Annotated in this window: 90 protein-coding genes and 6 tRNA genes (1 of these 96 cut by a window edge); 25 read left to right on the plus strand and 71 right to left on the minus strand. The window is 73.6% G+C overall.

Annotation, left to right across the window (positions count from 1 at the left end):
* A protein-coding gene (locus ACP7CD_RS01390) for a DUF421 domain-containing protein (RefSeq protein WP_017833202.1) crosses the window boundary here: on the plus strand, positions 1-85 show its 3' portion. 473 nt of this gene lie to the left of the window's left edge; 85 of the gene's 558 nt are visible here — the last part of the coding sequence; its start codon lies beyond the left edge, outside the window; its stop codon occupies positions 83-85.
* Positions 86-153: 68 nt separating this feature from the next.
* Here the strand turns inward: ACP7CD_RS01390 and ACP7CD_RS01395 are convergent, their stop codons facing one another.
* The 4 genes from ACP7CD_RS01395 to ACP7CD_RS01410 form a co-directional block, all read right to left on the minus strand.
* Positions 154-429: an SHOCT domain-containing protein gene (locus ACP7CD_RS01395; RefSeq protein WP_426118555.1), complete on the minus strand. Its 276-nt coding sequence runs from the start codon at positions 427-429 to the stop codon at positions 154-156.
* Between the two features lie 163 nt (positions 430-592).
* Positions 593-1294, minus strand: coding sequence for an esterase/lipase family protein (locus ACP7CD_RS01400; protein WP_426118557.1), 702 nt, complete (start codon positions 1292-1294; stop codon positions 593-595).
* Complete coding sequence (locus ACP7CD_RS01405; RefSeq protein ID WP_426118559.1) at positions 1291-2070, minus strand: alpha/beta fold hydrolase; 780 nt, start codon at positions 2068-2070, stop codon at positions 1291-1293. The genes ACP7CD_RS01400 and ACP7CD_RS01405 overlap by 4 nt, the downstream gene beginning before the upstream one ends.
* A complete protein-coding gene (locus tag ACP7CD_RS01410) occupies positions 2067-3227 on the minus strand; it encodes a carboxylate-amine ligase (protein WP_426118561.1) in 1161 nt (386 codons plus the stop codon). Before ACP7CD_RS01410 ends, ACP7CD_RS01405 begins: the two co-directional genes overlap by 4 nt.
* 292 nt (positions 3228-3519) lie before the next feature.
* Here ACP7CD_RS01410 and ACP7CD_RS01415 point away from each other — a divergent pair, with 292 nt between their 5' ends.
* The 3 genes from ACP7CD_RS01415 (at position 3520) to ACP7CD_RS01425 (ending at position 6722) form a co-directional block, all read left to right on the plus strand.
* Complete coding sequence (locus ACP7CD_RS01415; RefSeq protein ID WP_136341637.1) at positions 3520-4569, plus strand: TerC family protein; 1050 nt, start codon at positions 3520-3522, stop codon at positions 4567-4569.
* A 318-nt stretch (positions 4570-4887) separates the two neighbouring features.
* Positions 4888-6144: a heparan-alpha-glucosaminide N-acetyltransferase domain-containing protein gene (locus ACP7CD_RS01420; RefSeq protein WP_017833206.1), complete on the plus strand. Its 1257-nt coding sequence runs from the start codon at positions 4888-4890 to the stop codon at positions 6142-6144.
* Positions 6145-6290: 146 nt separating this feature from the next.
* The gene (locus ACP7CD_RS01425) at positions 6291-6722 is read left to right on the plus strand and encodes an OsmC family peroxiredoxin (RefSeq protein WP_017833207.1); all 432 of its coding nucleotides are present in this window, start codon (positions 6291-6293) and stop codon (positions 6720-6722) included.
* Positions 6723-6893: 171 nt separating this feature from the next.
* Here ACP7CD_RS01425 and ACP7CD_RS01430 read toward each other — a convergent pair whose 3' ends face one another.
* The 15 genes from ACP7CD_RS01430 to ACP7CD_RS01500 all read right to left on the minus strand — a co-directional run bounded on the left by ACP7CD_RS01430 (position 6894) and on the right by ACP7CD_RS01500 (position 21545).
* Entirely contained in the window at positions 6894-7862 is a 969-nt protein-coding gene (locus ACP7CD_RS01430; protein ID WP_426118564.1) for an NAD(P)/FAD-dependent oxidoreductase, read from the minus strand.
* A gap of 225 nt (positions 7863-8087) precedes the next feature.
* Positions 8088-8163, minus strand: a tRNA-Glu gene (locus tag ACP7CD_RS01435).
* 151 nt (positions 8164-8314) lie between these two features.
* Positions 8315-8390: transfer RNA gene (locus ACP7CD_RS01440), tRNA-Glu, on the minus strand.
* 22 nt (positions 8391-8412) lie between these two features.
* Positions 8413-8484: transfer RNA gene (locus ACP7CD_RS01445), tRNA-Gln, on the minus strand.
* Between the two features lie 88 nt (positions 8485-8572).
* Entirely contained in the window at positions 8573-9151 is a 579-nt protein-coding gene (locus tag ACP7CD_RS01450) for a cupin domain-containing protein (protein WP_109243468.1), read from the minus strand.
* Between the two features lie 127 nt (positions 9152-9278).
* The gene (gltX, locus tag ACP7CD_RS01455; RefSeq protein ID WP_095651664.1) at positions 9279-10793 is read right to left on the minus strand and encodes a glutamate--tRNA ligase; all 1515 of its coding nucleotides are present in this window, start codon (positions 10791-10793) and stop codon (positions 9279-9281) included.
* A 109-nt stretch (positions 10794-10902) separates the two neighbouring features.
* Positions 10903-11676 carry a fumarylacetoacetate hydrolase family protein gene (locus ACP7CD_RS01460; protein WP_017833212.1) on the minus strand — a complete coding sequence of 258 codons (774 nt, stop codon included), beginning with the start codon at positions 11674-11676 and terminating at the stop codon, positions 10903-10905.
* Positions 11677-11746: 70 nt separating this feature from the next.
* Positions 11747-12856: a branched-chain amino acid aminotransferase gene (locus ACP7CD_RS01465; RefSeq protein ID WP_035928893.1), complete on the minus strand. Its 1110-nt coding sequence runs from the start codon at positions 12854-12856 to the stop codon at positions 11747-11749.
* A 98-nt stretch (positions 12857-12954) separates the two neighbouring features.
* Positions 12955-14031 carry a 3-isopropylmalate dehydrogenase gene (locus ACP7CD_RS01470; RefSeq protein ID WP_017833214.1) on the minus strand — a complete coding sequence of 359 codons (1077 nt, stop codon included), beginning with the start codon at positions 14029-14031 and terminating at the stop codon, positions 12955-12957.
* 79 nt (positions 14032-14110) lie between these two features.
* Positions 14111-15673 (minus strand): methionine--tRNA ligase, encoded by a 1563-nt coding sequence (gene metG / locus ACP7CD_RS01475; protein ID WP_284563607.1) that lies wholly within the window; start codon positions 15671-15673, stop codon positions 14111-14113.
* A 73-nt stretch (positions 15674-15746) separates the two neighbouring features.
* Complete coding sequence (locus ACP7CD_RS01480) at positions 15747-16553, minus strand: CPBP family intramembrane glutamic endopeptidase (protein ID WP_109243471.1); 807 nt, start codon at positions 16551-16553, stop codon at positions 15747-15749.
* A 162-nt stretch (positions 16554-16715) separates the two neighbouring features.
* A complete protein-coding gene (gene ilvC, locus ACP7CD_RS01485; protein ID WP_017833217.1) occupies positions 16716-17741 on the minus strand; it encodes a ketol-acid reductoisomerase in 1026 nt (341 codons plus the stop codon).
* Between the two features lie 103 nt (positions 17742-17844).
* The gene (ilvN, locus tag ACP7CD_RS01490; RefSeq protein ID WP_017833218.1) at positions 17845-18354 is read right to left on the minus strand and encodes an acetolactate synthase small subunit; all 510 of its coding nucleotides are present in this window, start codon (positions 18352-18354) and stop codon (positions 17845-17847) included.
* A 3-nt stretch (positions 18355-18357) separates the two neighbouring features.
* The gene (locus ACP7CD_RS01495) at positions 18358-20250 is read right to left on the minus strand and encodes an acetolactate synthase large subunit (RefSeq protein WP_017833219.1); all 1893 of its coding nucleotides are present in this window, start codon (positions 20248-20250) and stop codon (positions 18358-18360) included.
* A 287-nt stretch (positions 20251-20537) separates the two neighbouring features.
* Entirely contained in the window at positions 20538-21545 is a 1008-nt protein-coding gene (locus ACP7CD_RS01500) for an NAD(P)-dependent oxidoreductase (RefSeq protein ID WP_313960166.1), read from the minus strand.
* 167 nt (positions 21546-21712) lie between these two features.
* On the opposite strand from ACP7CD_RS01500, the gene ACP7CD_RS01505 reads away from it, so the two are divergent.
* Positions 21713-21788: transfer RNA gene (locus tag ACP7CD_RS01505), tRNA-Lys, on the plus strand.
* A gap of 220 nt (positions 21789-22008) precedes the next feature.
* Here ACP7CD_RS01505 and ACP7CD_RS01510 read toward each other — a convergent pair.
* Positions 22009-22545: a MarR family winged helix-turn-helix transcriptional regulator gene (locus tag ACP7CD_RS01510; RefSeq protein WP_017833221.1), complete on the minus strand. Its 537-nt coding sequence runs from the start codon at positions 22543-22545 to the stop codon at positions 22009-22011.
* 228 nt (positions 22546-22773) lie between these two features.
* Here ACP7CD_RS01510 and bcp point away from each other — a divergent pair, with 228 nt between their 5' ends.
* The 6 genes from bcp to ACP7CD_RS01540 all read left to right on the plus strand — a co-directional run bounded on the left by bcp (position 22774) and on the right by ACP7CD_RS01540 (position 30749).
* The gene (bcp, locus tag ACP7CD_RS01515; RefSeq protein WP_426118570.1) at positions 22774-23247 is read left to right on the plus strand and encodes a thioredoxin-dependent thiol peroxidase; all 474 of its coding nucleotides are present in this window, start codon (positions 22774-22776) and stop codon (positions 23245-23247) included.
* 36 nt (positions 23248-23283) lie between these two features.
* Positions 23284-23367: transfer RNA gene (locus ACP7CD_RS01520), tRNA-Leu, on the plus strand.
* Positions 23368-23445: 78 nt separating this feature from the next.
* Positions 23446-25053, plus strand: coding sequence for an ABC transporter substrate-binding protein (locus ACP7CD_RS01525; protein WP_426118572.1), 1608 nt, complete (start codon positions 23446-23448; stop codon positions 25051-25053).
* Positions 25054-25165: 112 nt separating this feature from the next.
* The gene (locus ACP7CD_RS01530) at positions 25166-26650 is read left to right on the plus strand and encodes a malate:quinone oxidoreductase (RefSeq protein WP_176337590.1); all 1485 of its coding nucleotides are present in this window, start codon (positions 25166-25168) and stop codon (positions 26648-26650) included.
* Between the two features lie 210 nt (positions 26651-26860).
* A complete protein-coding gene (locus ACP7CD_RS01535) occupies positions 26861-30058 on the plus strand; it encodes an efflux RND transporter permease subunit (protein WP_426118575.1) in 3198 nt (1065 codons plus the stop codon).
* A gap of 256 nt (positions 30059-30314) precedes the next feature.
* Positions 30315-30749, plus strand: a complete 435-nt coding sequence (locus tag ACP7CD_RS01540; RefSeq protein ID WP_017833225.1) for a MarR family winged helix-turn-helix transcriptional regulator — start codon at positions 30315-30317, stop codon at positions 30747-30749.
* A 19-nt stretch (positions 30750-30768) separates the two neighbouring features.
* On the opposite strand, the gene ACP7CD_RS01545 is transcribed toward ACP7CD_RS01540, so the two are convergent.
* Positions 30769-31593 (minus strand): transglutaminase-like domain-containing protein, encoded by an 825-nt coding sequence (locus tag ACP7CD_RS01545; protein WP_426118577.1) that lies wholly within the window; start codon positions 31591-31593, stop codon positions 30769-30771.
* A 171-nt stretch (positions 31594-31764) separates the two neighbouring features.
* Here ACP7CD_RS01545 and ACP7CD_RS01550 point away from each other — a divergent pair, with 171 nt between their 5' ends.
* The 3 genes from ACP7CD_RS01550 to ACP7CD_RS01560 all read left to right on the plus strand — a co-directional run bounded on the left by ACP7CD_RS01550 (position 31765) and on the right by ACP7CD_RS01560 (position 34891).
* Positions 31765-32880, plus strand: a complete 1116-nt coding sequence (locus ACP7CD_RS01550) for a YihY/virulence factor BrkB family protein (RefSeq protein ID WP_136341679.1) — start codon at positions 31765-31767, stop codon at positions 32878-32880.
* A 176-nt stretch (positions 32881-33056) separates the two neighbouring features.
* Positions 33057-34154: an S-(hydroxymethyl)mycothiol dehydrogenase gene (locus tag ACP7CD_RS01555; protein WP_035928878.1), complete on the plus strand. Its 1098-nt coding sequence runs from the start codon at positions 33057-33059 to the stop codon at positions 34152-34154.
* Complete coding sequence (locus tag ACP7CD_RS01560) at positions 34151-34891, plus strand: MBL fold metallo-hydrolase (RefSeq protein ID WP_241482894.1); 741 nt, start codon at positions 34151-34153, stop codon at positions 34889-34891. Before ACP7CD_RS01555 ends, ACP7CD_RS01560 begins: the two co-directional genes overlap by 4 nt.
* Before the next feature lie 38 nt (positions 34892-34929).
* On the opposite strand, the gene ACP7CD_RS01565 is transcribed toward ACP7CD_RS01560, so the two are convergent.
* Positions 34930-36237: a hypothetical protein gene (locus tag ACP7CD_RS01565; protein WP_290467898.1), complete on the minus strand. Its 1308-nt coding sequence runs from the start codon at positions 36235-36237 to the stop codon at positions 34930-34932.
* Positions 36238-36376: 139 nt separating this feature from the next.
* Positions 36377-37309 carry an aquaporin gene (locus tag ACP7CD_RS01570; protein ID WP_426118581.1) on the minus strand — a complete coding sequence of 311 codons (933 nt, stop codon included), beginning with the start codon at positions 37307-37309 and terminating at the stop codon, positions 36377-36379.
* 142 nt (positions 37310-37451) lie between these two features.
* Between ACP7CD_RS01570 and ACP7CD_RS01575 the strand changes: the two genes are divergently transcribed.
* Positions 37452-38579: an ADP-ribosylglycohydrolase family protein gene (locus ACP7CD_RS01575; RefSeq protein ID WP_336649756.1), complete on the plus strand. Its 1128-nt coding sequence runs from the start codon at positions 37452-37454 to the stop codon at positions 38577-38579.
* On the opposite strand, the gene ACP7CD_RS01580 is transcribed toward ACP7CD_RS01575, so the two are convergent.
* The 8 genes from ACP7CD_RS01580 to clpS all read right to left on the minus strand — a co-directional run bounded on the left by ACP7CD_RS01580 (position 38548) and on the right by clpS (position 44442).
* Entirely contained in the window at positions 38548-39195 is a 648-nt protein-coding gene (locus tag ACP7CD_RS01580) for a 3'-5' exonuclease (RefSeq protein ID WP_020380579.1), read from the minus strand. The genes ACP7CD_RS01575 and ACP7CD_RS01580 overlap by 32 nt on opposite strands.
* A gap of 22 nt (positions 39196-39217) precedes the next feature.
* Positions 39218-40090 carry a phosphotransferase family protein gene (locus ACP7CD_RS01585; protein WP_017833237.1) on the minus strand — a complete coding sequence of 291 codons (873 nt, stop codon included), beginning with the start codon at positions 40088-40090 and terminating at the stop codon, positions 39218-39220.
* Between the two features lie 27 nt (positions 40091-40117).
* Positions 40118-40762, minus strand: a complete 645-nt coding sequence (gene rdgB / locus ACP7CD_RS01590) for an RdgB/HAM1 family non-canonical purine NTP pyrophosphatase (RefSeq protein ID WP_109222126.1) — start codon at positions 40760-40762, stop codon at positions 40118-40120.
* A complete protein-coding gene (gene rph / locus ACP7CD_RS01595; protein WP_035928869.1) occupies positions 40755-41540 on the minus strand; it encodes a ribonuclease PH in 786 nt (261 codons plus the stop codon). The genes rdgB and rph overlap by 8 nt, the downstream gene beginning before the upstream one ends.
* 56 nt (positions 41541-41596) lie before the next feature.
* On the minus strand, positions 41597-42424 hold the full coding sequence (locus ACP7CD_RS01600; protein ID WP_017833240.1) for an MBL fold metallo-hydrolase: 828 nt from the start codon (positions 42422-42424) through the stop codon (positions 41597-41599).
* A 59-nt stretch (positions 42425-42483) separates the two neighbouring features.
* Positions 42484-43428: a glutamate racemase gene (gene murI / locus ACP7CD_RS01605; RefSeq protein WP_035928866.1), complete on the minus strand. Its 945-nt coding sequence runs from the start codon at positions 43426-43428 to the stop codon at positions 42484-42486.
* 115 nt (positions 43429-43543) lie between these two features.
* Positions 43544-44104: a DUF2017 domain-containing protein gene (locus ACP7CD_RS01610; protein WP_017833242.1), complete on the minus strand. Its 561-nt coding sequence runs from the start codon at positions 44102-44104 to the stop codon at positions 43544-43546.
* Positions 44104-44442, minus strand: a complete 339-nt coding sequence (clpS, locus tag ACP7CD_RS01615; protein ID WP_284563593.1) for an ATP-dependent Clp protease adapter ClpS — start codon at positions 44440-44442, stop codon at positions 44104-44106. The genes ACP7CD_RS01610 and clpS overlap by 1 nt, the downstream gene beginning before the upstream one ends.
* Before the next feature lie 55 nt (positions 44443-44497).
* On the opposite strand from clpS, the gene ACP7CD_RS01620 reads away from it, so the two are divergent.
* Both ACP7CD_RS01620 and ACP7CD_RS01625 read left to right on the plus strand, forming a co-directional pair.
* On the plus strand, positions 44498-45847 hold the full coding sequence (locus tag ACP7CD_RS01620) for a nicotinate phosphoribosyltransferase (RefSeq protein WP_373994751.1): 1350 nt from the start codon (positions 44498-44500) through the stop codon (positions 45845-45847).
* A 126-nt stretch (positions 45848-45973) separates the two neighbouring features.
* Positions 45974-46585 carry an isochorismatase family protein gene (locus ACP7CD_RS01625; RefSeq protein ID WP_336649755.1) on the plus strand — a complete coding sequence of 204 codons (612 nt, stop codon included), beginning with the start codon at positions 45974-45976 and terminating at the stop codon, positions 46583-46585.
* A 55-nt stretch (positions 46586-46640) separates the two neighbouring features.
* Here the strand turns inward: ACP7CD_RS01625 and ACP7CD_RS01630 are convergent, their stop codons facing one another.
* From ACP7CD_RS01630 to ACP7CD_RS01655, 6 genes are all read right to left on the minus strand, one after another.
* Positions 46641-48443, minus strand: coding sequence for a DEAD/DEAH box helicase (locus tag ACP7CD_RS01630; protein WP_017833246.1), 1803 nt, complete (start codon positions 48441-48443; stop codon positions 46641-46643).
* Between the two features lie 121 nt (positions 48444-48564).
* Complete coding sequence (locus ACP7CD_RS01635; RefSeq protein WP_035928859.1) at positions 48565-48900, minus strand: DUF3039 domain-containing protein; 336 nt, start codon at positions 48898-48900, stop codon at positions 48565-48567.
* Between the two features lie 57 nt (positions 48901-48957).
* On the minus strand, positions 48958-50613 hold the full coding sequence (locus tag ACP7CD_RS01640; protein WP_426118587.1) for a hypothetical protein: 1656 nt from the start codon (positions 50611-50613) through the stop codon (positions 48958-48960).
* Positions 50595-51452, minus strand: a complete 858-nt coding sequence (locus ACP7CD_RS01645; protein WP_017833249.1) for an ABC transporter ATP-binding protein — start codon at positions 51450-51452, stop codon at positions 50595-50597. Before ACP7CD_RS01645 ends, ACP7CD_RS01640 begins: the two co-directional genes overlap by 19 nt.
* 166 nt (positions 51453-51618) lie before the next feature.
* Positions 51619-52581 carry a tetratricopeptide repeat protein gene (locus ACP7CD_RS01650; protein WP_017833250.1) on the minus strand — a complete coding sequence of 321 codons (963 nt, stop codon included), beginning with the start codon at positions 52579-52581 and terminating at the stop codon, positions 51619-51621.
* A gap of 239 nt (positions 52582-52820) precedes the next feature.
* Positions 52821-53162, minus strand: a complete 342-nt coding sequence (locus tag ACP7CD_RS01655) for a hypothetical protein (RefSeq protein WP_017833251.1) — start codon at positions 53160-53162, stop codon at positions 52821-52823.
* Between the two features lie 69 nt (positions 53163-53231).
* On the opposite strand from ACP7CD_RS01655, the gene nucS reads away from it, so the two are divergent.
* Together nucS and ACP7CD_RS01665 are read left to right on the plus strand one after the other, a co-directional pair.
* Positions 53232-53927, plus strand: a complete 696-nt coding sequence (gene nucS / locus ACP7CD_RS01660; RefSeq protein ID WP_031282930.1) for an endonuclease NucS — start codon at positions 53232-53234, stop codon at positions 53925-53927.
* A gap of 324 nt (positions 53928-54251) precedes the next feature.
* Positions 54252-54455 (plus strand): cold-shock protein, encoded by a 204-nt coding sequence (locus tag ACP7CD_RS01665; protein ID WP_017833253.1) that lies wholly within the window; start codon positions 54252-54254, stop codon positions 54453-54455.
* A 76-nt stretch (positions 54456-54531) separates the two neighbouring features.
* Here ACP7CD_RS01665 and murA read toward each other — a convergent pair whose 3' ends face one another.
* From murA to ACP7CD_RS01740, 15 genes are all read right to left on the minus strand, one after another.
* Entirely contained in the window at positions 54532-55809 is a 1278-nt protein-coding gene (murA, locus tag ACP7CD_RS01670; RefSeq protein ID WP_017833254.1) for a UDP-N-acetylglucosamine 1-carboxyvinyltransferase, read from the minus strand.
* Between the two features lie 128 nt (positions 55810-55937).
* Positions 55938-56213 carry a F0F1 ATP synthase subunit epsilon gene (locus ACP7CD_RS01675; RefSeq protein ID WP_031282932.1) on the minus strand — a complete coding sequence of 92 codons (276 nt, stop codon included), beginning with the start codon at positions 56211-56213 and terminating at the stop codon, positions 55938-55940.
* A gap of 2 nt (positions 56214-56215) precedes the next feature.
* Positions 56216-57682 carry a F0F1 ATP synthase subunit beta gene (gene atpD, locus ACP7CD_RS01680; RefSeq protein WP_017833256.1) on the minus strand — a complete coding sequence of 489 codons (1467 nt, stop codon included), beginning with the start codon at positions 57680-57682 and terminating at the stop codon, positions 56216-56218.
* 55 nt (positions 57683-57737) lie between these two features.
* Positions 57738-58649: a F0F1 ATP synthase subunit gamma gene (locus ACP7CD_RS01685; RefSeq protein WP_017833257.1), complete on the minus strand. Its 912-nt coding sequence runs from the start codon at positions 58647-58649 to the stop codon at positions 57738-57740.
* Positions 58650-58709: 60 nt separating this feature from the next.
* On the minus strand, positions 58710-60335 hold the full coding sequence (gene atpA / locus ACP7CD_RS01690) for a F0F1 ATP synthase subunit alpha (protein ID WP_017833258.1): 1626 nt from the start codon (positions 60333-60335) through the stop codon (positions 58710-58712).
* 151 nt (positions 60336-60486) lie between these two features.
* On the minus strand, positions 60487-61299 hold the full coding sequence (locus tag ACP7CD_RS01695) for a F0F1 ATP synthase subunit delta (RefSeq protein ID WP_017833259.1): 813 nt from the start codon (positions 61297-61299) through the stop codon (positions 60487-60489).
* Positions 61299-61850, minus strand: coding sequence for a F0F1 ATP synthase subunit B (locus ACP7CD_RS01700; RefSeq protein ID WP_031282934.1), 552 nt, complete (start codon positions 61848-61850; stop codon positions 61299-61301). The genes ACP7CD_RS01695 and ACP7CD_RS01700 overlap by 1 nt, the downstream gene beginning before the upstream one ends.
* A gap of 47 nt (positions 61851-61897) precedes the next feature.
* A complete protein-coding gene (atpE, locus tag ACP7CD_RS01705; RefSeq protein WP_017833261.1) occupies positions 61898-62101 on the minus strand; it encodes an ATP synthase F0 subunit C in 204 nt (67 codons plus the stop codon).
* 114 nt (positions 62102-62215) lie between these two features.
* Positions 62216-63010 (minus strand): F0F1 ATP synthase subunit A, encoded by a 795-nt coding sequence (gene atpB / locus ACP7CD_RS01710; RefSeq protein ID WP_017833262.1) that lies wholly within the window; start codon positions 63008-63010, stop codon positions 62216-62218.
* Positions 63011-63043: 33 nt separating this feature from the next.
* Positions 63044-63433, minus strand: coding sequence for an AtpZ/AtpI family protein (locus tag ACP7CD_RS01715; protein WP_426118594.1), 390 nt, complete (start codon positions 63431-63433; stop codon positions 63044-63046).
* Positions 63430-63864, minus strand: a complete 435-nt coding sequence (locus ACP7CD_RS01720; protein ID WP_426118596.1) for a hypothetical protein — start codon at positions 63862-63864, stop codon at positions 63430-63432. The genes ACP7CD_RS01715 and ACP7CD_RS01720 overlap by 4 nt, the downstream gene beginning before the upstream one ends.
* Entirely contained in the window at positions 63861-64973 is a 1113-nt protein-coding gene (locus tag ACP7CD_RS01725; protein WP_229588636.1) for an MraY family glycosyltransferase, read from the minus strand. Before ACP7CD_RS01725 ends, ACP7CD_RS01720 begins: the two co-directional genes overlap by 4 nt.
* Positions 64970-66898, minus strand: a complete 1929-nt coding sequence (locus ACP7CD_RS01730; protein WP_017833266.1) for a polysaccharide biosynthesis protein — start codon at positions 66896-66898, stop codon at positions 64970-64972. The genes ACP7CD_RS01725 and ACP7CD_RS01730 overlap by 4 nt, the downstream gene beginning before the upstream one ends.
* Positions 66899-66968: 70 nt before the next feature.
* On the minus strand, positions 66969-67808 hold the full coding sequence (locus ACP7CD_RS01735; protein WP_017833267.1) for a glycosyltransferase: 840 nt from the start codon (positions 67806-67808) through the stop codon (positions 66969-66971).
* Between the two features lie 4 nt (positions 67809-67812).
* Positions 67813-68730 (minus strand): glycosyltransferase, encoded by a 918-nt coding sequence (locus tag ACP7CD_RS01740; protein ID WP_095651708.1) that lies wholly within the window; start codon positions 68728-68730, stop codon positions 67813-67815.
* Positions 68731-68968: 238 nt separating this feature from the next.
* Here ACP7CD_RS01740 and ACP7CD_RS01745 point away from each other — a divergent pair, with 238 nt between their 5' ends.
* Positions 68969-69940 (plus strand): NAD-dependent epimerase/dehydratase family protein, encoded by a 972-nt coding sequence (locus tag ACP7CD_RS01745; protein WP_031283606.1) that lies wholly within the window; start codon positions 68969-68971, stop codon positions 69938-69940.
* Between the two features lie 49 nt (positions 69941-69989).
* Here ACP7CD_RS01745 and ACP7CD_RS01750 read toward each other — a convergent pair whose 3' ends face one another.
* The 9 genes from ACP7CD_RS01750 to argS form a co-directional block, all read right to left on the minus strand.
* Positions 69990-71033: an L-threonylcarbamoyladenylate synthase gene (locus ACP7CD_RS01750; RefSeq protein WP_426118600.1), complete on the minus strand. Its 1044-nt coding sequence runs from the start codon at positions 71031-71033 to the stop codon at positions 69990-69992.
* Positions 71030-71929: a peptide chain release factor N(5)-glutamine methyltransferase gene (prmC, locus tag ACP7CD_RS01755; RefSeq protein WP_426118602.1), complete on the minus strand. Its 900-nt coding sequence runs from the start codon at positions 71927-71929 to the stop codon at positions 71030-71032. Before prmC ends, ACP7CD_RS01750 begins: the two co-directional genes overlap by 4 nt.
* Before the next feature lie 14 nt (positions 71930-71943).
* Positions 71944-73026, minus strand: coding sequence for a peptide chain release factor 1 (prfA, locus tag ACP7CD_RS01760; protein ID WP_426118604.1), 1083 nt, complete (start codon positions 73024-73026; stop codon positions 71944-71946).
* A 108-nt stretch (positions 73027-73134) separates the two neighbouring features.
* Positions 73135-75348 carry a transcription termination factor Rho gene (gene rho / locus ACP7CD_RS01765; protein ID WP_426118606.1) on the minus strand — a complete coding sequence of 738 codons (2214 nt, stop codon included), beginning with the start codon at positions 75346-75348 and terminating at the stop codon, positions 73135-73137.
* 325 nt (positions 75349-75673) lie between these two features.
* Positions 75674-76624, minus strand: a complete 951-nt coding sequence (gene thrB, locus ACP7CD_RS01770) for a homoserine kinase (RefSeq protein ID WP_426118608.1) — start codon at positions 76622-76624, stop codon at positions 75674-75676.
* Between the two features lie 6 nt (positions 76625-76630).
* Complete coding sequence (gene thrC / locus ACP7CD_RS01775) at positions 76631-77740, minus strand: threonine synthase (RefSeq protein WP_251355777.1); 1110 nt, start codon at positions 77738-77740, stop codon at positions 76631-76633.
* Positions 77741-77850: 110 nt separating this feature from the next.
* The gene (locus tag ACP7CD_RS01780; protein WP_426118611.1) at positions 77851-79173 is read right to left on the minus strand and encodes a homoserine dehydrogenase; all 1323 of its coding nucleotides are present in this window, start codon (positions 79171-79173) and stop codon (positions 77851-77853) included.
* The gene (gene lysA, locus ACP7CD_RS01785) at positions 79174-80622 is read right to left on the minus strand and encodes a diaminopimelate decarboxylase (RefSeq protein ID WP_017834409.1); all 1449 of its coding nucleotides are present in this window, start codon (positions 80620-80622) and stop codon (positions 79174-79176) included.
* A gap of 4 nt (positions 80623-80626) precedes the next feature.
* Positions 80627-82297, minus strand: coding sequence for an arginine--tRNA ligase (gene argS, locus ACP7CD_RS01790; protein ID WP_031283503.1), 1671 nt, complete (start codon positions 82295-82297; stop codon positions 80627-80629).
* Positions 82298-82402: 105 nt separating this feature from the next.
* Between argS and ACP7CD_RS01795 the strand changes: the two genes are divergently transcribed.
* Positions 82403-82478: transfer RNA gene (locus ACP7CD_RS01795), tRNA-Arg, on the plus strand.
* A 61-nt stretch (positions 82479-82539) separates the two neighbouring features.
* On the opposite strand, the gene ACP7CD_RS01800 is transcribed toward ACP7CD_RS01795, so the two are convergent.
* From ACP7CD_RS01800 to ACP7CD_RS01820, 5 genes are all read right to left on the minus strand, one after another.
* On the minus strand, positions 82540-83916 hold the full coding sequence (locus ACP7CD_RS01800) for an APC family permease (RefSeq protein ID WP_426118614.1): 1377 nt from the start codon (positions 83914-83916) through the stop codon (positions 82540-82542).
* Positions 83917-83974: 58 nt separating this feature from the next.
* Positions 83975-84346, minus strand: a complete 372-nt coding sequence (locus ACP7CD_RS01805; protein ID WP_336649742.1) for a hypothetical protein — start codon at positions 84344-84346, stop codon at positions 83975-83977.
* 133 nt (positions 84347-84479) lie between these two features.
* Positions 84480-85307, minus strand: a complete 828-nt coding sequence (locus tag ACP7CD_RS01810) for an ABC transporter ATP-binding protein (RefSeq protein ID WP_336649741.1) — start codon at positions 85305-85307, stop codon at positions 84480-84482.
* Between the two features lie 3 nt (positions 85308-85310).
* On the minus strand, positions 85311-86249 hold the full coding sequence (locus ACP7CD_RS01815; protein WP_336649740.1) for an ABC transporter permease: 939 nt from the start codon (positions 86247-86249) through the stop codon (positions 85311-85313).
* Positions 86250-86400: 151 nt separating this feature from the next.
* Positions 86401-87405: an ABC transporter substrate-binding protein gene (locus ACP7CD_RS01820; protein ID WP_336649739.1), complete on the minus strand. Its 1005-nt coding sequence runs from the start codon at positions 87403-87405 to the stop codon at positions 86401-86403.
* A 174-nt stretch (positions 87406-87579) separates the two neighbouring features.
* Between ACP7CD_RS01820 and hrpA the strand changes: the two genes are divergently transcribed.
* Positions 87580-91617: an ATP-dependent RNA helicase HrpA gene (hrpA, locus tag ACP7CD_RS01825; RefSeq protein ID WP_426118619.1), complete on the plus strand. Its 4038-nt coding sequence runs from the start codon at positions 87580-87582 to the stop codon at positions 91615-91617.
* 12 nt (positions 91618-91629) lie between these two features.
* Here hrpA and ACP7CD_RS01830 read toward each other — a convergent pair whose 3' ends face one another.
* Positions 91630-92058 carry an HIT family protein gene (locus tag ACP7CD_RS01830; RefSeq protein ID WP_017834401.1) on the minus strand — a complete coding sequence of 143 codons (429 nt, stop codon included), beginning with the start codon at positions 92056-92058 and terminating at the stop codon, positions 91630-91632.
* Between the two features lie 57 nt (positions 92059-92115).
* Entirely contained in the window at positions 92116-92778 is a 663-nt protein-coding gene (locus tag ACP7CD_RS01835; RefSeq protein ID WP_017834400.1) for an MBL fold metallo-hydrolase, read from the minus strand.
* A gap of 103 nt (positions 92779-92881) precedes the next feature.
* Between ACP7CD_RS01835 and ACP7CD_RS01840 the strand changes: the two genes are divergently transcribed.
* Positions 92882-93313 carry a Fur family transcriptional regulator gene (locus ACP7CD_RS01840; protein ID WP_017834399.1) on the plus strand — a complete coding sequence of 144 codons (432 nt, stop codon included), beginning with the start codon at positions 92882-92884 and terminating at the stop codon, positions 93311-93313.
* Positions 93306-94262, plus strand: a complete 957-nt coding sequence (locus ACP7CD_RS01845) for a diacylglycerol kinase family protein (RefSeq protein WP_426118622.1) — start codon at positions 93306-93308, stop codon at positions 94260-94262. Before ACP7CD_RS01840 ends, ACP7CD_RS01845 begins: the two co-directional genes overlap by 8 nt.
* Before the next feature lie 73 nt (positions 94263-94335).
* On the opposite strand, the gene ACP7CD_RS01850 is transcribed toward ACP7CD_RS01845, so the two are convergent.
* The 3 genes from ACP7CD_RS01850 to ACP7CD_RS01860 all read right to left on the minus strand — a co-directional run bounded on the left by ACP7CD_RS01850 (position 94336) and on the right by ACP7CD_RS01860 (position 98428).
* Entirely contained in the window at positions 94336-95418 is a 1083-nt protein-coding gene (locus ACP7CD_RS01850) for a hemolysin family protein (protein ID WP_426118624.1), read from the minus strand.
* Positions 95415-96776: a hemolysin family protein gene (locus tag ACP7CD_RS01855; RefSeq protein WP_017833671.1), complete on the minus strand. Its 1362-nt coding sequence runs from the start codon at positions 96774-96776 to the stop codon at positions 95415-95417. The genes ACP7CD_RS01850 and ACP7CD_RS01855 overlap by 4 nt, the downstream gene beginning before the upstream one ends.
* A 194-nt stretch (positions 96777-96970) precedes the next feature.
* On the minus strand, positions 96971-98428 hold the full coding sequence (locus tag ACP7CD_RS01860) for a GuaB1 family IMP dehydrogenase-related protein (RefSeq protein WP_017833670.1): 1458 nt from the start codon (positions 98426-98428) through the stop codon (positions 96971-96973).
* Between the two features lie 271 nt (positions 98429-98699).
* On the opposite strand from ACP7CD_RS01860, the gene ACP7CD_RS01865 reads away from it, so the two are divergent.
* Complete coding sequence (locus ACP7CD_RS01865) at positions 98700-102545, plus strand: multifunctional oxoglutarate decarboxylase/oxoglutarate dehydrogenase thiamine pyrophosphate-binding subunit/dihydrolipoyllysine-residue succinyltransferase subunit (protein ID WP_426118627.1); 3846 nt, start codon at positions 98700-98702, stop codon at positions 102543-102545.
* Positions 102546-102684: the final 139 nt, after the last annotated feature.

Below are 102684 nucleotides of genomic sequence, written 5' to 3' on the forward strand. Positions count from 1 at the left end.
CGACGGGTCCGCGCTCGCGGACGTCCGCGGGACCGAGGCCCTGGGCGACGACGACCGCCGGGGACCGGCCGGCCCGGAGGCGTGAACCGCACGGCGCGATTCCGCTGTGCCCGGCCCGGTGCTCGCGCGTCCCCGCCCGCCGTCCCGGGGCGCTCACGAGCCGGAGCGGCCCTCCTGCTCGAGCAGCCGCAGCCGCTCCCGGTACTCGTCCTCGGTGAGCTCTCCGGCGGCGTGGCGCTCCAGCAGGCCGTCACGAGCCCGCCGCAGGCCGAGCCGGGTGCGCGACCTGCGGCCCCAGCGGGTGTTCTGCCCGTAGCGTCCCACGAGCCACCGGACGCCCCGGGCCACGGTCCACATGGCAGCGGCGGCCAGCAGGGCCCAGGACGTCACCTCCCAGCCCTGGAAGGGGGTCAGTCCGAGTTCGCCCACGGTCCCACCGTCCCTCCGGCGTCGTCCGTCGTTCCTGTCTCCGGCGGCGCGCCGTCCGGGGCGCGCTCGGTGGCCGAAGAGTAGCAGTCACCTCCGACGCCGGGCCGGGGCGGTCCGGCCGGGACGGGTCGGCGGCCGCCGGGCCCACCGGGCGCCGGCGGGGTCAGCGGGTGAGCGTGCCGATCCCCTCGAGGATCGCCTCGTGCACGCGCGGGTCGCTGAGCGGCAGGAAGTGACCGCGCGTGCCGAGCTGGACGTTGCGCGCCCCTGCCAGGTGGCTGCCGCCCGGGATGTGGGGGTCGAACAGGCCGTAGACGGAGACGATGTGCCGGTTGACCTCCCGGCGGGTGGTCAGCGCGGTGAGCTCCGGGGAGTGGGGCAGGAACACCCGGATCGTCGGAAGGGGCAGGAGCCGGGCGAGCTCGGAGCCCGCGAAGGGGGTGTTGACGGCCACGAGCCCCTGGATCACGGTGCCCTCGTTGTGGTGGGCCAGGAGGTGCTTGCCGATCAGCCCGCCCTTGCTGTGCGCCACCAGCACGCAGCGCTCGATCCCCTCCCGGCGGATGTGCTCGTCGACCAGCGCCGCCATGTCCTCGATGGTCCCGGTGTTGAACCTCAGGTCCTCCACCACGTGGACGTCGTGGCCGTGCTCCCGCAGCAGCCCGGCCACCGGGAGCATGAACGTCCACGACTCGTAGATCCCGGGGATCAGCACGACCGGTGTCCGCCCCGGCTCTCCCGGGCCCCGGTAGTGGGCGGGCTCCCACCGGCCGAGGACGCCCGCGGCCTGCCACCGGACCGCGTAGACGTAGTCGCGGGCCCAGGCCGCGAGATTCGCGGCCGCCGCGCCCAGCCGCGGGATCACACCGGGCTCCCGGGACGACAGGCGGCGAGGAAGGGCGCGCACGCGGCGGCAAGCTCCCGGGGGTCGGTGTGCTGGACGTTGTGCGGGGCCCCGGGGATCTCCAGGAAGCGGGCGTCGGGGGCCGCCCGGGCCAGCCGGCGGGACCAGTCCCGCCGGGCGATGGGGTCCCGGGACCCGCGCACCACCAGCCCGGGGGGCGTGCAGCCCCGGATGTCCTCCTCGATCCGGTCGCGGAGCATGTGCCGGGTCGTGCGCAGATAGCGGAGCGGGCCCATCCGGAGGTAGTCGCGGACGACCACGGCGTTGGTGCGCAGGGGCTCGCGCAGGGTGTCCCGCAGCAGCCGCCGTCCCTGGCCGAGCAGACTGCGCGCGGTGGGGTCGACGGTCGGTCCCACCAGCACGTAGCCGGCGCACAGCCCGGGGTGGTCCCCGACCGCGTCCACGACGACCTGGCAGCCCATGGAGTGCCCCACGACCACGGGAGCCCGCAGCCCCAGCGCCTCGACGGCCCCTGCGACCACGCGGCCGAGCTCGGGCACCGACAGGGGCCGGGCGGGGCGCGGTGAGGACCCGCAGCCCGGCAGGTCGACGGCGTAGACGTCGTGCGTGGCCGCGAGCGCGTCCGCGAGCCGCAGGAAGTACCGGCCCGACATGCCGATGCCGTGCACGAGGACCACCGGCGGCCGCGCGCGGTCGAAGGTCCCCCGCACGTCGACCGCGTGGGTGCCGGCGACGACGCGCCGCCGCTCGAGCCCCGGGCGCCCCCGCGCCCTCACCGGTGGGTCGCCTCGAGCGCCAGGCGCACGACGTCGAGCGGGTCCCGCCGCGCGGCGTGGGCCGCCAGCTGCCGCCGGGCGCCGGAGCCGTCCCGCAGGACGCCGACCACCACGGACTCCACCTGCGCGGCCTCGTCCCACTCGGCGAGCACGGGGCGCACGACGGCGAGCAGCTCCGCCACGACGTCCGCGGCCGGGGCGGGCGCGCCGGAGGCCGGGCTGATCAACGTCCCCTCGACGCCGTCCCTGCTGGCCTGCCAGGACCAGGTCCGCAGCTGCGCCGCGCTCACCGGCGGCGCAGGGAGGCCCGCCCGCCACTGGCGGGCGGCCGTCTCGACCAGCGCCCGGCCGAGGGCGGCCAGCACCCCCGCGTGCTCCGCGTCCAGGCACATGTCGGTGATCCGGATCTCCACGGTGGGGTAGCGGGCCGAGAGCCGGGCGTCGAAGTAGATCATGCCGAGGTCGAGGGGCACCCCGGAGCGCAGCAGGGCCTCGCGCTGCCGGTCGTGCTCCTCGACCGAGCCGAAGACCTCCGTGGGACCGGAGGTGGGCCAGCGGACCCAGGCCTGGTAGCGGTAGCTGCTGAAGCCGCTCTCCCGGCCGTACCAGAACGGGGAGTTGCCGCTCAGGGCGAGCAGGACGGGCAGCCACACCCGGATGCGGTCCAGCACGGCCACGCCCTCCTCGCGGCTGCCGACGCCCACGTGGACGTGGAGGCCGCAGGTCAGCTGCTCGGCGGCCACCAGCCCGAAGCGCTCCTGGAGCCACCGGAAGCGCGGTGCGGGCACGAGGTGCGGGGCGCCCGCCGTGACCGGTGAGGCGAGGGCGACGGCGCGGGCACCCACCGCGCGGGCGGCGGCGTCGGCCAGGCGGCGCCCCTGACGGATCGCGGCGATCTGCTCCGCGAGGCCGGTCAGCGGAGGACTCGCGACCTCGATCTGCTCCTGCTGCAGCTCGGTGGTGACCTGGTGCGCCGGTGCCGTCGCCGGGGAGGAGCGGACGCCGGCGGCGTGCGCGTCCACGGCGTCCGGGCCGGCGGGGGCGGGCGCCAGCGTCACGGCGTCCACGAGGAGCAGCTCCTCCTCCACGCCGAAGGTGCGGGTGGGGCCGGTGGTCGCTGCGGGGGACGGGTGCGGGAAAACGGTGATCACCACCATCCGGGAGGGGCTGGAGCGGTGCGGACGGGCGGGGCGGGAGGCCCCGCCGTCGTCGCCGGGCGGATCCCCCGGCTCACTGCGGAGCGTAGCACCGGGGACCCGCGCAGCGCCGCTGCGGGGGCTCGCGACGCCTCTTGACGCGGAGGGCGGTGCGGGGTTCGCTGGAGGGGCCAGGAGGGGAGTATCCCCCCGCGCAGCGTCGTCACGACGGTCCCACCGCAGGATCCGGCGCGCGGGCCCGGAACGGGCCGGGAGAGACCTCCGGTCGGGAACCGGAGGGTGGCTGGTGGCGATGGACGTCCCGTTCTGGGGGTGGGCCGCGGTGATCGGCGGCATCGTGGTCCTGCTGGCCGTGGACCTGCTCGCCCACCGGCGCCCGCACGCGATCGGGCTGCGCGAGGCCGCGGTGTGGACGGCGGTGTGGGTGGCCTGCGGGACGGGCTTCGGGGTGGTGGTCTGGGCCGTCTTCGGGTCGCAGGCCGGCCAGCAGTACTTCGCCGGGTACCTGATCGAGAAGTCGCTCTCCGTGGACAACGTGTTCGTCTGGGCGGTCCTGCTCACGTACTTCGCCGTCCCCCGCGCCTACCAGCACCAGGTGCTGTTCCTGGGCGTCTTCGGGGCGCTGGTGCTGCGCGGCGCCTTCATCGCCGCGGGCGCGGCGCTGATCCACGCCTTCGAGGGAGTGCTCTACCTCTTCGCCGCGTTCCTGCTCTGCACCGGGTGGCGGATGCTCCGGCAGCGGGAGGCGCGTCTTGACCCGGACCGGTCGGCGGTGCTGCGGGTCTTCCGCCGCTGCGTGCCGATGACCGAGGTGTTCTACGGGCAGCGGCTCGTGGTGCGCGTCGGCGGGGCGCTGCGGGCCACGCCGCTGCTGGCGGTGCTGGTGCTGATCGAGGCCACCGACGTGGTCTTCGCCGTCGACTCGATCCCGGCCGTCTTCGCGGTCACCGACGAGGTCTACATCGTCTTCACCGCCAACGCCTTCGCCGTGCTGGGGCTGCGGGCCATGTACTTCCTGCTGGCGGACCTGATGCACCGTTTCGTGCACCTGCGCGCCGGGCTGGCCCTGGTCCTGGTGTGGGTGGGGGTGAAGATGGCGCTCAAGGTCGACGTGGTCGACATCCCCACGGGAGTCTCCCTCGCGGTGATCACGGCCGTCCTGGTCGTGTCGGTCGGCACGAGCCTGCGCGCCACCCGCGGGCAGGGGCGGCGGGCGCCGCAGTGCCCGGAGGCCCCGCCGTTCCGGACCGCGACCCCCGCCGAGCTCGCGGCGCTCCAACCCCTGCGGCCGTCCCGGGCCGCCTCCGCGGACCGGGACGAGGACGGCCGGAGCGGCCCCTGAGGGGCGCGGACCGCGCCCCGTGGGAGGGTCGCCGCCCCGTGAAGGAGCCGACCCCGTGCACCGCAAGCTCTCCGTCCTCGTCGAGGCGGACCCCGACGGCCGGTTCGTCCGGGTCAGCGTGACCGGTCCCCTGACCCGCGCGAACCAGCAGGCCCTCCACGCCGCCGCCGGGGCCGGCGCTGCGCGAGGCCTCCTGAGCCTTCCGGCGCAACGTTGCCGCGACCGACGGCCCGGATGCGAAGATTGGCGGCAGTGCACACGACATCCTGAGCGCGACCCACCGTGGGGCCGGGGATGAGGAACAGGACGGCGGGACCCATGAACGACCACCCCACGAGAGACCGGGCCGCGGAGGCCACCGGCGGGCTCGACCCCCGCCGGTCGGCCGGGCGCCTGGTCGCCGTGGACGCCGCCCGGGGACTGGCTCTCGTGGGGCTGACGGCGGTCCACTTCCTGCCGCAGTCCTATCCCGACAACGACCGGCCGACGCTGTCCTGGCTGCTGTTCGCCGGGGACTCCGCGGCGCTGTTCGCGCTGCTCGCCGGGGTCGGCCTCGCCTTCTCCACCGGAGCGCGCAGACCCCGCAGGGGCCGGGACCTGACCGCCGCCCGCGCGGGGATCGCGGTGCGCGCGCTGCTGATCATGGTGATCGGGCTGACCGTCGGGTACCTGATGCCGGCGGACCCGCCGGCCGTCGGCATCCTGGTCCACTACGGGCTCTTCTTCCTGCTCGCGCTGCCCTTCCTGGGGCTGCGGGCACGGACCCTGCTCCTGTGCTCGGGCGCGTTCCTGCTCCTCGGGCCCCTCCTGATCCACTGGCTGGGCGACGTGGTGCCCGAGCACAGCGCCGCCAACCCGACGTTCGCCCACCTCGTCACCGAACCGGTCGCGCTCTTCTGGCAGCTGACGCTGACCGGCACGTACCCGGCCGTGACGTACATGGCGTACCTGCTCGCCGGGCTCGCCCTCGGCCGCCTCAACCTCAAGAGCCTGCGTCTGCAGAGCCGCCTCCTGGCCGCGGGACTCGGCCTCGCGGCCCTCGCCAAGCTCGTCTCCTGGGTGCTCCTCTACGGCATGGACGGCTACAACGTGCTGCTCTACAGCATCGTCTCCCTCACCCGGGCGGACCTGGACCACCTCGTCGTCTTCGGCGCCGACGGGCCCCTGCCGACGTCCTCGCTGTGGTGGCAGGCGCTCTCCGCCCCGCACACCAACACGCTCCTCTCGGTGGCCTGGAGCCTCGGGGTGAGCACGGCCGTGCTCGGCGCCTTCCTGCTCGCCGGCCGCGAGTTCGGCAAGTGGCTGCTGCCGCTCACGGCCATGGGGGCCATGACCCTGTCCCTGTACACGGGACAGCTGGTCCTGCTGGCCACCGAGGTCCACTACAGCAGCCCGCTGCTCTGGTTCGCCGCCTGCCTCCTCGTCTCGGCGCTCGTGGCGCTCGCCTGGCGGCACGCCTTCGGACGGGGTCCGCTGGAACGGCTCGTGTCCGCGGCCGCGCACGCGACCTCCCGTGCTGTCGCGGATCGGGGGACGCCCCGCGGCCCGGAGACCCCCAGGAGGCCCCTGGGGTAGCACGTGCCTCCGCCGGCCGGACACGCGCCGACGGCTGAAACACGGCCCCGGCCGCTCGCGGGCCGCACGGATCCGTTAGCGTGACAGCAGCGCCGCCCGGCGCCGACAGGCGGAGCGCCCGCCTGCCGTGGACCTCAGGAGGAACCATGCCGAAACCCGTCATCAGCAAGGCCAGCACCGTCTGGACCGGCGATCTCTTCAACGGCTCGGGCACCACCAGCCTGACCGGCTCGGGCCTGGGCCCCTTCGACGTGGACTGGGACACCCGCGCGGAGAGCGGCGCCGGCGCCAAGACGAGCCCCGAGGAGCTCCTGGCCTCCGCGCACGCCACCTGCTACGCCATGGCGTTCTCCAACATGCTCGCCCAGAACGAGACCCCGCCCACCCGGCTGGACTCCTCGGCCGAGGTGACCTTCGTGGCGGGCGAGGGCATCAAGGGGGTCGAGCTGACCGTGGTGGCGCAGGTGGAGAACATCTCCGCGGAGGACTTCGCGCGCATCGCCGAGGAGGCCAAGGCCGGCTGCCCGGTCTCCCAGGCCCTGTCCGTGGACATCACCCTGGACGCCTCGCTGGCCTGATCCGGTGCCCGGCCCCGCCGGCCCGGGCAGTGCCCGGGCCGGCGGGGCCGGCCGCGTCCGGCGTGTCGGTGACGGCGGCGGACGACGGCCCGGCCGGCGAGGGCGTGGAAGGTCGCGCGCGTCCGCTCCTGCTCCTCGTGGATCCGCCCCCGGCCGGCCGGACCCGTGACGTCAGGCGCGGTCGCGTTCGGCGAGCGCCCGGCCGAGGTCCTCGGCCTGCAGGTCGGCGTTGACGGCCGTGGCGGTCGTGAGCCCGGCCGCCGCCGCGGCGAGGACCTGGGCGTGGAGGTCCGTGACGTTGCCCGCCACGTAGACCCCCGGCACGTCCGTGCCGCCCGTGGGCGCCGAGGGCACGTACGTGCCGACGGCATGGCCCTTCTCCTCCACCTGGGCCGTGCGCAGGCCGAGGGAGTCGATGAGGGCGGAGCGGACCGTGAAGCGCGGCACCACGACCACGGCCCGGCACGGCACGAGCTCGCCGGCGACCAGCCGGAGACCGGTGATCCGGTCCTCCGACACCTCCACGCGCCGCACCTCGCCCGCCACGCACGCGATGCCGAGGGCCGCCAGGTGCTCGCGCTCCTCGTCGTCCGGCGCCGGGGCGGTGTGCTGCACGAAGGTGATGTCGTGGCTCCACTGCCGGAACAGCTGCGCCTGCTGCACGCCCAGGGGGCCGGTGCCCAGCACCGCCAGCGGCTCGTCCCGCCACTCCCAGCCGTGGCAGTAGGGGCAGTGGACGACGTCGCGGCCCCACCGCTGCGCCACGCCCGGGACGTCCGGCAGCTCGTCGGTCAGTCCGGTGGTGATCAGCACGCGGCGCGCCCGCACCGACCGGCCGTCCTCGAGCGCCAGCAGGAACCGGACGCCGTGGCCGCCCTCCCCGGCCGGGCGGGCGGAGACCACCGTGCCGTCGACGACGTCCGCTCCGTAGCCGGTGACCTCGGCACGCCCGTCCGCGAGCAACGCGCCCGGGGCGTCGCCGTCGCGCCCGAGGTAGTTGTGCACGTGCTCCGCGGGGTCGTTGCGCGGGGCCCCGGCGTCCACCACGAGGACCGTGCGCCGGGCGCGGGCCAGGCACAGCGCCCCGGCGAGGCCCGCGGGCCCCCCACCGACGACGACCACGTCGTAGCTTTCGTCCATCGTGCCTTCCCCCGTCCCGGAGCCGGTCCCGGCAGCAGTCCTGCGTCGCTCTGCCAACGTAGCAGTGCCGGGACGGGGATGTAAGCCTGCTGACTGTAGGCGGTGCCGGAGCATTCGGCGCGCGCCCCTCCCCCGGGCGGGGCGGCGCCGGACCGGACGGTGCCGGTGCTCGCCGTGGGAAACGACGACGTCCCCCGGACCGTGTGGTCCGGGGGACGTCTTCCGTGGTGACCCCAGCGGGATTCGAACCCGCGTTACCGCCGTGAGAGGGCGGCGTACTAGGCCGCTATACGATGGGGCCGCACCGATCCGGTCCGCGGTTTCCCGCGACCGGCCTCGTACACTGTACCAGGTCCCGGGCCCTGTTCCGGACGCCGGCCCTGTTCCGGCAGCGCAGCGCACCCCGGACACGAGAACACCCCCGGACCGTGTGGTCCGGGGGTGTTCTGCGGTGGTGACCCCAGCGGGATTCGAACCCGCGTTACCGCCGTGAGAGGGCGGCGTACTAGGCCGCTATACGATGGGGCCGTACTGATCCGATGGAGCAGCGCTGGGATACCAGGACTCGAACCTAGAATGACGGTACCAGAAACCGTAGTGTTGCCAATTACACCATATCCCACTGTCGTCCCCGGTCCGGCGGTTTCCCGCGGCGACCGGCGCAACGCAAAAGAACTATACCGGCCTTCCGGCGGGGCGGCAAATCGGGCTCAACGGCAGTAGCGGTCCTCGAGCTCCCCGTCGATCCCCCGGCGGCGGGCGATGCCCGCCAGCGCCCGGACGACCGGCCCCAGCCAGCGGTAGAGCCCCGGGAGGTTGATGTCGGTCCACTGGATGAGCAGCGCCGTGCGGAGCAGGCTCCGCGGCCGGCCGTCCCGGCGGGTGCGCCCGTCCCGGGCGAGCCCGTACAGGGCCACCAGGCCCTTCTCGAAGCCCTCGTGGGCGGGCCGCACCTCGACCACGAAGCGGGCCGGCGACCCACTCGGGTTCTTCCAGCGGAACAGGTGCTCCGGGGGCACCTCGACCTCGCCGCCCGCCCCGAGGTCCCGCACGACGTGGCCGACCTGGACCCGCAGCACGCCCTCGAGGACCCGCACGCGCATCCCGAACCGGCGGTGGTAGTGGGCGAGCACCTCTCCCCCGGCCTCCACCTCGACGTGCAGCAGGGCGTGCTCGCCCCCGGTCTCCGCGCCGGTGCGCAACCACGTGATGGTGTCCCGCTGCACGGGATTGCGGTGCTGCGGGCGTCCCGCGCGCATCGCCTCGATCTGGTCGTCCGTCCGGTCCATGCTGATCGCCCCCGTGTCCCAGGCTACGCCGGAGCGCCCGGGCGTGTGCAGATGACGTCCCCGCCGACGGTCCGGCCCGCCTTCCGCGGAGGGCGGGCCGGACCGTCGTCGTCGGCGGGGAGGGCGCTCAGCCGAGCTGGGCGGCGAGGGCGCGCAGGCGGGTCAGGGAGGAGTCCTTGCCGAGGATCTCGAGGGACTCGAACAGGGGCGGCGAGATCCGCCGGCCCGAGACGGCGGTGCGGACGGGGCCGAAGGCCAGTCGCGGCTTGATGCCCAGCCCGTCCACGATGGCCTCGCGGAGCGCGGTCTCGAGGGCGGCGGCGCTCCAGTCCTCGAGCGGCTCGAGGGCGGCGAGCGCGGCCCGCAGGACGTCCCCGGCGGAGTCCTTGAGCTGCTTGCGGGCGTCGTCGGCGACCTCGATCTCGTCGTCGGCGGCGAAGAGGAAGGACAGCAGCTCGGGGGCCTCGCCGAGCAGGTTCATCCGCTCCTGGACCAGCGGGGCGGCCCGGTCGAGGATGTCCCGCTGGCGCTCGTCCAGGGTGTCCCCCAGCACGCCGCCGGCCTGCAGGTAGGGGACGAGCCGGTCGCGGAAGTCCTCGGGGGCGAGCCTGCGGACGTGGGTGCCGTTGATCGCGGTGGCCTTCTTGAGGTCGAAGCGCGCGGGGTTCGCCAGGACGTCGTGGACGTCGAAGTGCTCCACGAGCTGCTCCACGGTGAAGACGTCCTCGTCCGCGGACAGGGACCAGCCCAGCAGGGCCAGGTAGTTGAGCAGGCCCTCGGGGACGAAGCCGCTGTCCCTGAGGTGGAAGAGGCTGGACTCGGGGTCGCGCTTGGACAGCTTCTTGTTGCCCTCGCCCATGACGTAGGGCAGGTGGCCGTACTCGGGCACGTACTTCGCGAAGCCGATCTCGACCAGGACGCGGAACAGCGCGATCTGGCGCGGTGTCGAGGAGAGCAGGTCCTCGCCGCGCAGCACGTGGGTGATCTCCATGAGGGCGTCGTCCACGGGGTTGGTCAGCGTGTACAGCGGCTGGCCGTTGGCGCGCACCACCACGTAGTCCGGGATGGAGCCGGCCCGGAAGACGATCTCGCCGCGGATCATGTCGTGGACCACGATGTCCTCGTCCGGCATCCGCAGCCGCAGCACGGGCTCCCGGCCCTCCGCCCGGTACGCCGCGATCTGCTCCTCGGTGAGGTCGCGGTCGAAGTTGTCGTAGCCGAGCTTGGGGTCGCGGCCGGCCGCCCGGTGCCGGGCCTCGACCTCCTCCGGGGTGGAGTACGCCTCGTAGACCGCCCCGTGCTCCCGGAGCCGGGCGGCCACGTCGCGGTAGACGTCCAGGCGCTGCGACTGCCGGTACGGGGCGTGCGGACCGCCGGTCTCGACGCCCTCGTCCCAGTCGATCCCCAGCCACGCGAGCGCCTCGAGCAGCTGCTGGTAGCTCTCCTCCGAGTCGCGCAGGGTGTCGGTGTCCTCGACGCGGAAGACCATGGTGCCGCCGGTGTGGCGGGCGTGGGCCCAGTTGAACAGCGCGGTGCGGATCAGCCCCACGTGCGGGGTGCCCGTCGGGGACGGGCAGAAGCGCACGCGCACGGGCGAGGAGGTGGTCGAGGCGGTGGCCGGGGTGGCGGGCGTGTCGGTCATGGCTCTTTCGTGGATCGGTCGGGGTCTGGGCGGGGTCGTGCGGTGGTGCGGGGCGCCGCGGTGCCCGCACGGGTCGGCGGTGCGGACCGGCGCCGGCCGGCGGTGCGGGTCAGCGGCGCAGGACGGTCGGCAGGACGCCGATGCCCTCGACCTCCACCTCGATCCGGTCGCCCTCGTCGACGATGCCGACGCCGGCGGGCGTGCCCGTGAGGATGACGTCGCCGGGCAGGAGCGTGAACGCCTGGGAGACGTAGGAGACGAGGAACGGGACGTCGAAGACCATGTCCCGGGTGTTGCCGTCCTGCTTGGTCTCGCCGTTGACGCGGCTGCGCACGGCGAGGGCGGAGGTGTCGAGGTCCGTCTCGATCCAGGGCCCGAGCGGGCAGGCCCCGTCGAAGCCCTTGGCGCGCGCCCACTGCCCGTCGGTCCTCTGCACGTCGCGGCCGGTGAGGTCGTTGGCGGCGGTGTAGCCGAAGACCACCTCGGGCACGCGCTCCACGGGGACGTCCTTGCACATCCGCCCGATGACGACGGCGAGCTCGGCCTCGTAGGAGACCTGCTCGGTCCACGCGGGCAGGGTCACGGGGTCGCCGGGACCGGCGACGGACGTGTTGGGCTTGAAGAACAGCATCGGCGAGGTGGGCAGCTCGTTGCCCAGCTCCGCGGCGTGGTCGGCGTAGTTGCGGCCGACGCACACGATCTTGGAGCGCGGGATCACGGGGGCGAGGAGGCGGACGTCGGCGATGTCGTGGCGCTGCTGGGTGGGGTTGATCCCGGTGTAGAAGGGGTCGCCCGCGAGGACGGTGACCGTCTCCTCGCCGGCGGCGCCCTGCACCGCGCCGAAGTGGATCTCGCTGTCGACCGTGAACCTGGCAATTCGCATGGGACCAGGCTATCCCACGGTCCGCGGGCGGCCGCGCGGCCCCGGTGGCGCCACCGGGGCCGCGCGGGGCTCAGACCAGGCGGGTCAGCCAGCCGTGCGGGTCCTCCGCGCGGCCCGTCTGGATCTCCAGGAGCTGCCGACGGATGTCCATGGTGACCTCGCCGGGCCGGGCGCCCTCGTCGCCGATGGTCTCCTCGGTGGAGACGAGCCGGCCGATGGGGGTGATGACGGCGGCGGTCCCGCACGCGAACGCCTCGGTGATGGTCCCGGCCTGCCAGCCCTCGCGCCACTCGTCGAGGGTGAAGCGGCGCTCCTCGACGGTCATCCCGCGGTCCTTCGCGAGCTGGATGATCGAGCGGCGGGTGACGCCCTCGAGGATCGTGCCGGTGAGCTCGGGGGTCACCAGGCGGCCGTCGTCGTAGACGAAGAACACGTTCATGCCGCCCAGCTCCTCGACGGCGTCGCCGCGGTCGCGGTCCAGGAACATCACCTGCTGGCACCCGTGGGCGTCGCCCTCCATCTGGGCGATCAGGGAGGCGGCGTAGTTGCCGCCGCACTTGGCCGCTCCCGTGCCGCCGCGGCCGGCGCGGGCCCAGTCGCGGGAGAGCCAGATGTCCACGGGCTTCACCGGGCCGCCGAAGTAGTTGCCGGCCGGGGAGGCGATCACGGAGTACAGCACCTGGCGGGACGGGCGCACGCCCAGGAACGCCTCCGTGGCGATCATGAACGGGCGCAGGTACAGGGACTCCCCGTCCCCGTCGGGCACCCACTGCTCGTCCACCGACACGAGCTCGCGCAGCGAGTCCAGGAACAGCTGCTCGGGCAGCTCCGGCAGCGCCAGCCGGCGGGCCGACAGGTTGAGCCGGGCGGCGTTGGCCTCGGCCCGGAACGTCCACACGGAGCCGTCCGCGTGCCGGTAGGCCTTGAGCCCCTCGAAGATCTCCTGGCCGTAGTGCAGCACGGCCGCGGCGGGGTCCAGCACCAGCGGACCGTACGGCTCGACCCGCGGGTCGCTCCAGCGGCCCGTGCCCTTCTCGACGTCCCCGAACCAGTCGATCTTCACCATGTGGTCCGTGAAGTTCGTGCCGAAGCCCGGCTCGGCGAGGATGGCCGCCCGGACCTCCTCCGGGACCGGGTCCTGGCTGAGGTGGTGGGCGAAGGTGGTGGGCTGTGTGGTCACTGCGTCTCCCTGCGAGGTCGACCCCGTGGCGACCGGCACGCGGGGCTCAGCTGTTGGTTCCGTGCCCCAGCCTATCCCCGGAGCACGGCCGGATCGGCTCAGGCGAGGGCGGCGAGCACGCCGTCGCCCACCTGGGCGGTGGTGCGGGACTCGTTGCCGTGGGCCGCGAGGTCCTGCTGCACGGCGGCCTCGATCCGGGCCGCCGGCCCGGAGTGGCCGAGGTGCTCCAGCATCATGGCGGTGGCGAGGATCGCCGCCACGGGGTTCGCCTTCTGCTGCCCGGCGATGTCCGGTGCGGAGCCGTGCACGGGCTCGAACATCGAGGGCGCCGTGCGGTCCGCGTTGATGTTGCCGGCCGGGGCCAGTCCGATGCCGCCCGTCACCGCGCCGGCGAGGTCGGTGAGGATGTCCCCGAAGAGGTTGTCGGTGACGATGACGTCGAAGCGCGCCGGGTCGGTCGTGAGGAAGATCGTGGCCGCGTCCACGTGCAGGTAGTCGACGGCGACGTCGGGGAACTCGGCACCGATCTCCTCGACGAGGCGCGCGTAGAGGCGGCCCGCGTTGACGAGCACGTTGTGCTTGTGGACGAGGGTCAGCCGCTTGCGCTCCCGCCCGGCGGCGAGCTCGAAGGCGTAGCGCACGAGGCGGCGCACGCCGTAGGCGGTGTTGAGCGAGACCTCGGTGGCGATCTCGGCGTCGGTGCCGCCGCGCAGCACCCCGCCGTTGCCGGCGTACGGGCCTTCGGTGCCCTCGCGCACCACCACGAAGTCGATGTCCCCGGGGTGGGAGAGCGGGCTGGTGGTGCCCGGGAAGAGCTTGGACGGGCGGAGGTTGACGAAGTGGTCGAGGCTGAAGCGCATCTTCAGCAGCACGTCGCGCTCGATGATCCCGGACGGGACGCGCCGGTCCCCGGGGGCGGCGCCGACCGCGCCGAACAGGATGGCGTCGTGGGTCCGCAGCTCGTCCAGCGTCCGGTCCGTGAGGGTCTCCCCCGTGTCCAGCCAGTGCTGCGCGCCGAGGCCGAACTCCGTCCTCTCCACCGTGACGCCGGCCGCGGCGGTCACCGCGTCGAGGACCTTCACCGCCTCGGCCACGACCTCGGGGCCGATGCCGTCACCGGGGACGAGGGCGATCTTCAGGTGGGCGGGGGCGGCTGCGGGCGTCGGCTGGCTCATGGCCCCAGGATAGGAGCGGACCGACCCGTCCGACCACGGTGTGGACGGACGTCTCACATGATGGACAGCCGATCGCCGCTCAGGACTGGAGTGCGGCGGGCTCCTCGTAGCGCGGGAACACCGGCGCGGGCGGGGGCAGCTCCGTGCCCGCCACGATGGGCGTGTCCAGGGCGGTGAACAGGCGGGCGTCGCCCTCGGCCTGGCCGAGCACGTCGAGCAGCCGGGCGGCGGCGTCCGGCACCACCGGCTGGACCAGGATGCCGACCGTGCGCACCACCTCGAGCGTCACCCAGAGCACGGTGGCCATCCGCCCGGCGTCGGTCTTGCGCAGCTTCCAGGGCTCCATGGCGGTGAAGTACCGGTTGGCCTCGGCGACCACCCGCCAGATCCGCTCGAGCGCCCGGTGGAACTGCTGCTCGTCGAACTCGGCGCGCACCGGCGCGCAGAGCCCGGCGGCCGCGGCGAGCATGGCCCGGTCCTCGGGGGTGAGCTCCCCGGGCGCGGGGACCCGGCCCTCGCAGTTCTTGGCGACCATCGACAGCGAGCGCTGCGCGAGGTTGCCGAGGTCGTTGGCGAGGTCGGAGTTGATGCGGTTCTTGATCCCGTCGTGCGAGTAGCTGCCGTCCTGGCCGAACGGCACCTCGCGCAGCAGGAAGAAGCGCAGCGGGTCGAGGCCGTACTCGGCCACGAGGGCGTGCGGGTCGATGACGTTGCCCACGGACTTGGACATCTTCTCGCCCTGGTTGAACAGGAAGCCGTGGGCGAAGACGCGCCGGGGCAGGGGCAGGCCGGCGGACATCAGGAACGCCGGCCAGTACACGGCGTGGAAGCGGGCGATGTCCTTGCCGATCACGTGGGCGTCGGCGGGCCAGTACCGCTGGAACGTCTCGGATGCGGTGTCCGGGAAGCCCACGCCGGTGAGGTAGTTGGTGAGGGCGTCCACCCACACGTACATCACGTGGTCCGGGTTGCCGGGCACGGGCACGCCCCAGTCGAAGGTGGTGCGGGAGATGGAGAGGTCCTCCAAGCCCGAGCGCACGAAGGACGCGATCTCGTTGCGCCGGGTCTCGGGGTGGACGAAGCCCTCCCGCTCGTAGAGCTCCAGCAGCCGGTCCTGGTAGGCGGAGAGGCGGAAGAAGTAGGACTCCTCCTCGGTCCAGGTGACCTCCGTGCCGGTGCCCGTCGAGCACCGCACGCCGTCCGCGCGCAGCTCGGTCTCGTCCTCGCCGTAGAACGCCTCGTCGCGCACGGAGTACCAGCCGGCGTACTTGCCGAGGTAGATGTCCCCGGCCTCCTCCATCCGGCGCCAGAGGGCCGCCGACGCCGCGTAGTGGTCGGCGTCCGTGGTGCGGATGAAGCGGTCGTAGGAGATGTTCAGGGCGTCGTCCATCTCGCGGAAGCGCGCCGAGTTGCGGTCCGCGAGCTCCCGGGCCGTGAGGCCCTCCTTCTCCGCGGTCTGCTGCATCTTCTGGCCGTGCTCGTCGGTGCCGGTCAGGAAGCGGACGTCGTAGCCGTCAAGCCGCTTGAACCGGGCCATGACGTCGGTCGCGATGACCTCGTAGGCGTGCCCGATGTGCGGGGTGCCGTTGGGGTACGCGATGGCCGTGGTGATGTAGTACGGGGTGCGGTGGGAGGAAGTCACGGCCTCCACTCTACCGACCGCGGGGGTCGTGCGCGCCCGGGGCGACCGGCGCTCGGGGCCCGGCCGGGCCGGCTCACCGCCGGGGGCGCCCCGCGCCCAGACGCCCGCGGGTGAGGGCCACGACGAGCAGCGCGGCCCCGGCGTAGGTGCCGAACAGGACGAGGTCCACGGTGTCCAGCAGCCCGGTGTGCACCGGCTCCGCGGCCAGCAGGACGAGGTGGTCCTGGGCCGGCGTGAAGCTCGCGTGCAGCAGCACGCACAGCAGCACGCTGCCCGTGCGGTTGTACAGCGGCGTGTAGAGGAACGCGAGGACGAACGGCACCGCGAAGCCCAGCGGCCCGTAGAGCGGGACGTGCCACACCCCCCACAGCAGACCGAGCAGCGCGGTCGCCCGGAGCGGGCCCAGCCGCTCCTGCAGCCGGGGCAGCGCGAAGCCGCGCCAGCCGGGTTCCTCCAGGCCGCCCCCGAGCACCGCCACGAAGGCGAAGGTCGCCAGGTAGGCGGGGGCCCGCTCGAGGGCCAGGGACCAGTCGACCTCCCGGCCCAGCGCCGCGAGCAGGGCGTTGACGACGGCGTACAGCAGCGCGGGCAGCCCCAGCGCCCAGGCCCACCAGCGGGCCGGGACCCGCCACCGCACGATCGCCCGGGCCCAGTCCCGCACCGGCTCCCCCGACAGCCACGTGACGGCCCACGCCGCCACGAACGGGCCGAGGCCGCCGAGCAGGAGCAGCGGCGTGCCGCCCGCCCCGAGCAGCAGGGGCGCCCAGCACGTCCAGGACCACGCGTACGTCAGGACGAAGAAGGCCGGCAGCTGGTGCCGGGCGACCCGCCCCCGCAGGCCCGGCCCGGGCTGCTGTGCCCGTGCTCCGATGTCCGTCATGCGGACCACCCCCCGGGATCGCGGCGACCGGCTCCGCCCCCAGGGTAGGACGCCGGACGCGGCGAGGGGCCGCGTCCGCACGGAATGCTCGGCGCATGACGTGCGGACGCGACCCCTCGGCCGGTGCCCCCGCGCCGGTCGCGGCGGTGGGGCGGGTGCGGATCAGCGGGCCGCGGTGCCCTCGACGTAGTCGGCGTCCGGCGAGGTCCACGCGAAGAGCTTGCGCAGCTCCCGGCCGGTGACCTCGATCGGGTGGGACTCCTCCTTCTCGCGCAGCTTCTTGAACTCGGCGCCCCCGTTGTCCTGGTCCTCGATGAAGCGCTTGGCGAAGGTGCCGTCCTGGATGTCGGCCAGCACGGCCTTCATGTTCTCCTTGACCGTGGGGCTGATCACCCGGGGGCCGGAGACGTAGTCGCCGTACTCGGCGGTGTCCGAGATGGACCAGCGCTGCTTGGCGATGCCGCCCTCGACCATGAGGTCCACGATGAGCTTGAGCTCGTGCAGGACCTCGAAGTAGGCGATCTCCGGCTGGTAGCCGGCCTCGGTCAGGGTCTCGAAGCCGTACTGGACCAGGTGGGACATGCCGCCGCACAGGACCGCCTGCTCGCCGAAGAGGTCGGACTCGGTCTCCTCGGTGAAGGTGGTCTTGATGACGCCCGCGCGGGTGCCGCCGATGCCCTTGGCGTAGGACAGGCCCAGCTCGAGGGCCTTGCCGGAGGCGTCCTTCTCCACGGCCACGAGGGCGGGCACGGCGCGGCCGGCCTCGAACTCGCGGCGCACGGTGTGGCCCGGGCCCTTCGGGGCGACCATGACGACGTCGACGCCCGCGGGGGCCTCGATGTAGCCGTAGCGGATGTTGAACCCGTGGGCGAAGAAGATGGCGTCGCCCTGCTCCAGGTTCGGGGCGATCGACTCGGCGTAGACGTGGCGCTGGACCTGGTCCGGCGTCAGGATCATGATGACGTCGGCTTCCTTGACGGCGTCCGCGACGGTGAGCACCCGCAGGCCCTCGGCCTCGGCCTTGGCCCGGGAGCGCGAGCCCTCGGCGAGGCCGATGCGCACGTCCACGCCGGAGTCGCGCAGGTTCAGCGCGTGGGCGTGGCCCTGCGAGCCGTAGCCGATGACGGCCACGGAGCGGTCCTGGATGATCGAGAGGTCGGCGTCGTCGTCGTAGAAGATCTCTGCCATGGGATTGTCTCCTTGAAGCATGGGTGGGCGCGGCGGGGGCACCGCCGCGAGGTGGTTGGGGTGTCTGTGGGCCGGCGCCCGCGTCCACCGCCGCCCGGGGGCGTCAGTGGCGCAGGGCGCGGTCGCTCATCGACTTGGGACCACGTCCGAGGGCCAGCGTACCGGCCCGGACGATCTCCCGGACGCCGAAGGGCTCCAGGATGTCCAGCAGCGCCCGGAGCTTCTCCGGGGCGCCGGTGGCCTCGATGACGAGCGACTCGGTGGAGACGTCGACAACGGTGGCCCGGAACAGGTCCGCGGCTTGGGTGACCTGCAGACGCGTCGCGGCGTCGGCGCGGACCTTGACCATGATGTGGTCCCGCTGCACCGACGAGTCGGGGGTGAGCTCGACGATCTTGATCACGTTGATGAGCTTGTTCAGCTGCTTGGTGACCTGTTCGAGCAGCTCGCCCTCGGCGTCCACCACCACGGTGATGCGGGAGACGCCGTCGAGCTCCGTGGGTCCCACGGCGAGCGAGTCGATGTTGAAGGCGCGGCGCGCGAACAGTCCGGCCACCCGGGTCAGCACGCCCGGCTTGTCCTCGACCAGCACGGAGAGGGTGTGTCGGCTCATGGGTCAGTCCTCCTCGTCCCAGTCGGGGGTCATGTTGCGGGCGATCTGGATCTGGTCGTTGGACACGCCGGTGGGCACCATCGGCCACACCATCGCGTCGGCGGAGACCACGAAGTCGATCACCACGGGGCGGTCGTTGATCTCGAGGGCCTGCCGGATGACGTCGTCCACGTCCTCGTCCCGGGTGCAGCGCAGGGCGGCGCACCCGTAGGCGTCGGCGAGCTTGACGAAGTCCGGCACCATGATGCTGTCGTGGCCCGTGTTCAGGTCGGTGTTGGAGTACCGGCCGTCGTAGAACAGGGTCTGCCACTGGCGCACCATGCCCAGCGAGGAGTTGTTGATCACCGCCACCTTGATCGGGATCTTGTTGATCGTGCAGGTGGCGAGCTCCTGGTTGGTCATCTGGAAGCAGCCGTCGCCGTCGATCGCCCAGACCACGCGGTCGGGCTGGGAGACCTTGGCGCCCATCGCGGCGGGCACGGCGAAGCCCATGGTCCCCAGTCCGGCCGAGTTCAGCCACTGCCGGGGCCGCTCGTACTGGACGAAGTGGGAGCTCCACATCTGGTGCTGGCCCACGCCGGAGACGTAGACGGCCTCCGGGCCGGTCAGGGCGGAGATCCGCTCGATGACGTGCTGCGGCGAGCCCAGCCCGTCCGCCGGCTTGGGGTAGCCCAGCGGGTAGGTGGCCTGCAGGCTGCTGAGCGCGGTCCACCACGAGGAGAGGTCGGGGCTGCCGCTGCGCTCGAACTCCTGGCGCACGGCGGTCACGAGGTCCGGCAGGATCTCCTTGACGTCGCCCACGATCGGGACGTCGGCGGTGCGGTTCTTGGAGATCTCGGCGGGGTCGATGTCCGCGTGGATGATCTTGGCCGTGGGGGCGAAGGTCTCCAGGTGGCCCGTGACGCGGTCGTCGAAGCGCGCGCCGAGGGTCACCAGCAGGTCGGCCTGCTGCATCGAGTACACCGCCGGGACGGTGCCGTGCATCCCTGGCATCCCCAGGTTCTGCTCGTGGGAGTCCGGGAACACGCCCCGGGCGGTCAGCGTGGTCACCACGGGGGCGCCGGTCAGCTCGGCCAGCTCCATGAGCTCGGCGGCCGCGTCGGCGCGCACCGTCCCGCCGCCCACGTAGAGCACGGGCCGCTGGGCCGCCGCGATGAGCTTGGCGGCCTCCCGGATCTGCTTGGCGTGCCCGCGCGTCACGGGCCGGTAGCCGGGCAGGTCCATCCGGGGCGGCCAGGAGAACGTCATGGTGTCCTGCTGGGCGTCCTTGGCGATGTCCACGAGCACCGGTCCCGGGCGCCCGGTCGAGGCCAGGTGGAACGCCTCGGCGAGCACCCGCGGGATGTCCTCGGCGTGCGTCACCAGGTAGGAGTGCTTGGTGACCGGCATCGTCATCCCCACGATGTCCGCCTCCTGGAAGGCGTCGGAGCCGATCACCTTGGACGAGACCTGCCCGGTGATCGCGACCATGGGGATGGAGTCCATGTGCGCGTCGGCGAGGGCGGTGACGAGGTTCGTGGCGCCGGGGCCGGAGGTCGCGATGCAGACGCCCACGCGGCCCGAGGCGAGGGCGTAGCCCTCGGCGGCGTGGCCGGCGCCCTGCTCGTGGCGGACCAGGATGTGGTTGATCCGGTCCGAGTCCAGGAGCGGGTCGTAGGTCGGCAGGATCGCGCCGCCCGGGAGGCCGAAGACGTCGGTGACGCCGAGCTCCTCCAGCGCCCGGATGACGGCCTGGGAGCCGGTCATCTCCGTGGGGGCCACCGTGCTGCCCGGGCCCATGACGGACGGGACGGCGGGGACGGACTTCTCCGGGGCCCCCGGGGGCCGGTGGTCAGCGGCGGTCTCCGCGCGCTTGGTGGCCATCAGCGCTGGGCTGATCGGCTGTCCCTTGCTCATGTCACTGTCCTTCTGGTCTGGCCTTCTGGGCTGGTGCTGCTGTTCCGGCTCGACTGTCGCTCCGCCGTCGGCGCCGGGCAAGAAAAAAGGCCCTCGCGGCACCGGGAGGTGCGACAGGGCCCGTGCGCTCGACCGGTCGTCGGCTCAGGCCCCGCGTCCGACGAGGACGCGTACCGTGAGCTGGACGACACCGTGGCTGAGTTGCATGCTCCCATGCTCTGCCGCCCGGCCGAGCGTGTCAATCTTCGGACTCCGTGTCCCACGATGTGAGACACGGCACGTCCGGATCACTCCTCCGCGTCCGCCGGGACGTCCAGCCGCCCCTCCTGCTGCAGGAACAGGGGCCGCTCCCCCGCGGCGATGCGCTCGAGCTGGGTCCGCAGCAGCCGCCGCACGCGCGGCTTGTAGGACGTGCAGGAACCACCGGTGTGCGGGGTGAGGATCGCCCCGGGGGCACGGAACAGCGGGTGGTCGCCGGGGAAGGGCTCGGGCTCGACGACGTCGAGGGCGCAGCGGAGCCGCCCGGACACGACCTCCGCGGTCAGCGCGGGGGTGTCGACCACCCGGCCGCGGCCCACGTTGACCACCAGGGCGTCGTCGGGCAGCAGGGACAGCACGCGGGCGTCGACGAGGCCGTCGGTCGCCGGGCTCGCGGGGAGGGCCACCACGAGCACGTCGGCGTCGGGCAGCAGGGCCGGCAGCTCGTCGATGCCGTGCACGGGGCCGCGCTCGTCGGTCCGGGCCCGGGAGGCCACCCTCGTGACCTCGACCTCGAAGGGGAGCAGCCGGTCGACCACGGCGGAGCCGATCTCGCCCACGCCCAGCACCAGGACGCGGCTGTCGGCCAGTGTCCGGGTCTCGAAGCGGCGCCAGATCCCGTCGCGCTGCTGCAGGACGGCGCGGTCGAGCTCCCGCTGGGCGGCGATCATCAGCCCCAGGGCCAGCTCGGCGGTCCCGGCGGCGTGCACCCAGCCCGCCGTCGAGAGGGCGAGGTCGGGCCCGATGGCCTCCGGCACGCCGTCGAAGCCGGTGCTCTGCAACTGCACGAGCCGCAGGCGGGTCGCGGCGGGCAGGGCCCCCGCCCAGCGGCCGGTGAAGTACGGAGCCACCGCCACGTCGATCTCATCGGCGCGGGCCCCGACCGGGTCCCCGGCCATGTCCCACAGGACGTAGCGGAAGCCCGGGACGCGGGCGCTCAGGTGGTCCACGAGCTCCTGCTCCGGGAGGGAGACCACGCGGAGCTCGGAGAGCGGGACGGACGGGGCGGACGGCGCGGGGGTCTGTGCGGAGGGCATGACGGCCATGCTAGACGCCGCCGCCGTCCGGACGGCGGCGGCGGAATGGACAAGGCGGGACGAGCTGGTAGAGTACTTTCTCGTTGCGAGGCGGGACCCGGCGGAAGCCGGCCGGCGCGATTCGGCCCCCGGGCCGGGAGCGTGCTAGTGTTCTTGCCGCACCACCAGCGCCTCTAGCTCAATTGGCAGAGCAATTGACTCTTAATCAATGGGTTCTCGGTTCGAGTCCGAGGGGGCGCACCACAGGAGGACCCCACCGCGGAGCACCGCGGTGGGGTCCTTCGTCGTCCCCGGGGCGGGACGGGCCGCGGGCACGAAAAAACCCGGGGTCGTCGTGCCCCGGGTGCTCCCGCCGGAGGCCGCCGTCCGGCGACCTCGCGCGCCCTCGTGCGGAAGTCGTCCTCGACCCCCGTGCCGACCCGCCCCGCGCCCGTCCGTGCCGGGACCGCGGGCCGCGGCCGTCTCAGGACGCGGTGTCCCCCGCCGTGCCGGCCTCGGCGATGTCGCGCGACTGCTCGGGCGTGGTCGCGTCGGCGGACCCGGCGTCGGTGACGGTCCCGTCCGGCTGGACCCGCAGCTTCCAGCGGGCGCCGCCGAGCGTGGTGATGATGTCGGCCAGCGTGCGGCGCAGGTTCTCGTCCGTGAGCAGCCCGTGGTCCACCAGCTCGTCCTCGAGCTGGGTGGCGGCCTCGAGGATGCGCAGGCCCTCCGGGGTGATCGACACGAGGTGGCTGCGGCGGTCGTGGACGTTCTTGGACCGGTTGACGTGGCCGTGCAGCTCGAGCCGGTGCAGCGTCTTGCCCATGGTCTGGGCCTGCACCCGGACGCGGTGCGCCAGCTGGGCCTGCGTCATGCTCCCCGCCGTCTTCAGCACGTCCAGCGCCATGACGCCCGCGTGGGTCACCCCGAGCGTGGCCAGGCGCTCGTTCCACGCGTGCTCCACGAGCCGGGCCGCGGTGGAGAGCAGTCGGTTGGTCGGCCATTGAGTGGTGAAAGGCATGCAAAGCAGTCTACCGACCTGCACCACGGAATACAGCACCATGCTAAGCAAACTGACGAGCATTTCTTCGCGGGCGGATCCGCGGCGGTCCTCAGCGCTCCCCCGGGACCGCCGGGACCACCGGGACGAGCGCCGGTAGTGTTCGTGGTCCGGGGCCGTCCCGCGGCACCCGACCCTCGCCCGGGCCCGGCCCGGACGGCACCACCGACCCGACGGAGGAACATCCCCATGGCAGCACGTCTCGAACCCGGCAGCCCGGCCCCCGACTTCTCCCTGCCCGACGCCCAGGGCCGGACCGTCTCCCTCGCCGACCACCGCGGGCGGCGGGTGGTCGTCTACTTCTACCCGAAGGCCTCGACCCCCGGCTGCACCACGCAGGCGTGCGACTTCCGCGACAGCCTGGAGCGCTTCGCCGCGGACGGGTTCGCCGTGCTCGGCATCTCGCCGGACTCCCCGGAGGCCCTCGCGCGGTTCGCCGACGCCGAGTTCCTCACCTTCCCCCTGCTCTCCGACCCGGACCACCGGGTCGCCGAGGCGTACGGCGCCTGGGGCGAGAAGAAGAACTACGGCAAGACCTACGAGGGCCTGGTGCGCTCCACCGTGGTGGTCGGGCCCGAGGGCGAGGTGGAGCTCGCGCAGTACAACGTGCGCGCCTCGGGCCACGTGGCGAAGCTGCGCCGCGACCTCGGCCTGGAGGGCTGAGGCTAGGATGGGCGGGGGCCCTGACGGGCCCCTTCGGCGCGAGTGGTGGAACTGGCAGACACGCAGGATTTAGGTTCCTGTGCCCTGACCGGCGTGCGGGTTCGAGTCCCGCCTCGCGCACCCCGCCGTCCCCGGGCACGCCCCGGGGCCGGCCCACGACGACATCCACGACCGATCCGGTGAGGCGGCGAAGGACCCATGGCGCCCAGGCGAACCCCCCGCACCGCGGCCGCGCTCGCGCTCGTCGCGGGGCTCCTCGGCCTCGGCGGGTGCGCCCCCGCGGGCGAGGGGCCCGGCACCCCGACCGCCGCCCGGTCCGTGCCGAGCGGGGAGTTCGTGTTCGCCAACGCCGCCGCCGCCCCCACCCTGGACCCGGCCACGGTCAACATCCTGGAGACGTCCCGGATCGGGGCCCAGATGCTCGAGGGGCTCGTCTCCGCCGACCCCTCCACGGGCGAGGCGGTGCCGGCCCTGGCGCGGTCGTGGGAGACCTCCGAGGACGGGCTCACCTACACCTTCGACCTCCGCCGGGACGTGCGCTTCCACGACGGCACCGCCCTGGACGCGGCGGCGGTGTGCGCGAACTTCGAGCGCTGGGAGGCCCTCGCCGCCGACGGGGCACGGACCCCCTTCGCCACGGTCCTGCGCACCGGCGCCCCCGGCATCGACCCCCTCTACGCGGGGTGCGCCGCGGCGTCGGAGTCCACGGTGGAGCTCTCGCTGACCGCGCCGCACACGCCCCTGCTCCGGGCGCTGACGCAGCCCGCGTTCGGGATCGCGTCCCCCGCGGCCCTGGCGGCCGGCACGCACGAGACGCACCCCGTGGGCACCGGCCCCTTCCGCTACGAGTCGGGGGACGGGACGAACGTGGTGCTGGTCGCGAACCCCGACTACTGGGGTGAGCTCGGGGACATCGGCCGGCTCGAGTTCCGCACGATCGCCGAGCCGGAGCTGCGCTACGTGGCGCTGCGCCTCGGCCAGGTGGACGGCTACGACCAGGTGGGCCTGGACTCCTTCGCCCCGCTCGCGCGCGAGGGCGTGCAGGTCCTCCAGCGCGACCCGTACTCCGTGTCCTACCTCGGCATCAACCAGGACGTGGAGCCCCTGGACGACCCCGAGGTGCGGGAGGCGATCGCCGCCGCCGTGGACCGCGGCGCGATCGTGCGCGAGCACTACCCCGACGGCACCCGGGTGGCGAACCAGTTCCTGCCCGCCCGCTTCGCGATGGACGGGACCGACCTGCAGGTCCCGTCCTACAACCCGCAGCGGGCGCGCGAGCTGCTGGCGGCGTCCTCCTACGCCGGCGAGCCGCTGCGGTTCTACTACCCCCGCGGCACCTCCCGCACCTACATGCAGGAGCCCGAGAAGATCTACGCCGACATCGCGGCCCAGCTCGTGCGGGCGGGGTTCGTGATCGAGCCCGTCCCGGTGGACTGGTCGGACGGCTATGTTCAGCAGATCCAGGACCCGGAGGGCGACCACGCCCTGCACCTGCTCGGCCTCAACGGCGGCTACCGCGACCCGGACTACTTCACGGCCGCCCTGTTCGGCGCCCCCCGCGGGGAGTTCGGCGTGGACGCCGTGTCACTGTTCGGCGCGGTCAACCGCGCGGCGGCGCTGCCCGACGGCGAGGACCGCTCGAGCGCGTACGTGTCGATCAACAACCGCGTCTCGCGGCTGCTGCCCGCCGTCCCGCTGGCCCACCCGATCTCCGCGGTCGCCGTCGGGGACTCCGTGACGTCCTTCCCCCTGAGCTCCACCGGCAACGAGGTCTTCAACCGGGTGGACCTCGGCGCCGCGCCCTGATCACCGGCCCCGGCGCGCGCCCGGCCGCATTCGGGGTTCGTCCGGGCGTGGCGATAGTCTGATCCCGACCATTCACCGGCGCAGCGCCGGGCGTTCAACGGGAGCATCGACTGTGACATCACCTCAGACAACGGAATCGACCGACGTCCTCCTGATCGGCGGAGGCATCATGAGCGCCACCCTCGGCGTGTTCCTCAAGGAGCTCGAGCCGCAGTGGGACATCACGATGCTCGAGCGCCTCGACCAGGTGGGCGCGGAGAGCTCCAACGTCTGGAACAACGCCGGCACCGGCCACTCCGCGCTCTGCGAGCTCAACTACGCGCCCCAGGCCGCCGACGGGTCCGTGAGCCCGGAGAAGTCGCTCGGCATCAACGAGCAGTTCCAGCTCTCCCGCCAGTTCTGGGCCTCCCTCGTGTCCGAGGGCAAGCTGCGCGAGCCCGGCTCCTTCATCAACCCGGTGCCGCACATGTCCCTCGTCTTCGGCGACGCGCACAGCGACTACCTGCGCCGCCGCTGGGAGGCCCTGCAGCCGAACAAGCTCTTCGAGCGCATGGAGTACACCGAGGACCGCGAGAAGATCGCCCAGTGGGCGCCGCTGACCATGCACGGCCGCGGCGCGGGACGCGTGGCGGCCTCCTGGTCCCCCGAGGGCACCGACGTCGACTTCGGCGAGCTGACCCGGCAGCAGGTCGCCCACCTGCAGGCCCGGGGCGGGGAGGTGCGCTACGGCCAGCAGGTCACGGATCTCGACCGGCAGGGCGACGGCACCTGGGTGGCGAGGGTCAAGAACCGCCTCAACACCGAGGGCGACCGGCTCGTGCGCGCGAAGTTCGTGTTCGTGGGCGCCGGCGGCGGCGCCCTGCCGCTGCTGCAGAAGTCCGGCATCCGGGAGGCCAAGGGCTACGGCGGGTTCCCGGTCTCCGGCCTGTGGCTGCGCAACTCCGACGAGGACGTGGCGGCCCAGCACAACGCCAAGGTCTACGGCCAGGCCTCCGTGGGCGCCCCGCCCATGTCCGTCCCGCACCTGGACACCCGCTACGAGCACGGGCGGCGCGCGCTGCTGTTCGGCCCCTACGGCGGGTTCAAGCCCAACTTCCTGAAGCAGGGGTCCTACCTGGACCTGCCCCTGTCCGTGCGCCCGCACAACCTCTACCCGATGACCCGCGCGGGCCTGGCCAACCTGGATCTCGTGAAGTACCTGCTGAGCGAGCTGGCCAAGTCCAAGGGCCAGCGGGTCGAGGCGCTGCAGCAGTTCTACCCGACCGCCGACGGCTCGCAGTGGGAGCTGATCGAGGCCGGCCAGCGCGTGCAGGTCATGAAGCGGGACAAGCAGAAGGGCGGCGTGCTCCAGTTCGGCACCGAGCTGATCACCGCCGCGGACGGCTCCATCGCCGGCCTGCTGGGAGCCTCCCCCGGCGCGTCCACCGCGGTGCCCATCATGCTCAACCTCCTGGCGAAGTCCTTCCCGGCGCGGATGTCCGGGTGGGAGCCGCGGATCAAGGAGCTCATCCCCTCCTACGGCGTGAAGCTCAACGACAACCCGCAGCTCGCGGACGAGGTCATGGGCCGCACCGCCCAGGTGCTCGGCATCAGCTGACACCGCCCCGACGGGCACCGCGCCGCACGCCGCGGTGCCCGCGCGACGAGGCCCCGGACCGGCCGGTCCGGTGCCTCGTCGTCGTCCGGTCCGCCCCGGCCCCCCGGCCCAGCAGGCCCGGGTGACCTGTCGGTACGCGGCGGTACGCTGAGGGGCGTGCGCCCCGGCCCGGCCGGGACGCCCTCGCCCATCCCTCCCCAAGGAGCACGAGTGTTTCTCCTCGCCCGCGCGTCGATGGCCAACCGCGCCCTGATCGTGCTCATCACGCTGTTCGTCGCCCTCTTCGGGGTGCTCAGCATGCGCTCCATGAAGCAGGAGCTCATCCCGTCCCTGGAGATCCCCGCCATCAGCGTGGTCTCGGCGATGCCCGGCGCGTCCGCGGAGGTCGTCGACGAGCAGGTGGGCCGGCCCCTGGAGCGGGCGCTCAACATCGTGGAGGGCCTCGAGAGCTCGGCGTCCACCTCGCGCAGCGGGCTGTCCGAGATCCGGCTCGGCTTCGAGTACGGCACCGACCTGGACCGGGCCCGCAACCAGGTGGAGCGGGCGATCTCCAACGTGCGGACCCAGCTGCCCGACGACGTCGAGCCCACCGCGTTCGCCGGCTCCGTCGCCGACTTCCCCATCGTCTTCCTGGCCGTGTCCTCCGACGAGGACCTCAGCCCGCTCGCCGCCGACCTGGAACGGCTCACGGCCCCGGACCTGCAGCGGATCGAGGGCGTGCGCTCCGCCGAGGTCAGCGGCGCCCCCGAGCAGGTCGTCTCGATCCTGCCGGACCGCGCCGACCTCGCCCGGGCGGGCGCCACGCCCGCGGACATCCGCACCGCCCTGGAGGAGAGCGGCGGGCTGGTGCCCGTGGGCACCGTGGACGACGGGGCCACGACCCTGCCCGTCCAGGCCGGCTCCCCGCTCGACTCCCTGGAGGCCGTGGAGAACGTCCCGCTGCCCCTCCCCGAGGACGCGCCCGACGGCGCCGAGCCCACCACGGTGGGCGCCGTGGCCGCCGTGGAGCTCGCCGAGCAGGAGCAGACCTCGATCACCCGCACCAACGGGGCCCCGACGCTCGCCCTGTCCGTCACCAAGACCCCGGACGGGGACACGGTCGGGATCTCCCAGGCGGTCGGCGAGATGATCCCCGAGCTCGAGGAGGACCTCGGCAACGGCGCCGAGATCACGGCGGTCTTCGACCAGGCCCCCTACATCGAGCAGTCGATCGAGGACCTCACGGTCGAGGGCCTCCTGGGGCTCGTGTTCGCCGTGCTCGTCATCCTGGTGTTCCTGGCGTCGCTGCGCTCGACCCTGGTCACCGCGATCTCCATCCCGCTGTCCCTGCTCGCCACGTTCATCGGGATCAACGCCCTGGGCTACTCGCTGAACCTGCTGACCCTCGCGGCCATCACCCTGTCCGTGGGGCGGGTCGTGGACGACTCGATCGTGGTGATCGAGAACATCAAGCGCCACTACGGGACGGTCGACCTGAGCACCGACCCCGCCAACGCGAAGCGCCGGGCCATCCTCACCGCCGTGCGCGAGGTCGCGGGGGCGATCACCGCCTCCACCCTCATCACGGTCGCGGTGTTCGTGCCCATCGCGTTCGTGGGGGACGTGACCGGCGAGCTGTTCCGGCCCTTCGCCCTGACCACCACCATCGCGCTGCTGTCCTCGCTCGTGGTGTCCCTGACCATCGTGCCCGTGCTGGCGTTCTGGTTCCTCCGGGACCCCCGCCTCGCGCGGCGGGCCCGCCGGGCGCCGGCGGGGCGCCCCGCCCCCTGGGCCGACGGCACGGCCGGTCCCCCGCCCGGCGCCGCGGCCGGGACGCCGCCCCGGCTGGCCCAGGGCTACCTGCCGGTCCTGCGCGGCACGCAGCGCCACCCGTGGGCCACCCTCGGGGTGAGCGTCCTGATCCTCGGCGGCACGGCCGCCCTGCTGCCGGTGCTGCCCACCAACCTGCTCGGGGACACGGGGCAGAACACCATGACGATCGAGCAGGACCTGCCGCCCGGCACCGCGCTCGCGGTGACCTCCGAGCAGGCGGGCCGCGCCGAGGAGGTGCTCGACTGGACCGAGGGCATCGAGGACGTCCAGGTCACCATGGGCCCCGGCGGCGGCTTCTCCGCGTTCCTGCCCGGCAGCGGCACCAACAGCGCCACGTTCTCCGTGACGACGGACGCCGCGGTCGACCAGGAGCGGCTGCGCCGCACCGTCGGCGAGCGCCTGGACCGGCTGGACGGCGCCGGCGAGTTCTCGGTGCGGGGCGCCCAGGGCTTCACGAGCAACGACGTCGAGATCTCCGTCACCGCCACGGACCAGGCGACGCTGGCGGAGGCCGACGACGCCGTGGTGCGGGCCATGCGGGAGCTCGACTCCGCGGGGCAGGTCACGAGCAACCTGGCCGCCACCCAGCCCACCGTCGTGGTCACGGTCGACCGGGCGGCCGCCGCCGCCCGCGGCCTGAGCGAGGAGCAGGTCACGGGGGCGCTCGCCGGCACCGTGAACCCCCTCCCCGCCGGGTCCATCGACCTGGACGCCGACTCGGTGGCGGTGACGATCGGCGAGGGCCGCGCCGTCGAGGACCTCGAGGCGCTGCGGGCCCTGCCGGTGCCGGCCGCGGGCGGGACCGTCCGCCTCGACGAGCTGGCCGAGGTCGAGGAGGCGCTCACGGTCGAGACCATCACCTCGAGCAACGACCAGCGCACCGCCACCGTGGCCGTCACCCCGGGCGGCGACGACCTCGGCGCCACGAGCGGGGAGGTCCGGGACGCGCTCGCGGGCCTGGACCTGCCGCAGGGCGCGGCGGCCGAGCTGGGCGGGGCCGCCACGGAGCAGGAGACCACGTTCCGGCAGCTGGGCCTCGCCGTGCTCGCCGCGATCGCGATCGTCTACGTGGTGCTCGTGGCGACCTTCAAGTCCCTCGTCCAGCCGCTGGTCCTGCTGGTCTCGATCCCCTTCGCGGCGACGGGCGCGGTGCTCGCGCTGCTGGCCTCCGGGGTGCCGCTGGGCCTCGCCTCGCTGGTGGGCGTGCTGATGCTCGTGGGCATCGTGGTGACCAACGCGGTCGTGCTGATCGACCTCATCAACCAGTACCGGGGCCGGGAGCACCGCATGGACCTGGAGGAGGCCATCGAGAAGGGGGCGACCCGCCGGCTGCGCCCCATCGTGATGACGGCCCTGGCGACCATCCTGGCGATGACGCCCATGGCGCTGGGGATCACGGGGCAGGGCAGCTTCATCTCCCAGCCGCTGGCGGTCGTGGTGATCGGCGGGCTGATCTCCTCGACCCTGCTGACCCTGGTGCTCGTGCCGGTGCTGTACCGGCTCGTCGAGGCGCGCAAGGAGGCGCGGCTCCGGCGCCGGGAGGAGCGGATCGCGGCGCTGGCCGCGGCCCCGGGGCGCGGCGCCCGCGGAAGGTGACGTGACACTCGTCACCGTGCGCTCTTTCGTGGACGTTTGCTTCTGAAAACACTCGCGGGCGCACCCCGGTCACTCCCCGTCCGCAGGGTGCAGAAGGTATCATCGCCGCTGGTCACAGGGGGATTCGGTGCTGTGGAGCGGGCGGCGTGCGGGGAGCCCCCGGGAGGCATCCCCCGAAAGGGGGGACACCGGGGCCCGGTGCACCGATGTAACCGGGTCGTAGCATTATCCTGTGACCCGCAGAGAAACAGATCGTGTGCAGAACAGCGCCGACGCCTGGGAGGCCCTCTTCAGGGCCCAGGTGACGGTCATGCGGCGTCTCCAGCGCCAACCCGAGTTCGCGGAGCTCTCCGCCCGCGAGTACGACGTCCTCTTCAACCTCTCCCGCTCCGACGAGGCCGGCATGAGGCTCAACGAGCTCAACGAGTACGTGCTGCTCACCCAGTCGAGCCTCAGCCGGATGCTGGAGCGTCTCGAGCTCAAGGGGCTGGTGCACCGCTGGCAGGACCCGCAGGACCTGCGGGGGCTGCGGATCCGGCTGACCGACCGGGGCCGGCAGATGCAGGTGCAGATCGCCGAGCAGTTCCGGGTGCACGTGCACGAGCTGATGTCCGCGGGCCTGGACCCGGAGGAGCTGCGCATCCTGACCCGGCTCGCCGACCGCCTGCGGGAAGCCGTCAACGAGCTCTGAGCCGCGCTCCCCCGCCGCGCTACAGGGGGAGCACGACCCTGGCTCCCGGGTCCTCGCGGCCGGGGACGGAGGACTCCGCGGCGACCCGCATCCCGCCCAGCGTGATCTTCCCCTGGAGCGTGGTCAGGAACGCCGTCTCGGAGGCGTCGGCGCCCGTGGCGATGCGCACGAACTCCGTGCGCGGGGCGAGCCCGGTGGCGTCGAGGACGTACCAGGCGCCGTCGTGCCAGGCCTCGACCACCGCGTGGAAGTCCATGGGGGACAGTCCGGGCGCGTAGACCGACGCGAGCCGCGCCGGCACCCCGAGTCCCCGCAGCAGGGTGATGAGCAGGTGGGCGTAGTCCCGGCACACGCCCTGCCGGGTGAGGAACGTGTGCACCGCGGTGTCGGTGGCCGTCGAGGAGCCGACCACGTAGTCCAGGTGCTCGTGCACCCAGTCCCGCACCCGCTGGAGCGTCTCGTAGCCGCCGCCGCGGGCCCCGGGGAAGAGGGCGTCGGGGGTGCCGGCCATCTCGTCGAAGGGGCAGAACCGGCTGGGCCGGGTGTAGCGGACGAAGTCGACCGGCTCCTCCGGAGGCGGTGACCCCGCCGGGCCGTCCAGCTCCAGGGCATAGGACACCGTGCACTGCGTGCCGCCCGGCACCCGGGCCAGGTGCAGCCGCGTGCCGTGCAGGTCCTCCGCCTCCTCGAGCGCGACCTCGGTCCCGTCCACGCGCAGGCTCAGGTGCTCGCCGGGGCGGGCGCCTCCGCCGGGGCGGGCGGCCGCGAGGGAGAAGACCGCCAGGTGGTCGGTCTCCGAGGCGAAGTCGACCTCCGCGGAAACGGTGCGCCGGGTGGTGGGCACGAAGGGCCTCCTGGTCGGGGGGAATGTGCGGCGGACCGGTGGCCCGTCCGCTCCATTGTGGCTCACGGGGGCGATTCATCAGTACACTGATCCACGAGACATCCCCCACACGCCCCGCCGCCGGCCGGAGCCCGCGCGCTGCACCCGGCGGCCGACCGCGAAGGACGCAGCATGGCCCAGGACACCACCCAGGACAGCCGCTCCAAGGAGCGCACCGCACCGGATCCCGAGGATCCCCGCAAGCCGGACAGTCCCACCGAGATCAGCAAGCCCTCGTGGGGCTACGTCGTCAAACGTGCGATCTCGGAGTTCTCCAAGGACGACTGCACCGACCTCGCCGCGTCCCTGACGTACTTCGCGGTGCTCTCCCTCTTCCCCGCGCTGCTCGCCATCGTGTCCCTGCTCGGCGTGTTCGGCCAGGGGCAGGCCACCACCCAGGCGATCACCGGGTTCCTCGAGGGCGCCGCCCCGCCCGAGCTCGTGACCCTGCTCGAGGATCCCATCAACAACCTCACCTCCGGCACCGGCGCCGGGCTCGCCCTCGTCGTCGGCATCGTCGGCGCACTGTGGACCGCCTCCGGCTACACGGGGGCCTTCGGCCGGGCCATGAACCGCATCTACGAGGTCGAGGAGGGCCGGCCCATCTGGAAGCTGCGGCCGATGAACCTCCTCGTCACGCTGATGCTGGTCCTCATCGTGGTCCTCATCATGCTCATGGTGCTGATCTCCGGGGGCATCGCCCAGTGGGTGGGCGACCTCGTGGGGCTCGGCACCACGGCCGTGACGGTGTGGAACATCGCCAAGTGGCCGGTCGTCGTCATCCTCGCCGTCCTGCTCATCGCGGTGCTCTACTACTTCACGCCCAACGTCCAGCAGCCCAAGTTCCGCTGGATCAGCATGGGCTCGATCGTCGCCCTGGTCGTGGCGGCCGTGGCCGCACTGGCCTTCACCTGGTACGTGAGCAACTTCGCGTCCTACAACGCCACCTACGGCATCATCGGCTCCGTCATCGTCCTGCTGCTCGGTCTGTGGATCATCAACAACGTGCTGCTGCTGGGCGCGGAGATCGACGCCGAGGTGGAGCGCGGCCGCCAGCTGCAGGGCGGGATCAAGGCCGAGGAGACCATCCAGCTCCCGCCGCGCGACACCCGCCAGGTCGACAAGAAGGACAAGAAGGCGGAGAAGCTCGTGGACCAGGGCCGGAAGCTGCGCCTCGAGCACGAGCACCTCGACTACTCCTCGGACGACTCCGGGAAGGACGCCGACAAGGCCTCCGGCAGGAGCTGACGGCCGACCCCGGCGGCGGACCCGTGGTGCTGATCCACGGGTCCGCCGCTTCGTCGTGCCCGGCCCGGGGCCGCCGCCCTCCGGCGCCGCACCGCGCGCCCCCGGCGTCCTTCCCTAGACTGGGGAGCGGTGTTCCGGACCGGAACCGTCACGTCGTCCGCAGGAAGGTCCCACTCATGCACGAGGTCAGAGCCGTCGTAGTCACCGCGAAGAACGCACCAGCCACCCTCGAGACGATCCTCGTCCCGGACCCCGGGCCCGGGGAGGCGCTCGTGGACGTCCTCACCTGCGGGGTCTGCCAGACCGACCTGCACTACAAGGTCGGTGCCGTGGGCGACGACTACCCCTACCTGCTCGGCCACGAGGCCTCCGGCGTGGTCGCCGCGGTCGGCGAGGGCGTCACCGAGGTCGCCGTCGGGGACAAGGTCATCCTCAACTGGCGCGCCGTGTGCGGGGAGTGCCGGGCCTGCCGCAGGGGCGAGCCCTGGTACTGCTTCGCCACCCACAACGCCTCCCAGAAGATGACGCTCGCCGACGGCACGGAGCTCTCCCCCGCCCTGGGCATCGGGGCGTTCGCCGAGAAGACCCTGGTCGCGGCCGGTCAGTGCACCAAGATCGAGGGCGAGCTCGAGGACCACCAGTACGCCGCGGTCGGCCTGCTCGGCTGCGGCGTGATGGCCGGCATCGGCGCCGTCCTCAACACCGCGAACGTCCGGCGCGGGGAGTCCGTGGCCGTGATCGGCTGCGGCGGCGTCGGCACCGCGGCGATCGCCGGGGCCCAGCTCGCCGGGGCCACCACGATCATCGCCGTGGACCTCGACGACGAGAAGCTCGCCACGGCGCAGACGTTCGGCGCCACCCACACGGTGAACTCGAAGGAGCAGGACCCCGTCGCGGCGATCCAGGAGCTCACGGGCGGGCACGGCGCCGACGTCGTGGTCGACGCCGTGGGCGTCGCCGCGACCTTCCAGCAGGCCTTCGAGGCCCGCGATCTCGCCGGACGGCTGGTCCTGGTGGGCGTGCCCGCCCCCGGCACCACCTGGGAGATCCCGCTGGACGAGGTCTTCGGCCGCGGCGGGTCCATCAAGTCCGCCTGGTACGGCGACACCCTGCCGAACCGGGACTTCCCGATGCTGGTGGACCAGTACCGGCTGGGCCGGCTGGACCTCGACGGCTTCGTCACCGAACGGATCGGGATCGAGGACGTCGAGCCCGCCTTCGAGCGGATGACCGCCGGCAAGGTGCTGCGCTCCGTCGTGGAGCTCGACCGATGAGCGCCGTCGACGGCCACGACGGCGAGGCCCTGCCCGACCGGGAGCGCGCCCACCCCGCCGACCGCGGCGCCGTTCCGGTGCGGCCCGCCGAGGGCGCCGGCCGGGCCCGCATCGACCGGCTGGTCACCTCCGGGACGTTCTCCCTCGACGGCGGGACCTGGGACGTCGAGAACAACGTGTGGATCGTGGGCGACGACGACGAGTGCGTGGTGATCGACCCGGCCCACGATCCCGCCGCGGTGGTGGAGGCCGTCGCCGGGCGCACGGTGACCGCGGTCCTGCTCACCCACGCCCACGACGACCACATCCGCTCCGTCAAGGAGGTGGCCGGGCAGGTGGGCGGGACGATCCACCTGCACCCGGAGGACACGGTGCTGTGGGAGCAGGTCTACCCGAAGACGCCCTTCGACGCGGCGATCGCCGACGGGGACGAGTTCACCGTGGCGGGGACGACCCTCACCGCGCTGCACACCCCGGGCCACTCCCCCGGGTCCGTGTGCTTCTGGGCGCCGGGACTGGGCGAGGGCGGGGTGCTGTTCTCCGGGGACACCCTCTTCCAGGGCGGCCCCGGCGCCACCGGCCGGTCCTGGTCGGACTTCCCCACGATCGTGGACTCCATCCGCGAGCGGCTGCTGACGCTGCCCGAGTCCACGGAGGTGCTCACCGGCCACGGCGACACCACCACGATCGGTGCGGAGGCCCCGCACCTGCAGGAGTGGATCGACCGGGGCCACTGACCGCGCCCCCGGCCGGTACGGTCCCGGGTCCGGTGGACTCAGAGGTCCACGGGACCGATGCGCCGCCAGCGGTGCACGAAGGTCAGGGCCGTGGCCAGCAGGACCGCCGCGGAGAGCACCGGCACCAGTGCGGCGCTCCGGTAGCCCCAGGACTCCCCCCACCACCCGGACAGGGCGAGCCCCCCGGTCAGCCCCACGCTCATCACCGCGGTCATGACGGTGGTCAGGGCCGTGACCCGGGGGCTCGGGGCCACGAGCCGGGCGATCTCGTAGACCGCCACCAGGCACGGTCCGGTGGTCAGCCCGGCCAGCGCCAGCACGACCACCATCCCCGCGGAGTCGTCCGGGATGGTCAGGAGCATCGCGGCGAGCACGGCCCCGGCGGCCGCCGCCACCCAGCGGTTCCACAGCCGCAGCTCCTCGGTGCGGGCGGACGCGGCCACCGCGGCCAGCGCCGAGGTGAACCCCGAGACCGCGTACAGCCAGCTGACCGAGACCACCGCGTCCACGGCGGTCGCGAAGACGAGGACCGCTCCCAGGGTCGACCCCACGAGGGCCCCCAGCGCCCCCATCCCCAGCACGGGGAGCAGCCGGAGCTGCCGCGCCCGGCGGCGGCGGTTGCGGGCCGCCCGGTTCGGTGCGGCCGCGACGGGCGGCAGGAAGTGGACGAGCCCCCGCGGCAGGCGGGCCGAGCAGTGCAGCAGGAACACGGTGGTGCCCACGAGGGTCAGGGTGGCCGCGAGCACCAGCACGGCCACCGGCCCGAGGGTCACGGCCACGAGCCCGGTCACCGCGGCCGCCAGGACGGTGGCCAGCGAGTCCATGACGCTCTCGTGGCGCAGCGCGGTGTCGAAGAGGTCCTCCCGGGAGTCCCGGCGCAGCAGGGACCACCAGCGCAGCCGGCACGCCACGCCCATCTGCGGCAGCACGAGCCCGGCGAGCAGGCACGGGAGCACCAGCTGGGCGGGGGCCGCCCCGGGGTCGGCGGCGAGGTCCGGGAGCCGGCGCACGAGCCACCACACCACCAGCGGGTTCACGAGGGTGAGCAGCACCAGGCCGAGCTGGCGCCGGCGCCACGAGGCGGCCGCGCCCATGGCCAGCCCGCACACCGCCGAGCCGAACGTCACGGCGGCGGCGCAGAAGGCGCCCAGGGCCGGGGACCCGGAGATCAGCGCCACCGTGGTCAGCACGCCGAGAGGCACCATGGTCTGGGGCAGCCGCACGAGCAGGGTCAGCACGGGGTACAGCGCGCCGCTGACGGCGGCGAGCTCCCGGGAGTCGGCCAGGGGCGAGCGGGCGGCCGTGCTGAAACCCCCGAGGGGCTCGGCGGCGCGCGCACTGCTCACGAGGTACCTCCGCATCCTCCCGACGGCGGCCGGGCACGGACCAGCCTAGCCCCGCCGCCCGGAGGATGACGGAAAGCGACGGCCCCCCGCGGCGGGCGGAGGATCCGGCGGCCCTGCCGGACCCGGCAGGGCCGCGGGCTCACCGCTCCCGGACCGGCGCGGCGGACGCGGCGGGCGTCGCCTCCGCGGCCGGGGCGTCCTCCTCCGCGGCGGGCGCCCCGGCGCCGCGGCGCGGCCGGGAGAGCGTCGCCGAGCGGTGGACCAGACCGGCCACGAGGCCGCCGAGCAGCGGGGCCACCCAGAACAGCCACAGCTGGTCCAGGTGGCCGGCGCCGGCGACCACGGCGGCGCCGGTCGAGCGGGCGGGGTTCAGCGACCCGCCGTCGAACGGCGCGGTGATCGTGAGCAGGAACGCGAGGGCCGCACCGATGGCCACGGGGGCGAGCACCGCGTTGGCCCGCGGCGCGGTGGAGCCCAGGACCACGAGGGCGAACAGGGCGGTCGCCACGAACTCGACGAGCAGCACGGTGGTCCACCCGGCCTGGGAGGTGGAGCTCTCCCCGAAGCCGTTGGAGACCGCGCCGAGGACCTGCGCGGTGGTCGAGGAGTCGAGCAGGCTGATGAGCACCGCCCACAGCACGCCGGCCGCCGCCAGGGCGCCGAGCACCTGGGCCACCACGTAGCCGATCGCGGCCCGCGCGGGCGTGCGCCCGGCCACGACCGCGGCGAGCGTCACCGCGGGGTTGAAGTGCCCCCCGGAGACGTGCCCGAAGGCGACGATCGCGGCGACCAGGCCGAGCCCGAAGCCGAGCGCGGAGTCGATGACCTCGGTGGCGAACATGCCCGTGCCCAGCCCGGCGAAGACCAGCAGCGCCGTCCCGGCGAACTCGGCGGCCCACTGGGCCGGCGCGGACGCGGCCTCCGGGGCGCCGGCGGGCACGGTGTCCTTGCGCGCGGCGACGGGCACGGGCGCCGCGAGGCCCGCCGTGCCGGGGGCGGCGCCGTCGTGGGCGGTGCTGTCGGCCGCGTCGGCGCCGGGGCGCGCGGTGGTGCCGGGAACGTGGTGACTCATGGATTTCTCCTCAGGGATCGGGGCGGCACGGTGGGGGTGCCGTGCCGGCGGGGCGCCGGGCGCCCGTGCCATGCAACCACAGTGACCTGAAGGGCGGTTGAACCCGCCCCGGGCCGTGTCGGCCGCCGACTACACTGACCGCATGCCCGCACCCCTGCTCTCGCCCGACGCCGGCCTCGACCCCGCCTGGCCCGAGTACGCCGACTCCGTGCGCGCCGCCCTGCTGGGCGGAGCCCTCGGGGACGCGCTGGGCGGCCGCGCGAGCTCCGGTCCGCGCTCCCGCTCCGCGGCGGCCGGCGCGGACGCCCTCGCCGAGGCCGCCGACGGCACCGCGGTGCTGCGGATCTCCGACGCCACCCAGCTGACCCTCTACACCCTGGACGCCCTGCAGGAGGTCGTCGAGTGGGCGAACCAGGGCCACGGCGCCGACGAGACCGCGTGCCTGTGGCTGGCCTACCTGCGCTGGCTGGGGACCCAGGGCGAGCGCCACCCGGCCGAGGCGCCGCGGCCCCTGCCCCGCCCGATCGACGAGCACGAGATCCTGCACGCCGTGCGGGAGCCGGACGGAACGGTGCTGGCGGCCCTCCGCTCCGGCCGGATGGGCGAGGTCGAACGCCCCCTGCAGCCGGAGGCCAAGGGCGCCGGACCGGTGCTGCGCTCCTCGCCGTTCGGTCTGCTCCCCCACGTCGGCTGGCGCACGCTCGCGCCCCTGGCCATCAACGGCGCCGCCCTGACCCACGGGCACCCCGAGGCGCAGACCGCGGCGGCCGTCCAGGGCTTCGTGGTCCACGCCGCCGTGCGCGCCCGCCGGGAGGGCCTGCCGCGGCCGGTCGCGGCCGCCGTGGCCGCCGCCCGCGAGACCGCCGGGAACCTCACGCGCCCGGTGGCCGAGACCCTCGCCCGGCTCGAGGACGCCGTGCGCGCCGCCATGCGGGAGGACCCCGACCCCGCGGCGCTCGACCGGCTGCTCGGCGCGGGCGGGGCCGCCCCGGAGACCCTGGCGGGCGGCCTCGGCGCGGCCCTGCGCGCGGAGGCCGAGGCCCCGGGCGCCGGGGACCCGCAGGCCGTGTTCCGCCGCGCGGTGGAGCTGGCCACCGCCGGCACCGACCACCCGGTCGCGGCGGGGGCGATCGCCGGCGCCGTGACGGGCGCGGCCCTCGGGACGGCCGCGCTGCCGCCGGAGTGGCGCGCCCGGCTGGACGCCGGGGACGTGGTGTCGGAGACGGCCGAGCGCTGGCTCAGGGAAGTGGGGGCGCCGCCAGCCGCTTGACGTTCAGTCCCGCGCCGGCGAGCAGCTCCCGGACGGTGCCCGCACCGGCCCGGTGGACCAGGTCCACCACGATCCCCGCGCAGGCCCGGGCGTCCTCGAGGGCGTCGTGGTGGCGGCGCAGCGGCACCCCGGCGGCCTCGGCCGCCCGGGGCAGCGCGTAGGACGGCAGGTCGTAGCCGCGCCGGGCCAGCGCCAGGCTGCACGCGTACGCCAGCGGGGCGTGCCGCGTGTCCGTCTCCGCGCACGCGGCGCGGATCACGCCCATGTCGAAGGCCGCGTTGTGCGCCACCACGAGCTCGTCGGGGTCCTCGGCCAGGATCCAGTCCTCGATCCGCGGCCACAGCTCGGCGAAGCCGGGGTGGCCCGCCACCGTGTGCTCGGTGATCCCGTGGATGCGCGTGTTCCCCGGGTCGAAGTCCGCGCGGGTGCGCGGCGGGCGCATGTAGGCGGAGCGCTCCGCCACCACCCGTCCGCCGCGGACCCGCACGAGGCCCACGGCGCACGGCGAGCCGATGAAGCGGTTCGCGGTCTCGAAGTCGATGGCGGTGAAGGAGAGGGACGACGGATCCGCGGCGGGCCGGTCGGTGGTCGTGTCGGGGGAAGCGGGACGAGGCACCGGAACAGCCTACTGCGCCCGCTCAGGCGGAGACACCGCGCAGGTTGGTCTCGATCCAGTCGTCGGCCCGGGCGATGGACTGGTTGACCTGGGCGGTGTCGAGGTCGTGGTGCAGCGCGTAGGCGACCGCCTGCAGCGGGAACGTGCGCGCGTGCAGCCGGGCCCGCTCGTAGACGGTCTCCGAGACGGCGGCGCGCAGGGTGTCCCAGCCGTACCACAGCCCGAGGGACGCGGCGTCGTGCGCGGGGTCGGACAGGCAGGCGTGGTCCCAGTCGATGATGCCCGTGAGCTCGTCCCCGTCCCCGTCCCACAGCATGTTGTGCCCCATGAGGTCCCCGTGCACCAGGGTCGGTGCCACGGTCGGCAGCGCCGCGAGCTCGGCGACGGCCCGCCGCGCGGCCTCCTGGTTGCGGGGCAGCAGCCGCGGGATGACCTCGTCGAGCAGCACGTGCCGCCGCCGGTGGCCGCCCCAGTGCTGGCCGGGACGATCGAGGTACCGTGCGAAGCCCGAGGTGTCGACCTCGGCCAGCTCGGTCAGCACCCGGTGCAGCACGGCCGGGTCGCCGTGCCCGGGCGGGTGCGGGTGCCCGGGCAGCCAGGTCAGACCCACCCCGGTGTAGCCGTGGGAGACCACCACTCCGGTGAGCGGCCGCGGGGTCGCGAACGAGAAGCGGGGCAGCCTCCGCAGCACCTCCGTGCGGCGCTGGACGTGCTCGCAGACCGTGGCGTTCTTGGCGATCCGCACGGAGATCACGTGACCCACGTTCACCACCACGTGGGCGGACCCGCCGGCGTGGACCTCCCACTGGCCGGGGTCGGCGCTCATGCCGGCTTCGCGCAGCACGGCCTCGACGGCGCCGGCGAACGGCAGGTGGTGGAGCTGCGACCAGGGCATGGTCAACTTCCTCGGTTCGGACGTGGGTCAGTCGGGGACGGCGGCGGGGTCGAGGGCGGTCAGCAGGTGCGGGAGCAGGGCCCGCATCGCGCGCCCGCGGTGGCTGATGGCGTTCTTCTCCGCGCGCGTGAGCTCGGCGCAGGTCCGGTCGGACCCGTCGGGGCGCAGCAGGGGGTCGTAGCCGAAGCCGCCGTCCCCCACGGGCTCCCGCAGCAGGGCGCCGCGCAGCGTCCCGGTCTCCACGTGCTCGCGTCCGTCCGGGGTGACGAGCGCGGCGGCGCACACGAACTGCGCGCCGCGGTGGACGTCGGGGACGTCGGAGAGCTGGGCGAGCAGCAGCCGCAGGTTCGCGGCGTCGTCGCCGTGCCGGCCGGACCAGCGCGCGGAGAAGATCCCGGGGGCTCCGCCCAGCACGTCGACGGCCAGGCCGGAGTCGTCGGCCACGGCGATCAGCCCGGTCGCGGCGGCGGCGGCGCGGGCCTTGAGCAGGGCGTTGGCCTCGAAGGTGGTGCCGTCCTCGACGACGTCGGGGGCCCCGGCCGCGGCGGCGTCCACGACCAGCCGCTCGACGTCGGCTCCGGGCAGCGCGGGCGCGAGCAGGTCCCGCAGCTCGGCGAGCTTGCCCCGGTTGTGCGTGGCGAGCACCACCCGGGCGCCGTGGTGGTCACCCATCGCCGGCCTCGCGCAGGGTCTCGACCTGGATCTGGGTGAGCTGGGCGCAGCCGGCCAGCGCGAGGTCGAGCAGGGCGTCCAGCTCGGCGCGGTCGAAGGGGGCGCCCTCGGCGGTGCCCTGCACCTCCACGAAGTCGCCGGACCCGGTGACCACCACGTTCATGTCGGTCTCGGCCCGCACGTCCTCGACGTACGGGAGGTCCAGCATCGGCACGCCGTCGATGATGCCCACGGACACGGCGGCCACCGTGTCGGTGAGCGGCTGCGCGCGGCGGGCGACGAGCCCCTCGGCCCGGGCCCACCCGATCGCTTCGGCGAGGGCCACGTAGGCGCCGGTGATGGCCGCGGTGCGGGTGCCGCCGTCGGCCTGGAGGACGTCGCAGTCCAGGACCACGGTGTTCTCGCCGAGGGCGGAGAGGTCGATGACCGAGCGCAGGGAGCGGCCGATGAGCCGGGAGATCTCGTGGGTGCGCCCGCCGATCTTGCCCTTCACGGACTCGCGGGCGGACCGGGTGGACGTGGCCCGCGGGAGCATCGCGTACTCGGCGGTCACCCAGCCGCGGCCCTCCCCCTTGAGCCAGCGCGGGACGCCCTCGGTCACGGACGCGGTGCACAGCACCCGGGTGCTGCCGAACTCGATGAGGGCGGAGCCCTCCGCCTGCTGGGACCAGCCGCGGGTGATCGTGATGGGTCGCAGCTCACCGGGCGAACGGCCGTCCGACCGGGTCACCCCCGAGGTCGAGAGGGCCGGTGCGGTCTGGTCGACGGGGGAATCCATGTGGTCCACCTTACCCCGCGGCACCGACCGCCCGGCCCGGCCGCCGGCGGCGGGGCTCACGGCCCGACGGCGGCCGCGGGACGGCCGCTCCCCCGTCGGACGATCCGGTAGGTGTAGGCGGGCTCGGCCACCCCGATGGGTCCCGCGAAGACCTCCTGCGCCTCCTCCACGGCCCGCGTCGGGGAGTTCCACACCGGCAGGTGCGTCAGCAGCAGCTGGCGGGCCCCGGCGTCCCGGGCGGCCTCCGCCGCGCGCCGGCCGGTCAGGTGGATGCCGCGCAGCGCGTCGTCGCGGCCCTCGTGGTAGGCGGCCTCGCACAGGAAGACGTCGGCGTCCCGCGCGGCGCGCACGAGCCCCTCGCACGCGTCGGTGTCCCCCGAGTAGGCCAGGGTGCTGGGGCCCATGACGCCGTCGTAGTCGATGCGCAGGGCGTAGGGCTCGGGCGTGGGGTGCTCCACCCGGAAGGGCGTGATCGCGAACGGCCCCACCCGCACGGGCTCCTCCGGGACCCAGGTGTGGAAGTCGAACTCCCCGTGCATCCCGGGCTCCGTGGGGAGCCCGTGGGTGCTGCTGAGGTACTCGTGGAGGCCGGTGGGCGCCCACAGCGGGATCGGGGGTCGGCCCCAGCCGCGCGGGTCCCACTTGATCGCCACGTGCAGCCCGGCCAGGTCGATGCAGTGGTCGGGGTGCAGGTGGCTGACGAGCACGGCGTCGATGTCGTGCAGGTCGATGTGGCGCTGCAGCACCCCGAGGGCGCCGTTGCCCATGTCCAGCAGGATGCGCCAGGTCCGTCCCTCGGCGTCCTCACCGCTGACGAGGTAGCAGGAGGCCGGGGAGTTCGGCCCCGCGAAGGAGCCGGTGCATCCGATAATGGTGAGTTTCATGGGCGAGAGCCTTCCAGGAGGTGCCGGTGGGACGGCGGCCGCACCGGCCGCGGAGCTGCTCAGGGCGCGGACGGGCCCGCTCCCCCGATCATCTCCGGGGTGATCCGCGCGAGCGAGCCCGTGGGGTACTGCTCCGCCACGGAGCTGGTGTGCCGGACGCGGGCGACCTCCGGCCCCAGGAACCGCCGGGCGAGGACCTCGAAGGACGCGGCGTCCCCGGTGGCGAGGAACTCGTGCCGGGCGGGCCCGCCCGGCACCCCCGGCTCGCGCTCGAGCCCGTGGCTGACGAGCGCCCGGTAGACGTCCTTGGCGGTCTCCTCCGCGCTGGAGACCAGCGTGACGGCGTCGCCCATGACGTAGGAGATCACGCCGGTGAGCAGGGGGTAGTGGGTGCAGCCCAGCACCAGCGTGTCCACGTCGGCCTCGCGCAGCGGGTCCAGGTAGGCCTGGGCCGTGGCCAGCAGGCCGGGCCCCGTGGTGACGCCCGCCTCCACGTAGTCGACGAACGCGGGGCAGGCCACCGAGTCGATCCGCAGGTGGGGGGCGGCGGCGAACGTGTCGTCGTAGGCGCGGGAACCGACCGTCGCCTCCGTGCCGATGACGCCGATCCGGCCGTTGCGGGTCGAGGCGACCGCCCGGCGCACCGCCGGCTGGATGACCTCGACCACCGGGATCCCGTAGACCCGGGTGTAGCGCTCCCGGGCGTCGCGCAGCACCGCCGCGGACGCCGTGTTGCAGGCGATCACGAGCAGCTTGACGCCGGAGTCGACGAGCTCGTCCATGATCCGCAGGGCGTGCGCCCGGACCTCGGCGATCGGCAGCGGCCCGTAGGGCCCGTGGGCGGTGTCCCCCACGTACACGATCTCCTCGTGGGGCAGCTGGTCGATGATGGCGCGGGCCACGGTGAGACCGCCCACCCCGGAGTCGAACACGCCGATGGGTGAACCGGGGTTGGGGCGCCGGGCGGCCCGGCCGCCGGCCCCGAAGACGTCGTCATCCTGCATATCGTCAAGAGCGTAGTCCCGGGCGTGCCGCCGTCCCAAACCGCGCCGCGGCCGTGCCGCCGTGAGCCGCGTCACCCCCGGCCGGGGCGGGGGCCGCCCGGGGTGTCGTGCCCGGTCAGTCCCGGGGCAGGTCGTGGAGGAGGGCCTCCATGAGGGTCTCCTGCAACCACGAGACGAAGTTGTACAGGAGCGACATGTACGTCTCGACGTCCTCGATCGCGGACCAGTCGTCGTAGCGACCCACGCGCTCGGCGTCGGCCTCGCTGCGGATCCCGAGCCGGTCCGCCAGCACCAGCCGCACGTCGTTGAGGGCCTGCCCGAAGGCCTGCGCCTGGGCGGGGTCCAGCCGCACGGGCTGGGCCTCCAGCGCGAGGGCCGCCTGCTGCAGCACGCCGCGCTTGGTCTCCCGCAGCCCCCGCTCCGTGTACCGGCGGAACTCGGCGGCGCGCTCGGGGTCCAGGCTCCCGTCGGGCAGCAGCCGCCGCAGCGCGGAGTCGTCGGGGACGGTGGCGTCCCCGGACACGCCGAGCATCCGCTCGAGCGAGTCCTCCGAGGCCGGCTGCTCGGGGGCGAGCGCCTGGGCGACGTCCGCGAACAGCTTCTGGAGCAGCTCCTTCTCGGGCTCCTCGAAGCGGGCGGTGATGCCCCGGCGGGTGGACCGGAAGCCCTGCGCCATCAGTGGCCCCCCGCCTGCTCGAAGGTGGCCCACAGTCCGAAGCCGTGCATCGCCGCGGTGTGGGTCTCGGCCTCCTCGAGGGAGCCGCTGGCCACCACGGAGCGCCCGTGGTGGTGGACCTCCAGCATCAGGGAGCGGGCCCTCTCCTCCGGGTAGCCGAAGTAGGAGCGGAACACGTAGGTGACGTAGCTCATCAGGTTGACGGGGTCGTCCCACACGACCACGTTCCACGGGGTCTCGGTCTCCGTGGCCACGGACGTCGCGCCGGTGGGCCGGGTGCCGGTCTCCGGGGTGGCGGTGGCCGCGGGGCGGGCGGCGGCGGGAGTAGCGCAGTGCATGGTCCGTCCATCGTAGCGAGTGCCGGAGGCGGGGCGCACCGGCGGCGTCGCTAGAGTGGTGCCCGTGAACCAGCGCAGCCACCGGTGGGCCCCGCCGCCCACGTCCCTGATGACCGACCACTACGAGCTGACCATGCTGCAGGCCGCCCTGCACGCCGGCACCGCGCAGCGGCGCAGCGTGTTCGAGGTCTTCGCCCGGCGGCTGCCCGCTGGGCGGCGCTACGGCGTGGTGGCGGGCACGGGGCGCCTCCTCGAGGGGCTCGGGAGCTTCCGCTTCGGCGACGAGCAGCTGCGCTTCCTGTCGGACACCGGCGTGGTCAACCGAGCCACCCTGGACTACCTCGCCGACTTCCGCTTCACCGGCTCGATCTCCGGCTACGCCGAGGGCGAGGCGTACTTCCCCTCGTCGCCGCTGCTCGTGGTCGAGGCCACCTTCGCCGAGGCGTGCGTGCTCGAGACGTACTTCCTGTCGGTGCTCAACTACGACAGCGCCGTGGCCTCGGCCGCCTCCCGCATGGTGGGTGCCGCGGCGGGGCGCCCGTGCATCGAGATGGGCTCCCGGCGCGCCCACGAGGAGGCCGCCGTCGCGGCCGCGCGGGCGGCGGTCATCGGCGGCTTCGACTCGACGTCGAACCTCGAGGCCGGGCACCGCTACGGGATCCGGACGGTCGGGACGGCCGCCCACTCCTTCACGCTCCTGCACGACACGGAGGAGGACGCCTTCCGCGCCCAGCTCCAGTCCATGGGCCGGGACACGACCCTGCTGGTCGACACCTACGACGTCGAGACCGCGGTGCGCAAGGCCGTGGAGCTCGCGGGTCCCGGTCTGGGCGGCGTGCGCCTGGACTCGGGCGACCTCGTGACCCAGGCCGCCTGGGTGCGCGGGCTCCTCGACGAGCTCGGCAACCCGGACACCCGCATCACCGTCACCTCGGACCTGGACGAGTACGCGATCGCGGCCCTGAACGCCGCGCCCGTCGACGCGTTCGGCGTGGGCACCCGAGTGGTCACCGGCTCCGGCGCGCCGACGTCGTCGATGGTCTACAAGCTGGTGGCCCGCGAGGACTCCTCCGGCGAGCTGCGGCCCGTGGCGAAGGCCGCGAAGGGCAAGGTGTCCGTGGGCGGGCGCAAGCACGCCCTGCGGCGCCGGGACGAGCGGGGCACGGCGACCCACGAGATGGTCGGCATCGGCCGGCTGCCCGACGACGACGGCGACGACCGGCCGCTGCTGGAGGACTTCGTCCGCCGCGGCGAGCTGCTGGACGGCTGGACGGGCCCGGAGGGGGTCCGCCGGGCCCGGGAGCGGCACGCGGCGTCCGTGGCGGAGCTGCCCCGCTCGGCCCGGCGGCTCAGCGAGGGCGACCCCGTGATCCCGACCGTCCTGGGGCCCGAGGCCCCGGCCTGAGCGCCCGTCCGGGCGGCGCGCGCCGGGCGGGATCCGCCCAGCGGCACCCGCCGGAGGAGCACCACCGGGCGAGAAGCACCGAGCGAGAGGCACGAGCGTGAAGCACCGAACAGAGGGAGGAACACCATGAGGACCGCACTGATCGTCGTCGACGTGCAGAACGACTTCTGCGAGGGCGGCTCGCTGCCCGTCGCCGGAGGCGCGGCGGTGGCCGCCGCCGTGTCGGAGCACCTGGAGGACCACCACGGGGACTACGCGGCCGTCGCGGCCACCCAGGACTGGCACGTCGACCCCGGGGCGCACTTCTCCGACGAGCCGGACTACGTGGACTCCTGGCCCGTGCACTGCGTCGCCGAGTCCCGCGGGGCCCACTCCCACCCGGACCTGGACACGGACTGGATCCAGGCGTGGTTCCGCAAGGGCGAGCACGACGCCGCCTACTCCGGCTTCGAGGGGCTGCTCGCCCCGGACGCGGACGTGCCGATGGGCGACGACGAGGACGTCGACGAAGAGCCGGACGTGAGCCTCGACGACTGGCTGCGGGAGCACGAGATCGAGGCCGTGGACATCGTGGGCCTGGCGACCGACCACTGCGTGCGGGCGACCGCCCTGGACGCCGTCGAGGCCGGCTACGACACCCGGGTGCTGGTGGAGCTCACCGCGGGCGTCGCCGCGGAGTCCACGGAGCGCGCCCTGCGGGAGATGGCCGAGGCGGGGGTCGAGGTCGTCCGGTCCTGACCCGTGCCCGGCAGCGGACCGCCTCGTCCCGGGCGGTTCGCGTCCCGGGCGCGACTCACTTGCGCCCGATGAACCAGTCCTGCAGCTTCTTGACCCGCGCCTGGAGCTGCGCCTCGTTCGCCTGCGCCACCGCGGGTCCGCCGCACACCCGGCGCAGCTCGTTGTGGACCATGCCGTGCGGGGTGCCGGTGCGGGACGCCCAGGCCGAGACGTTCTTGGACAGGGTGGCGCGCAGCTCCTTGAGCCGCCGGTGGTCGGGCACCGCCGGCTGCTCCGGGGTGCGGGCGGCGCCGGGGCGCCGCCGGGCGTGCTGGGACTGCCGCTCCCGCAGCAGCGCCGAGACCTGGTCGGCCTCGAGCAGGCCCGGGATGCCGAGGAAGTCCGCCTCCTCCTCCGAGCCCACCGCCACGCCGCCGCCGAAGGCGCCGCCGTCGAAGAGGACCCCGTGGAAGGACGCGTCCGAGCCGATGGCCTCGAACCGGCCCTGGGCGAGGGCCGCGGACGCCTTCTCCTCCCGGTTGGCCTCCTCGAGCAGGTCGTCGTCCCAGCCCTCCTCGAGCGGGTCGGCCGGCAGGCCGGTCTCCTCCGCGGCGGGCTTGTCGAGGGCGTGGTCCCGCTCGGCCTCCATCTCGTTGGCGAGCTGCATCAGCGCCGGCACGGACGGCAGGAACACGGAGGCCGTCTCCCCGCGCTTGCGGGCGCGCACGAAGCGGCCGACCGCCTGGGCGAAGAACAGCGGCGTGGACGTGGACGTCGCGTAGACGCCCACGGCGAGCCGGGGGACGTCGACGCCCTCGGAGACCATCCGCACGGCCACCATCCAGCGGCTGTCCCCGACGGAGAACTCGTCGATCCGGTCCGAGGCGCCCTTGTCGTCGGAGAGGACCACGGTGGGGTTCTCTCCCGTGATCCGGCGCAGCTGCGCGGCGTAGGCCTTCGCGTCCTGGTGGTCGGTCGCGATGACCATCGCCCCGGCGTCCGGCACGGTGCGCCGCACCTCCGTGAGCCGCTGGTCCGCGGCCTGGAGCACCGACGGGATCCACTGCCCGTTCGGGTCGAGCGCCGTGCGCCACGCGTGGGCGGTGATGTCCTTCGTGAAGCCCTCGCCGAGCTCCGCGGCCATCTCCTCCCCCGCGCTGGTGCGCCAGCGCATCTGTCCCGAGTAGGCGAGGAAGATCACGGGCCGGACCACGTGGTCCTTGAGCGCGTCGCCGTAGCCGTAGGTGTAGTCGGCGCTCGAGCGGCGGATGCCGTCCCCGTCCTCCAGGTAGCGCACGAACGGGATCGGCGCGGTGTCCGAGCGGAAGGGGGTGCCGGTCAGGGCGAGCCGGCGGGCGGCGGGGTCGAAGGCCTCCTGGAGCCCGTCGCCCCACGTGAGGGAGTCCCCGGCGTGGTGGATCTCGTCCATGATCACCAGGGTCCGGCCCGCCTCGGTGCGGGCCCGGTGCAGGAGCGGCTTCATGGCCACCTGCGAGTAGGTCACGGCGGCGCCCAGGTAGTCCCGGCCGTGGGAGCCGTCCGCGTTCTTGAAGTTCGGGTCGATCGCCAGGCCCACGCGGGCGGCGGCGTCCGCCCACTGCCGCTTGAGGTGGTCCGTGGGTGTCACCACCGTGATCCGGTTGACGGTCCCGCGGTCGAAGAGCTCCTTGGCCACGCGCAGCGCGAAGGTCGTCTTGCCGGCCCCGGGGGTCGCGACGGCCATGTAGTCCCGGGGCTGTGCCTCGAAGTAGCGCTGCAGCGCCTCCGCCTGCCAGGCGCGCAGCTTGGGGGCCGTGCCCCACGCGGCGCGGTCCGGATAGGCCGGGGGGAGGTCGGCGGCGGCTGCGCCGAACAGGGAGAGCTGGTCGTCCTGGGACACTCTGGCGACGTCCTTTCGCTCGTGGTGCCGCGGCCTCGTGGCCGCGGTGGATGACGGGGGCGCGGCGGCGGGCCACGCAAAAGCGCCCGCCGGCGGCGGGCGCTTGCTCGGCCGGGGGTGCTCAGCCCTGGTCGTCGCCCTGGTCGTTCGGGGGGCGGAGTCCGTCGTAGATCTCCTTGCAGGTCGGGCACACCGGGAACCGCTGCGGGTCGCGGCCGGGGACCCAGACCTTGCCGCACAGGGCGATCACGGGCTCGCCGGAGAGGGCGGACTCCATGATCTTCTCCTTGCGCACGTAGTGCGCGAAGCGCTCGTGGTCGCCCGGCTCCTGGAGCTCCCTGGTCTCCTCGCGCTCGATCGTCGAGGTGCCCCCGGCCGGCTGCGCCGGATCGGCACCGTACGGGGTGTCGTCCGGGCCGTTCGTCGGGGTGCCGGTGGTCGCCGCTGAGACATGCATGGGCGCCAGTTTACCCCGTCCCCGCCGGCCCCCGTGCGCCGGGAGCGCCCGTCCCGCTCAGCGGAACTGGGCGACCTCCTGGAGCAGCTCGGGGGCCCGCCGGTCGTACCAGCGCCCGCCGAGGACGATCCCGCCCCAGCACAGCAGCGGGCCGAGCACCGCCCCGGCGGCCAGCCCCGCCCAGCCCCACACGGGGTCGCCGGTGAAGACCTGCACGAGGAGGGGGACGGCGGCCGGCAGCACGAGGACGAGGATCAGCCCCAGCGCCACGAACTGGACGAGGACGTTCAGGACGGTGAAGCCCTGCGGCGTCTTCAGCGGGGACGCGCCCGGCGGGGCCACGGGGTAGGTGTACCGGGCGGACATCACCGAGGACAGGCCCGCCCCGCCCAGCAGCGCCAGCAGCGCGGTGCCCGCGACCCCGGGCAGCAGCTGCCACCGGCCCTCGACCGCGAACGGCAGCAGCAGCCCGGCCGCCGTGAGCGGCACGGCGATCACGAGCAGCGCGAGCACCCGGCCCGCGCGGTCGTGGACGCCCCGCACACCGGTGAGGACGTGCAGGTGCAGGGCGGTGTTGTCGTAGGACACGTCGCCCGAGATCTGGTACGCGAGCAGCGCCGCGATCATCGGGCCCAGGGCGTAGAGGAAGACGCCGCCTCCCTCCGGGTCCCGGGAGAACCACATGAGCACGGCGAGGGCCGGGATGACGAGCAGACCGGCCGAGTAGCGGGGGTCCCTGACCCAGTAGACCAGGCACCGGGCCGCGACGGCCGCCCACGGGCGCCGGGGCGCGAGGTCGAGGAGCCCCGCGCCGGCGGCCCCCTCGCGCGGGGCCGCGGTCCGCCCGCCGGCCGTGCTGGTGAGGGCCCGCTCCTGCGCGACCCGCCAGACGAGGACGAGGACGACGACGGTCAGGACCGTGACGGCCAGCCGGGCGGCGGCGGTGCCCCACCGGCCGGCGGCGACGTCGGCCGGGACCGCCCAGACGGCTCCGACCGGTGTCCACGCGAGCACGCCGGCGTACTGCGGCAGCCGGTCCCACAGCCGCTCCAGCCCGCTCAGCAGGCCGGTGAGGATCGGGCCGAGCAGCACCAGGGCCACGAGCGCGGCCAGCGAGACCAGCTCCGTGAGGCGCCGGCGGCGGCCGAGACCGACGGCGAGGGCGGTGACGCAGCGGGATCCGGTGACCACGAGGGCCAGCGCGAGCGGCACGCACAGGAGGGCCGCGAGCAGCGCGGCCGCGGACGAGCGCCAGGAGCTCACCGTGGCGAGGAGCGCCACGACGGTGAGCGCACCCGGCACGCCGACGACCGCGCCGAGGGCCTGGCCCCACTGCACCTGGCCCACGGACAGGGGCAGGAGGGCGAGGCGGGCCGGGTCCAGCGTGGCGTCGGCCCGCGCCGCGAGGATGGGCAGCAGCCACCAGGCCAGCACGGCCGCCGACCCGGCCAGCACGAGGACGGTGCGCACCAGGGACAGGTCCTGACGGCCCAGCAGGAACAGCGCGACGACGGCCAGGCCCAGCAGGAACACGAAGTAGGCGGCGCCCAGCACGGTCCCCACGAGCACCCAGGTGCTGCGGGTGAGGGTGTTGACGAGGATCCTCGCCTTGAGGCCCACGAGGCGCCCGGCCAGGGCGGCGGTGCCCGCCCGGGCGGGGGCGAGGCCCTCCGGGGCCGGGGCGAGCTCCGGGCTCACTCCGGGCGCAGCCACGGCAGGCCCTCCCCCGTCTCCCGGCGCCCGCCGACCAGTTCGACGAACCGGTCCTCGAGCGTGGCCCCGGCCCGGACCGCGTCGACCGTCCCGGCGGCCAGCACCCGGCCGCGGTCCATCACGGCGACGTGGTCGCACATCCGCTGCACGAGGTCCATGACGTGGCTGGAGACGACCACGGTCCCGCCGGCGGACACGAAGCCGTGCAGGATCTCGCGGATGTTCGCCGCCGAGACGGGGTCGACCGACTCGAACGGCTCGTCGAGGACGAGCAGGCTCGGGGCGTGGATGAGGGCGCCGGCCAGCGCGATCTTCTTGGTCATGCCGGCGGAGTAGTCCTGGACCTGGGTCCCGGCGTCGGCCGTGAGGTCCATGGCCCGCAGCAGGTCGTCGGTGCGCTCGGCCACGACGTCCCGGTCCATGCCGCGCAGCAGGCCGGCGTAGGTGACGAGCTGGTGTCCGGTGAGCCGGTCGAACAGGTGCAGTCCGTCCGGCAGCACGCCCATGAGCTGCTTGGCCCGCCGGGGCTCGGCCCAGACGTCGACACCGGCCACGCGGGCGCTGCCCGCCGTGGGGCGGAGGAGTCCGGTCGCCATGGACAGCATCGTGGTCTTGCCGGCGCCGTTGCGTCCCACGAGGCCGAAGAAGGAGCCGCGGGGGACGTCGAGGTCCACGCGGTCCACGGCGACCTTGGCCTCGGGGGTGCCGGGGCGGCCGAAGACCCGGACGAGCCCGCGCACGCTCAGCGCCGGCGGCCCGCCGGACGGGGGCGCCGGGGTGTCCGGCGCGGGGGCACCGGTCCGTTCCGGGGCGGCCTGCGGGAGGTGCTGGTGGCTCATGCCCCCAGCGTAGGCAGGCGGGACCGGGCGCGCCTCCGGCGCGCGGCGGAGCCCGCCCCGCCGGCGCGCGGGATGCGCTCCGCCGTGCGGCGGAGGACGCGCCCCGCGCGCCGGCGGACGGTGGCCGTGCGGGCGGGGCGGTCAGGGGGGCGTCAGGGGCGGGGGCTCAGAACAGGGCGCGCATCAGGGCGCCCCGGGCGGTCACCGTGCGCGGGTCCTCGGCGCCCACCACGTCGAAGAGCTCGAGCAGGCGCAGCCGGACGGCGTCCCGCTCCTCCCCGGCGGTGCGCCGCACCAGGTCCAGCAGCCGGCGGAAGGCGTCCTCCACGTGGCCGCCCGAGACGTCGAGGTCGGCGACGGCCAGCTGCGCCGCCACGTCCTCCGGGGCGGCGGCGGCCTCGGCGCGGACCGTCGCGGCGTCCAGCGGCAGCACCCGCTGGAGCAGGTGCACCTGGGCGAGGGCGAGCTTCGCCTCCCGGTCCCCCGGGTTCTCGGCGATCGCCTTCCGGTAGGCGGCCTCGGCGGCGTCGACGTCCCCGGCCTCGAGGGCGTCCACGGCCTCCTGGTGCAGCGGGGGCAGGGGCTCCGGCTCGTCGTCGGGACGGACGGGCTCCACGGTGCCCGTGATCCCGTTCTGCTCGGCGAGCGCGAGCAGCTCGTCCAGCAGCTGGGTCACCTGCTCGGCCGGGACCGTGGAGTTGAACAGCGGGACGGGCCGCCCGCCGAGCAGCGCCACCACGGTGGGCACGGACTGCGCCTGGAACATCTGCGCGATCTCGGGGACCGCCTCGGCGTCCACGGAGGCCAGCAGGAGCCGTCCCCGGTAGCGGTCCACGACCTGCTCCAGGGTGTCGGTGAACGCCACGGACTGCTCGCTGAAGCGGGCCCAGAGGGCGAAGACCACGGGGACCCGGGTGGAGAGCTCGGCGACCTCCTGGAAGTCCGCCGCCGTCACCTCCCGGCGGTACCCGCCCGGCCGGCCCTCCCCCGCGGGCTGCCCGCCCGGCCCGGCGGCGGGCACGGCGCCCAGGTCCACCGCGCCCCGCACCGACGACGGGAGCGGGGCCTCCTGCGGCGGCGGAGCGGTCTCGGCGGTGCGGCGGGGCTGCTGGTGCTGGAACTCGTTCACGGGGCGTCTCCTGAGGGCTCGTCGACGGGCACGGCGGTCCGCTGGGCCGTCGGTGTCGGGGCGGGATCGGTGGTCCGGTCCGCCGGGCCGGGGCGGCGGCCGGCGGCGGGACGGCGCCCGGCGGGCGCCGCGGGTCTTCCACGATTATCGGCCGCCGGGGGCGGCTCGGCCACCGGTGCGCCCGCGTGTCCGCTCCCGGCGTGACGCCGTGACGGCGGCCGCGCCGGGCGGGGCCGGGCTCAGCGGCGGGTGCGCCAGCAGCGCTCGTGCCAGTGGCGGCGGTCCTCGAAGGCGCTGCGCGCCCCCAGCAGGGAGTCCTGCTGCCAGACGACCAGGTGCGCGATCCCCGGCGGGATCGACCGGCCGCAGCCGGGGCAGGTGTAGGTCTTGACCGCGTTGGCGGGCCGGACGTGGCGGACCAGCCAGTCCCCGTCCGCCGAGCGCTCCACCGTGGGCGCCGGCTCCAGGACGCGTTCGACCGACCACGGCTCCTGGGCGGCGCCGCGCTGCCACTTGCTCGCGCGCGGGCCGCTGCCGGGGCCGCCGTGGCGGCGTCGGGAGGAGTGGTTGGAGCGTGGCACCGCGCCATCGTCTCACAGCGGGGGCCTCCGGGTCCGGGCCGGGTCCCGCGGAGCGCTAGGCTGGTCCGCGTGCGTCTTGTCATTGCCGATTGCTCCGTCGACTACGAAGGGCGTCTGCGCGCCCACCTGCCCGCCGCCCGGCGTCTCCTCCTCGTGAAGGCGGACGGCTCCGTGCTCGTCCACTCGGACGGCGGCAGCTACAAGCCCCTGAACTGGATGAGCCCGCCCGCCCGCCTGCACGTCGGCGAGCCGGAGGCCGAGCTCGCGGCCGAGGGCGTGCTGCAGACGTGGACCGTCCAGGCCGCCAAGAGCGACGACCGCCTCGTCATCCAGGTGTTCGAGATCCACGAGGACGTCTCCCACGAGCTGGGCACCGACCCCGGGCTGGTGAAGGACGGCGTCGAGGCGGACCTGCAGCGCCTGCTCGCCGAGCAGATCCACCGCCTGGGCTCGGGGCACACCCTGGTCCGGCGCGAGTACCCCACCGCGATCGGGCCCGTGGACATCCTGGCCCGCGACGCCGCCGGCGCCACCGTGGCGGTCGAGCTCAAGCGCCGCGGCGACATCGACGGCGTCGAGCAGCTCACCCGGTACCTCGAGCTGCTCAACCGGGACCCCCTCCTGGCGCCCGTGCGCGGGGTGTACGCCGCCCAGCTCATCCGGCCCCAGGCCCGGGTGCTCGCCGAGGACCGGGGCATCGCGTGCCTGACCCTCGACTACGACGAGATGCGCGGGCTCGACGACAGCGGCTCGCGCCTCTTCTGAGCCCGCTCCCCCGGGCCCACCGGCGCGGGCCCGGGTCCGCGCCGGGCGCCGCCGGGGTCACGCGCTCGGCGAACAGCCCGCAACACGCGATGATCAGCAGGCGAACAACGTTGACCGCCCCCGGGGAGTGTGTGAAGCTGAACGTGTTCTTCGTTCCATGTTTTGCATGCTCGCAGAACGGGTAAGCGAGCGTGACGTTCGACCCTGGCCCTGGTCCTCCTCCTTCGGGAACGGAGACCGCGGCCCTCGGCTCATCTCGTGGTACCGCCCTTCCGTGCACGACCTGTGCACACGTTTCGCACCATCTCGCAAGGAGAGATCTTCATGGCCCAGGGCACCGTCAAGTGGTTCAACGCCGAAAAGGGCTTCGGCTTCATCACCCCCGACGACTCCGACTCGGACGTCTTCGTCCACTACTCGGAGATCCAGTCGGGCGGCTTCCGCACCCTCGAGGAGAACCAGCGCGTCGAGTTCGAGATCGGCCAGGGCCAGAAGGGCCCGCAGGCCACCGGCGTCACGCTCATCTGATCCGCTTCCCGCGCACCGGCTGAGCACAGGAGCCCCGCACCCGTCCCGGGTGCGGGGCTCCGTCGTGCCGGCGTGCTCAGTACGCGGTGCCGACCAGGTGCCGCTCGACGGCGGCCCCCGCGGCCCCGAGCTGCTCCACGAAGTGCTCGTAGCCGCGGTCGACGTGCTGGACGCCGCTCACGTCGGTGGTGCCGACGGCGGCCATGCCCGCGATCACGAGGGCCGCGCCCGCCCGGATGTCCATGGCCTCCACCGGCGCCCCGGAGAGCACCGGCATCCCCGCCACCAGGGCGTGGTGGCCGTCGAGGCGCACGCTCGCGCCCAGCCGTTCGAGCTCGGCCGTGAAGCCCCAGCGGGCCTCGAAGACGTTCTCCGTGACCATGCCGGAGCCCTCGGCCACCGCGTTGAGGGCCACCACGAACGGCTGCAGATCGGTGGGGAAGCCCGGGTACGGCAGCGTGGACACGTTGATCGCCCGCGGCCGCCGCGGTCCGGCGACCACGAAGCGGCCCCCGTCCGTGTCCACGCGGCAGCCCGCGGAGCGCAGCTTGTCCAGCACCACGGTCAGGTGGCCGGGCTCCGCGCCCTCGATCTCCACCGTCCCCCCGGTCACGGCCGCGGCGAACGCCCAGGTGCCCGCGACGATCCGGTCGGGCACCGTCCGGTGCTCCACCGGGCGCAGGGACGCCACCCCGGCGACCGTCACGGTGCTCGTGCCGAGCCCCTCGATCCGGGCGCCCATCGCCTGCAGCATCCGCCCGATGTCCACGATCTCCGGCTCGCGGGCCGCGTTGTCGATGACGGTGGTGCCCTCGGCCAGCGTCCCCGCCATCATCAGGTTCTCCGTGGCGCCCACGGAGGGGTAGTCCAGGCGGAAGTGCGTCCCGCGCAGGCTGCGCGGCACGGACGCCACGAGGTAGCCGCGCTCGATCTGCAGCACCGCGCCCATCGCCTCGAGGCCCGCCCGGTGCATGTCCAGGCCGCGGGAGCCGATGGCGTCCCCGCCGGGCAGGGCGACCTCGGCCACGTGGCACCGGGCGACCAGCGGACCGAGCACGGAGATCGACGCGCGCATCGCCCGCACCAGGTCGTAGTCCGCCTGGTGGTGCAGGACCGCCGGGACGTCGATGCGGACGGTCTTCTCGGCGCGCTCGTAGACCACCCCGCAGCCGAGCCGGCGCAGCAGCTCCGCCATGATCGTGACGTCGTGGATCTCGGGGACGTTCGTGATGGTCGACTCGCCCTCGGCCAGCAGGGTCGCCGCCATCAGCTTCAGCACGCTGTTCTTCGCGCCGGAGACGCGCAGGGTGCCGTTGACCGCGGTGGGTCCGTGCACGACGATCTTCTCTTCCATCCACTCTCCTGGGCGGTCTCGCCGGGGTCCCTGCGGGGCCCCGGGTACGGCCGCGGCCTCCGCACCGGTGGTGCGGAGGCCGCGATGTGCTGGGCGCGCGGGGCGGGGCCCCGCGCGGACGGGCGGGATCAGGCGGCGGCGGCGCCGGGCAGCTCCACGTTGTCCGCCACGATCGTCACCCGGTCGTTGTCGACGAACACGAAGCCGGCGTCGATCGTGCCCTCGAGCCGGGAGCCGTCCACGGGGTCCACCGCGAAGTCGCCGGGCTTGAGGATGCCGGCCACGGCCTCGTGGCCGGGCAGGATACCGATGTCGCCCTCGGACGTGCGGACCCGCACCATCCGGGCGGTGCCGGTCCACACGGCCTGCTCGAGGGAGACGATTTCGACGATCATCTCAGCCATGACTACTTGCCACCGGTCCGCTTCTTGATCTGCTCCCACTGCTGCATGACGTCGTCGAGACCGCCGACGTTGTAGAACGCCTGCTCCGGCACGTGGTCGAACTCGCCCTCGCAGATCTTCCCGAACGCCTCGATGGTCTCGGCGAGCGGGACCGTGGAGCCCTCGACACCGGTGAACTGCTTGGCGGTGTAGGTGTTCTGGGAGAGGAACTGCTCGATGCGGCGCGCGCGCGAGACGACGACCTTCTGCTCCTCGGAGAGCTCCTCGACGCCGAGGATCGCGATGATGTCCTGCAGCTCCTTGTTCTCCTGCAGGATCGACCGGACGCGGATCGCGACGTCGTAGTGCTCCTGGCCCACGATCTGCGGGTCGAGGATGCGCGAGGTCGAGGTCAGCGGGTCGATCGCCGGGTACAGACCGCGGGAGGCGATGTCACGGGAGAGCTCGGTGGTCGCGTCCAGGTGGGCGAACGTCGTGGCCGGGGCCGGGTCGGTGTAGTCGTCGGCGGGCACGTAGATCGCCTGCATCGAGGTGATCGAGTGGCCGCGGGTCGAGGTGATGCGCTCCTGGAGCACGCCCATCTCGTCCGCCAGCGTCGGCTGGTAGCCCACGGCGGAGGGGATGCGGCCCAGCAGGGTCGACACCTCCGAGCCGGCCTGGGTGAAGCGGAAGATGTTGTCGACGAAGAGCAGCACGTCCTGGTTCTGCACGTCGCGGAAGTACTCCGCCATCGTGAGCCCGGTCAGGGCCACGCGCAGACGCGTTCCCGGCGGCTCGTCCATCTGGCCGAACACGAGGGCGGTGTCCTTGAGGACGCCCGCCTCCTCCATCTCGACCCAGAGGTCGTTGCCCTCACGGGTGCGCTCGCCCACGCCGGCGAAGACCGAGGTGCCGCCGAAGTTGCGGGCCACACGCGTGATCATCTCCTGGATGAGCACGGTCTTGCCCACGCCGGCGCCGCCGAACAGGCCGATCTTGCCGCCCTTGATGTAGGGGGTCAGCAGGTCGATCGACTTGATGCCGGTCTCCATCATCTCCGTGGAGCCCTCGAGCTCCGCGAAGGACGGCGCCTTGCGGTGGATCGGCCAGCGCTCGGTGATCTCCAGGGAAGAGGTCTCGACGTCGAGGGCCTCACCGAGGACGTTGAAGATGTGGCCCTTGACCACGTCGCCCACGGGCACGGAGATCGGCTCGCCGGAGTCCTTGACCTCGGTGCCGCGCACCAGGCCGTCGGTCTGCTGCAGGGCGATCGCGCGGACCATGTTGTCGCCCAGGTGCTGGGCGGTCTCGAACGTGATCGTCCGCTTCTCGCCGTTGAGCTCGTACTGGGCGGTCAGGGCGTTGTAGATGCCGGGCACGGCGTGCTCGGGGAACTCGACGTCGACGACCGGCCCGATGACCCGGGCGATGCGTCCCGTGGCACCGCCCGAGACCGGCTGCCCGGCCTGTTCGCTGATGGTGGCAGTCATATCTCTCACTTCACTTGTTCGTGGTGGACACTTGCTGGATCGCCGGGACGGCCCGTCACAGGGCCTCGGCGCCGCTCACGATCTCGGTGAGCTCGGTGGTGATCTCGGCCTGGCGGGCGTTGTTCATCAGGCGCGTGTACTTCTTGATGAGGTCGTCGGCGTTGTCGCCGGCCGCCTTCATCGCCCGCTGCCGGGCCGCGAGCTCGCTGGTGGCTGCGTGCGCCAGGCTCGCGAAGAGTCGGGCGTCGATGTAGCGCGGCAGGACGGCGTCGAGGAACTCCTCGGGGTTCGGCTCGAACTCGAAGGTGCTGTCGGGCTCCTCCAGCTCCTCGAACTCCCGGGCGACCTCGTCGGTCAGCGCGTTGGCGTCCACGACCTCGAGCGGCAGCAGCCGGAGCACCCGGGGCTCCTGGACGACCATCGACTGGAACGACGTGTAGACGAGGTGGATCTCGTCGACGCCGCCGTCCTCGTACGCGGTCTCCAGGTCCTCGATCAGCACCTTGCGCAGCTCCCGCGCACGGTCCGGCCGGGCGTTGTCCGTGTCCCCGGTCCAGTTCCGCTCGTACGGACGGCTGCGGAAGTCGAAGTACGCCTGGGCCTTGCGGCCGATCAGGTAGACCTTGGTCTCCTTGCCCTCCCCGTGCAGCAGCTCCAGCAGGCCCTCGGCCTCCTTGAGCACGTTGGACGAGTAGGACCCGGCCAGACCGCGGTCCGAGGTCATGATCACCACGGCCGACCGGCGCACCTCGTCGGCCCTCGTGGTCAGGGCATGGGAGACGTTGTGCTGGGTGGCGACCTGTGAGACCGCCCGGGTCAGCGCGTTCGCGTAGGGACGCGCCGCCTGCAGACCCTGTCGGGACTTGTTGATGCGCGAGGTCGCGATCATCTCCATGGCCTTGAAGATCTTCTTCATGGACTTGGTCGACGCGATCTTGTTCCGGTAGACCCGAATCTGCGCTCCCATGTGACTTCCTTTCGTCACCGTGCCCGGTGCGCCGCCGCGGCGGCGCACCGGACCGACCGGTTACTTCCTGACGATCCGTTCCTGGTCGACCGCGGACGCGTCGAGGGGCTCGTGCTCCTCGTGGCCCGGCTCGATCCCGTGCTTGGTGCCCCGGAAGTCCCGCTTGACCTCGGCGACGGCCGTCTCCAGCGCGGCGACGGCGTCGTCCTCGAGCTTGCCGGAGCCGACGATGGAGTCCATCACGTTGGTGGTGCGGCGCACGTGCTCCAGCAGGGCCTGCTCGAAGTCGAGCACGTCGGCGACCTCCACCTCGTCGAGGTGGCCGTTGGTGCCGGCCCAGATGGACACGACCTGGTCCTCGACCGGGTACGGGGTGTACTGCTTCTGCTTCAGCAGCTCCATCAGCCGGGCGCCGCGGGTCAGCTGCTGCCGGGACGCGGGGTCCAGGTCGGAGGCGAACATCGCGAAGGCCTGCATCGAGCGGTAGGACGCCAGCTCGAGCTTCAGCGTGCCGGAGACCTTCTTCATGGCCTTGACCTGCGCGGCGCCGCCGACGCGGGACACGGAGATGCCCACGTCCACGGCCGGGCGCTGGTTGGCGTTGAACAGGTCCGACTGCAGGAAGATCTGGCCGTCGGTGATGGAGATGACGTTGGTGGGGATGAACGCCGAGACGTCGTTGGCCTTCGTCTCGATCATCGGCAGCCCGGTCATCGACCCGGCGCCCAGCTCGTCGGAGAGCTTGGCGCAGCGCTCGAGGAGGCGGGAGTGCAGGTAGAACACGTCGCCCGGGTAGGCCTCGCGTCCCGGCGGGCGGCGCAGCAGCAGCGAGACCGCACGGTAGGCCTCGGCCTGCTTGGACAGGTCGTCGAAGACGATGAGCACGTGCTTGCCGCCGTACATCCAGTGCTGGCCGATGGCCGAGCCGGCGTAGGGGGCGAGGTACTTGATGCCGGCGGCCTCGGAGGCGGGGGCCGCCACGATGGTCGTGTACTCCAGGGCCCCGTTGTCCTCGAGGGTCTGGCGCACGCCGGCGATGGTGGACGCCTTCTGGCCCACGGCCACGTAGATGCAGCGCACCTGCTTGTTGACGTCGCCGGACTCCCAGTTGGCGCGCTGGTTCAGGATGGCGTCCACGGCGATGGCCGTCTTGCCCGTCTGCCGGTCGCCGATGAGGAGCTGGCGCTGACCGCGGCCGATCGGGATCATCGCGTCGATGGCCTTGATGCCGGTCTGCAGGGGCTCGTGGACCGACTTGCGCATGGTCACGCCGGGCGCCTGGGTCTCGAGGGCGCGGCGGCCCTCGGCCTCGATGGGGCCGAGGTCGTCGATGGGCGTGCCCAGCGGGTCGACCACGCGGCCGAGGAAGGCGTCGCCCACGGGCACGGAGAGGACCTCCCCGGTCCGCTGGACCTCCTGGCCCTCCTCGATGCCGCGGAAGTCGCCGAGGATCACGACGCCGATGTCGCGGGTGTCGAGGTTCTGCGCGAGGCCGAGGACGCCGTTCTCGAAGCGCAGCAGCTCGTTGGCCATGACCGAGGGCAGGCCTTCGACCCGCGCGATGCCGTCGGAGGCGCTGCTGACGCGGCCGACCTCGGTTCGTTCTGCGGTGCCGGGCTCGTAGGACGCGGCGAATTCGCTCAGCGCGCTACGGACGTCGTCGGCATTGATGGTGACTTCGGACATGTCCTGTCCCTGCTCTCCTAGTTCGTGATCACTGCCGTCAGCGGTGACCGTGAGTCCAAATCTGTGGCGGAACGCTGCGCTGGTCCACCGGCTGCTGCCGTTCGGCCGGTGGGGCGCCCGCCCGCGGCGGCGGCGTGGGCGCCCCCGGCGCTCAGGCGCCGATCCGCTGGCGCAGCTCGTCGAGCCGGGCCGCGACGGAACCGTCGATGACCTCCTCGCCGACCTGCACCTTGAGCCCGCCGAGCAGCGCCGGATCGACGTCCACGGTGAGCTTGAGGTCCTTGCCGTACAGCGTGTTCAGCTGCTGCTGCAGCCGGCCGCGCTGGTCCTCGGTCAGCGGTCGCGACGTGGTCACGTGCGCGATCCACCGCTGCCGGCGGGCCGCCACCTCCTCCGCGAAGCGCTCGACCAGACGGCCGACCAGGGCTCCGCGCGGCGAGAGCACGGCCTGCTCCACGAGGAGCAGTGCCTCGTCCGAGGCGCCCGGGGTCAGCCGGTGCGCCAGTCGCGTCTTGGCCTCGACCCCGGCGCGCTGGTCGCTGAGGGCGCGCTGCAGCTCGTGCGAGCCGTCCAGCACCCCCTTGAACGCGATCAACTGGTCCACGACCTGCTCGAGGCCCTGGAGTCCGGCGCGGTTCTCGGCGGACGCCGCGGTGAGGGACACCCCGGCGTGCTCGAGGGCGTCGGCGAACTCGCGGTCGTCGCTCCAGCGCCGACCGGCGAGGTGCGCGACGATCTCCACGGCGTCCGGGGAGACCTTGTCGGCGAAGATCCGGCGCACGACCTGCTCGCGCCGCGGCCCCTCGTAGGAGGGGTCGGCCAGCGCGCGCCGCAGGGCGCCGTTCTCGTCGAGGATGGCGAGCACGGCGAACAGCTCACGGGCGAGCGCAGGGCTGGCGGAGCCGGCCCAGCGCTCGACCTCACGAGCGCTCTGCTGGGTGAATTCGTTCGCTGCGTCTGCCATTACCGCGCCGCACCTGCGTTCCGCTCCTGCTCCTGCTCGAGGTCGGCGAGGAAACGGTCGACCACCCGGTTGGACCGGGCGTCGTCGTCGAGGGACTCGCCCACGATCTTCGCCGCGAGCGTGGTCGCCAGGGCGCCCACCTCGTTGCGCAGGGAGACCACGGCCGCCGAGCGCTCCGCCTCGATGGTGCGGTGGGCGTTCTCGGTGATGCGCGCCGACTCGGCGTTCGCCCGGTCCTTGAAGTCCGCGAGGATCTTCTCCCCCTCGAGGCGGGCCTCCTCGCGGATCTTCTGAGCTTCCAGGCGCGCGCTCTCGAGCTGCTGGTTGTACTCGTCGCGGGCGGCGGCGGCCTCGGCCTGCGCGGCCTTCGCCTTGGCCAGGCCACCTTCGATGGCCTCGGTGCGCTCACGGTAGACCCGCTCGAACGCCGGCACGACGAACTTGACGACGAGGAAGAGCAGGATCAGGAACCCGATGCCGGTGATCAGCATTTCCCAGACGTTGGGGAAGAGGGGGTTCGCCCCTTCCTCGGCTGCCAGCAACAGTGTCATGTGCGCGATTCCTGTTCTCTCAGAAGGACGTGTACTTGGTCAGGCACTCAGGCGATGAACGCGAGCACGAAGCCCAGAATCGCGAGGGCCTCGACCACGGCGAAGCCGAAGAACAGCATCGGCTGGAGCACGCGCTGCGACTCGGGCTGGCGGGCGACGGACTGCATGTACGCGGCGAAGATCAGACCCACGCCGATGCCACCGCCGATGGCAGCCAGACCGTAACCAATAGCGCTGAGCGAACCAGTCATGAGGGGTATTTCCTTTCTAGGTGCCCGGGGGCCGGGCGTCGTAGCCGTGTCGGCTCTGAACATTTCGAGGATGGACTGCGGGGTCCGGCCGGGGCCGGGGCTGCTCCACCGGCGTCAGTGGCCCTCTTGCAGGGCACCCTGGACGTACACGGCGAAGAGGAGGGTGAAGATGTAGGCCTGGAGGACCTGGATCAGGATCTCCAGGAAGTAGATGAACACGCCGAGCACGGTCGAGCCCAGGGCGACGACGCTGATGGCGCTGGCCTGGGAGAGCAGGTAGCCCGTCATGGACGCCGCGACCATCAGGGCGAGGTGGCCGGCGAACATGGTGGCGAACACACGCAGGGCGTGCGTGACCGGGCGGATGATCAGGTTCGAGAGGAACTCGATCGGGATGAGGAAGATGTAGAGCAGCTTCGGGACGTCCGGCGGCATGGTCATCTTGCCCATGAAGCCGCCGAGGCCGTGGCGCTTGATGCCCATGAAGACCCAGGTGACGTAGGCGATGCCGGCCAGGACGTAGGCGGAGCCCGCGTGGGAGAGGGTCGGCAGCTGCAGCACCGGGATGGAGCCGAACAGGTTGTTCACCAGGATGAAGAAGAAGAACGTGAACAGCAGCGGGACGTAGGGGCGGAACTCCTTCTCACCGATGATGTCCCGGCCGAGGTGGTTGCGCACGAACCCGTAGCCGCTCTCCGCGAGGTACTGCGACTTCGACGGGACGAGCGCGTTGCGGCGGATGGCCCACATGAAGAAGCCGGCGATCAGGACGACCGACAGGAGGATCAGCAGCGTCTGCTTGCCGAACTCGAAGGTGCCCAGCGCGAAGAACGGCGGCAGGTGCATCTCCTCGACGGTCGGGGCGGTGAATCCTCCGGTGGCGGGGAGCCTGATGAGGGCGGCGTTCAATGCGGGTCCTTTCTGCAGTGCTCTGGCCGGTGGTCACGGTCGGGGCGCCGAGTCCGGGCCGGACTGGTGCGGGTTGTGTGGATCTCGCCCATCGGAGGTCAGGCTGCGACGCAACCCCTCCTGCATGTGGAGGTACACGACGTAGATCCCGGAGGCGGCGCCGATGCACGCTCCCAGGACCACGATCCACCGGGTTCCCAGCACGCGATCCGCACCCCACCCTACCAAACTCCAGAACCCCATCCCGATCACCACGTAGAGGAGTGTCGTGAGACCTCCGGAGAGCCCTCCGCCCTCCACGAGCTCCCCCGCGGTGCGCAGTCCGGGGCGCTCCCCGGGCCCGTCCTGCGGGGCCCTGGGGCCCTCCTCCGGCGGGGGCGTCCCGTCCGGGCGGGCCGGGACGTCGCGGTCATCCGCGCTCATGGTCGTCCGTGCTCATGGTCGTCCTGCTTCCTGTCGTCCGGGGTCCTGCCGTCGTGCGTGCCGTCGCCGGCGGGGCCGGGTGCGCCCGGGCCGTCCGGTTGCTCGGCCGCTGCCCGCCGCCGGGCCTCGAGCACCGGCCCCAGGGCGGTGCGGGTGCCGCGGGCGCCGGCGCGGGCCGCGAGCGCCAGCGAGACGACGAGCGCGGCCAGCACCCCGGCCGCGACCCAGCCCGGGACCAGCCAGCCGGGGGCCGGCACGGTGAGCAGGACCCAGCCGAGCAGGAGCACCTTCAGCACGTACGTCGCGGCGAGCACGGGGGCGGCGACCGGCCCGTCCGTCCCGGCGGTGGCCCGCGCCACGAGCACGGTCACCAGGTGGCTCGCGGCGATCAGCCCCGCCCCGAGCAGGACGCTGAGCAGGGCCGCGCTCACGGGCGGGTCCCCGTCCGGGAGCGGACGCCCGCACGGCGCCCGAGCAGCGCGGGCAGCACCAGGTAGAGCGCGAGCACCGCCAGCACGAACGCGCCGGCCACGGCCGTGGCGACGGGCCCCGTGCGCAGGCCCACGACCGAGGCGACGCTGACGAGGACCGTCGCGGCCGTGACGACGAGCGCGGAGCCCGTGTGGGACAGCCCCACGTCGGTGAGCTGCTGGTAGACGTGCTGGCGGTGCGGCCGGTACCAGGCCTCCCCCGCGCGGACGCGGCGGAGCAGGGTCACGGAGGTGTCGGCCACGTAGACCGCGAGCGGGGGCAGGAGGTACTCGACGTAGACGCCGGAGAGGAAGGCCGCGACCGCGATGCCGGCCAGCGAGCCGCCCAGCAGGTAGGAGCCCACGTCGCCGAGGAACACGGTGCCGCGGCCGAGGTTCCAGGGCAGGAACCCGGCGAAGCCGCCCGCCACGGCCAGGCCGGCGGCGATCATCCACGGCAGGTCGTTGGAGGCGCCGGCCCAGGCGTACAGCAGCCCCGCGGCGAGGCCGTGCAGCCCCGAGATGCCGTTGATCCCGTCCATGAAGTTGGCCATGTTCACGTAGGCGGCGATCGCGAGGGTGCCCACGGGCAGCCACCAGGCGGAGGTGCCGAGCACCGCGACCAGGACGGCCGTGGCGGCCAGGCCGATGCCCAGCTGCGCGGCCAGGCGCGCCCGCACGGACACGCCCCGGTAGTCCTCGGCCCAGCCGAGGGCGGCGAACAGCCCGGTCACGGCCAGGACCACGAGCGCGACGGAGCGGTCGACCTCGATCGCGCCGGTGAGCAGGGCGGAGCCGTAGGCGGCGAGCACGGCGAGGGCCACGGCCAGGCCCATGCCCCGCACGACCGTGCGGTGGTGGGAGGAGCGCTCGTTGGGGACGTCGAGCACGCCCCACCGGGCGAGTAGCGGCTTGACGGCCAGGGGCAGCAGGAGGCTGAGCACGAGGGCAGGGACACCCACCGTGAGGACGAGCTCCCCGAGCCGGCGCAGCTCCTCCGGGTCGGGGGCGGCACCCGGGTCGGTGAGGTCGAGCCCGGCGGGGAGCAGCACGACCGGGGCCGGGCTCACGACGCCCGTCCCGAGGAGCTGCGCGGACGCTGGACCGACGTGGGCGGCGGCTGCGTGGACGGTCTGACGACGGGGATCGTGCCCGTGTAGACCATGCCGCCGCGCACCTTCCAGGTGTGCCGGTCCAGCTGGGCGGGGTCGAGGCGGTCGGCGCGCGCGTGGGAGATCTTGGGGTGGAAGGGCCGCTCGTCCTTCTCGCCGAGGCCGATGAGGTCCTCGTGCAGCTTCTCCCCCGGGCGCAGCCCGGTGATCTCGATCTCGATGTCCTCGCGCCCGCTCATCACGCGCAGCCGCTCGGCGATGTCCATGATCCGCACGGGCTCGCCCATGTCCAGGATCAGCACCTCGCCGCCGCGGGCGATCGCCCCCGCCTGGATCACGAGCTGGCAGGCCTCCGGGATGGTCATGAAGTAGCGGGTGGCCTCCGCGTGCGTCACCGTGATCGGGCCGCCCTGCCGGATCTGCTCGGTGAAGAGGGGGAGCATCGAGCCCCGGGAGCCGAAGACGTTGCCGAAGCGCACCGAGACGTACCGGCGCCCGGTGCGGTCCGCCATCCACGCGGTGAGCTTCTCGGCGACGCGCTTGGAGTGGCCCAGGGCCGTGGTGGGGTTGGCGGCCTTGTCGGTCGAGATGTTGACGAAGACCTCGACCTCCGCCTCCTCCGCGGCCTGCAGCACGTTGAGGGTGCCGACGACGTTGGTCTTCCACGCCTCGTCCGGGTACTGCTCGAGCAGGGACACGTGCTTGAGGGCGGCCGCGTGGAAGACCACCTGGGGGCGGCGGTCGCGGAAGATCGCCCCGACGGACTCCGGGTCGCGGATGTCGGCGAGGACGGTGTCGCGGCCGTCGAGCAGGCCGCGCCCCGTGATGGAGATCTGGGTGCCCTGCAGCGCGGACTCGTCGCGGTCCACCATGATCAGCTCGGCGGGCTCGAAGCCGACGAGCTGGCGGCACAGCTCGGAGCCGATGGAGCCGCCGGCGCCGGTCACCAGGACGCGGCGGCCCTTCACGTAGCCGGCGATCTCCTCGACGTCGATGTCGACGGGGCGGCGGCCGATGAGGTCCTCCATGCTGATGTCCCGGAAGTCCGCGCCCTGGTGCTTGGCGGTGAGCACCTCGCCGAGCGGGGGCATGGTCATGACCCGGATCCCGGTGCCGGCCACGGCGTCCGCGACCCGGTGCATGATCCGGGGGTCCGCGCCGGACATCGCCACGATCAGCACCGAGGCGCGGGTGCGGGCCATGACGTCGCGGAGGTCGTGCAGGGTGCCGAGCACGGGCACGGAGGAGATCCGCAGGTGCTTCTTGGCGGGGTCGTCGTCGAGCAGGGCCACGGGCAGGAACTCCGAGTGCGGGTCCTGCATCATCCGCTGGATGAGGAAGGTCCCGAGGTAGCCGGCGCCGTAGACCACCACGTGCTGGGCGGAGGCGCCCGGACGGGCGGAGGCCTCCTGGTACATCCGCTTGAGGTAGCGGAAGGCGGCCATGAACAGGCACGCGAAGGGGAACGCGATGAGGGCGGTGGAGCGCGGGATGCCGATGCTCGTGCCCACCACCAGGAGCAGCACCTGGACCACGGCCGTGACGATGAGGGTGACCACCACGAGGAGCTTGGCCTCGTCGAAGCTGCCGAAGGAGTACCGCCCCTTGTACAGGGCGAAGGAGAAGCCGACGACGAGCTGGGCGGCCACGGCCACGAGGGACACCAGCAGCAGCCCGGGGGCGCTGATGAACTGGAGCTCCATCTCGTAGCGCAGCACCAGGGCGAGCACGAGGGCCACGACCCAGGCGACGGAGTCCAGCAGCATCTGGATCCACAGCCACGCCACGGGCCTGTCCTGCGGGGCGCCGCGGGGCGGGAACCCCGCGGCGGGACCCCCGGGGGGCACCGCCGTGCCGGCGGTGCGCTCGGGCGAACCACTCATCGCAAGAGTTCCTTTCGTGGTCGGTGCCGGAGCCGGGGGGCCGGGCGGGGAGGGTGCCGGTGCGGGACGGTCAGGGGCGGGGTGCGCCGACCATGGCCCGGTAGGCCAGCTCCCGGAGCCGGGTGGGGACGAACCGGTAGCCGCCGCGCACCACCACGTTGCGCACCCATTGTAGGAACCCGACGTGGCCGATCCCGCGCAGGCGGGCCTGGAGGGCGAGCTCCGCGCGGAGCACGCGCCACCCGCCGCGCCGCTCGTAGGAGCCCGCCGAGACCCGGTAGCCGACCAGCGGTTCGGCCACGTTGCGCACGTCGGCGCCGGCGCGCAGCATCCGCACCCACAGCCAGTAGTCCTCGGCCAGGGGCACGTGCTCGTAGCCGCCGGCCGCCCGCACCGCCGAGCGCCGGAACACCACCGTCGGGTGGCTCACGGGGTTGCGGCGCCGGGAGACGGAGAGGATGTCCCGCTCCCCCACCGGTGCGCGGCGCAGGGCGATCGGGGTCCGCTCGTCGTCGCCGATCTCGTGCATCGACGAGCCCACCAGGTCGGCCCCGGCCTCGATCACGGGCAGCTGCACCGCGAAGCGGCGGGGGTAGGAGACGTCGTCGGCGTCGGCGCGGGCCACCACGTCGTGCCGGCACCGGTCCAGACCGGCGGTGAGCGCCGCGGTGAGGCCCTCGTTGCGCTCCAGGTCGACCCGCACCACGGGCACGGGGAGTTCGCGCACCAGGCGGTCCAGCTCGGCCTCCAGCGCCGCGGGGACGGGGCCGTCCCGCACGACGACGAGCTCGGCGGGCCGGCGCCGCTGCTCGACGGTGGCCGACTCGGCCGCCCGGCGCACCCGCTCCGCGGTGTCGGCGCGGTAGACGGGCATGAGCACGGAGAACTCGAGCGGGGGGTGCGGGCTCACGGGGTCACCGCGGCCCGCCGAAGCCGCGGCCGCGCATCCCGCCGGCGTAGCGGCTCGCCCAGGACGCGAGACCGCGCACGTCCCGCCGGCGGAGGTAGAAGAGGGGGTAGCCGACGAGGTCGGCCCCGAGCTGGACGACCCGCTTGTACCGCCACGTGGTCCAGCCCCGGTTGCGGAAGAAGTGCTCGCGCTTGAACTCCGTCCCGGGCACCACGACCTTGAGCCGGCCGGGGACCACGACGTGCTCCTCGTCCCAGCCCGGCGGGTGCGCCACGGCGGTGCGGGTGGTGGTGCCGAAGGGCAGCCCGGAGCGGCGCAGCCGCACCAGGAAGTCGACCTCGTCGCCGCGCAGGAAGAGCTTGAGGTCCGGCAGCCCGACCGTGAAGAAGACGTGCTCGGCCATCAGGGCGCCGTTGAAGAAGGTGGCGTAGCCGGGCAGGAAGCCGAGCGGCTCCAGGTCCGCCCGGGAGTGGGTCATCCGCCCCTCGAGGCGGTAGGAGAAGGCCAGCGCGCCGTGGTCCTGGGGTGCCACGACGAGCGGGGAGACGACCGACAGCTCCCGCCGCGCGGCCTCCTGCAGGAGGATCTCGAGGCAGTCGGGGCCCTCCGGGTGGGCGTCGTCGTCCATGAGCCACACCCGGTCGGCACCGGTGGCGAGCGCGGTCAGGATCGCGAGGGAGAACCCGCCGGCCCCGCCCAGGTTGGCGAGGGAGCGCACGAGCTCGAGCGCGAACCGGCCGCCGATCGCCTCCTCGAGCACCTCCCGCGGCAGCGCCTCGCGCCCCGCGTCGACGAGGCACAGGGAGGCGACGGGCACCGTCTGCTCCCGCAGCGCGGCGACGAGCGCGAGGACGTCCTCGTGCCGGTCCTGGGTCACGCAGGCCACCGCCACCGTGGGGGTGGGCGTGGGGTCGGACGGCATGCGGCTCCTCCAGGGGGTGACGGGCTGTGCGGTGACGGGCAGTGCGGGAACGGGTGCGGGGTCCGGCACGGTGCCGCGGGCGGGCGCCGGAACGTGCCGAGTCTAGCAAGCGGCGCCCGGACGGCCGGGCCGGCGGGCCGCGTCGCCCCGCCCCGGCGGTGGGCCGGTCTGTACGATGAGCGCAGGAATCCGGGCCCGGACGACGGCGACCGGAAGCGACCGGCAGAGAGGAAGCACCGTGACATCGACGACGTGGGCAGTCCTGGGAGCGACGGGGTTCGTGGGTTCCGCGACCGTGGCCCGGCTGCAGGCGGACGGCCAGACGGTGGTCCCGGTCTCCGCGCCGCGGCTGGGGTCCGGGGCGCGCACGGTCCACCACCTGCTCCAGCAGGCCGGCCGGCTCGAGTCCGTCATCGACTACCTCGCCGAGTCCTTCGCCGGTGCCCACGTGGTCGTCAACGCGGCGGGCCTGGCGGCCCCGGACCAGACGCACGAGGAGTCCCTCGTGGGGGCGAACGCGCTGCTGCCGGTGCTCGTGGCGCTCGCGGCGCGCCGCACGAGCGTGCGCCGGATCGTGCACGTCAGCTCCGCGGCCGTCCAGGGCGACGTCGACGTCCTCGACGAGACGCCCACGGTCCGGCCGTTCTCCCCCTACTCCTTCTCCAAGGCCCTGGGCGAGAGCGCGCTCCTGAAGCTGCGCCGCGACTGGGCGGGCGAGGACGGGGCGCCCGCGATCACGGTGCTGCGCGCGACCTCGGTGCAGGGCTCCGGCCGGCGCACCACCGCGCGGCTGGCCCGCTTCGCGTCCTCGCCGCTGAGCTCGGTGGCCGGCGACGGCGGCGCGCCCACCCCGGTGACGTCCGTGCACGCCCTGGCCGAGTTCGTCTCCCGGGTCGGGCGCCACGGGGAGGCGCTGCCGCCGGTCGTGCTGCAGCCCTGGGAGGGCGCCACGACCGGCTCCATCCTGCGGGACGCGGGCCGCCGGGAGCCGCGCCACCTCCCCGTGCTGCTGTGCCGGCTCGTGGTGGACGCCGGGTTCGCGGTCTCGGCCCTGGCCGGGCACCGGTGGCACGGCGTGTTCCGTCGGCTCGAGGTCACCTGGTTCGGTCAGCGCCAGGTGCGCGGCTGGGCGGAGGAGCACGACGCGGTCCCCGAGCCGCGGATCAGCGAGGTCCTGCGCCAGGCGCACCTGGCCGCCGGCCGGGGCTGAGCCCCGCAGCGCTTCTCGGGGCCGCGCCGGGCCGCTCCCGGGACGGGCCTCAGGCCTGGCCGCTGCCGCGCGCCACGAGCCGGGCGGCCTCCTCGACCGGCAGCGGCCGCGGCTGCCCCGGCGCCCCGGGCCGCTGGACGCGCGTGCGGTCCTGGTCCACGGCCGGGCGCGCGCCCGCCGCGGAGCGCGCCACGAGCGCGGCGGCCAGGCCCTGCGCCGTCGCGGCCCGTGCCGGCCCGGGCGCCGGGGGCTGCCGGTCCGCGGGTGCGGCCGCGCCCTCCGGGTCGGCGGACTCCGCCGCGGGCGGCACGGCCTCCGGATCGGGCTCGCTCACGGCGTGCGAGCCCGAGGCCGCCGGGCGGCCGGCGCCGGGCTCCGCGGGACCCGCACCCGGCGCGGGGGCGCTGTCGAGCTCCTCGTCGCCGTCCGCCGGCACCACCGAGGGCACCACCGAGCGCAGCCGGGCCAGGCTCACGGTGCCGTGGCGCACCAGCAGCGGGGTCTCCCCCGTGCAGTCCACGATCGTGGAGGGGACCGGGTCCCGGTCGGCGGGTCCGCCGACGGGCCGCGGGCCGCCGTCCAGGTAGAGCTCCACGGAGTCCCCGAGCATGTCCGCCGCGGCCCCGGCCGTCGACGCGGCCGGGTGGCCGGTGCGGTTGGCCGAGGACACGGCCAGCGGGCCGCTCTCGATGAGCAGCGCCTGCGCCAGCTCGTCGTCGGGCACCCGCAGGGCCACGGTCCCGTGGGTCTCCCCCAGGTCCCAGCCCAGCGAGGGGTGGGAGTGGAAGATCAGGGTCAGGCCGCCGGGCCAGAAGGCCCGGGCCAGCGCGCGGGCGTCGTCGGAGACCTCGTCGGCCAGGCCGTCGAGCACCCCGGCGTGGGCGATGAGCACGGGCGGGGGCATGGCCCGGGACCGGCCCTTGGCGGCGAGCAGGGTCGCGACGCCCCGGGCGGAGAACGCGTTGGCCCCGATGCCGTAGACGGTGTCGGTGGGCAGGACCACGCACGCGTCGGACGCGAGGGCGCGCGCGGCGTGCTTGAGCCCGGCGGTGCGCTGGGCGATGCTGCTGCAGTCGTAGACGGTGGAGTTCACGGCGTCCATTCTCCCATTCCGGTCGTGCGGGCGCGGCCGGGAAGGGGCGTCCGGCCGGCCGTGGCCCGGTCCCGGCCCGTCAGGTCCTGGTGGCCCTCGACGTCCTCGAGGCCCGCGGCCCGGAAGGCGTGCGCCACGGCGCGGGCCTGCACCTCGGCGTGCTCCATGACGAAGAACCCCCCGGGGCGCAGCAGCCGCAGGGCCGAGGACAGGGCCGCCCGCGGGAGGTCGAGCCCGTCCTCCCCGCCCCCGTACAGGGCGAGGTCGGGGTCGTGCTCCCTGGCCTCCGGCTCGCGCGGGACCGCGTCCGCGGGGATGTACGGCGGATTGGAGACCACCACGTCGCAGCGCCCCTCGAGCTCCGGGAACGCGGTGCGCAGGTCGCCCCGGACGAGCTCCGCGCGCGTCCCGCGCAGGTTCTCGGCCGCCCAGGCGTGGGCGGTCCCGGACAGCTCCACGGCGTGCACGCGGGCCTGCGGCACCTCGTGGGCCACCGAGGCGGCGATCGCTCCGGAGCCCGTGCCCAGGTCCACCACGTGCGGGCGGTGGACGCCCGCGGCCAGCTGCTCGCGCAGCTCGTCGACCACGGCCTGCACCACGGTCTCCGTCTCGGGCCGGGGCACGAACACCCCGGGCCCGACCGCCAGCGTCAGGTAGCGGAAGTGGGCGACGCCCGTGAGGTGCTGCAGCGGGATCCGGCGGGCGCGCTCGGCCACGAGCTCCGCGTACCCCGCGGGCTCGTCCCCGCCGATGATGGCTCTCGCCTCGACCTCCCCCCGGGACAGCCCGGTGAGGTGGCCGGCGAGCAGCAGCGCGTCGGTGCGCGCGGAGTCGATCCCCGCCTCGGCGAGCACCTGCTCCGCCCAGCGCACCGCCTGGCCCAGTGACCTCGTCATCCCGGGGCCCCCGCTCAGCCGTCCTGCTGGCCGATGGCCTCGAGCTGGGCCTGCTCGTCCATCTCGATGGCCGAGCGCACGACCGGCTCGAGGTCCCCCGCCATGACGTGGTCGAGGTTGTACGCCTTGTACCCGGTGCGGTGGTCGTTGATCCGGTTCTCGGGGAAGTTGTAGGTGCGGATCCGCTCGGACCGGTCCATGGTCCGGACCTGGGAGCGGCGCTGCGCGGCGTTGTCCGCGTCGATCTGCTCCTGCTGGTGGGCCAGGATGCGGGCGCGCAGCACCCGCATCGCGGCCTCGCGGTTCTGCAGCTGCGACTTCTCGTTCTGCATCGCCACCACGATGCCGGTGGGCAGGTGGGTGATGCGGACCGCGGAGTCCGTGGTGTTCACGGACTGGCCGCCGGGCCCCGAGGAGCGGTAGACGTCGATCTTCAGGTCGTTCTGGCTGATCTCGACCTCCTCGGGCTCGTCGACCTCCGGGAAGACGAGCACCGCCGCGGCGGAGGTGTGGATCCGGCCCTGCGACTCGGTGACGGGCACGCGCTGGACGCGGTGCACCCCGCCCTCGTACTTCAGCCGCGCCCACACGCCCTCGGCGGGGTCCGTGGCGTTCGACTTGATCGCGACCTGCACGTCCTTGTAGCCGCCCAGGTCGGAGTCGTTGGTCGAGATGAACTCGGTCTTCCAGCCGCGGGACTCCGCGTACTTGAGGTACATGCGCAGCAGGTCCCCGGCGAAGAGCGCGGACTCGTCGCCGCCCTCCCCCGCCTTGACCTCGAGGATCACGTTGCGCGCGTCGTCGGGGTCGCGCGGGACGAGCAGCCGGCGCAGCTTCTCGCGGGCCGCCGCGAGCTGCTCCTCGAGGGCCGGGATCTCCTCCGCGAACTCGGGCTCCTCCGCGGCGAGCTCGCGCGCCGCCCCCAGGTCCTCCTCGAGGCGGTACACCCGGTGGTGGGCCTCGACGATGCCGTTGAGCTCGGCGTAGCGGCGCCCGAGCTTGCGCGCCCTGCCCTGCTCCGCGTGCACGGCGGGGTCGGCGAGCTGGCGCTGCAGCTCGGCGTGCTCGTCGAGCAGGGACTGGATGGGATCCGGCATGGGGCGCTCCTTCGGAGGCTGCGGAGAGGGTCGGGCGGTGGTGGGCACGACGACGCCGCCGCGGCCCCGTCCGGTCGAACCGGTCGGGGCCGCGGCGGCGGGGGCGTGCTAGCGGTCGCTCTCGGCGCGGGCCGACAGCGTGGTCTTCTGCACCTGGAGCAGGAACTCGGTGTTGGACTGGGTGTCCCGCAGCTTGTTCGTGAGCAGCTCGAGGGCCTGCTGCTGGTCGAGCCCGGAGAGGACCCGGCGCAGCTTCCACATGATCTTGATCTCGTCCGGGGAGAGGAGGTTCTCCTCGCGGCGGGTGCCCGAGGAGTTGACGTCCACGGCCGGGTAGATCCGCTTGTCCGCGAGCGAGCGGGACAGGCGCAGCTCCATGTTGCCGGTGCCCTTGAACTCCTCGAAGATGACCTCGTCCATCTTGGACCCGGTCTCCACGAGGGCGGTCGCGAGGATCGTGAGCGAGCCGCCGTTCTCGATGTTGCGGGCCGCCCCGAAGAACTTCTTCGGCGGGTACAGCGCCGCGGAGTCCACGCCGCCGGAGAGGATGCGGCCGGAGGCGGGGGCCGAGAGGTTGTAGGCACGGCCCAGTCGGGTCATGGAGTCCAGGAGGACCACCACGTCCATGCCCATCTCCACGAGCCGCTTGGCGCGCTCGATCGCGAGCTCGGCGACCGTGGTGTGGTCGTCCGCCGGGCGGTCGAAGGTCGAGGCGATGACCTCGCCCTTGACCGTGCGCTGCATGTCCGTGACCTCCTCGGGGCGCTCGTCGACGAGCACCATCATGAGGTGGACCTCGGGGTTGTTCGTGGTGATCGCGTTGGCGATCGCCTGCAGCATCAGCGTCTTGCCGGCCTTCGGCGGGGAGACGATCAGCCCGCGCTGGCCCTTGCCGATGGGGGCGACGAGGTCGACGACGCGGGGCCCGATCTTCTTGGGCTCCGTCTCGAGGCGCAGGCGCTCCTGCGGGTACAGCGGAATCAGCTTCCCGAAGTCCACGCGGTCCTTGTTCTCCTCGGTCTTCTTGCCGTTGACCGTGGTGAGCTGGACCAGCGCGTTGAACTTCTGCCGCGTGGCGTTCTGCTGCTCGCCGTCGCGGGGGGCGCGGATGGCGCCGACCACGGCGTCGCCCTTGCGCAGGTTGTGCTTCTTGACCTGGGCGAGGCTGACGTAGACGTCGTTCGGGCCGGGGAGGTAGCCGGAGGTGCGCACGAACGCGTAGTTGTCGAGCACGTCCAGGATGCCGGCGACGGGCAGCAGGACGTCGTCCTCGGTGAACTCCGTGTCGTCGACCTCGGGTCCGGTGCTGCGCCCGCGGCGGTTGCGCCGCTCGTTGCGCTCGGCGCGGTCGTTGCGGTCGCTGCGGTCCCGGTCGCGGTCGTTGCGGTTGCGGTTGCGGCGGCTGCGGCGGCTGCCGCCGTCGTCCTGGCGGTTGTCCTGACCCCGGTTGTCCTGACCCCGGTTGTCCTGACCGCCCTTGTCCTGGCGGTTGTCCTGGCCGCCCTTGTCCTGGCGGTTGTCCTGGCCCTTGCCGTCCTGGGACTTCCCGCCCTCGGACCGGCCGTCGCGCCGGCCGCGGCCGTCGCCCCGGTCCTGGCCGCCCTTGTCCTGGCGGTTGTCCTGGCCCCGGTTGTCCTGGCCGCGGTTCTGGTTGCGGCTCCGGTCCTGCTTCGACTGGTCGTCGTCACGGCCCTCGGCGGAGAAGCGCGCCTCGTCGGTCTCCTGCCCGGAGTCCTGGCCGCCGTTGCCCTGGCCGTTGTCGTCGCGGTTGCGGTTGCGGCGGCTGCGGTTGCGGTTGCGGCCGCCCTCGCCCTCGGCGCCGGAGGAGTCCTCGGCGGGAGCGGGCTGGTCGGCCGGCTGCTGCTCGGTGGCGCCCTGCGCCGCGGTCTGCTGGGCGGCGTCCTGCTGCTCGGAGCCCTGCTGCGCGGGGACGGACACCACACCGGTGCTCGTGGCGCGGCGGGAGCGCGAGCGCCGCTGCGGCTGGCCGCCGTCGGCGCCCTGCGCGGCGGAGGAGTCCTCGCCGGTCGTGGCGGCGGCCGGGGCGGCACCCTGGTCGGCGCCGCCGTCGGCGGTCTTCTCGACCGTCTGCGCGATCTTCTGCTCGACGGCCTGGTCCCGGTCGGCGACGGCGCCGCCGCGCTGGTGGGCGGCGATCGCGTCGACCAGCAGGCTCTTGCGCATCCGGCGGGCGCCGGTGATCCCGAGCTGGGAGGCGAGCGCCTGCAGCTGGGCCAGCTTGAGCGCGGACAGTCCCGCGTTCCGGGGGTCGCTGGTGGTGGTCTCTTCCGTACCCGTGGAAAGGTCGGTGGTCTCGGTCACGAAGTGTCCTTCTCCCTCGGTGGGGGGCCCATGGATCTCAGAGTCCAGGACCGTGGATGGTTCCCGGCGGGCCGCGATCGCGGGCCGCCTGCGGCGGGGCGCACTTCAGGGCGCGGCAGCCTGGGCGAACAAGGTGTCACCCGGAGATCATGGTGCGCTCCGGTCCGTGTCGGTGCGGGCCGGGGCGCCGACGGCATCGAAGAAGCCGGTGCCGGCGGGGGATCACCGGAGGATCTGAGGCGGTGGAGCCGAGGACCCCGGGGCATCCGACCGGGGCGCTGCCCCTCATGATGCCCGCTGTCCTCGCCGCGCCGGGCGCGGTCTCCTACCCCTGGATCTGCTGCGGGTGCCTCTCCAGCTTAGCACCCTGACCGTCGACGCGCAGACGGAGGACACGCCAGGAGACGGAATCGGCCCCGGGGGCGGCGAGCTCCGCGAGGGCCTGCTCCGTCTCCTGCGCCTGGTCCCGGTCCTCGGCGAGGACCAGGACGGTCGGCCCGGCCCCGGAGATCATGGCCGGCAGCCCGCGGGCCCGCAGCGCGGCCATCAGCCGGGCGCTGGGGGGCATGGCCGAGGCCCGGTACGGCTGGTGCAGCCGGTCCTCGGTGGCGGGCAGCAGCAGCTCGGGTCGCCGCGTGAGGGCCTCGACGAGCAGGGCCGTCCGCCCCGCGTTGACCGCGGCGTCGTGGTGCGGGACGGTCGCGGGCAGCAGGGAGCGGGCGAGGCGGGTGGGGACCTCGAAGTCGGGGATCGCCACCACCGGCACGACGTCCTCGTGGACGGTCACGGGGGCGCTGCGGTAGCCGTCCGCGTCGGTCCACGAGATCACGAGCCCCCCGAAGAGGGAGGGGGCCACGTTGTCCGGATGGCCCTCCATCGCGGCGGCGACCTGGAGCAGTCGCCGGTCGTCGAGGGCGCGCTCAGCGGGCAGCAGCGCGTTCGCCGCGAGCACGCCGGCCACCACGGCCGAGGCGCTCGAGCCCATCCCGCGGCCGTGCGGGATCCGGTTGGTCGCCTCGAGCCGCAGCCCCGGCAGCTCCTCGACGCCCGCGGCCCGGAAGGCGGCCCGCATGGCGCGGACCACCAGGTGCTCCGCGGACCGGGGCACGGACGCGGAGCCCTCACCGTGCAGCTCGAACTCCAGGCCGCCGCCGGTCACGGTGACGGCGAGGTCGTCGTAGTGGCCCAGGGCCAGGCCCAGGCTGTCGTAGCCCGGGCCCACGTTGCCGGTGGAGCCGGGGACGCTCACCGCCACCCGCTGGCCGATCTCGAACATCCGGGACTACTCCAGGCCCAGCGCGGCGGCGACGGCGACCACGTCGAAGGGCACGCGCGTGGGCTCGGCCAGCGAGGGGTCCTCCCGCTCGGCGGCCTTGATCGCCCACTGCGGGTCCTTGAGACCGTGGCCGGTCACGGTGATGACCACCGTCTGCCCCGTGGGGGCCTCCCCCGCGGCGTGCTTCTGGAGCAGGCCGGCCACGCCCGCGGCGGAGCCCGGCTCGACGAACACGCCCTCCTTGGCCGAGAGCCACCGGTGTGCGGTCAGGATCTCGTCGTCCGAGACGGAGCCGATGAGCCCGCCGGACTCGTCCCGGGCGGCGATCGCCGAGTCCCAGGAGGCGGGGTTGCCGATCCGGATGGCGGTCGCGATGGTCTCGGGCTCCGTGACGGGGTGGCCGAGGACCAGCGGGGCCGCGCCCTCGGCCTGGAAGCCCCACATCACGGGCAGCTTCGTCGAGACGGCCGGCAGCTCCCCCGCCGTGGCGGAGGAGTAGGGCCGGGCGTACTCCTGGTAGCCCTTCCAGTACGCGGTGATGTTGCCGGCGTTGCCGACCGGCAGGATGTGCAGGTCCGGGGCGTCGCCGAGGGTGTCGACCACCTCGAACGCCCCGGTCTTCTGGCCCTCGATCCGGTACGGGTTCACGGAGTTGACGAGGAACACGGGGTAGGACTCGGAGAGCTTGCGGGCCACCTCGAGGCAGTTGTCGAAGTTGCCGTCCACCTGGATGATGTCCGCGCCGTGCGCCACGGCCTGCGAGAGCTTGCCCATGGCGATCCGCCCCTCCGGCACGAGCACCGCGCACGTGAGCCCGGCCTGCTTGGCGTAGGCCGCGGCGGAGGCGGAGGTGTTGCCGGTCGAGGCGCACACGACGGCCTCGGCGCCCTCCTCCTTGGCCTTCGTGATCGCCATGGTCATGCCCCGGTCCTTGAACGAGCCGGTCGGGTTCATGCCCTCGAACTTCAGCCAGACGGTGTTGCCGGTGAGCTCCGAGAGGGCGCGCGCCCGGATCAGCGGCGTACCGCCCTCCCCCATCGTGATGACCTCGGTGGAGCCGGAGACCGGCAGCCGGTCCCGGTACTCGTTGATGACGCCCTGCCAGACGTGTGCCATGTGCTGGATCTCTTCCTGTGGACTCGGTGGTGCGGGGGGTGCTCGCGGGGGGCGTGCGGCGGCACCCCCTCCGGGTGCGGTGCCGCCCGCAGGCGGCACCGCGGGGCGGATCAGTCGGCGTGCTCCACACGGATCACGCCGGCGACCTCCTCGACGAAGGGCAGCTCGCGCAGGGCGTCCACCGTGGCCACGAGGTCCTTGTTCGCGCCCCGGTGGGTCACGAGCCGGATCTCCGACAGCTGCGGGTCGCCGTGCGGGTGGTCCGTCTGCTGCATCGTGAAGATCGACACGCCGTGGTCGGCGAAGACCTGGGCGATCCGCGCCAGGACGCCGAGCCGGTCCTGGACGGTCAGGGTGATCGAGAAGCTCGTGCGGACGTCGTCCATCGGCGCGGCGGCGAGCTGGGCGTGGGGGTCCGCGCCCTGGGCCGGGCCGCCGAGCACGAGCCGGCGCGCGGCCGAGACGAAGTCGCCCAGCACGGCCGAGGCGGTGGCGGCGCCGCCGGCGCCCGCGCCGTAGAACATGAGGGACCCGGCGTTCGCGGCCTCGACGAACACGGCGTTGTAGGCGCCGTGCACGCCGGCCAGCGGGTGCTCCCGCGGGATCATGGTCGGGGTGACCCGCAGGTTCACCCCGCCCGGGCAGCGCTCGCACACCGCCAGGAGCTTGATGACGTAGCCGGCCTCGCGGGCGGCGGCGACGTCCGCGGCGGTGACCCCGGTGATGCCGCGGCAGTACACGTCGTCGATGGTGAAGGTCGAGTGGAAGGCCAGGGACGCGAGGATCGCGGCCTTCGCCGCGGCGTCGTGGCCCTCCACGTCGGCGGTGGGGTCCGCCTCGGCGTAGCCGAGCTCCTGCGCCTCGGCGAGCGCGTCGTCGAACTGCGCGCCGGTGGTGTCCATCTGGTCGAGGATGTAGTTCGTGGTCCCGTTCATGATGCCCAGCACGCGGTCCACCCGGTCCCCCGCGAGGGAGTCCTGCATGGGGCGCACGATGGGGATCGCCCCGGCCACGGCGGCCTCGTAGGACAGGGGCACGCCGGCGGCGTCGGCCGCGTCCTGGAGCTGGCGGCCGTGCCGGGCGATGAGGGCCTTGTTGCCCGAGATCACCGGCTTGCCGGCGTGCAGGGCCCGCAGGATGCGGCTGCGGGCCGGCTCGATCCCGCCGGTCAGCTCGATGACCACGTCCGCGGCGTCGACGAGGGCCTCGGCGTCGGTCGTGAGCAGCTCCTCGGGCAGCTCGACGGTCCGCCGGGCGGCGAGGTCGCGCACGGCGATGCCGACGAGCTCCACGGGCGCGCCCACGCGGGCGGCGAACTCGGGGCCGTGGTCGAGCAGGGTCCGGGCCACCTCGGCGCCGACGTTGCCGGCGCCGAGCAGGGCGACCTTCACGGTCGAGGGCGGGCGGGTGGTCTCAGGGGTCGAGGCGGTCAATCAGGCTCCCAGGTCGCGGGCGAACAGGTCTTCTTCGGTCTCGCCCCGCACGATGAGCCGGGCCTCCGGCCGGTCGCCGGCGGCGCGCACGGCGACGACCGGCGGGCGGGCGATCCAGTTGTAGTTGCTGGACAGGGCCCAGCAGTAGGCGCCGGTGGCGGGCACGGCCAGGACGTCCCCGGGGGCGAGGTCCTCGGGCAGGTAGACGTCCCGGACCACGATGTCCCCGGACTCGCAGTGCTTGCCCACCACCCGGGAGAGCACGGGGGCCCCCTCGGCGCGGCGGTTCGCGAGCACGGCCGTGTAGTCGGCCCCGTAGAGCACGGGCCGGGCGTTGTCGCTCATCCCGCCGTCCACGGAGACGTACCGGCGCTGCGCGCCGGACTCCGCGGTGACGGTCTTCAGGGTGCCCACGGTGTAGAGGGTGCACGCGGCCGGCCCGGAGATCGCCCGGCCGGGCTCGATGGACAGGTGCGGGACCGCCATCCGCAGGGACCGGGCCGTGGTGGCCACCTGGTCCGCGAGGGCCTCGGCGATCTCGCGGGCCGGGCGGGGGGTGTCGGCCTCGGTGTAGGCGATGCCGTAGCCGCCGCCGAGGTCGAGCTCCGGCAGCGTCAGGCCGAAGCGCTCGTCGGCGGCGGCCATGAAGGCGAGCACCCGCTCCGCGGCCATCCCGAAGCCGTCGGCGTCGAAGATCTGGGAGCCGATGTGGCAGTGGATCCCGCGCAGGTCGAGCTCGGGCTCCAGGACGCACGCGGCGACGGCCTGCATCGCGGGGCTGTCCCCGCCGCCCTCGGGCGGGGCGAGGGACAGGCCGAACTTCTGGTCCTCGTGGGCGGTGGCGATGAACTCGTGCGTGGACGCGTGCACGCCGGGGGTGACCCGGATCAGCACGGGGGCGACGACGCCGAGGGTGCGCGCCAGGTGGGCCACGAGCTCGATCTCGGCGAGGGAGTCCACGACGATCCGGCCGAGGCCGTGGTCGAGGGCGCGGGTGATCTCGGCGGCGGACTTGTTGTTCCCGTGCAGGGCGATCCGGGCGGGCTCCATGCCGCCGCGCAGGGCGACGGCCAGCTCCCCGCCCGAGGCGGTGTCCACGTTGAGGCCCTCCTCGCGCAGCCAGCGCACCACCTCGGTGGTCAGGAAGGACTTGCCGGCGTAGTAGACGGAGACCTCGGCCCCGATCCGCGCGAACGCCTCGGTGAAGGCGGCGCGGAACTCGCGGGCGCGCGCCCGGAAGGTGTCCTCGGAGTAGACGTAGGAGGGAGTGCCGTAGCGCTCGGCGAGCTCCGGGACGGGGATCCCCGAGACGGCCAGCACGCCGTCCTCGCCGCGGCGGAACGCCTCGGGCCAGATGACGGGGTCGAGGGCGTCGAGGTCCTCGGGGACGCTGAGCCAGGCCGGCGCCAGGGGGGAGCCCCCGGTGCGGGTGGTCGGGTCGGCGGTCATGCGATCACATCCTCTCCGGCGCGGACACGCCGAGCACGCCCAGGCCGTTGGCCAGCACCTGGCGTGCGGCGTCGTTGAGCCACAGGCGGGTGCGGTGCAGGTCGGTGACCTCGTCCTCGCCCTGCGGCGCCACGCGGCACGCGTCGTACCAGCGGTGGTAGGTCCCGGCGAGCACCTCGAGGTGGCGCGCCACGCGGTGCGGCTCGCGGAACTCGGCGGCCTGGGCGAGCACCGACGGGTACTGGCCGAGGGCGGCCAGCAGCTCCCCCTCCATCGGGTGGTCGAGCAGCGAGGCGTCGAACACGGCCTCCCCCCGCTCGTCCGTGCGGGCGACCCCCGCCGCCTCGGCGTTGCGCCCCACCGCGCACGTGCGGGCGTGGGCGTACTGGACGTAGAACACCGGGTTCTCGTTGGAGCGCCGGGTCAGCAGGCCCAGGTCGATGTCGATGTTGGAGTCGACGGAGAAACGGGTCAGCGAGTACCGGGCGGCGTCGACGCCGACGGCCTCCACGAGGTCCTCCATGGTCACCACGTTGCCGGCGCGCTTGGACATCCGCACGGGCACCCCGTCCTTGACGAGGTTGACCATCTGGCCGATGAGGACCTCGACCCGGTCCGGGGCGTCGCCCAGCGCGGCGGCGGCGGCCTTGAGCCGGGCCACGTAGCCGTGGTGGTCGGCGCCGAGCATGTAGATGCACAGGTCCGCGCCGCGGTCCCGCTTGTCCTTGAAGTAGGCGATGTCCCCGGCGATGTAGGCGGCCTGGCCGTCGGACTTGATGACCACCCGGTCCTTGTCGTCGCCGTAGGCGCTCGAGCGCAGCCACCAGGCGCCGTCCGCGAAGTAGAGGGCGCCGGAGGTCTTGAGCTGCTCGAGGAGCTTCTCCACGGCGCCCTGGTCGAACAGGGACTGCTCGTGGAAGTACACGTCGAAGTCCACGCCGAAGTCGTGCAGCGAGGACTTGATCTCGGCGAACATCAGCTCGACGCCCGCGGCGCGGAACGCCTCCTGGGGGTCCCCGGAGTCGAGGACGCCGGGGTTCTCGGCGACGATGCGCGCGGCGATGTCGGTGATGTACTCCCCGCCGTAGCCGTCCTCGGGGGCGGGCTCGCCCTGGGCGCGGGCCAGCAGGGAGCGGGCGAAGCGGTCGATCTGCGCGCCGGCGTCGTTGAAGTAGTACTCGCGCACCACGTCCGCGCCCTGCGCCTCGAGCACGCGGGCGAGGGAGTCGCCGACCGCGGCCCAGCGGGTGCCGCCCAGGTGGACGGGGCCGGTGGGGTTCGCGGAGACGAACTCCAGGTTGACGGACGTCCCGGCCAGCGACCGCGCCCGGCCGAAGGCCTCGCCCTGCTCCACGACGGTGCGGGCGATCTCCCCGGCGGCGGCGGCGTCCAGGGTGATGTTGAGGAAGCCCGGCCCTGCGACGTCCACGGCGGCCACGCCCGCGGTGCCCTGGAGGCGGTCCCGGACCACGGCGGCGACGTCGCGCGGGGCACGCCCCACCTTCTTGGCCAGCTGCATGGCGACGTTGGTCGCCCAGTCCCCGTGCTCCCGGTTCTTCGGTCGCTCGATCCGCACCTCCGGCAGCGGAGCGCCGTCGGCGAGGGCGAGGTCGCCCCGGGCCACGGCGTCCTGCAGGCATGCGGATACGGCGAGAGAAAGTTGTTCTGGAGTCACCGGACCAGTGTAACCGGGCGCCGTGGAGCGCCCGCGCCGGGTGGTCCACGAGCACCCCGCGAAACCTGCTAGTATCGTCGAGGTTCATCGCTGCGGCGGTGAAAGGCCCGCGTAGCTCAGGGGATAGAGCGTCTGCCTCCGGAGCAGAAGGCCGTAGGTTCGAATCCTACCGCGGGCACCACTCGGGACGAAGGCCCCGGACCACTCGGTCCGGGGCCTTCGTCGTGCCCGGCCCGGGCCGGTCAGCGGCGCTCCGCGGGTCGGCCGGTGCCGGCTCCCCGACCCCCCGCCTCCTCGGCCCGCCGGTACCGGACAGGCTGCCCGCCGCGGACCCGGGCGACGGCGTAGAGCAGCACGCCCACGGCGAGGACGATCCCACCGCGTGCCCACACCCCGGCCTCCAGCTGGGTCAGCAGGACGAGGCAGGACAGGACGGCGAGCACCGGCAGGGGCGTCCAGGCGCGGAAGTGCCGGTGCTCGACCGCCTCCCGGCGCAGCACGAGGACGGCGACGTTCGTGCTGATGAAGACGATGAGCAGCAGCAGCACCACCGTCTCGGCCAGGACGGCCACCCCACCGGTGAGGGTCAGCGCCAGCGCGGCGAGGGTCGTGACGACGATGGCCACCCACGGGGTGCCGCGGCCCGGCAGGACCCGGCCCAGCACGGCGGGGAAGAGTCCCTGCACGGCCATGCCGTAGGTGAGACGGCTGGCCATGATCATGGTCAGCAGGGCCCCGTTGGCCACCGCGACCAGGGCGAGGAGGCTGAACAGCCAGCCGGGCACCGGGACCCCGGTGGCCGTCACCACGTCCAGCAGCGGGGCGCTCGAGGACTCCAGCCGGTCGGCCGGCAGGGCCACCGACGCCGCCGTGCCGACCAGCACGTACATCGCCCCGGCCACCAGGAGGGACCCGAACAGGGCCCGGGGGTAGACCCGCGACACGTCGCGGACCTCCTCGGCCATGTTGGCCGAGGTCTCGAAGCCCACGAAGGAGTAGTACGCGAGCAGTGCGGCGCCCAGCACGCCCAGCAGCGGGTCGACGTCCTCGCCGAAGCGCACCGCGCGCCCGACGTCGCCGCCCCGGCCGCCGAGCATCACGGCGACGGCAACCACGACCAGGACCAGACCCGAGACCTCGAGCGCCGTCATGACGACGTTGGCGCGCAGCGACTCCTTGATCCCGCGCGCGTTGAGCAGGGCGATGGCGACGAGGAACACGATGGCCCCGGCAGCCGGGGGCACGTCCACGAAGACCGCGAGATAGTCCCCGCTGAAGGCCAGGGCCAGCGCGGACGCGCTGACCACGCCGGCGGTGAGCATGCAGAAGCCCACGAGGTAGGGCACGATCGGGACGCGGAAGGCGCGGTGGGCGAAGACCGCCGCCCCGCCCGCCCGCGGGTACTTGGTGACGAGCTCGGCGTAGGACGCGGCCGTCAGCAGGGCCAGCAGCAGCGCCACGAGCATCGGTGCCCAGGTGACGCCGCCCACCTCCCCCGCGATGATGCCCACGAGGGCGTAGACCCCGGCGCCGAGGACGTCTCCGAGGATGAACAGGAACAGGAGGGGCCCGGTGATGTGCTTCTTGAGGCCCGGACCGTCAGCAGGCTGATTGAGCATGGGACGAGTCTAGGCCGACCGCCCGGCGCAGGAGGCCGGGGTCCCGGTCGTGGGCCCGTCAGTCGCGGGCGCCGGGGTCCCGGCGCCCCGGGCCGCGGAACTCGTCCGGGTCGTAGGGGCGCACGGGCCCGTCGCCGAACTGTTCGTCGAGCAGCCGGTCCTCCTGGCTGGGCCCCTCCCCCGCCGAGCGGCGCCAGTTGAACCCGGCGATCGCCAGGGCCCCTCCGCCGAGCAGGGTCACGGCGCCCACCACGACGACCACCACCGCGCGCCCGCTCAGGCCAGTCCCGTCCTCCGCCGAGACGCGCGCCAGGTGGTGGATGGCCTCGGGCACGGTGAACGTGGAGACGAACAGGGCCACCACGCCCACGGCCAGCAGCCACCCTCCGGTGCGTCGGCGGGCGTGGTTCGGGTCGGGGGTCTGGCTCACGGGGCTGCTCTCCTGGCCTTCTGGACGTGCTGCTGGGCTCTGCCGGGCGGACCGCCCGGCGACGCGCGACGGGGCGGGCCGTGCCCGGCCCGCCCCGTCCTCGTCCGCGTCGGTCGTGGCCGGTGCCGTCCGGTCAGGAACCGTCCTCGGTCTTGACGCTCTCGAACAGCGTAGCGTCGTCGAACGCCTCCTGCCCCGCCCCCGGCTGCAGCCGGCGGAACTGCTCGAGCAGTCCCGGCACCGTCATCGACTGCTTCTGCGCGGCGTCGAGCTCGAAGAGGATCCGGCCCTCGTGCATCATGATGAGCCGGTTGCCCAGGCGCAGGGCCTGGTCCATGTTGTGCGTGACCATCACCGTGGTGAGGTGCTGCTCGGCCACGATGTCCGCGGTGAGCCGGGACACGAGGTCCGCGCGCTGCGGGTCGAGGGCCGCCGTGTGCTCGTCGAGGAGCAGGATGCGCGGCTCGGAGAACGTCGCCATGAGCAGGGACAGCGCCTGCCGCTGGCCGCCGGAGAGCAGGCCCACCTTGGCGCCCAGCCGGTTCTCCAGGCCCAGCTCGAGGCTGGCCAGCTTGTCGCGGAAGAGCTGGCGGCGGGCGCTCGTGAGCCCCGGGGCGAGCCCCCGGGACTTCCCCCGCTGGTACGCGATCGCCATGTTCTGCTCGACCGTCATGGTGGGCGAGGAGCCCTTCATGGGGTCCTGGAACACGCGGGACAGGTACCGGGCACGCTTGTGCTCGGGCAGCCGGGTGACGTCGGTGTCGTCGACCCGCACCGTGCCCGTGTCCGGGATCAGGCTCCCCGAGATGGCGTTGAGGATCGTCGACTTGCCGGCGCCGTTGGAGCCGATGACGGTGAGGAAGTCGCCCTCCTCCAGGGTCAGCGAGACGCCGGCGAGGGCGCGCCGCTCGTTGACGGTCCCGGCGAAGAACGTCTTGTGGACGTTGTCGATGGTGAGCACGGCTCAGGCACCTGCCTTCGTGATCGCGGGGGTGTCGGTGAGGTCGTCGACGAGCCGCGCCGCCTCGCTCGCCAGGTGCCGCTCCCTGCGGCGCCGGAAGAACTGCAGCTGGGGCACCACGAGCGCGGCCACCACGAGGACCGCGGAGATCAGCTTCATGTCGGACGGGTTGAGGCCCGCCTGCAGGGCCACGGTGATGACCAGACGGTAGACGACCGAGCCGAGGACGACGGCGAGGGTCGCCATCACCACCGTGCGCGAGCCGAAGAGACCCTGGCCGAGGATCACGGAGGCGAGGCCGACGACGATGAGGCCGATGCCCATGCCGATGTCGGCGAAGCCCTGGTACTGGGCCACGAGGGACCCGGCGAGGCCCACGAGCCCGTTGGACAGGCACAGGCCCAGCATCTTCTGGTGGTCCGTGTTCACGCCGAAGGAGCGGATCATCTCCGGGTTGTCGCCGGTGGCCTGCATGGCGAGGCCGGCGTCCGTGTAGAGGAACCAGTCGAGGAGGACCTTGACCACGGCGACGCCGAGCAGGAACAGGGCGATGCCGATCCACGTCCCCTGCACGCCCATCTCGGCGAGCGGGGTGAAGACCGTGTCCTCGCGCAGCAGCGACAGGTTCGCGCGCCCGTCCATGACGCGCAGGTTGATGGAGTAGAGCGCGGTCATGGTGAGGATGCCCGCGAGCAGCCCGTTGATGTGGGCCTTGGTGTGGAGCAGGCCCGTGATGAGCCCGGCGAGCGCACCGGTCAGGAAACCGGCGGCGGTGGCGAGCCAGGGGCTGCCGCCGCCGAGGATGATCATCGCCGTGGTGGCGGCGCCCGTGGTGAAGGACTGGTCGACCGTCAGGTCGGGGAAGTCGAGCACCCGGAACGTGAGGTAGACGCCCAGCGCCATGACCGCGTAGAGCAGTCCGAGTTCGATACCGGCTATCACTTCTGCTGGATCCGTTCTGGTTGGTGGGAGACGGGGGCCGTCCGCCGATCGGGCGGGCGCGTCCTCCGTCGGAGGGGTGCCGCGGGGGCGGGGGCCGGGCGGGCCGGCGTCCGGGGTCTCCGGGCGCCGGCGCCGCCCCGGCCGCCCGGGACTACTCGATGACCTGGTCGGCGGAGTCCTGGAGCTCCTGGGGGACCTCCACGCCCATCCGCTCGGCGGCCTGCAGGTTGATGATCAGCTGCGTGTCCTCCTGGGACTCGACGGGCATGGAGGCGGGGTCGCCGCCCTCCTTGAGGATGCGCACGGCCATCTCGCCGGTCTGGCGGCCGAGCTGCTCGTAGTCCAGGCCCTGGGTGATGAGGGCGCCGCGCTCCACGGAGTCGCCCTCGCCGGCGATCAGGGGGATCTTCTTGGACTCGGCGGCGGAGATCACGGCCTCGAGGCCGGAGACCACCTTGTTGTCGGTGGGCACGTAGATGGCGTCGGTGTCCAGGGACTCGGCGGCCTGGGCCACCTCGGAGGTGTTGGTCACCGACTTCTCGACGACCTCCAGCCCCTCCTCCGCGGCGGCCTCCTTCGCGAGGTCCACCTGGACCTGGGAGTTGGTCTCGCCCGAGCTGTAGATGATGCCCACGGACTCCGCCGCCGGGTCGAGCTGCTTGATCAGCGCGATCTGCTCGGCGACCGGGTTCATGTCGGTGGTCCCGGTGACGTTGCCGCCGGGGCTCTCGAGGGAGTCGACCAGCCCGGCCTCGACCGGGTCGGTGACGGCCGTGAACAGCACCGGGCGGTCGGTGACCGACTGGGCCAGGCCCTGGGCGGACGGCGTCGCGATCGCCAGGACGAGGTCCGCGTCCGAGGACGCCATGTTGGAGGCGATGCTGGTGGAGGTGCCCTGGTCCCCGGAGGCGTTCTGGAGGTCGACGGTGAGGTTCTCCCCCTCCGTGTAGCCGCCCTCCTCGAGCGCGGCGAGGAAGCCCTCCCGGGCGGAGTCGAGCGAGGGGTGCTCCACGAACTGGCTGATCCCGACGGTGGCCTCCTCGGCGGCCTCCCCGCCGCCCCCGCCGCCGGCGGACTCGGTGTCGGAGCCGCCGCAGGCCGTGAGCAGCAGGGCGGTGGAGGCGAGGGCCGCCGTCATCGGGAACAGTCGCTTCATGGTGGGTCCTTTCGGGAACGAGTGGTGTCAGCGATATTACCTTCCGTTCGGTCACAAAATGAGAGGCAGCTCACAAGTGGTGACATAACGGCTCCGACGGCGTGTCGGCGGTGCCCGATCGTCCACCGGGACCGGGCCCTCCGCGGCCCGCGTCCCCGGTAGGATCGGGAGGTCATGTCAGCATCCCTGAGCAGCCCCCGAACCATCGTCTACCCCGAGAACCTCCCGGTCTCCGCGCGCCGCGAGGACATCATGGGCGCGATCGCCTCGCACCAGGTGGTCGTGATCGCCGGTGAGACCGGGTCCGGCAAGACGACCCAGATCCCCAAGATGTGCCTCGAGCTCGGCCTGGGCGAGCGCGGCCTGATCGGCCACACCCAGCCGCGGCGGATCGCCGCGCGCTCGGTCGCGGAGCGGATCTCCTCGGAGCTCGGCGAGAAGATCGGCGGCACGGTCGGCTACCAGGTGCGCTTCACCTCCGAGGTGGGCGCGGACTCACGGGTCAAGCTGATGACGGACGGCATCCTGCTCGCCGAGATCCAGCACGACCGCCTGCTGCAGAAGTACTCGGCGATCATCATCGACGAGGCCCACGAGCGCTCCCTCAACATCGACTTCCTGCTGGGCTACCTCCGGCGGATCCTGCCCCGGCGCCCGGACCTGAAGGTGATCATCACCTCGGCCACGATCGACCCCGAGCGCTTCGCCCGGCACTTCGCGCCCGAGGCGGCCGAGGGCGACGAGCCGGGACGGGCCCCGGTCATCGAGGTCTCGGGCCGCACGTACCCGGTGGAGATCCGCTGGCGCCCGCTGGCCCAGCCGCGCTCCGGGGACGGCGGCCAGGACGCCGAGGACGCCGGCGACGGGCTGGAGGACGAGGACCGGGACCCGATCGACGCCGTGTGCGACGCCGTCGAGGAGCTCTCCGCGGAGCCGCCCGGGGACATCCTGATCTTCTTCGCCGGCGAGCGGGAGATCCGCGACGCCCAGGAGGCGCTGCAGGGCACCCTGAAACGGGTCCGGGGCCTGGCCGACGCCGAGATCCTTCCCCTGTTCGGCCGGCTGTCCATGGCGGAGCAGCACCGGGTGTTCGCGCCGTCGGGCCGCCGCCGGATCGTGCTGGCCACCAACGTGGCCGAGACGTCGCTGACCGTCCCCGGCATCAAGTACGTGATCGACCCGGGCACGGCCCGCATCTCGCGCTACTCGGCGCGGACCAAGGTGCAGCGCCTCCCGATCGAGCGGATCTCCCAGGCCTCGGCGAACCAGCGGGCGGGGCGCTGCGGGCGCGTCTCGGACGGGATCTGCATCCGGCTGTACTCGGAGGAGGACTACCTCTCCCGCCCGGAGTTCACCGACCCCGAGATCCTGCGCACGTCCCTGGCGGCCGTGATCCTGCAGATGACCTCGGTGGGGGTCGTCAAGGAGCCCGGGGACATCGAGCGCTTCCCCTTCGTGGAGCCGCCGGAGTCCCGGGCCGTCAAGGACGGCGTGGCCCTGCTCCGGGAGCTGGGCGCCCTCAAGGAGCCGCGGGGCGCGTCCCCGCGGGGCGGGCGGGACGACGACGCCCGCGGCGGGCCCCTCACCCCGGTGGGCCGCCAGCTGGCGCAGCTGCCGGTGGACCCGCGGCTGGGCCGGATGATCGTGGAGGCGGACCGGCGGGGCTGCGCCCGGGAGGTCATGGTCCTCGCGGCGGCTCTGACCGTCCAGGACCCCCGCGAGCGCCCCCTGGAGAAGCGGCAGCAGGCGGACGAGCTGCACAAGCGGTTCTTCGACGAGAACTCCGACTTCACGAGCTGGCTGCTGCTGTGGCGCTACGTGCAGGAGCAGCAGGAGGAGCTCTCCTCGACGCAGTTCCGGAAGCTGTGCCGGCGGGAGCACCTGAACTTCCTGCGCATCCGGGAGTGGCAGGACCTCTACGCCCAGCTGCGCCAGATGGGCCAGCAGGTCGGCATCCGGGTCGGCAAGGGCCGCGAGGTGGACCCCTCCGGGAAGGAGCGGGAGATCCACGTCTCGCTGCTGGCGGGGCTGCTCAGCCACATCGGGCTCAAGGACGAGCGCAAGCGGGAGTACCAGGGCGCCCGCGGCTCGCGGTTCGCCGTCTTCCCGGGCTCCAACCTGTTCAAGAAGTCCCCCGACTGGGTCATGTCCGCCGAGCTCGTGGAGACCTCCCGGCTGTGGGCCCGCGTCAACGCCGCGATCGACCCGCTGTGGGCCGAGGAGCTGGCCCCGCACCTGGTCAAGCGCAGCGTCTCGGAGCCCCACTGGTCCCGCGCGCAGGGATCCGTGATGGCCTACGAGAAGGTCACCCTCTACGGCGTGCCCGTCGTGGCCCAGCGCCGGATCAACTTCTGGCGGGTGGACCCCGCCCTGGCGCGGGAGCTGTTCCTCCGCCACGCCCTCGTGGAGGGCGACTGGCAGACCCGGCACCGGTTCTGGGCGCGCAACCGCAAGCGCCTGGCCGAGGTCGAGGAACTCGAGAACCGGCTGCGCCGCAAGGACCTGCGGATCGACGACGAGGCCCTGTTCGCGTTCTACGACGCCCGGATCCCCGAGTCCGTGGTCTCGGCACGGCACTTCGACGCGTGGTGGAAGAAGGCCCGCCAGCAGGACGAGCACCTCCTGGACCTGGACCCCGAGGACCTGATCGCCGAGGAGGCCGGCGGCTACGACGAGTCGCTCTACCCGCGCCAGTGGGTCCGGCGCACCCGGGACGGGGAGCTGGTGCTGGACCTCGCCTACGAGTTCGCCCCGGGCTCCGACCAGGCGGACGGCGTGACCGTGCGCGTGCCCGTGCTGTTCCTCAACCAGCTGGAGCCGGAGCAGTTCCGGTGGCAGATCCCCGGGTTCCGCACCGAGCTCGTCACCGCGCTCATCAAGTCCCTGCCGAAGGCCGTGCGCCGCAACTTCGTGCCCGCCCCCGACGTCGCCCGCCAGGCGGTGGCGATGCTCGACGCCGACTTCGACCCCGCCGTCGACGCCCTCGAGCCGTCCCTGGAGCTGGTCCTGCGCCGGCTCAAGGGCCACGTGGTCCCGCCGGGCTCCTGGAACTGGGAGGCCGTCCCGGCCCACCTGCGGATGCGCTTCGAGGTGCGGGACCGCCGCAACCGGGTGCTGGGCGAGGGCGAGGACCTCGAGGCGCTCCGGTCGGAGCTGCACGACGAGATCCGTGCCGCCCTGGCCGAGTCCCTGGGCGCGGTGCCCGGCGCGGCCCCCGGCGCCCCGGCCGGCGGCCCCGCCCGGAACGGCCCGCGCTCCCCCGCGCCCCGGCCCCCGGACGCGGCGCCGGCCCCGCCGGCGCTCGAGCGCTCGGGGCTGACGGCGTGGCCCGAGGAGGACCTGCCGCGCAGCGTGGAGACGACGGTGACGGGCCAGCGGATCACCGGGTGGCCGGCGCTCGTCCCCGAGCGTCCCCGGGCCGCGGGGAGCCGGCCCGCCGGCCGGGAGGCCACGGTGGCCGTGCGCATCCTGTCCTCCGCCGCCGAGCAGCGGGCCGCCCAGCGCCGCGGGGTGATCACGCTGCTGCAGCTGCGCATCCCCTCCCCCGAGCGGTACGTGCTGGAGCACCTCAACAACCGGGAGAAGCTGGTCTTCACGCAGAACCCGCACGGGTCGGTGACCGAGCTCATCGCGGACTGCACGGTCGCGGCCATCGACAAGCTCACGCCGCCCGAGCCCCCCTTCACCCAAGCGGAGTTCGACGCGCTGCACGAGCACGTGCGGGCCGAGCTCATCGACACCGTCTTCCAGGTCACCGCGCTCGTGGAGCAGGTGCTCTCCGGGGCCGCCCGGATCCGCAAGCAGCTCAAGCGGTCGTCCTCGCTCGCCGCGGTGAACTCGCTCAACGACGTCAAGGCCCAGCTCGAGCACCTCGTGCACCCGGGCTTCGTCGCCGCCACCGGCTACGACCAGCTCCAGCACCTGCCCCGCTACGTGCGGGCGATGGAGGTGCGGCTCGAGAAGCTCGCCGGCCACCTGCAGCGGGACACGGTCGGGATGCTCGCCGTGCAGAAGCTCGAGGACGACTACGACGCCGCGCTGGACGCCCTGCCGACGCACGCCCCGGTCCCGGACGAGCTGCGCCGGGTGGCCTGGATGATCGAGGAGCTGCGGGTCTCGCTGTTCGCCCAGGAGCTGGGCACCGCCCACACCGTCTCGGAGAAGCGGATCCGCAAGGCCCTCAAGGACGCCCTCGGGGCCGCCCGGGCCTGACCCGGCGGCCGGTCAGGCCTGCGGCACGGCGGACCCGTGCCCGGCCTCGACGAGGGCGGCCCGGATCCGCTCCGCGGCCTCGTCCATCCAGGCGGGGTCCGGGTCGCGGAGCACGTTGACGAACTGGAACTGCTCGACCGTCTCCGCCGGCCACACGTGCACGTGGGTGTGCGGGACCTCGAAGCCCTGGATCATCTGGCCCACCCGCGCCGGCCGCCAGACGGCGTCGATGGCCCGCCCGATGCGCTGGGAGACCACCATCAGGTGCGCCGCCAGGTCCTCCGGCAGGTCGACCCAGTGGTCGTGCTCCTCGCGCGGGACCACGAGCGTGTGGCCCTGCGCGAGCGGGTCGATCGACAGGAAGCCGACGCAGCGCTCGTCCTGCCAGACGAAACGGCCGGGGATCTCCCCCTCGATGATCTTCGTGAAGACGGTGCTCACAGGTGCTCCCTTTCGGTGGTGGGTCGGGTGCGGTCGGCGGGCCGGGCGGTCCCGCGGCTACAGGGCGACGCGCTCGCCGACGGCGAGGTGGCGGTACTCGGCCCCGTACTTGGCGGCGAACGAGGTGAGCTGGCCCTCGATCACGCCGAGGCCGTTGTCGGAGAGCAGGCCGTCGTGGATCTGGAAGACCCGCTCGGGGCGCACGGACACCACGAAGTCGACGACCTCCGCCAGCTTGTTCCACGGCGCGTGGATCGGCGCCAGCAGCACGGGGGCGGAGAGCCCGTGCGGGACCACCAGCGAGTCGCCGGGGTGGTAGACCGTGTCCTCGACCAGGTAGCCGATGTTGTCCACGGTGCGGATGAGCGTGTGGATCAGCGCGTGCTGGCCGCCGAACGTCCGCACGGTGAAGCCCTCGAGCTCCAGCACGGTCTCGGGCTCGGCGTCGTGGATCGCGTGGCCCTCCCCCAGGGCCTCCCGGAGCCCCGCGGCCACCGGGGCCGGGGCGTACACCTGCACCTCCGGGTGCGCCCGGAGGTGCGCGTGCACCGGCTCGGGGTCGAGGTGGTCCGGGTGCTCGTGCGTGACGAGCAGGACGTCGGCCCCGTCGAGGGCCTCCGCCAGCTCCTCCCGTCCGGAGAACTTGCCCGGGTCGATCACCAGGACCCTGCCCTCGTTCTCGAGCCGCACGCACGAGTGGGTGTACTTGATGAGCTCCATGGGCCCACCCTAACCCCGGGTCCCACCGGCCGGCGGGGCACGTTCCGCGCGGTCCTTGTTAAGCTGGTGCCCGGCCCGGGCACCAGCGACGAGAGGACGAGGCGTGAGCGTGAGAACCAGCGGGGGGAGCGCCGGGGAGGTCCGCAACACCCGGCAGCGCCGCGCCGTCGCGCGGGCGCTCGCGTCCCTGGAGGACTTCATCTCCACGCAGGACCTGCACGCCCTGCTGCGGGAGCGCGGCGACTCCGTCTCCCTGGCCACGACCTACCGGATCCTGCAGTCGATGTCCGAGCTCGGCGAGCTGGACGTCCTGCGCAGCGACGACGGCGAGGCGATCTACCGCCGCTGCGCCGCCGAGCACCACCACCACCACCTGGTGTGCCGCCGCTGCGGCGCCGCCGTGGAGCTCGAGGCCCCCGCGGTCGAGGAGTGGGCCGGGCGCACCGCCGCCGCCCACGGCTTCACCGAGGTGGACCACACGGTCGAGATCACCGGCCTGTGCGCCGCCTGCGCGGCGCGGCGGGCCGATGGCTGAGCCGGGCCCGTCCCGCGGCGTCTTCGTCCTGGCGGTCAACCCGTGCGCCGGCCGCGGCCGGGCCCTCGAGGACGCCCACCGGGCCGCGGAGCTCCTGCGGACCGGCGGTGACGAGGCCGTGGTGCTCTCCGCCGCGGACCTCGGCACCCTGGTGGGGCTGGTGCGCGACCGGCTGCGGGCGCACGCCCTCACCACCCGGGCGCTCGTGGTCGTGGGCGGGGACGGGATGGTGCAGGCCGGCCTCGGCGTGCTCGTGGAGCTCGCCGCGCAGGGCGTCGACGTCCCGCTGGGCGTGGTGCCGTGCGGGACCGGCAACGACCTGGCCCGCCACCTGCGCGTGCCGCTCCGGGACCCGGTGGCCGCGGCCGGGCGGATCCTGCGCCGGCTCGACGACCCCCGGGACCGCCGCCTCGACGTGGGCCGGGTGCGCTTCGCGGACGGCCGCACGTCCTGCTTCGCGACCGCCCTGTGCGCGGGCTTCGACGCCGTGGTCAACGAGCGGGCCAACCGGTGGCTGCGCCCGGCCGGCTCCTCCCGCTACCTGCTGGCCGTCCTGGTGGAGATCGTGCGGCTGCGCACCGTCCACTACCGGCTCGAGATCGAGGACGCCGGCGGCCGGCGCCGCACGGAGCGCCGGGACGGGGTCCTGCTGAACGTCGCCAACACGTCGTCGATCGGGGGCGGCCTGCGGATCGTGCCCGACGCCCGGGCGGACGACGGGCTGCTGGAGCTGTTCACCGTGGCGCCCCTGGGCCGGGCCCGGTTCCTGCTCCTGTTCCCCCGGCTGTTCTCGGGCCGCCACGTGGCGCTGGAGAGCGTGCGGATCGAACGGGTCCGCGCCGTGGCCGTGGACGCCCCGGACGTCACCGTCTACGCGGACGGGGAGCGCCTCGGCCCGCTGCCCGTGCGCGTGGACGTGCTCCCCGCGGCGGTCCGCGTCCTGGCCTGAGCCGGGGCCCGGTCGCGGCGCCGGGCGCCCGGCGCCGCCCGCCGCGGGAGTCCCCGCGGCGGGCGCCGGCCGTTCAGCGCGGCGGCTCCGAGGTGTCCACCCGGTCCCCGCGGCGCTGCCGCCGGTCCTGGGTGGTGTCCCGGATCTCGCCCACCAGCTCCTCGATGACGTCCTCGAGGAACAGCACGCCCAGGGTCTGCCCGCCGGCGTCGACCACGCGCGCCAGGTGCGAGCCCGTGCGCTGCATCGCCGCCAGCGCGTCGTCGATCTCGATGCCGGGACGCAGGTTCGCCAGCGAGCGCACCCGGGTCACCGGCACCGGCTCGTTGTAGCGGCTCTCCGGGATCGAGAGCACGTCCTTGATGTGCAGGTAGCCGTTGAGCTCGCCGTCGTCCTCCGTGAGGGCGAAGCGGGAGAAGCCCGTGCGGGCCACCGCCTTCTCGACGTCCGCCGCGGAGGCGTCCTCGGGCAGCGTGACGAGCTGGTGCAGCGGCACCATCACGTCGGCGGTGCGCTTGGACGAGAACTCGAGCGCGCCGGAGAGCAGGCCCGTCTGGTCCGCCACCGTGCCCTCCTTCGTGGACTCCGCCACGATGGACTGGAGCTCGTCCAGGGTGAAGGTCGAGGACACCTCGTCCTTCGGCTCGATGCCCATGAGCTTCAGGACGTGGTTCGCCGTCCAGTTCAGCGTGGCGATCACCGGCTTGACCATGCGGGAGACGAGCACGAGCGGGGGCGCCAGCAGCAGCACGGCGCGGTCCGCGGCGGACACCGACATGTTCTTCGGCACCATCTCGCCGAACACCACGTGCAGGAAGGTGACCACGAGCAGGGCCGTGAGGAACCCGCTGACGTCGGCGACCTCGGCCGGCACGCCCAGGTGGACCAGCGGGCCGGAGACGATGTGGTGCAGCGCCGGCTCGGAGATGTTGAGGATCAGCAGCGAGCACACGGTGATGCCCAGCTGGCAGCAGGCCAGCATGAGGGACACGTGCTCCATCGCGTACAGCGCGGTCCGGGCCCGCTTGTTGCCCTCCTCGGCCAGCGGCTCGATCTGGCTGCGCCGCGCGGACATGACGGCGAACTCGCTGCCCACGAAGAAGGCGTTGCCCGCCAGGAGCACCACGAGCCACGCGAGGCCTGCCCAGTCGCTCATCGTGCGTCCTCCTCTCGGGCGCCGCTCTCGCGGGCCCCTGCGGGGGCGTCCTCGGGCTCGGCCGGTGCGGGGACGAACCGGATGCGGTCCACGCGGCGCCCCTCCATCCGGGCGACCTCGAGCACGCCGCCCTGGACGGGGACCACGTCCCCGGGCTTCGGGACCTGCCCGAGCCGGTCCATCATGAACCCGCCCATGGTCTCGTAGGCGGGACCGTCCTCGATGTCGAGCTCGGTGATCTGCTCGGAGACCTCGTCGGGGCGCATCAGCCCGGGGAAGTACCACTCGCCCGCCGCGGACTGCAGGGCGCCGAGGCTGAGCCGGTCGTGCTCGTCGGAGACCTCCCCGACCACCTCCTCCACGAGGTCCTCGAGGGTCACGACGCCGGCGGTGCCGCCCCACTCGTCGACGACGACGGCCATCTGGAGCCCGCCGGAGCGCAGCTGCACGAGCAGGGAGTCGAGGTGGACGGTCTCGGGCACGCGCAGGACGTCCTCCATGATCGCCCCGCACTCGAGGGCGGCGCGGCGCTCCGACGGCACGGCCACGGCCTTCTTGACGTGGACCACCCCGCGGACGTCGTCCGGGGAGTCGTCCATCACGGGGAACCGGGAGTGCCCGGTGCGGGAGGCGACGGCCACGACGTCCGCGACGGACTCGTGGGAGTCGAGCATCTGCACGCGGATCCGGGGCGTCATGACGTCCGCGGCCGTGCGCTCGGCGAAGGTGAGGGTCTTCGCGACGAACGCGGCGGTGCCGGCGTCCAGGGTGCCCATCTTCGCGGAGCGGCGGACCATCGAGGACAGCTCCTCCGGTGAGCGCGCGCCCGAGAGCTCCTCCTTGGCCTCCATCCCGAACAGGTGCAGGACCCGGTTGGCCACGCCGTTGAGGGTGACGACGAACGGCTTGAACACCGCGGTGAACACGAGCTGGGGACGGGCGACCAGCCGCCCCACCCGGAACGCCTCCGCGATGGCCCAGTTCTTGGGCACGAGCTCGCCCAGCAGCATGGACAGCAGCGTGGAGATGAGCATCGACAGTGCCAGGGTCGCTCCCCCGGCGGCCGCCACGGACAGACCGGTGAGCTCGGCGATCGGTTCCCGCAGGAAGGACTGGAGCGCCAGGTCCAGGGTGTAGCCGGTGAGAAGTGTGGTCAGTGTGATCCCCAGCTGGCAGCTGGAGAGCTGCGTGGACAGGGACTTGAGGCACTTCAGCAGCGGTTCCGCCGCGCGGTCGCCCTCTGCGATCGCCCGGCGCACCGTGGTCTGGTCGAGGGCCACGAGGGAGAACTCCACGGCCACGAAGAAGCCCGTGCCGAGGATGAGGAGCAGACCCGCCGCCAGGAGCAGCCATTCCATCAGGAGCGGCCTCCCGCGGCGGCCCGCCGGGCGGGGACGGGGCGGTCGGCGGCCGGGCGGCCGGGGGCGGAGCGGGGGACGGTGGGCGAGCCGGCTCGGGGGCCGCGGCGGGGGGCGCCGCGGCCGGGCCGGCAACTACTGAACGAGTCCATGAGAGCTCCAGGGTACCGGAGCGGGAGCCCTCCGGCGCCGGTTCAGGACCAGCTGACGGGGCGCGCCCTGCCCTCCTCGTAGCCGGACGCGGACTGGATGCCGACCACGGCCCGGGCCGCGAACTGCTCGAGGGTCGTGGCGCCCGCGTAGGTCATGGAGCTGCGCACGCCCGCGGTGATCTGGTCCACGAGGTCCTCCACGCCGGGGCGCTCGGGGTCGAGGTACATCTTGGAGCTGGAGATGCCCTCCTCGAAGAGCCCCTTGCGGGCGCGGGCGAAGGCGCCCTCGCCGCGGGTGCGCTCGCGCACGGCGCGGGTCGAGGCCATGCCGAAGCTCTCCTTGTACATGCGGCCGTCGGCGTCCACGTTCAGCTCGCCCGGGCCCTCGTGGGTGCCGGCGAACCAGGAGCCCACCATGACCTGGCTGGCCCCCGCCGCCAGGGCGAGGGCGACGTCCCGGGGGTGCTTCACGCCGCCGTCCGCCCAGACGTGCCGGCCCAGCCCGGCGGCGGCCTCGGCGCACTCGAGCACGGCGGAGAACTGGGGCCGGCCCACGGCGGTCATCATCCGGGTGGTGCACATCGCACCGGGGCCCACGCCGACCTTCACGATGTCCGCGCCGGCGTCGACGAGGTCCTGGACGCCGTCGGCGGTGACCACGTTGCCCGCCACGACGGGCACGTCGGGGGCCGCCGCGCGGACCAGCTCGAGGGCCTCCACCATCTTGCGCTGGTGGCCGTGGGCGGTGTCCACCACGAGCACGTCCACGCCGGCGTCGAGCAGCGCCCGGGCCTTGCCCCGGACGTCCCCGTTGATGCCCACGGCGGCGCCCACCCGGAGCCGGCCCGCGCCGTCCAGGGCGGGGGTGTAGATCGTGGAGCGGACCGTGCCCTTGCGGGTCAGCACGCCCACCACCGTGTCGCCGTCGAGCACCGGCGCCACGTGGGCGCGGGTCTGCGCGAGCCGGTCGTAGGCGGCGGCGAGGACGTCGTCGCCGGACCCGGCCCGGACCTCCGCCAGGGTGAACACCGGGGCGTCGGTGCGCATGATCGAGCCGAGCTGGGTGAAGCGGTCCACCTCGGCGCAGTCGGCCGCGAGCACCACCCCGCGGTAGGCCCGCCCCGGACCGCACACCACCACGGCGCCGTGGGGCCGCTTGTGCATGATGCCCAGGGCGTCGTGGACGGTGTCCTCGTCCCCGAGGACCACGGGGGTCTCGAAGCGCGGCGAGCGCTCCTTGACCCAGGACGTGACGTCCGCGATGACGTCCAGCGGGATGTCCTGCGGCAGGATGCCCAGACCGCCGCGGCGGGCCAGCGTCTCGACCATCCGGCGCCCGGTCACGGCGGTCATGTTCGCGGCCACCAGCGGCACGGTGGCGCCCGTGCCGTCGCGCGGGGTGAGGTCGACGTCGAACCGGGAGGTGACCCGGGAGCTCGAGGGGACGAGGAAGACGTCGCTGTAGGTCAGGTCGGACGTGGGGGTGTTGAGAAATCGCACGCGCGCCAGTCTAGCCGGGGCCCGCGACACGCGCCCCGGGGCCGGGGGCGCGGACTAGCCATGCCGCCGCGCGGATCACTAGACTCGCCGGAGGTACGGCCGCGCCCGGTCGACGACCGTCCGGCAGGTTCCGGAGGCGGACGCCGCCGGCTGTCACGGGAGACGGCCGGCGAGGAACACCGGCGGCGGGTCCGGACGCTGCCGGGACCGACACTGTGGAGACCGGGCAGACGGCCTCCACGCGATCAACCATGGAAGAGGCGTATTCCCCGTGCCACATCAGCCACAGCACCCCATCCCTGAAGAATTCGCAGGTAACGAGTGGCTCGTCGACGAACTGTTCGAGAAGTACCGGACGGACAAGAACTCGGTGGACGAGAAGTGGTGGCCGATCTTCGAGTCGATGAGCGCGGACAGCAGCACCGCCCCGGAGCCGTCGGGCGCCGCGAAGGCCCCGGCGCCGAAGGCGGCCCCGGCAGCCGCCCCCGCGCAGCCCAAGGCCGCCGCCGCCCCCCAGCCGCCCGCCGCCCAGCGCACCGCCGCCCGCACCTCCCCCGCCCCGGCCGCGAAGCCCGCCACGGCGCCCGCGCCCACCAGGTCCGGTGCCAAGGCCGAGGGCCGGCCCGAGACCGACCAGGGTGAGACCGAGGCCTCCGACGCCAAGAGGCCCATCCCGGCCCAGCCCGCCCGCGCCCGCGCCACGGCCCCCAACCACGACGCGCCGGCCGAGGACAAGGTCGTCAAGCTGCGCGGGCCGGCGAAGGCCGTGGCCGCCAACATGGACGCGTCCCTCACCGTCCCCACCGCCACCACGGTCCGCGCCGTCCCGGCGAAGCTGCTGATCGACAACCGGATCGTGATCAACAGCCACCTCTCCCGCAACCGCGGCGGCAAGGTGTCCTTCACGCACCTGATCGGCTACGCCGTGATCAAGGCGCTGGCCAACTACCCCTCCCAGAACGTCGTCTACGACGAGCAGGACGGCAAGCCCGTGGCGGTGCACCCCGCCCACGTCAACTTCGGCATCGCCATCGACATCCCGAACAAGGACGGCTCCCGCAACCTCGTGGTGCCGAACATCAAGGGCGCCGAGGCCATGTCCTTCATGCAGTTCTGGAACGCGTACGAGGACGTCGTCCGCCGCGCGCGCGCCAACGAGCTGACCATGGAGGACTACCAGGGCACCACGGTGTCCCTGACCAACCCGGGCGGCATCGGCACCGTGCACTCCGTGCCGCGGCTGTCCAAGGGCCAGGCGTGCATCGTCGGCGTGGGCGCGCTCGACCACCCCGCCGAGTACCGGGGCTCCTCCCCCAAGACCATCGCGCGGCACGCGGTCTCGAAGATCATCACCCTGACCTCGACCTACGACCACCGCGTCATCCAGGGCGCGGGCTCCGGCGAGTTCCTGCGCCTCATCGAGTCCTACCTGCTGGGCGGGGACGACTTCTACGACGAGATCTTCGAGGCCCTGCGGATCCCCTACGAGCCCGTGCGCTGGGCCGTGGACAACCAGGTCAACCCGGAGATCCAGGTCAACAAGGTCGCCCGGATCCAGCAGCTCATCCACGCGTACCGGGTCCGCGGCCACCTCATGGCCGACACCAACCCGCTCGAGTACGTGATGCGCAAGCACCCGGACCTCGACATCCGCACCTACGGGCTGTCCCTGTGGGACCTGGAGCGCGAGTGGCCCACCGGCGGCTTCGGCGGCGCGGACGTGCTCAGCCTGCGCACCATCCTGGGCCGGCTGCGGGACGCCTACTGCCGCACCCTCGGCGTGGAGTACATGCACCTGCAGGAGCCGGAGGAGCGCGAGTGGTTCCAGGACCAGCTCGAGCACGGCTACCAGAAGCCCAGCCGCGAGGAGCAGTTCCGCATCCTGGGCCGGCTCAACGCCGCCGAGGCGTTCGAGACGTTCCTGCAGACCAAGTACGTGGGCCAGAAGCGCTTCTCCCTCGAGGGCGGCGAGTCCCTGATCCCGCTGCTGGACGAGATCATCTCCGACGCCGCCGACGCCGGGCTCGCGGGCGTCGGCATCGCCATGGCCCACCGCGGCCGGCTCAACGTGCTCACCAACATCGCCGGCAAGTCCTACGCCCAGGTCTTCCGCGAGTTCGAGGGCAGCCAGGACCCGCGCACCACCGAGGGCTCCGGCGACGTGAAGTACCACCTCGGCACGGAGGGCTCCTTCACCTCCGACAACGGCAACGAGACCCAGGTCTACCTCGCCGCGAACCCGTCCCACCTCGAGGCCGCCGACCCGGTCATCGAGGGCATCGCCCGGGCCAAGACGGACGTCCTGGGCGCCGGGCCCGAGGGCGACGGGACGTTCCCGGTGCTGCCGATCCAGGTGCACGGCGACGCGGCCTTCGCGGGCCAGGGCGTGGTGGCCGAGGTCCTGCAGATGGCGCTGCTGCCCGGCTACACCGTGGGCGGCACCGTCCACGTGGTCGTGAACAACCAGGTGGGCTTCACCACCGCGCCCGCCGCGGCCCGGTCCACCACCTACGCGACGGACATCGCCAAGGGACTCCAGGCGCCGATCTTCCACGTCAACGCCGACGACCCCGAGGCCGTCACGCACGTGGGCCAGATGGCGTTCGCGTACCGGCAGACGTTCCACAAGGACGTCATCATCGACCTCGTGTGCTACCGGCGCCGCGGCCACAACGAGGGCGACGACCCCTCGATGACCCAGCCGCTGATGTACAACCTCATCGAGGAGAAGCGCTCGACCCGCAAGATCTACACCGAGAACCTCGTGGGCCGCGGCGACATCACCCAGGAGGAGGCCGACCGGGCGCTGAAGGACTACCAGGAGCGCCTGGAGCGGGTCTTCGCCGAGACGCACGAGGCGCAGACGTCCTCCATCCCGCTGGTCACCGGGGACTCCGCCGCGATCTCGAACATCGAGCGGCCCTCCGCCCAGCAGGCGGACTCCGGGGTCTCGATCCCCCGCACCACGGCCATCTCGACCGAGGCCGCCCAGCGGATCGGCGCGGTGCACGTGGAGGTCCCCGAGGACTTCGCCGTGCACAAGAAGCTGCGCAAGCTCCTCGAGCGCCGCGAGGCGATGACCCGCGAGGGCGGCGTGGACTGGGGCATGGGCGAGCTCATGGCCTTCGGCTCCCTCATGATGGAGGGCATCCCGGTCCGGATGAGCGGCCAGGACGTCCGGCGCGGCACGTTCACTCAGCGCCACGCCGTGTTCTACGACTCCGGCACCGGCGCGGAGTGGACCCCGCTCAACCACCTCTCCGGGAACCAGGCTCAGCTGGCGATCTACAACTCGCTGCTGTCCGAGTACGGCGTGCTGGGCTTCGAGTACGGCTACTCCGTGGAGCGCCCGGACGCCCTGACCGTGTGGGAGGCCCAGTTCGGCGACTTCGTCAACGGCGCCCAGATCATCCTGGACGAGTTCGTCTCCTCCGCGGAGCAGAAGTGGGGCCAGCGCTCGTCGCTGGTCATGCTCCTGCCGCACGGCTTCGAGGGGCAGGGCCCGGACCACTCCTCGGCCCGGATCGAGCGCTTCCTGACGCTGTGCGCCGAGAAGAACATGGTCGTGGCCAACCCCTCGACGCCGTCGAACCACTTCCACCTGCTGCGCCGGCAGGCCTACAGCCGCCCGCGCAAGCCGCTGGTGGTGGCCACGCCGAAGCAGCTGCTGCGCCTCAAGGCGGCGGCCTCCCCGATCGAGGAGTTCACCTCCGGCGCGTTCCGCCCGGTGATCGGCGACCAGGCGGGGCTCGAGGCCGCCGAGGTCACCGACGTGGTGCTGGTCTCCGGCCGGCTCTACTACGACCTCGCCGCGGCCCGCGAGGAGCACAAGGACCGGAGGACGGCGATCGTGCGCGTGGAGCAGCTGTACCCGCTGCCCCTCGCGGAGATCCGGGAGGAGCTCGGCAAGTACCCCGAGGCCCGCCTCACGTGGGCGCAGGACGAGCCCGCCAACCAGGGCGCCTGGCCGTTCATGGCGGTCAACCTCCTGCCGCAGCTCGACCGGCCGGTCCGGCTCGCCTCCCGCCCCGCGTCCGCGTCCCCGGCCAACGGCTCGGCCAAGCGCCACGCGGCCGAGCTCGAGACCCTGGTGCAGACGGCCTTCGAGCGCGACTGAGCCCGTCCCGGGAGGGCGGGGGCCCGTGCCCCTGCCCTCCCGCACGTCCCCAGCGAGTCCGGCGCCGGCCCCGGGCCCCCGGGCCGCGGCGCGCCGGCCCCCCCCCACCCCCCCCCCCCCCCCCCAAGGACCCCGGGGG

The organism is Kocuria sp. LHG3120 (assembly GCF_049897445.1).
GTDB lineage: Bacteria > Actinomycetota > Actinomycetes > Actinomycetales > Micrococcaceae > Kocuria > Kocuria rosea.

Excerpts from the sequence above, each read along its gene's own strand:
- thrC (WP_251355777.1), bottom strand. The coding sequence starts at position 77,740 with ATGGCACACGTCTGGCAGGGCGTCATCAACGAGTACCGGGACCGGCTG.
- ACP7CD_RS01635 (WP_035928859.1), bottom strand. The coding sequence starts at position 48,900 with ATGCATGTCTCAGCGGCGACCACCGGCACCCCGACGAACGGCCCGGAC.
- prmC (WP_426118602.1), bottom strand. The coding sequence starts at position 71,929 with ATGACGAGGTCACTGGGCCAGGCGGTGCGCTGGGCGGAGCAGGTGCTC.
- hrpA (WP_426118619.1), top strand. The coding sequence starts at position 87,580 with ATGTCAGCATCCCTGAGCAGCCCCCGAACCATCGTCTACCCCGAGAAC.
- ACP7CD_RS01550 (WP_136341679.1), top strand. The coding sequence starts at position 31,765 with ATGGCCCAGGACACCACCCAGGACAGCCGCTCCAAGGAGCGCACCGCA.
- ACP7CD_RS01800 (WP_426118614.1), bottom strand. The coding sequence starts at position 83,916 with ATGCTCAATCAGCCTGCTGACGGTCCGGGCCTCAAGAAGCACATCACC.
- ilvC (WP_017833217.1), bottom strand. The coding sequence starts at position 17,741 with ATGGCAGAGATCTTCTACGACGACGACGCCGACCTCTCGATCATCCAG.
- ACP7CD_RS01500 (WP_313960166.1), bottom strand. The coding sequence starts at position 21,545 with ATGCCCTCCGCACAGACCCCCGCGCCGTCCGCCCCGTCCGTCCCGCTC.
- rdgB (WP_109222126.1), bottom strand. The coding sequence starts at position 40,762 with ATGGGTGACCACCACGGCGCCCGGGTGGTGCTCGCCACGCACAACCGG.
- atpD (WP_017833256.1), bottom strand. The coding sequence starts at position 57,682 with ATGACTGCCACCATCAGCGAACAGGCCGGGCAGCCGGTCTCGGGCGGT.
- ACP7CD_RS01600 (WP_017833240.1), bottom strand. The coding sequence starts at position 42,424 with ATGAAACTCACCATTATCGGATGCACCGGCTCCTTCGCGGGGCCGAAC.
- bcp (WP_426118570.1), top strand. The coding sequence starts at position 22,774 with ATGGCAGCACGTCTCGAACCCGGCAGCCCGGCCCCCGACTTCTCCCTG.
- ACP7CD_RS01845 (WP_426118622.1), top strand. The coding sequence starts at position 93,306 with ATGGCTGAGCCGGGCCCGTCCCGCGGCGTCTTCGTCCTGGCGGTCAAC.
- ACP7CD_RS01820 (WP_336649739.1), bottom strand. The coding sequence starts at position 87,405 with ATGAAGCGACTGTTCCCGATGACGGCGGCCCTCGCCTCCACCGCCCTG.
- ACP7CD_RS01480 (WP_109243471.1), bottom strand. The coding sequence starts at position 16,553 with ATGACGGACATCGGAGCACGGGCACAGCAGCCCGGGCCGGGCCTGCGG.
- ACP7CD_RS01855 (WP_017833671.1), bottom strand. The coding sequence starts at position 96,776 with ATGGAATGGCTGCTCCTGGCGGCGGGTCTGCTCCTCATCCTCGGCACG.
- ACP7CD_RS01525 (WP_426118572.1), top strand. The coding sequence starts at position 23,446 with ATGGCGCCCAGGCGAACCCCCCGCACCGCGGCCGCGCTCGCGCTCGTC.
- clpS (WP_284563593.1), bottom strand. The coding sequence starts at position 44,442 with ATGCACTGCGCTACTCCCGCCGCCGCCCGCCCCGCGGCCACCGCCACC.
- murI (WP_035928866.1), bottom strand. The coding sequence starts at position 43,428 with ATGCAGGATGACGACGTCTTCGGGGCCGGCGGCCGGGCCGCCCGGCGC.
- ACP7CD_RS01610 (WP_017833242.1), bottom strand. The coding sequence starts at position 44,104 with ATGGCGCAGGGCTTCCGGTCCACCCGCCGGGGCATCACCGCCCGCTTC.
- ACP7CD_RS01425 (WP_017833207.1), top strand. The coding sequence starts at position 6,291 with ATGCCGAAACCCGTCATCAGCAAGGCCAGCACCGTCTGGACCGGCGAT.
- ACP7CD_RS01700 (WP_031282934.1), bottom strand. The coding sequence starts at position 61,850 with ATGACACTGTTGCTGGCAGCCGAGGAAGGGGCGAACCCCCTCTTCCCC.
- ilvN (WP_017833218.1), bottom strand. The coding sequence starts at position 18,354 with ATGAGCCGACACACCCTCTCCGTGCTGGTCGAGGACAAGCCGGGCGTG.
- ACP7CD_RS01510 (WP_017833221.1), bottom strand. The coding sequence starts at position 22,545 with ATGCCTTTCACCACTCAATGGCCGACCAACCGACTGCTCTCCACCGCG.
- ACP7CD_RS01470 (WP_017833214.1), bottom strand. The coding sequence starts at position 14,031 with ATGAGCCAGCCGACGCCCGCAGCCGCCCCCGCCCACCTGAAGATCGCC.
- ACP7CD_RS01415 (WP_136341637.1), top strand. The coding sequence starts at position 3,520 with ATGGACGTCCCGTTCTGGGGGTGGGCCGCGGTGATCGGCGGCATCGTG.
- ACP7CD_RS01695 (WP_017833259.1), bottom strand. The coding sequence starts at position 61,299 with ATGGCAGACGCAGCGAACGAATTCACCCAGCAGAGCGCTCGTGAGGTC.
- gltX (WP_095651664.1), bottom strand. The coding sequence starts at position 10,793 with ATGACCGACACGCCCGCCACCCCGGCCACCGCCTCGACCACCTCCTCG.
- ACP7CD_RS01625 (WP_336649755.1), top strand. The coding sequence starts at position 45,974 with ATGAGGACCGCACTGATCGTCGTCGACGTGCAGAACGACTTCTGCGAG.
- ACP7CD_RS01715 (WP_426118594.1), bottom strand. The coding sequence starts at position 63,433 with ATGAGCGCGGATGACCGCGACGTCCCGGCCCGCCCGGACGGGACGCCC.
- atpA (WP_017833258.1), bottom strand. The coding sequence starts at position 60,335 with ATGTCCGAAGTCACCATCAATGCCGACGACGTCCGTAGCGCGCTGAGC.
- ACP7CD_RS01850 (WP_426118624.1), bottom strand. The coding sequence starts at position 95,418 with ATGAGCGACTGGGCAGGCCTCGCGTGGCTCGTGGTGCTCCTGGCGGGC.
- ACP7CD_RS01740 (WP_095651708.1), bottom strand. The coding sequence starts at position 68,730 with ATGCCGTCCGACCCCACGCCCACCCCCACGGTGGCGGTGGCCTGCGTG.
- ACP7CD_RS01460 (WP_017833212.1), bottom strand. The coding sequence starts at position 11,676 with ATGCGAATTGCCAGGTTCACGGTCGACAGCGAGATCCACTTCGGCGCG.
- murA (WP_017833254.1), bottom strand. The coding sequence starts at position 55,809 with ATGGAAGAGAAGATCGTCGTGCACGGACCCACCGCGGTCAACGGCACC.
- ACP7CD_RS01420 (WP_017833206.1), top strand. The coding sequence starts at position 4,888 with ATGAACGACCACCCCACGAGAGACCGGGCCGCGGAGGCCACCGGCGGG.
- ACP7CD_RS01685 (WP_017833257.1), bottom strand. The coding sequence starts at position 58,649 with ATGGGAGCGCAGATTCGGGTCTACCGGAACAAGATCGCGTCGACCAAG.
- ACP7CD_RS01450 (WP_109243468.1), bottom strand. The coding sequence starts at position 9,151 with ATGGACCGGACGGACGACCAGATCGAGGCGATGCGCGCGGGACGCCCG.
- ACP7CD_RS01730 (WP_017833266.1), bottom strand. The coding sequence starts at position 66,898 with ATGAGTGGTTCGCCCGAGCGCACCGCCGGCACGGCGGTGCCCCCCGGG.
- prfA (WP_426118604.1), bottom strand. The coding sequence starts at position 73,026 with ATGCCGGATCCCATCCAGTCCCTGCTCGACGAGCACGCCGAGCTGCAG.
- ACP7CD_RS01645 (WP_017833249.1), bottom strand. The coding sequence starts at position 51,452 with ATGAGCCACCAGCACCTCCCGCAGGCCGCCCCGGAACGGACCGGTGCC.
- rph (WP_035928869.1), bottom strand. The coding sequence starts at position 41,540 with ATGGATTCCCCCGTCGACCAGACCGCACCGGCCCTCTCGACCTCGGGG.
- lysA (WP_017834409.1), bottom strand. The coding sequence starts at position 80,622 with ATGACCGCCGACCCGACCACCCGCACCGGGGGCTCCCCCCTGGCGCCG.
- ACP7CD_RS01555 (WP_035928878.1), top strand. The coding sequence starts at position 33,057 with ATGCACGAGGTCAGAGCCGTCGTAGTCACCGCGAAGAACGCACCAGCC.
- ACP7CD_RS01675 (WP_031282932.1), bottom strand. The coding sequence starts at position 56,213 with ATGGCTGAGATGATCGTCGAAATCGTCTCCCTCGAGCAGGCCGTGTGG.
- ACP7CD_RS01430 (WP_426118564.1), bottom strand. The coding sequence starts at position 7,862 with ATGGACGAAAGCTACGACGTGGTCGTCGTCGGTGGGGGGCCCGCGGGC.
- ACP7CD_RS01495 (WP_017833219.1), bottom strand. The coding sequence starts at position 20,250 with ATGAGCAAGGGACAGCCGATCAGCCCAGCGCTGATGGCCACCAAGCGC.
- thrB (WP_426118608.1), bottom strand. The coding sequence starts at position 76,624 with ATGTTCGAGATCGGCCAGCGGGTGGCGGTGAGCGTCCCCGGCTCCACC.
- ACP7CD_RS01665 (WP_017833253.1), top strand. The coding sequence starts at position 54,252 with ATGGCCCAGGGCACCGTCAAGTGGTTCAACGCCGAAAAGGGCTTCGGC.
- ACP7CD_RS01585 (WP_017833237.1), bottom strand. The coding sequence starts at position 40,090 with ATGCCCTGGTCGCAGCTCCACCACCTGCCGTTCGCCGGCGCCGTCGAG.
- ACP7CD_RS01835 (WP_017834400.1), bottom strand. The coding sequence starts at position 92,778 with ATGGAGCTCATCAAGTACACCCACTCGTGCGTGCGGCTCGAGAACGAG.
- ACP7CD_RS01410 (WP_426118561.1), bottom strand. The coding sequence starts at position 3,227 with ATGGTGGTGATCACCGTTTTCCCGCACCCGTCCCCCGCAGCGACCACC.
- ACP7CD_RS01575 (WP_336649756.1), top strand. The coding sequence starts at position 37,452 with ATGCCCGCACCCCTGCTCTCGCCCGACGCCGGCCTCGACCCCGCCTGG.
- atpE (WP_017833261.1), bottom strand. The coding sequence starts at position 62,101 with ATGACTGGTTCGCTCAGCGCTATTGGTTACGGTCTGGCTGCCATCGGC.
- ACP7CD_RS01570 (WP_426118581.1), bottom strand. The coding sequence starts at position 37,309 with ATGAGTCACCACGTTCCCGGCACCACCGCGCGCCCCGGCGCCGACGCG.
- ACP7CD_RS01560 (WP_241482894.1), top strand. The coding sequence starts at position 34,151 with ATGAGCGCCGTCGACGGCCACGACGGCGAGGCCCTGCCCGACCGGGAG.